Below are 106,316 nucleotides of genomic sequence, written 5' to 3'. Positions count from 1 at the left end.
TCGTCCGCACGCGGGGTTCGAGCTCACAGGGACTACCCGCCCTGCCCGCCCCATCTCGTGCCGACGCTGCCGCGTCCACCACAAGCCCGGCTCGCGAACATGACGACCACAAGATCGCCCCTCTTGATGAGCCGGGACGGCCGACACATACGCTAAAACCGAATTTCGGTAAAGTGGAATATTTTTGCGGGGAGGGGTTGACGAGGTGGCGGGTGTTTTGCCCGACGTGCTAACTCTGAGGGTGAGAGTCCGTAGGATGGGTAGAGCGAAGCGAAACCCATCATCGTGCAGCGACCATTGAAGCATGATGGGTTTTCGCAAGTGCTCTACCCACCCAACAGTCCGAGCTTCACGCGGCACCTCTCCCCAGCGCTGCCATCCTCTTTTCCACTGTGTGCTTCAAGTCACAGCAGAATCACCCGCCCTCGCCTACAAACGGGCCGCATGGCCGCAAACAAGGTAACGGCGGTACGCGTAAGGCTGCGGAGGCAATCAACAGCTAGGGACTTTTCGAGGCCGCCAGGGTGAAGAGCCCGGCAGCTTTTTTCTTCATTGCACCGCGGCACTTAGAACGTGGATGCCCGGGCCTTCGCCGCGCCGAAGGGGCTTCGGCCCCGCAGGCGGGACAAGCTCGGGCATGACGACCTTTCAACAGTCCAAATGCGGCCCTTCAATCGATCGCGCAGCTTACACCTATGAAGCGCCCGAGCCTCTCCGCGCCTCGCGTTCTTCCTCGATCTGCCGTTCCGCTTCGAACCAGAACTCCAGATCCTGACCGGCTGGCCGCCCGGCCTGCTCCCAGAGCTCATAGGCACGCGCGCGCACCTGACCGCGGCCCATCATGCGGCGGAGCTTTCGCTTCAGCTCGTCGGCAAAGCTTCGGAAGCGATGGCCGGTGGTCTCGTCCTTGACGAGCGCGGCCGCTCGCGTTGCGAGTTCGATCTGGTGCTCTATCTTCTTCTGCTCGTCCACCGCCGACACTGCCGTGGGAAAGGACTGTTTTCAGAGCCCGTGCTGTCAGACACTGAATTCCTTCCGGGATGGTCTGTTCCCTCGGCAACAGCGTGGGATGAGGAGCGTATAGGATCGATCGAACGAAGCGAAACCAATCGGGTCTAGTCGACGTCGAGGCGTGATGGGTTTCGCAAGGGCTCACCCCATCCTACGCACCATCACATCGCTAATGCCACGTCGTATCGGCTTCGACGATCACCACGCGTATCTCGGGATCTTCGGTCGTGTTGCAGGTGCAGGGCATGCCCTCGCCGCAGCGGCAGCCGCCGAGCTTCTCGCTCCAGGCCCGGAGCGGATGGTTTTCGCAGACCCATCCCAGACCCCGGCAGAATGGGCAGGTCTTGTTCATCACAGCGTATCCGGCGTCCGCAACGTGTTGGACTTGTCCTCGTTGCGCAGCTCCTGCTCGGCGGCCTGCCAGAACTCGTCCTCGCGGCCTTCGGGCTTGCCGGCCTGCTCCCACAGGCGATGCGCGCGTTCTCTGATCTCTTGCTCGGTCGGGTCGGACAATGGTGTCTCCTCGCGTGACGCACGGCCCACCCTGGGGGGCAGGAGGCTTGGAGGCGGGCCGTGCAGGCCAGCAATCGGCGGCGACTCTGGCCCGCCGATTCAAGCGTCGAGCGGGCGTGGGAGTTCCTAGTCGCACGTGCTCGTGGCCAAGCAGCGCACCAACGCAGCCTAGGCTCAAGCCATGCGCAAAAAAATTGGGAGTTGAAATTATTGGTAGCGGGAGAGGGACTCGAACCCCCGACCCCAGGATTATGATTCCCGTGCTCTAACCAGCTGAGCTACCCCGCCACAGGGCCCGCGGCGGCGAATAAGGCCGATCTCGCGAACGCGCGGCATATAAAGAAGGGGGCGGCGGGAAGTCAATCCGCGTTTGCGGAAAGGTTTGCAAGACAAGCTGTGAGGATGGAAAAGCGGGCGATTTTGGCGCCGGGTTCGCCCATTTCGGGGACCAGATGCGCGGAGAGTCCCTCTCACCCGGATCGCATCTATCGATGCGCTCCGGCCTCTCCCCGCAGGCGGGGAGAGGCGAAGAGCGCGAGAGGCGAGAAGCCGCCTCCGCCTACGCCAAGGCTTCGGCCCGACAAGCTATTTCGGCCGCACGTTCGGGTCGCCGCCGGGGCTGCCGGGGGGCGGGATGACCGGGGTGTTGCCCCCGGTATCGGGCGCCGGGGCGTGCATCTCGGGGTCGACGCCGGCGGGCGGGCAGAGCACGCCGTCGGACTTGGCCAATTTGTCGCCGAGCGGTTCCCGGGACTGGCCAGTGGTGGTGCCGTCCGACGAGCGGCCCGGCCGGTCCTGCGGCATGCAGTTGGCGGCATGTTGTGGGGATGGCGGCGCGGTCGCTTGCGGCGGCGTCGCCGGGGCGGGCGGGGCCTGCGCGATCGCTCCGCCGGAGGCGGCGATCAGGAGGCCAGCCAGGATGATGTTTGATGTCGTGCGCATGGGAGGGGAACGCGCGCGCGATGCCCCCTGTTCCCTGCCCGCACGATCACGATTTGCGGTAACGGATCAGCGAAAAGTGCCCCATCGGCGGCATCGGGCGCCGCTCGGCCAGCGTGATGCCGCCGTGCCTGGTCGCCCAGCCTTCGAGGCGGGCCCACGGGAATTCCGGACGCCAGCCGAGACGGCGGGCGACGGGCGCGAAAGCGAGCTCGAACAGTTTGCGCGGACCGCTCTCGGCGCCGATGTGGTTGACCAGGATCAGCTCGCCTCCGGGCTTGAGCACGCGCACGAACTCGTCGAGCGTGCCTTCGGGATCGGGCACAGCGGTGATGACATATTGCGCCACCACCGCATCGAAGAAGTCTTCCGGGAAGGCGAGGTTCTTCGCATCCATCACCGAGAGCACTTCGACATTGGACAGCCGAAGCGCGCGGACGCGCGCCTGCGCCTTGCGCAGCATCGGCTCGGAAATGTCGACGCCGCAGATCTTCGTGGTGCGCGAATAGTCCGACAGCGAGAGCCCGGTGCCGACTCCGACGTCGAGGACGCGGCCGCCGATGCGGTCGGCCTCGGCGATGGTCGACTGCCGGCCGGCGTCGAACACCTTGCCGAACACGAGATCATAGACGGGCGCCCAGCGGCCATAGGCCTTCTCGACCCCGGCCCGCGAGATGTCTGCTGCCATGCCCCCTGCCCTTACGCGAAACTTTCGAAAGAATTGATCATTGGTGAGATCGAAGCGAGCCCCGAAATTGGTCTAGCGCCTCTCCCACTTGCGGGAGAGGTCGACACGCTCGCAAGAGCGTGGCGGGTGAGGGTTCCTTCCTCTCGCGATATATCGCTAGCAGAGACCCCCCTCTCCCCGCCCCTCTCTCGCAAGCGGGAGAGGGGGCGCACCGTCGTTGCGGCAACAGTCGCGCTAAATCTCGACATCCTTAGCCGCGCACGGCTTCCGCGAGCGGACGCAATGTCGCGCTGCCCTGCTTCGCGGCGGCGCTCTGGATGAAGCCGCCGCCGAGCACGCGCGCCTGCCCGCTGGCTGCGTCGTAGAACACGCAGGCCTGGCCGGGCGAGACGCCCTCCTCGCCGGCGACGAGCTCGACCTCGTAATGACCATTGCCGCCGCGCAGCCAGGCCGGCTGCGGGCTGCGGGTCGAGCGCACGCGCACGAACAGTTCGAGGCCGCCGCCGATGGCGCGGTCGATGTCACCGTCGCCGATCCAGTTGACGTCGCGCAAGGAGATGCGGTGCATCTTGAGGGCATCGCGCGGGCCGACGACGACGCGGCGGGTCGCTGCCTCCAGCCGCACCACGTACAGCGGCGCGGATGCAGCGATGCCGAGGCCGCGGCGCTGGCCGACGGTGAAATTGGCGATGCCGTTGTGCCGGCCGAGCACCCGTCCGCCGAGATCGACGATCTCGCCGGGGTCCATCGCGTTCGGCCGCAGGCGCGTGATGATGTCGGTGTAGCGCCCGGTCGGCACGAAGCAGATGTCCTGGCTGTCGTGCTTGTCGGCGACGGACAGGCCAAAGCGCCGTGCGAGCTCGCGCGTCTCGGGCTTGGTCATGTCGCCGAGCGGGAAGCGCAGGAAGTCGAGCTGTGACTGCGTCGTCGCGAACAGGAAATAGCTCTGGTCGCGATCGGCGTCGGCCGCGCAGACCAGCGCGCGCGAGCCATCCTCGCGGCGGCGCGAGGCGACGTAATGGCCGGTGGCGAGCGCCTGGGCGCCGAGCTCGCGCGCGGTCTTCAGGAGGTCGCGGAACTTGACCGAGCGGTTGCACTCGATGCACGGCACCGGCGTTTCGCCGAGCGCGTAAGAGTCGGCGAAATTGTCGATGACGGACTCGCGAAAGCGATCCTCGTAGTCGAGCACGTAATGGGGAATGCCGAGCTTGGCGGCGACGTCGCGCGCGTCGTGGATGTCCTGGCCGGCGCAGCAGGCGCCCTTGCGATGCGTCGCCGCGCCATGGTCGTAGAGCTGCAGCGTGATGCCGACGACGTCGTAGCCCTCCGCCTTCAGAAGCGCAGCCGTCGTCGAGGAATCGACGCCGCCCGACATGGCAACGACGACCCTGGTGTCCTCAGGACGGCCTTCGAGATCCAGACTGTTGAGCATGGGCCTTTAAGAGTTGCGACGGCGGCGCGCGGCGATCCGCGATTTCTTGCTTCTCGCGGGACATCGGCGATCCCCGGGAACTTCAGTTCCCGAAAGTCACGATCGCCCGGTCGAAAGCGGCTGAAAGTAACCTCTTTAATATAGGCGGCATTCTGGTGAAGCAATCACGCGGGCGGCCAGCTTACGGCAATTCTTGCCGGGGAGGCAGAAATGGCGGGGTCGCGCGGGCCCGGCAGCGGTGGTTTCGAATTAATAAGATATTGATTTTGCTACATAAATGTTTGCGCGCTGATACTGGCCCGCTCCTTGCTCCCCTGATGCCGAAGATGTTTCCAAGAGGTCGCCTGTGGTCGGTCGTACGTCAGATGTCGCGGCAAGCGTGCAAGTTCCGAGCGCGCAGCAAAAGCCTGCCCGGTCGCAGAGCGCCAAAGAGGCGTCCGCGAACGACTCCTTCGGGTCGCTGGTCGACAGCAACACCCAGGCGATCGGCACCAATGCGGCCTCGCAAGCCCAGGACATTGCGCCGCGGCGGAGCGATTCGTCCTCCGCGGACAAGGGCCCGCGCGACACCTCGTCCACCGATCAACCCTCGCAGAGCAAGGCGAGCGACGGCACCGACGCATCCGCGCCCGCCAGGGACGACAAGGCGAGCGATACCACCACCGATCCAGCCAAGGACGCCGGCAAGGTCCAGGACAAGATCAAGGACAAGATCAAGGACAAGTCCGAGACATCCGACGCCAAATCGGCCGATAACTCCGAGAAGACCAAGGGCGACAAGACCGAGGCCACCGATGGACTCGCGGCCGCCGTCGATGCCGCGCCGACCGACGCAGCGCAGGCGGCCGTGCCGGATCCCAACGCGATCGTGGTTGCCGCACCTAGCGTCCCAACTGATCCGAACGCGGCGGCGAACCAGGCCGCCACCTCCTCGCCGCTGACGATCGCCGCCGCCGGCCTTGCCGCCAGCGCCTCGACCGCGGCGCAGATCGCCGGCACCAAGACCGACACCGCCACATCAGGCGACAAGAACGCCAAGACCGCCAGCGCCAAGGTCGATGCCGACACGTCGGCGACGCTGGCCGATGCCGCGACCGGAGCAACCGCCGAGGTTACGGCCGACGCCAAGCCGAACGGCGGACTGATCCCCGTCAATCCCGGCACGCCGAAGACCTCGTTCCAGGCCGTCGCCGCCGCCCAAGGACAGTCCGACGTCTCCAATATCGGCCAGGACACCGGCAAGGCGAACGCCGCCCCGACGCAAGCACCGGGCACTCCGACCGCCAACGCCGCCGCGCATCCGCAAGGCCCCAAGCCGCAGGCGGATGATGCAGCGACCGAGACGAAGCCCGGCGCCGCCGACCGTTCGCCCGACGCGATCCCGGCCGCACCGGCCGCCCAGGCCCATGCCAATGCGCAGGCCGCTTTCAACACCACTGATACGAGCGCGCAAACCGCCTCCGCCGTGCAGGCGCCGCTGACCCAAACGACCTCGACCGCATCCGCATCGACCGCGACGCTGACCGCGACCGCGGCCAGTGCGACGGCGGTGCCGATCAACGGCGTGCCGGTCGAGATCGCGGCCGCGATCCGCTCCGGCAAGTCCCGGTTCGACATCAGCCTCGATCCGGCCGAGCTCGGCCGCATCGACGTGCGCATCAATGTCGACCGCGCCGGCAACGTCACCTCGCATCTCACCGTGGAGAAGCCGGAGACGCTGCAGATGCTGCGCCAGGACGCGCCGCAATTGCAGCGCGCGCTCGACGATGCCGGCCTCAAGACCGGCAGCAACGGGCTGTCCTTCAGCCTGCGCGACCAGAATTCATCGGGCCATAACTCCGGCCAGAACAACGACAATGGCGGCAATGCCCGCCGGCTGATCATCAGCGAGGACGACACCGTCGCCGCCGCACCGGTCGGCCGCAGCTATGGCCGCACGTATGGGCCGAGCAGCGGCATCGACATCAGAGTGTAAGGAGTATTCGACATGACCACCACGACTGGCGCCACGGCCCCTGCTGTCGTCTCCGGGACGACCGAGCTCCCGAAATCCTCCTCGTCGAACTCGCTGAGCTCGACCACGGGATCGACGCTCGCCGGCAACTTCCAGACCTTCCTGACGCTGCTGACAACGCAGCTGCAGAACCAGAACCCGCTGGATCCGCTCGACACCAACCAGTTCACCCAGCAGCTGGTGCAGTTCGCCGGCGTCGAGCAGCAGCTCAAGACCAACGATTCGCTGTCCCAGCTCGTCACCCTGCAGCAGACCACGCAGGCGACCCAGGCGCTGGGCTTCGTCGGCAAGACCGCGCTGGTCGACGGCTCGACCGCGACCATGAAGAGCTCGTCGGCCACCTGGCATCTCAACGTGCCGACCGACTCCACCGTCGACATCACCATCGCCAATGCCAGCGGCCAAACCGTGTTCACCGGCAAATATACCGCCGCCGCCGGCACCGACATCCCCTTCACCTGGAACGGCCAGGGCAATGACGGCACGCAATGGCCCGACGGCAAGTACACGATCTCGGCCACCGGCAAGGACGTGGCGAACAACAATGTCGGCATCGCCGCGCAGGTGCAGGGCACCGTGTCGTCCGTCGACCTGACCCAGTCGCCGCCGCTGCTCACCATCGACGGCGCCAGCTACACGCTGAGCCAGGTGAAGAGCATCATTGCGACGAGCAATTGAGGGAGTGGGTGATTCCACACGCTCGGTGTCGTCCCGGCGAACGCCGGGACCCATAACCACAGGGAGCAGTTTGGCGAAGACTGGTGGTTAGGAAGTCATTCTTGGTACTGCGACCTGCGTCTCATCGATAGATCACGCGGTATGGGTCCCAGCGTTCGCCGGGACGACCGGCTGAGAGAGCCCCTCGAGGGCTCCATTCGTTAGTAAAGTATTTACGAAGGCCCCTCGGCCGGCCCGGATGTCAGCTCTTCCGGCGGCCGACACGGCGTCGTTTCAGCATTTTCAACGAGAATTGTATTGAAGCCTTAGGCTTAGCGGATTTTTAAGCCGCCGGGCGTAGGGTTACGGGTGTGAGTTCAGTGGTTGAGAGTTTGTGAGTACGCCATGACAGAACCCCATCGCCCGAGGGTAAAATACGTCATCGGGCCGGACGGCAGTCCGTTGACGATCGCGGATCTGCCTGCACCCGGCACCAAACGCTGGGTCATCCGCCGCAAGGCCGAAGTCGTCGCCGCTGTCCGTGGTGGACTTCTCTCGCTCGAGGAGGCCTGCAGCCGTTATACCCTGACGGTCGACGAATTCCTCTCCTGGCAGTTTTCCATCGACCAGCATGGTCTGGCGGGTCTTCGCACCACCCGCATCCAGCAATATCGCCAGTAGGCGATCCGGAAATCTGCGGCTTTTGACGAAAATCGGCCCCGCCCTGCGGGGCCGATTTTTTTCATATCGCTCTTTGGCGCGACTTTTGTCCCACCTCTTAACCTTCGTTAACCATATCGAAACCATCCCCTAGGCAATAATTGCCCAGTCGGCCTTTCCGGTGAAAGCGGCCGAATCTGTTGGGGCGGTTGCTTGCAAGGTCTTGCGGACTTTTTGAAGAGTATCGGCGCCGCCCGGTTCGGGGCGATGATCGCGGTCACCGCCGCGCTCATCGGCTTCTTCGCATTCGTCATCATGCGCGTCACCACGCCGCAGATGACGACGCTGTTCACCGACCTCAGCGTCGAGGATTCCTCGGGCATTATCAAGGACCTGGAACGCCAGGGCATCCAGTTCGAGATCCGCAATGAGGGCTCCATCATCATGGTGCCCAAGGACAAGGTCACGCGCCTGCGGATGAAGCTCGCCGAGGGTGGCCTGCCCAAGGGCGGCGGCGTCGGCTACGAGGTGTTCGACAAGTCGGACGCGCTCGGCACCACCTCTTTCGTCCAGAACATCAATCACCTGCGTGCGCTGGAAGGCGAGCTCGCCCGCACCATCCGGGCCATCGACCGCATCCAGGCCGCCCGCGTCCACCTGGTGCTGCCCGAGCGCCCGCTGTTTGCGCGCGAGGCGCCGGAGCCGTCGGCGTCGATCGTGGTGCGCGTCCGCGGCGCGCTGGAAGCCCAGCAGATTCGCGCCATCCGCCACCTCGTCGCCTCCGCCGTCAACGGCCTGAAGCCGCAGCGGGTCTCGATCGTCGACGAGGCCGGCCAGCTGCTCGCCGACGGCGCGGCGGCCGATCCGGAGCAGGCGGTCGGCGACGAGCGCCGCATCTCCTTCGAGAAGCGGATGCGCAAGCAGGTCGAGGACATCGTCTCCTCGGTGGTCGGCTCGGGCCGCGCCCGCGTGCAGCTCTCCGCCGATTTCGACTTCAACAAGGTCACCCAGACCTCGGACAAGTACGATCCCGAAGGCCGGGTGCTGCGCTCGAGCCAGACCCGCGAAGAGCAGAGCATGACCGCCGACAACAACGGCCAGGTCACCGTCAACAACGAGCTGCCCGGCAACCAGCAGAACAACGGCGTCGCGGCCAAGGACCAGAGCAAGAAGACCGAAGAGACCAACAATTACGAAATCTCCCGCACCACCAAGACCGAGGTGACCGAAGCCGGCCGGGTCAACCGTATCTCGGTCGCGGTGCTGGTCGACGGCATCTATTCCAAGAACGAGAAGGGCGATCTGGCCTATCAGGACCGCACCAAGGAGCAGCTCGACCGCATCGCCGCGCTGGTGCGCTCGGCCATCGGCTTCGACCAGAAGCGCGGCGACCAGGTCGAGGTCGTCAATCTGCGCTTTGCCGATGCGCCCTCCACCGCCCCGATCGCCGAACCTAGCGGCTTCCTCGGCATGCTGCAGTTCACCAAGGACGACGTCATGTACTTCGTCGAGCTCGGCGTGATGATGCTGCTCGGCCTGATCGTGCTGTTCCTGGTCATCCGCCCGCTGGTCAAGCGCATCCTCGCCTCCGACGAGGTAGCCGCCGCCATCTCCGGCGTGCTCAGCGGCCCGGCAGCTTCCGAAGAAACCGCGCCGTCCGCCCAGCCGCTCCTGCCGAGCGGCGCCGCCAACGCGATCGACGTCGCCACCATCCAGGGCCAGGTCCACGCCCAGTCCGTTCACCGCGTCGGCGAGCTCGCCGAGCGCAACCCCAACGAAACCGTCGCCATCGTCCGCCAATGGCTGGGCGAATCCGCAAAGTAGTACGAGAAGTGATCTGACATGGCCGCCGCATTGCAAAACGCCAACAGCAACGACATCACCAGCGTGATCTCCACGCTCGGTCAGCGTGCCAACACCCGGGCAAAGGACGGCAAGCCAGCCGAACAATTGTCCGGGCCGAAGCGCGCTGCGATCCTGATGCTCGCGCTCGGCGAGCAATACGGCGGCAAGATCTGGAGCCTGCTCGACGACGACGAGGTGCGCCAGCTCTCGCTGGAGATGTCGACGCTCGGCACCGTCGAGGTCGACACCGTCGAGGACATGCTGCTCGAATTCGTCTCGCGGATGTCGGCCTCCGGCGCGCTGATGGGCAATTTCGACGCCACCGAGCGCCTGCTCCAGCAATATCTGCCGCCGGAGCGCGTCAACGGCATCATGGACGAGATCCGCGGCCCCGCCGGACGCAACATGTGGGAGAAGCTCTCCAATGTGCAGGAAGAGGTCCTCGCCAACTACCTCAAGAACGAATATCCGCAAACCATTGCGGTCGTGCTGTCGAAGCTGAAGCCGGAGCACGCCGCGCGCGTGCTCGGCATCTTCCCCGAGGACCTCGCGCTCGACGTCGTCAACCGCATGCTGAAGATGGAGGCGGTTCAGAAGGAGGTGATCGAGAGCGTAGAGAAGACGCTGCGCACCGAATTCATGTCCAACCTGTCCCAGACCCGCCGCCGCGACGCCCACGAGGTGATGGCGGAAATCTTCAACAATTTCGACCGCCAGACCGAAACCCGCTTCATCACCTCGCTGGAGGAGGACAACCGTGAATCGGCCGAGCGCATCAAGGCGCTGATGTTCACCTTCGACGACCTCGTCAAGCTCGATTCCGGATCGGCCCAGACCCTGATGCGCAACGTCGACAAGGACAAGCTCGGCGTCGCGCTCAAGAGCGCCAACGAGGACGTCCGCAACTTCTTCTTCGGCAACATGTCCTCGCGCGCAGCCAAGATGCTCCAGGACGACATGGCGGCGATGGGCCCGGTCCGCCTGCGCGACGTCGACGAGGCCCAGGCGCTTCTGGTCAACCTCGCCAAGGACCTCGCCGCCAAGGGCGAGATCATGCTGACCAAGAACCGCGCCGACGACGAACTGGTGTATTGATGGCCGCTCCGGCGAAATTCCTGTTCGATACCGACTTCGCGGCGCCCGAGCGGGCGACGCGCGAGAAGGCCGCGACCGCCGCCGAGATCGCCCAGAAAGTCGCGGAGGCCGAAGCGCGCGCCTACCAGGAAGGCTTTGCCGCCGGCCAGCGCGAAGCGAAGGCCGAGAGCGACCGCCGCGTCGCGCTCGCCATGGAAGAGATCAACATCGGCGTCCGCGGCATCGCGGCCGGTATCGGCAACATCGAAACGAAGATGGAAACCGAGGCGGTCGACGTTGCGGTGGCGGTCGCGCGCAAGCTGTGCGCCGATCTCGTCGCCGCCGAGCCGCTCGGCGAGATCGTCGCGCTGGTCAAGGACTGCTTCTCGCACCTGGTCGCGACGCCGCATCTCGTCGTCCGCATCAATGATGCGCTCTACGACGCCGCCCGCGAAAAGATCGAGCGGCTCGCCAAGCAGAGCGGTTTCGAGGGCCGGCTGGTGATCCTGGCCGAGCCGGAGATTGCCACCGGCGACTGCCGGATCGAATGGGCCGATGGCGGCGTCGTGCTGGAGCGCGGTGCCATCGCGGCCAAGATCGACGAAATGGTCGGACGCTATGTCGCGTCCCGCAGGGGGAGTTAACCCATGAGCGACACCGACGGACAGGTCCCGCTGCCCGATCTCAACGGCCCGATGCCGCCTGCCGGCACGGACGTCGGCTACAACGAGGACGAATATGCGGCGCGTGCCGCCGCCGACCTCGAGGCCGTGTTCGACGTGCCGGTACAGGTCTCGGCGGTGCTCGGCCGCTCCAAGATGGACGTCAGCGAGCTCCTGAAGCTCGGGCCGGGCACCGTGCTCGAGCTCGACCGCCGCGTCGGTGAGGCCATCGACATCTACGTCAACAACAAGCTGGTCGCCCGCGGCGAAGTCGTCCTGGTCGAGGACAAGCTCGGCGTGACCATGACCGAAATCATCAAGACCGAACGCACGTGATAACGCGCGGCAGCGCGACCAGACGGACAGGAGACTGACATGCGGCTTCTCATCGTTGGCACATTGAAGGGCCAGCTCACCACCGCCACCAAGATCGCGATGGACAACGGCGCCACCGTGACCCACGCCGAGGATCACGAGCAGGCGATGCGCGTGCTGCGCGGCGGCAAGGGCGCCGACCTCCTGCTGGTCGACGTAGCCCTCGACATCCGCGAGCTCGTGATGCGGCTCGAGGCCGAGCACATCCACGCTCCGATCGTCGCCTGCGGCATCACCAACGACGCCCGCGCCGCGGTCGCCGCGATCCATGCCGGCGCCAAGGAATACATCCCGCTGCCGCCCGACCCCGAGCTGATCGCCGCGGTGCTGGCCGCCGTCGCCAACGATTCCCGCGAGCTGGTCTATCGCGACGAAGCCATGGCCAAGGTGATCAAGCTGGCGCAGCAGATCGCCGGCTCCGACGCCTCGGTGATGATCACCGGCGAATCCGGCACCGGCAAGGAAGTGCTGGCCCGCTACGTCCACACCCGTTCGGCGCGCGCCAAGCGTCCCTTCATCTCGATCAACTGCGCCGCCATTCCCGAGCATCTCCTGGAATCCGAGCTGTTCGGCCACGAGAAGGGCGCCTTCACCGGCGCGGTCGCGCGCCGCATCGGCAAGTTCGAGGAGGCCACCGGCGGCACGCTGCTGCTCGACGAAATCTCGGAGATGGACGTCCGCCTGCAGTCGAAACTGCTGCGCGCGATCCAGGAGCGCGTGATCGACCGCGTCGGCGGCACCAAGCCTGTAGCCGTCGACATCCGCATCATCGCGACCTCGAACCGCAACCTCGCCGAGGCCGTGCGCGAGGGCAGGTTCCGCGAGGACCTGCTGTTCCGCCTCAACGTCGTGAACCTGAAGATCCCGCCGCTGCGCGAGCGCTCCGCCGACATTCTGGAGCTCGCCCAGCATTTCGTGAAGAAATATGCCGAGGCCAACGGCGTGCCGCTGCGCCCGATCTCGGCGGAAGCGCGCCGCGTGCTTTCGGCCAACCGCTGGCAGGGCAACGTCCGCGAGCTCGAAAACACCATGCACCGCGCGGTGCTGATGGCGCAGGGCGACGAGATCGGTCCCGATGCCATCATCACTCCGGACGGCGACCGCCTCGATCTCGCCAAGACGCCCCCCGCCGTGGCCCACGCCACGATGGCCGCCGAGCAGGTGACGCGCGCGCTGGTGGGGCGCACCGTGGCCGATGTCGAGCGCGACCTGATCCTGGAGACGCTGAAGCACTGCCTCGGCAACCGGACCCATGCAGCCAACATCCTGGGGATCTCGATCCGCACGCTGCGCAACAAGCTCAACGAATATTCCGACGGCGGCATCCCGATCCCGCCGGCGGGCACGCCCGGCGAATATCCGCGGATGCCGATGATGGGGGCTTGAGGTCTCTCCAGCGAATATTGAGGATGCGAATGCCCGGGCTGGTCCCGGGCATTTTTGTTTGGTGGTAAAGCGTACGCAGCGCGCCCCCTCAGTGTCGTCCCGGCGAACGCCGGGACCCATAACCACAGGGAGCAGTTTGGCGAAGACTCGTCGTTCGGTACTCCGACTGCCCACATCGATAGCTTTCGCGGTATGGGTCCCCGCGTTCGCGGGGACGACACCGGTGGAACATGGCCGCACCGCATTCGGCGACTAGGTCGCGCCTGCGCGAGGCCCTATAACCAGGCGCGAGAACCACGCGAGGATCAACATGTCTGAAGCTCAAATCACGGACTGGCTGGCATCACAGCGGCAGGCGATGATCGATCTACTTTGCGATGTCGTGAACATCGATTCCGGGTCCTATGACAAGGAAGGCGTCGATGCCGTCGGTGCGCGGTTCGAGCGGCATTTTGCCGAGCACGGCATTCCGTCCCGCCGCGAGGCCAACGCCACCTTTGGCGATGCGATCCATGCCGAGGTGGCAAAACCCGGCAGCAACGAAAAGCCCGTGCTGTTGATGGGGCATCGCGACACCGTGTTCGGCAAGGGCGAGGCCGGGCGCCGTCCCTTCACCATCAGGGATGGCCGCGCCTACGGGCCTGGTGTCGCCGACATGAAGTCCGGTCTCGTCATGAACGTGTTCGTCGCAACCGCCTTCCACAAATTCGGCGGCAACCCGCATCCGATCAAGCTGCTGATCACCTCCGACGAGGAGATCGGCTCGCCCTCGTCCCGGCCCGTGATCGAGCGCGAAGGCCGCTCCGCCCGTGCCGTATTCAATTCCGAGCCGGGCCGCCCGACCGGCAACGTCGTCACGGGACGCAAGGGCGGCATCTTCATGCATCTCGCCATCACCGGCAAAGCCGCGCATTCCGGCGCCAACTTTGCCGCAGGCGTCAGCGCGATCGGCGAGCTCGCGCACAAGATCGTGCAAATCCACGCGCTGACCGATCTCGACAAGGGCATCACGCTGAACGTCGGTCTCGTCTCGGGCGGGCAGTCCGTCAACACCACGGCGCCCTCTGCCGAGGGTCAGATCGACCTGCGCTATGTCGATCCGGCGGATCGTGCGCGGGTGATGGAAGCGATCGAAAAAATCGTCGCGACGTCTTACGTTCCGGGCACCAGCGCAACGCTGACGATCAAGGGCGAGTTCGTGCCGGTGGTGCAGAGCGCGGAGTCCAAGACGCTGTTCGAAGGCTATCAGGCGGCCTCACGGCAGGTCGGCCTCACCACGCTGCAGGGCGAGTTCTCCGGCGGCTGCGCCGATTCCGGCTTCACCGCCGCGGTCGGCACGCCGACCATCTGCGGCCTCGGCCCGGTCGGCGGGCTCGCGCACACGCCGGAGGAATATCTCGAGCTCGACAGCATCGTGCCGCGCGCGCAGGCGCTGGCGCTGGCGATTTTAAGGGGGTAGCCACTCACTCCGCCGTCATGCCCGGGCTTGTCCCGGGCATCCACGTCTCTCGTCACTCGCGGTTACACGTGGATGGCCGGGTCAAGCCCGGCCATGACGAGAGGAGAGAGCGGCGCACCACATGGTCAGGTGCGCGTTAGCCTCACGAATAACTCGGCGCGTCCGGCTTGCGGAAAATGTGGATGGGGTCGCCGGGGATGATCACGGGCTGGCCTGAGAACATCGCGTAAGCGTAGAGCGCGAGATAGGCGATCGCGAGCGCGCCGACGGCGTAGAAGGCGAAGGTCGCGATGCGCTTCATCGATCCGCTCCATTGCCGCCCCGAACGGGGAGGCTCAGAGCGCTTCTAGAGCGATGAGGCCGAAAAGGCCAGCCTGCGCGCCCCCTTCGGGCGGCGATCAAACGCCGCGCCGGCCGTGCGTGGGAACGCTGACTTCCGCGAGCCTGGCGGCGTCTTCGTCCTGGTCGACCGCCACATACTGACCGTGCCAATAGGCCAGCGCCGCACTGCGGGTGGAATTCCTGATGTCCCTGACACGGCCGATGATGATGCCGTGCGAGTGGCGCTCCATGATCTCCTCGACCTCGCAATCGAAGGCCGACAGCGCGCCGGCCAGGAGCGGCACGCCCGAGACCGCCGTCACCCATGTGGCGCCTTTGAAACGATCGGCGCCCTTCAGCCCGCCCTTGCCGGAAAAGCGCTCGGCGACATCGAGCTGGTCGGCGTTGAGGATGTTCACGCCGAAGGCACCGTGGCGCTTGATCAACGGAAAGGACGAGGCATCGCGGTTGATGCTAACCAGCAGCGTCGGCGGCTCGACCGACAGCGAGCTTACCGAGGTCACGGTCATGCCGGTGATGTCCGTGCCCCTCCCGGCGGTGATGACGCTGACGCCGCCGGTGAGATGGCGCATGGCGCCGCGGAAATCGGCGGAGGAGACGGGGATTTCAGTCATGAGATCGCGGGGCACTACATTCATGGCATGGTCCCCGAAGCGGGGTCCGCTGTATTTAGGTACGATGGTCCGCCGACAACAGGTGGCTCGCCGCTGACCGGCTCCGAGCCTAACGCGCCCCAAAAGGGTGGTGCGGCCTGCCGGAATTGTCGAGATCGCTGGAAGAAGAACAATGCGCATGCTGTTGCGCGCCCCGGCGACATGATCAATCGTTCGATCGGCGGGGCAATTGCAGGCAAATTTTTCCGCACGCAAAGGTGAGCCGCTTGGTCGGGCCAGATCACAAAAAGACGTAAAACAACCCCATGCACAGTAGCCAACACCTTGAGGGGAAAGCAATTTCCAATTTTACGAAATTCAACCTGAGACGTCGGGCAAAACAGGGCTAGGATGTAATCGTCACCGCGGCTTGCGTAACGAGGCCTCGCGGTTAATGCAGCCACCTCACCGGCAGATTCTGCAAGCCCCGGAAGGCCCAGCCGCCGATCCGCACCGGCTCGTCATCGGCGATCTCCAGCTGCTTCGCCCGCGCGAACAATGTCGGCAGCGCGACGTCGGCGATCATGGCGCGGGAGGCGAAGGCGCCGGCGCAGAAATGCGGGCCGGCACCGAACGCGACGCTCTTGGTCACATCGCGGCGCACGTCGAACTGATCGGCGAGCTCGAAATGCTTCTCGTCGCGATTGGCGGAGCCGAACATCAGGAACACGCGTTCGTCGGTTTCGAAGGCGACATCGCGGATGCTCCACGGCTTTGCGATGCGTCGCGGCGACATGCCGATCGGCGAGATCCAGCGGGCGTATTCCTCGAACGCCTGCAGCCAGGTCACTTCACCGCGCAGGACCAGATCGAGCTGTTCGGGATGGGTCAGCAGCGCCCAGATCGTGCCGGCGATCGCCTTGCGCGGTTCGTTCTGTCCGCCTGAGATCGCGAGCTTGACGTTGGCGCGCACGCTCTCCATCGGCATGCCCGAGGCGAGAAGGACGCCGAGGATGCTCTGGTCGGGCTGCTTGCGTATCACCGGCAGGATGTCGTCGATCGCAGCATCGATACCCGACGTCGCGGCATGGCAGCGCGACTCGACCGCGGGATCGCCGGCGTAATTGGCGATGCCCTCGATCATGCCTTGCGACCAGGCGTCCATATCCTCAAAGCCGATATTGGTGAGGCCGGTGATCGACTTCAGGCATTCGCCGGAGAACGGCAGCGCGAAATCGCGCATGAAGTCGACCCGCCCGGGCTCGATACAATCGATGATGCGGTCGGCATGGGCCTGGAACTGCGCAGTCCAGTGCGCCTTCACCGTCTTCGGCGACACCGTCGGGAACATCGCGCGGCGCTCGACCTGGTGCGCCTCGCCGTCCTTGCGCATCATGTTGTGGCCCATCAGCCGGTTCATCAGGCCGGCGGGCTGGTGCGAGGAGAACACGTCGATCTGCTTCTCGGAGATCGAGATGTCGTCGCGGCTGGTCAGCAGCGTCGAGCCGAGCTGCGGCACGAAGGCGATCGGCGCCTCCTTGCGCATCTTTGCCAGCATTGGATAGGGATCGGCCCAGAATGCGGCAGGATCGATGTCGATGCGTGGCGCTGTGCTCAAGCTTCGCTCCCTTGCTGTATCCCTGCCGAGACCTAGCGCATCGAGGCGCCGCCGTCATGGCGCAGCTTCTAGGCAGCCTGTCCAAATGCGACTTTGGCGATCGCATCGCTCAAGACATCGCCGCCCGCCCCCAACCGCGTGCCCTGCTCGGCGAGATGGCGACGGAAGGCCCGGGCGCCGGGCACGGCATGAAATGCGCCGACGAAATGCCGCGTGATCGCATGCAGCCGCGTGCCGCGAGCGAGCTGCTGCTCGATATAGGGCATCATCGCCTCGAGCGCGGCCTGCATGGTTCCATGCGGGGCCGCTTCGCCAAAAATCTCCCGATCGACCGAGAGCAGCCGCCATGGCTCCTGATAGGCGGCACGGCCGAGCATCACGCCATCGACATGTTCGAGATGCGCTTTTGCTTCCTCGATTCCGGGGATGCCGCCGTTGATGATGACGGGCACCTCTGGCATCGCGCGCTTGAGCCGATAGACGCGGTCATAATCGAGCGGCGGGATGTCGCGATTCTCCTTCGGCGACAGACCGTTGAGCCAGGCCTTGCGGGCATGCACGATCAGCGCATCGCAGCCGGAGGCGACCACCCCGCGCGCAAGCGCATCGAGCGCCACTTCAGGATCCTGATCGTCGATCCCGATGCGGCATTTCACCGTGATGGGAATCGCGACCGCACGCTTCATCGCCTCGACGCATCTCGCCACCAGCTCCGGCTCCGCCATCAGGCAGGCGCCGAAGCGGCCGTCCTTCACGCGGTCCGACGGGCAGCCGACGTTGAGATTGATCTCGTCGTAGCCGAACGCCTCGCCGATCCGCGCAGCCTCCGCCAGTTCGCGCGGATCCGACCCGCCAAGTTGAAGCGCGATCGGATGCTCGACCGCGTCGAACCCAAGCAGCCGCTCGCGGTCGCCGTGAATGACGGCCCCGGTCGTCAGCATCTCCGTATAGAGCAGCGCCCGCCGTGTCAGATGGCGGTGGAACACCCGGCAGTGCCGGTCAGTCCAATCCATCATCGGAGCCACAGAAAAGCGATAGTCTTGCGATTTCAATTGGTTACTGCGTCCTATTCCCATCCGGCTCGGTTATACTAGTTCCCCGGAAATAGTATAGCCGCCAGGCATGGGTGGTCGCCAGGCGTCCGTAACGCAGCGGCCAGGTCTTGGCAGAATCCTGGGATTGCCAGACTCCGCCTCAAGGGGTTCAGGGGGCTGGATCCGACCTTGGGAGTCCCGTTCGACTTTGCTGGCGTGCCAATGAACTCGAAAGCGACTGCAAGCGCATGCCGGACGCTTGCGCCGGCTTCCCGTCATTCAATGCTGCGCAATCCGGCCGTCGACCACCTCGATGATGCGGTCACAGCGGCGCGCAAGGTCGAGATTGTGGGTGACGAGCAGGAAGCTCGTGCCACTCTGCCGATTGACCCGTCGCATCAACTCGAAGACGGCATCGGCCGACTTGGTATCGAGGTTGCCGGTCGGCTCGTCCGCCAGCACCAGATCCGGATTCATGGCAAGCGCTCTGGCCACCGCCACACGCTGCTGCTGGCCGCCCGACATGTTGTTGGCCAGATTGTTTCCGAACCTCTCCAGACCGACCTCGGCCAGGAGATGATCAGCCCGGGCCGCGATCTCCGCGCTCGGAAATCCGCGATCCGCAAGCATCGGCATCATGATGTTTTCGCGCGCGGTGAAGGCGGAGATCAGCAAATGGTACTGAAATACGAAGCCGATGGTGTGGCCCCGGAGATGCGTGATTTCGTTGTCACCCAGCAGCCCGGTGTCGCGGCCCTTGATGAGCAGCCGTCCGGACGTCGGTCGATCGAGCAGGCCGACGATGTTGAGCAGCGTGCTCTTGCCGGAGCCGGACGGACCCATCAAGGCCAGGAATTCGCCGTGGTCGAGCTCGAGATCGATGTCGTGCAGCACCTCGGTCTCGGTCGGCAGACCCACATTGTAGGACTTGCACACGCGCTCCAGCTTCAGGATCTCGTCAGCCACGGATTGCCACCACCGGATCGAGTTTCGCGGCGCGTACCGCCGGCGCTGTCGCAGCCAACAGGCCGGTGACCGTGGCGAGGATCGCCGTATAGATGAAAAGACTTCGCTCCAGGATCAACGGAAAGAACTCGGTTCCATCCGCCTGGCGGGCGACGGCATGCCAATAGATCAGCGCGAGGGCGCCCATCGCCGCGCCGACCAACGAGCCGATAAAGCCGAGCAGACCACCCTGAAGCAGGAACACCCGCAGGATCTGACCGCGCGACGTGCCCATGGCCCGCAGGATGCCGATTTCCTTGGAGCGCTGGATCACCGACACGATGAGCACCGCGGCGATGCCAAAGGCCACCGACAAGCCTACGAACAGTCGGATCAAGGTGTTGGTGTAGATCTGCGCCTGCACGGCGGTGAAGAACTGCGCATTGGTGGCGATCCAGCTGTCGGCCTCGACGGCCGTCGCGGCCTGGATCTGCCTGGCGATGGTTTCGGCCGCATAGATGTCCTTGATCGTCATGTCGATGGTGGTAACGCCGCCGATCATGCCGAGCAGAGATTGGCCGGTCCGGAGCGCGATAAAGGCCACCCGCTGATTGGCCCCCTTGTTGCCGAAATCGACCAGCCCGGAGATCGTCAGCACCCGATTGGCAGAGCTTGCCGCCTGAAGATTCAACTTGTCACCCACGGTGGCGCCGAGATTCTTGGCGAGCTCGGTGCCGATGATGACGTCCTCGCTGGTCAGCCGCGCGCTGCCGGCGACGATATAGTCCGGCACCTTCACGATGTTGAAATACGTGTCCGGCTCAATTCCGGTCAGCGTCACCGCCCGGCTGGCGTCGCCGCGGATGGCCAGCGCCGAGCCGGTGATGGTGGGGGAGACTGCGGTGACTTCCGGCATCGCGAGCATCTGGGTTCTGATCTTCGGCCACTGGTCGATCGAGATCACCCGCTGGCTCGGCCGTTGCACCACGGCGTCCTCGATCTCGCCGGCTGCATTGCGCAAGGGGCGTGCGACCTGATCCGGCGTGAGGAGCTGGATCTGCGGCTGCGACGTCAGCACGCGCCTGATGAAATTCGCCTCCATGCCCGCGAGCATTGCCGACATGAAGACAATGACGCTAACGCCGATCGAAATGCCGCCGATGATGAAGATGGTCTGCAATCGCCCCTCGCGCAGGAAGCGCACGGCCGCGATCCACTCGAATGGCAGCCAGCGATTCATGGCAGGACGGGCCGCACCCGCTGCCCGGTCAGCACGCCGGAGCTTTGCGGAATCGCGACGTCACCTGCTTCCAGCCCCTCGACGATCTCGATGTTGCTGTTGCCGCGCAAGCCGAGCTTCACCGGACGCTTGACCACTCGACCGCCCGAGACGGTCAGGACCCAGGGCTGTCCGGAGAGGACGTCATGGACTGAGCGGACGGGAAGCACCTTCGCATCGTCCTTCGCGGCAACCTCGATGTCGACCGAGACCGTCATGTCCTGACGAAGATCCTCGGGCGGCTCCACCACCGTCAGCTTCACCTGGACGGTGGCGCGTGAAATGTCGATGCCCGGATTGATGTAGGAGACCTTGGCGGCAAAACGCCGGTCGGGATAAGCATCCGCAGACGCCAGCGCGTTCTGTCCGAGTGCGAGCTTGCCGAGATTGCGCTCGTCGATCTGCAAGACCAGCTGCAAGTCACCCGACGGCGCAAGCACCAAGAGCGCCTTCCCCGCCTGCACAACGGTGCCTCGCTCGACGCTCCGGGTGATGAGAACGCCGTCGCGAGGAGCTACGATCGTCGCATAGCCCAGGCGGGATTCCGCCGTGTCCAGATTGGCCCGAGCCTGGTTGAGCTGCGTCTGCGCCATGACATAGTCGCTGCCGCCCGGACTTGCGGTATAGACCTGGAACTCCGCCGCGCGCTTCACCGCGCGCGCGACATCGAGCGTCTTCTGCGCATCATCCAGGGCCGCCTTGGTCGCATAACCATTGCGTTCGAGCTGCGCCGTGCGGTCATAGGTCTGTTGGGCGTTGAGAAGCGTCGCTTGTGCTTGTGTCAGCGCCTCCTTTGCAGACGGCAGCGTCAGCTCCTCGAGCTGCCTGATCCTGGCTTCGGCCTGGGCTACCGCCCCCTGCGCCTGGATCACGGTCGCTTTCAGTTCCCGTGCCTCCAGCGAGACCAACGGTTGCCCCTTGGTAACCTTCTCGCCTTCCTGCACCAGAACGTCAGCAACTGTCCCGGTAATCTGACTGCCGATCTCGACGCGGTAAGGCGTCTCGACATGCCCGCTCGCCACCACGGTTTCGATCAATCGTCCGCGCGCGACCTGATCGACCACGACGGCAGGTCCGAACAAGACCCTGACGCCCTGCCAGGTGCCAAGGGCGAACAGAACAAGGATCGCGAGCACAAACCATTTGTGCGCGAGGACTCCCGACCATGCCGACGCGACAGAGAGCCGGCTAGGCTCTTCCTGATTCGAGAGGGGCAGTGTTTGCTCGACCATGACCGTGCGGGGGGGGGGCGAATTTTGCCGAACTCGTCGGGATGGTTCAGCTGACAAGCCAGATTACCGCACCAGACAAGTTCCAGATTGCGCCAGGTCAATACCCGCCTGGCAAATGCCAGCCGCCTCCGAGACTTTTGAGTTTGCATCGATCGATGCGTGTCGAGAGCTCCGCCGTAAGGGCGTTCGACGGCCGCGTGCTCACGTTGATGGAGATCAATTTGGCTCACGCTCACTCATCCAAACTGGCGGACAGACCCCACCGACCACGGTACAAAGAGAGGGCATGAAAAATGGCGCACAAACAGGTCCTGTTTCATTCGGCCGCTCGTGAAAAAGTCTTGCACGGCGCATCCCTCCTTGCCGATGCCGTGCGCGTCACGCTCGGGCCGAAGTCGAAATCCGTTCTGATCCAGAAGGGGTGGGGCGCACCGATCGTCTGCAACGACGGTGTCACCATTGCCAAGGAATTCGATCTGAAGGACGCGGAAGAGAATCTCGGTGCTCAGGTGCTGCGGCAGGCTGCCGAGAAGACCGGCGACGTCGTCGGTGACGGCACCAGCACATCGACCATTCTTGCTCACGCCATCCTTTCGGACGGGGTCCGGAACGTTGTCGCCGGCGCGAGCGCGATCGACCTCAAACGCGGCCTGGACCGCGGGACACGGGCCGCCATCGCCGCCTTGCACGCCATGGCCAAGCCGGTGAAGACCAGGGCCGAAAAGGTTCAGGTCGCCACGATTTCAGCGCACAACGACGTATCCATCGGCGAGCTTGTGGCGGATGCGATCGAAAAGGTCGGCGGCGACGGCGTGATCTCGGTGGAGGAATCCAAGACGACTGAGACCCTTCTGGACGTCGTGGAAGGCATGAAATTTGACCGTGGCTTTCTCTCCCCCTATTTCGTCACGGACGCCGACCGGATGGAAGCAATATTGCAAGACCCCTATGTTCTGCTCTGCGATCACAAGATCGGCGCTCTGCGCGATCTGGTCCCGCTGCTAGAGCAGGTCGCCAAGAGCGGCCGGCCGCTTCTGATCATCGCCGAGGACATCGAAGGCGAGGCGCTGGCGACGCTCATCGTCAATCAACTTCGCGGGGTGCTCAAGGCCTGCGCTGTCAAGGCGCCCGGCTTTGGTGACCGACGCAAGGCGATGCTGGAGGACATTGCCATACTCACGGGTGCACAGGTGATATCGGAGGAGATCGGCCTGAAATTGGAAAGTGCGACGTTACAGCAGCTCGGTCGCGCCGCACGAGTGGTCGCCGACAAGGAGAATACCACACTGATCGGGAGTGGCGGCGATCGCGCCCGTATCGACGCCCGGTTGGCTCAAATCCGCATCGAGATCGAGAAGACGACCAGCGACTACGACCGCCAGAAGCTCGAAGAGCGCCTCGCCAAGCTGTCGGGCGGCGTGGCCGTGATCCGCGTGGGGGCACCGACCGAAGCCGAGATGAAGGCGAAGAAGGAAGCGCTCGATGATGCGATCAGCTCGACGAAGGCCGCGGTGGCCGAGGGCATCGTGCCGGGCGGCGGACTTGCCCTGCTCCGCACGATCGCGGCTGTGACCAAAGAGGAAGCTGCCTGCGAGGGCGACGAACGAACCGGCGTTCAAATCCTGAGGCGCGCGCTAGAGGCTCCCGCGCGCCAGATTGCCGAAAATTCCGCGACCGATGGCGGCGTCGTGGTTGCGCGGATGCTCGGAAGCGAAGGCAATTTCGGCTTCGATGCCGCGCGAAAAGTCTATGTTGACCTCGTGGACGCCGGCATCGTCGACCCCGTGAAGGTCGTACGGACGGCGCTTGAAAACGCGGTTTCCGTCGCCAGCGTGCTTCTTCTGACGGAGGCGACAATGACGGAAATTCCGGAATCGAAGCGCGAGCGGCTGCCTGAGCCCGATATGGCAATGTAGCTGCGGCACGTTCCGGCCGAAAACTCGGTTCCTCAACCCGTCTGCGCGCAATCCAGGAATGGACGATGCCCTATCCCTCGAACAAAGACCTTCCCGCCGGCGTGCGTCACCATCTGCCGCCTCATGCCCTCGACATCTACCGGGAGGCGTTCAACCACTCCTTTGCCTCGCATGTCGGCGATCTCCGGCAGGAAGAGATCGCTCATCGCACGGCCTGGGCCGCCGTGAAGCGCTCCTACGTGAAACTTGGCGAACAATGGGTGCCAAGGAGATCTGGTTCGCCGGCGCCCCGGTAATCGAGAAACGTCTGTGAATCTGCCCTATGTCTCGCCACGCCGAGGATGTGGATCGACGCGCAAACCGCCTTGGGCATGACCATTCCAAACGTCATCTGATCTTGCACGCACGCTTCGGAATTTGAGCGAAATCAACCAGCGAAACGATGGCCATGACTACTCTTCCTGGCGACCTAGATGGTCAACCTCGAAGGAGAATCTGATCATGGCAACCGAGACCAAATTACCCGTCACCAAATCGTCGACCGCGCCTGTAGTTGCCGGCGAAGCTTGGCAGCCGTTCCAGGCGCTGAGGAGCGAAATCGACCAGATCTTCGATGATTTCGGCAACGGCTTCTGGAAACGGCCGTTCCGCTCGCTCGCCCGGCTCGAGCGCGACCTCTCCAAGAACTTCAATGCGCCGGCCGTGGACATCGCCGAAAGCGAGAAGGCCTACGAGATCACGGCCGAGCTTCCCGGACTCGACGAGAAGAACATCGACGTCAAGCTCGTCAACGGCGGTCTCACCATCAAAGGCGAGAAGAAGGAAGAGACCGAAGAGAAGAAGAAGGACTACTACGTTTCCGAGCGCCGTTACGGCTCGTTCGAGCGCTACTTCGCGCTGCCGGATGGCGTCAATGCCGACAAGATCGAGGCGACGTTCAAGAACGGCGTTCTCAAGGTCGTCCTTCCCAAGACCGAAGAAGCTCAGCAGCCGGCCAAGACCATCAGTGTGAAGGCCGCCTGACGGCCCCGGAGGCAAGGCTGCGACAGCCGCAGCCTCGCCTCACCCAGGAAATTCGCCAGCGAACTCGAGGATACTACATGCGCGCGCATCATATCATGACGAAAGACCTCGTTGCCGTAACGCCGCACACGACGATCGAGGAAGCGGCCAAGATCATGCTCCAAATGCATATCAGCGGCCTGCCCGTTATCGACGATGCTGGCAATCTGGTCGGCGTCGTCTCGGAAAGCGACTTCCTCCGCCGTAGCGAGATCGGCACCGGCCGCAGACACGCCGCTTGGTTGAAATTCTTCATGGGACCGGGACGGGCGGCGGCGGAGTTCGTTCACGAGCGCGGCCGCAAGGTCGCGGATGTCATGACGAAGCAGGTCGTCTCGGTGCAGGAAGACACAGATCTCTCCGAGTTGATCGACCTGATGGAGAAAAACGGCATCAAGCGCGTCCCCGTGATGAGCGACAAGACACCCGTCGGGATCGTCACGAGGACGAATGTGCTGCAAGCCGTGGCGAGCCTCGTACACGAAATTCCGGATCCAACCGCCGATGAAGAGCACATTCGCGCGCGCATCACACGCGCGGTCAACGGCACCGACTGGTGTCCGATCGGCTTTGAGGTCAATGTCCGCAACGGCGTCGTGCATCTGCACGGGCTCGTTACGACCGATGAAGCCCGTCAGGCCGCGATCGTCGCCGCCGAGAACACCTCCGGCGTCAAGGAAGTGCACGACCACCTATGTTTCGTAGACACCTATTCCGGCTTCTACGTGGAATCGCCCGAAGACATCAAAGCCGCGGGCTGACCCTCCTCGAATCGAGACGACCATGCTTGGATGGCTCGTTCGGATACTCTTTGCCATAGCAGCGCCGATCACGGCGCTGCTCGTGGCACGTGACGCACTGAACTTCGGCTTGATCCAGACGGTTGTGACCATGTTGCTCGTGACTGGCCTGGTCTGGCTGATCGCCGTCTATACCGGGCGAGACCGACAGGCCCCTCGGTAATGACCGAAGGACGCGGCGGTGTCCGATTGGATCAGATCATCGTTGACGCCTCCCGGCCTTGGCGGTGCGGGAATCCGGCCGCGACGGCAAGCACGAGGACTGCCGAAGCAGATACCTATCCGGCTCAGACATCGCCCCAACCTGGCACGCGGCATGAGATATAAATCCAGTGATCATGGAGCGTTTCGTGCCGGAGCTTGATTGCCTGAACCGTCCCCAGACTTGAGAAACCTCAAGCTGCCGCTTTCTCCCCCTGCTGATCGTCCAACGGTATTCGACAGGGCAATCTCCGCTGTCTCTCCCGTGCAGCTACGGACATCTCCTTAGGTTAAGCCCCCAAATTTCGGTCAGAGAATTTATGGCTTAGAAGGGGTTTATAAGCACGCACCAGCCAGGGGCTTGCAATGAATCACTCGATTTACACTGCGGACAAGACAACACATCTGAAGGTCGTCGTCAGCGGGTTGCTTGCCGGCATCGCGATCGCCACAACCGCGCTGAGCGTCCACTTGAACCATCCTGACATGAACGTGTCGAAGCCGAAGACTTTGGCTGTCCACCAGCCTCACCAGGTCCACGTTCTGACCAGGATCGCGCAACGTTAGCTGAGAAAGGCTGTTGGAGGATATCAAGATGACCAACGAAGCAATCAAGGCGCTCATGGTTTTCGCGATGTATGGCGTCCTCGAACTCGCGCTCTATTTTTCCTCGATGGGCAAGCCGATCAGGCAGCGGATCCGTTCGACCACCGGCCGGCTCCCTCAAGCGTCGGAAGACTAGGAGACCGCTAGGCCGGATCCCGGTCTCCATTGGCGGGGTTACAACGGCTCATCGTCCAGCGTGGACGGCTCGGCCTGCAGCGAGACGAAATCGCCACCGCCGTAGTCGTCCTCCGGATCTGGACGGGTCGACTGAAGGCACAGGCGGTCATCGACGCCACGAACTCCCAAAGCATTCTCACAAGCCACGACAGCCGCCCGGCGGGCGTTGTCGCCCTTGACGACGCCGCGCAGCGTCACCAGGCCGTCCCTGACGCTCACGTTCAAACCGACGGGCTGCCAAGGCATCCCGGCCATCGCGGCGAGGACCGTGCGGCGGGTCTGATTGTCGTCTTCCGAATAGCCGGGTGCGCCGGTCAGCGGACCGGCGACTGCGGACAGGAAGTCAGACCGGGTAATGATGCCGACAACGCGATCATCGCGCATGACCGGGACGTGATTGAGGTGCCGGCGCTCCATCAAATCGGCAATCTCCGCGAGGGGAGTATCTTCCTTAACCGTCGCGGGATCACGCGTCATCACCTGCTCGACCTTGCGTCCATGCTCCTTGACGAATTCACGCGCGACCCGGTCTGCTCCGAGCAGGACGGTCAGCAGCCGGTTGCGGGTGTGCTCCGTGTCCAGCTCGGCCCGCCTGAGGAAGTCGCTTTCGCAAATGATGCCGACGAGCTTACCCGCCGTATCTATGACCGGAAGCCCACTGATGTGCTGAGCCAGCATGACTTTGATGGCATCGGCGATGGAGGCTTCGGGGCGAATTGCTATCACCCGCCGGGACATTATCTGGTGCGCGCGCATATCTTCATCTCCAGAGAGAACAGGTAGTCGCCGTCCCTGATAGGGTCTTGATCAAGATCAACGCCGACCCGCGATCAAGTGCCATGCTGCTGTCAGATCTGGGACGTTGAGCATGCGACTGCAAGCTTTGTTCATGGCCGCAAGCTTTGCGGCAGCTGCGGCGCTGAGCGCAGCAGCGCCAGCCGCGACAACACCGGTCGACGTCTCTGCCGCTCTCTCCGATTTGATGACCCGGCTTCAACTGCAGCATGCCAAGCTCTGGTTTGCGGGGAAGCTCAGCAACTGGAGCTTGGCCAGCTATGAAATCCAGCGGATCGAAGCCAATCTCGAAGCCACCGGCAAGCTCTTGCCCGACCCATCGCGGATGGTTCCTGCCAGGGATCAGCTGCAAGCCGTACGCCAGGCGATCCAGCAGAAAGACGTGCCTGCGTTTACAAAAGCCTATTCAGCCCTGACCAACGAATGCAACACTTGCCATAGGGTCAGTGGCTACGCCGCGATCACCATCCAGGTGCCGGTTCGTCCACCTGTCACCAATCAGTTGTTCGTCGATCAGGTCGCCGAAGGCCGGGCACTAACCCATGCCTCCTGCGGAACATGCCATATCGTGGAAGATGCCGCCAGGGAAGCGCCGGCGTCACGCCCCCCGGCACCGAGCTTCCTGGACATCATCAACCGCCCCTCGTTCTCCGCCGATAACGTCAGGCAATTCCTGACGTCGAGCCACCGCAGGCTCGGACCTGACCAAGCCATGCCGAACCCGCGGCTCGCGGAGTATCAGGTCGATGAGATCGTCGCGTACCTGGAAGCGTTGAGAGCCGGCCTGCCGCGCTAGGACGCGGTTGTTCCAGCACCCCTCGTTGCCGACCAGGCGGTTGATCTCCATCAAGCGTTGATCGGAAAAGTGCAGCAATGTGGACCGATCACGATCTGAACCGCGCCATCACAAGGCAGGCACATGACGACAAAGGACGCAGCCGCTCTCTCAATTCAAGCGTGCGTGCCGGCAGCGAATTCATTTCGGTGGGGCGTCTCGACCTCGAGCTTCCAGATCGAGGCGATCCGGGCCGGGGCGAACGTCAAGGACTAAGCCGATGGTCGGGATCCTCACGATCACGCCCAATCCAGCGGTTGACGTGTCGACATCGGTGGATCGGATCGTTCCTGTCGCCAAGCTGCGCGGCATCGGCCAACGACGCGATCCCGGCGGCGGCGGCATCAACGTTGCGCGGGTCATCAAGCGCCTCGGGGGCAACGCCACTGCGCTCTATGCGGCGGGCGGCCTTACGGGAGATCTGCTGCATCAATTGCTGGACAAAGAGGATGTGGAAAGCCTGACCTTTCCGATCGCGGGCGAGACTCGACAAGATTTCTTCGTCAGCGAAATCAGCACGGGCCAACCCTATCGATTCATCCTGCCGGGCCCGCCTCTCGCCGAAAGCGAATGGCAGAAATGCCTTTCGATGCTGGCGGCGCTCGAACCGTTCCCTCGCTTCGTGGTTGCGAGCGGAAGCCTGCCGGCCGGCGTGCCCGCCGATTTCTACGCAAGGGTCGCAAGGATCGTCAAACAGCGCGGAGCCAAGATGATCCTCGACACCTCCGGTCAGGCCCTGGTTGCCGCGGTGGCGGAAGGAGTCGAACTGGTCAAGCCGAACCTGCGCGAGATGCGCGAGCTTGTCGGCCGCGGGTCGTCTGACGCCGCCGAATGGGAAGCTGCTGCCAGAACGCTGGTGCGCGCCGGCAAAGCGGCGATGGTCGCCTTGACCATGGGACATCTCGGCGCTGCGCTGGTGACGAGCGACCGGGTGCTACGCGCCAAACCTCTCGATATCACGCCCCTCGGCGCCGTTGGCGCAGGCGACAGTTTTCTCGGCGCGCTGGTTTACGGGCTCGCGTCCGGATCCGGCCTGGAACACTGCTTTCGACAGGCTGTTGCCGCCGGCGCCGCGGCCCTGCTCAATCCCGGCACTGAACTCTGCCGGCCGGACGACGTCAAACGTCTCGCCGAGCAGGTCATTCTCTCGACGGCAATTTGACCGATCTTGATCTTTCGCAATCCGATGGTGCGGAGATGCGGGAAAATTGCTGACTTCCGGACCTATCTGCAGCGCGGGAGAATGCGCGATGGACCCGTCAAGCTACATTCGCTGGTTCAGGGACATCTGTCTTGCCGACGTGCCGCTGGTGGGAGGCAAGACCGCCTCCCTGGGGGAGTTGTATTCGGCGCTGACGCCGGAGGGCGTCAAGATCCCGAACGGCTTTGCGCTGACGGCGGCCTCCTATCGCGACGCCCTGACCGAAGCTGGCGCGTGGGACAGGCTCGGCTCCCTTCTCGCCGGGATCGACAAGCGGCGGATTGCCGATCTTGCCCGTCGCGCCGCTGCCGCGCGTGCGATCGTCTACGAGGCAACGGACCGGGAGGATCTGCGCCATCAGGTCAAACAGGCCTACCGGCAGCTGGAGCAGGAATACGGACGCAACGTCGCGGTCGCGGTCCGCAGTTCGGCCACGGCCGAAGACCTGCCGACCGCAAGCTTTGCCGGTCAACACGACAGCTTCCTCAATATCCGAGGTGCAGACGGGTTGATGGAGGCCTGCCGTCGCTGCTTTGCGTCGTTGTTCACGGATCGTGCAATCTCCTATCGGATCGACAATGGTTTCGATCACTTCAAGGTCGCACTATCGGTCGCGGTCATGAAGATGGTCCGCTCGGACCTCGCAGCCAGCGGCGTCACCTTCACGCTCGACACCGAGACCGGGTTTCGCGACGTAGTGTTCGTGACCGGCGCTTACGGGCTGGGCGAAAATGTCGTGCAAGGGGTCGTCGACCCCGACGAGTTCTACGTTCACAAGCCGACCTTCAAGGTCGGCTTCAGAGCCGTCTTGTCGCGCCGGCTGGGATCCAAGGCAAAGCGGATGGTCTATGGCCGCGGGCACAATGCGACCCGGAACTTGGTGACGCCGGTGAAGCAGCGTCAGCAATTCTGCATCAATGACAACGAAGTTCTGACGCTCGCCGAGTGCGCGCTGCTCGTCGAGGAGCATTACTCGCAAAAGTCCGGCAAGCCGACTCCGATGGACGTGGAATGGGCCAAGGATGGCCGGGACGGTTCGCTCTACATCATCCAGGCCCGGCCCGAGACGGTCGCCTCCCGCCGCAAGCCGGAAGCGCTCGAGAGCTACGTCCTGAAAAAGACCGGAACGGCGCTGGCCGAAGGCCGCGCCGTCGGGGAAAAGATCGCGGCAGGACGCGTCCGACTGATCAGGAATGAGCGGGAGCTCCGGAAATTCCGTCCAGGCGAGGTGCTTGTCGCGACGGCGACGAGACCGGACTGGGAGCCCGTCATGAAGCTCGCCGCCGCGATCGTGACGGATCATGGCGGCCGGACCTGCCATGCCGCCATCATCGCACGCGAGCTCGGGGTGCCTGCCGTGGTCGGAACAGGCAGCTTCAGCAAGAAAGCGAAGACGGGCACCGCCGTGACGGTGTCCTGTGCGGAAGGTGACATTGGTCACGTCTTCGAGGGGACCCTGCCGTACGAGGTCGAACGGACAGCGTCCGAAAGCGTCCGGAAGCCTCGCACCGAAATCATGGTGAACCTCGGCAATCCCGAGGTCGCGTTCAAGACCGCCGCCTTGCCGAGCGATGGCGTCGGCCTTGCCCGAATGGAGTTCATCATCGACCAGCACATCGGAGTTCATCCGATGGCGCTGGCCTGCCCCGAAAAGGTGACCTCAGCGCGGGACCGGTTGAAGATCAAGCTCCTGACCTCTCGCCACAAGGAACCGTCCGATTTCTTCGTCCAGCGGCTTGCAGAGGGCGTCGGCACCATCGCCGCGGCGTTCTATCCCCGGCCGGTGATCGTGCGCCTCTCCGATTTCAAGACCAATGAATATGCGAACCTCCTCGGCGGCGCCGATTTCGAGCCTCACGAGGAGAACCCGATGCTCGGCTTTCGCGGTGCCGCGCGCTACGCGCACCCCGCCTACGCGCAAGGATTCGCCCTGGAATGCGCTGCAATGAAGCGGGTGCGCGAGGCGATGGGCCTCACCAATCTCAAGATCATGATTCCGTTTTGCCGGCGTGTCGAGGAAGCGCAGAAGGTCATCGCAACCATGGCAAATCTTGGCCTCAAGCGAGGCGAGAGCGGCCTCGAGATATTCATGATGTGCGAGATCCCGAACAACGTCATCCTGATCGACCAGTTCGCACAATTGTTCGACGGTTTCTCCATCGGGTCCAATGATCTCACTCAGCTCACGCTCGGCGTCGACCGGGACTCCGAAATCGTAGCCTTCGACTTCGACGAGCGCGATCCCGGCATGCTGCAAATGCTGTCGATGGCCGTGCTTGGCGCCAAGCGCAACCGCCGCCACGTCGGCATCTGTGGCGAAGCCCCGGCGAATTACCCGGAGATCGCGAAGTATCTGGCTGAGCTCGGGATCGACTCGATCAGCGTGAATCCGTCGAGCGTGTTGCGGACCATCGAGATCGTCCGCGCCGCGGAGCGCGACAGCGGTGGAGGTCGTCGAGCTACGGGCTAGAGGCGCTTGTCCCGACCCTGTACGCCAAGCGCCTCGCGCACCTCGTCGTCCTCTAAGGCATCCTTGATCGCGCGATCGGCCGGCCCGGTCTCCAGGAGCCGCGAGTTGCGGTCAGGTACGGGTACGGGCACCTCCGCCTTTCGCTCTGCCATGCTTTTCTTCGCCGCTTGACTATCCTTGTCCATTTCACCCTCCCTGTGGCGCAGACGTCAGTGCGACATCAACAGGCAGACCGGAGCGTGCTGCAGGAGGCTCTTCGTCATGCCGCCGAAGACCCATTCTCCCAACCGGCTGTGTCCATATCCCCCGGTCACGATGAGGTCGGCGCCGACGTCGGCGGCCAGTCGAACGAGGTAGCCCGCGTCCGGCTCCGTCGTATGGACACGCACCTCATGCTGGCAACTCACGCCGTGCCGTTGCAGATACCTGGCCACGTCCCGCACCCGGCCATGAGCTGCATCCTGTTCGCTCGACGTGCAGATTTCGGCGATCGTGACCTGCGACGCTCTGGTCAGGAAAGGCAGCGCGTCACGAACCGCCAGCCGCGACTCCCGACTGTCCTTCCAGCCGACCACGATCCGGTCGCCCGACAATTTGGTCACACCATCCGGCACCGAGAGGGTCGGACGTCCCACTCGCAACATGGCCCCGGCAGCATCAAGATAGTGACCGTAATTGGGCTTCAGCTGGCTGCGACGCACCACGACAAGATCCGCAGCCCTGGATTGCTCGACCAGGAAATCGGTCGGAAAGCCGATCGCCCAACGCCATTCGACCTGCTCGCTGGGCAAGCGAACAATGCGCCTGAACCAGGCCTCCTTGCCGGACAGGGCAGCTCGTATGCGCTCAAGGTCCTCCGCGGTCGTTTGTTCGATGATCACACCTTCGGCCACGAACGGGGGCTCTATCGCGACCGCCGAGATGCCGAGCAGCGCTGCTCCGAAGTTGTTCGCGATCCCCTCGGCAAGGGCGATCTGCCCCTCGTCCTGCTGCTGGGAATCGACGTAGACCATGACGCTGGCCAGGGACATGTCACTGCTCCATTGCTCGGATGCTCCCTTATCTCGCGTTTCCGCAGTTATCCGCTTGACGCACGTCAAGCGATCCTGCCGCCAGTCGGCTACTGACCTCTGGTCAAAGCAGGGATCGTTGCTCTTACGCTGCTGATAACATCAATCCTGTACATCCTTGTCGCGGCGATCTCGATCACCGCGGTGCCGGCGGATCGCCTGGCGGCTTCACCTGCGGTCCCCTGATAGATTATCGCGATCTGGCTCGGCAATTGTTAGCCCGCTCTCGAACATGACAACGCCAGGGCCGGCGTGATTATCGGTCAAGGAGATGCTTTTCGATGTCGCCGACCGAATGCTTGGTCAGGTCCCTGGCCAGTTCCGCGACAACGCGGCGCTTTACATCAGGATGAAGGGCTGACCGGATGTCCGCCAGCGCTCGCGGCGGCGCGACGACGACCAGCGCCGTCGACCGATCGCTGCGGATGACCTGCTCCAGTGCGTCCGCAACTTGTTTGACGAACCGATGCTCTTCGAGCTCGTGCCAATCGGTCATTCCGACGGCGCTTCTATGCCCCGAAGTCTTGCTCACCCGGCCGGGACGATCGGTCCCCTGGCTATGCGCCGGCGGATTCATGTCTTCGAAGACCGCCTCCACCCTGAGGTTCGGGAACTTCTCGTTGCCTTCGTTGCGTAAGAAAAGCGCCTTCCGACCGTCACCGACGAACACGACAGCATGATGCGGAATCCTGGTCATTTCGGACGGCCTCCGTTTGCCTGCCGAAAAGTACCCTCCTCGTCCAGGTGCCCCTTGATCCCGATCAATCCCGCTGGCGAGAAAGACGGCAAGATGCCAGCAAGCAATATGGAGGTTCGTCATGCAAGCACAGGACGTGATGATTTCACCTGTGGTGACCGTCGGCGCACATGCAACGGTTCGCCAGATCGCCAAGATCATGCTCGAGCGCCACATCAGCGCAGTTCCCGTCGTCGATACCGACAACAAGATCCTGGGAATCGTAACCGAGGGCGATCTGTTGCATCGAACCGAATCCGGCACGGAGCGCGCTTATGCCTGGTGGCTTCGCCTCTTGACTGGCGACGCGCAAATGGCGACTGACTACGTCAAGTCCCACGCGGTCAAAGTCGAGGATATCATGACCCGCGAGGTCGTGACGGCCAGTCCCGAAACGCCGCTGAGCGACATCGCCATGCTGCTCGAGGAGCGTCAGATCAAGCGAGTGCCGATCGTCAACAAGCAGGGTCAGCTCGTCGGCATCGTCAGCCGCGCCAACCTGCTGCAAGCCGTCGCGAGTGCGAGGCCGAAGCTGGAGATCTCGCTTCCCGACGCAGCCATCAGGAAGCGATTCCTCGATGAGATCAAGAAGCAGCCTTGGGCACATACGTTCAACCTCAACGCAACGGTCCAAAACGGCGTCATCGACATCTGGGGCTTCGCACCGTCGGTGGCGGAACGTACTGCCATACGCGTGGCGGCCGAGGCGATCCCGGGCGTCGTGCTCGTGAATGATCACCTGCTCGAAACCCCGGCCTTCGTTTACTGACGCAGATCTGACCGGTTGCTCGTTCATAACGGGGATTTCATGCCGCACTTTGTCGTCAGCTTTCTGAAGGATCTTGTCGGCGACCAAGGACAAGTCTGCGAAGTATGTCAGCGCGCGATCGAGATTGATGCCGATGACGAGCTGGAGGCCGCTCAGCTGGCAAAGGAGGAGTTCTGTGAGCTTCACGCCGTCCGGGACTGGTCCCTGCACGCCGACCGCCTCGACGTGCAGCCGGTTGACTTCCCTTCCTGACGGTGTTCAGCGGTGAGGTGATCGGACAAGGCGATGGAGGCACGGTCACGCTTGCGACCGGATATCCGGCTGCCGCGCTCTTCCTCCGCCGCGATGCCAGAGCGACTTGTTGGAAGAGACTAACCGGAGAGCTCCGCCACCGGTTGACCCAGGTCAAGACGTTCCTCTGTGACGCTGGGAGTATGTCTGCCTCCATCGAAGGGGTAGCGGCATGATTAAGGACATCCTTGTACACATTCCCACGGAGCGAGCGTTGAGACCAGTCGTCGACGCGGCGATCTCCCTGGGCTTGGCGTTCGACGCACATGTGGATGCCATTGCCATTGGTTACATTCCGGCCAGCGGCGCATTCGTCGTCGACGGCGGAGCAGCCGCTACCGTCGCGGCACTGTTCGAGACAGAGCAGGAGCGTGCCGCCGAGCGCAGCACGACGGCACTCTCGGTGTTCGAGATGGCGGCGCGCACGGCAGGAATTTCCTATCAATGCCGTTCGATCGAGAATTCTCCAACCGAAGCTGCGTCTGCTCTGGGCGAGGCCGCCCGTCTCTACGATCTGACGGTTGTCCTACAGCCGGACACCGCGCTGGACTCGTTCGACAATACGACGGTCGTGGACGTTCTGCTTCAAGCCGGCGGCCCCGTGTTATTCGTGCCCCACATTTTCCACGGCTCCTTCAAGGCCAGGCGCATCGGTATCTGCTGGGATGGCAGCCGGCTCGCAGGTCGCGCATTCAGGGATGCGCGGAAGTTCTTGTCTCGTGCCGACGCGGTGGTCGCCATCTCCATCAACGAGTCCGAAGTTCCCGCGGAAGCAGCCACGCAGAAGCTCGTGCAACGCCTCGGACGCACCGGGCTGACGACGAACCTGATCGAATTGACGGCAGAGCATTCCGAGATCCAGCCATCGATCCTCTCGTTGGCCGCCGATGAAGATCTCGACATGCTGGTCATGGGCGCCTACGGACATTCCCGCCTTCGGGAGGGAGTACTTGGCGGTGTAACCCGCGAGATGCTGAAGACCATGACGGTGCCGGTCCTGATGTCGCACTAGTCGGCATCCGGGCGGTTCCCAAACATCTTATTCTCCCGCGTGGGACCCGCTTTCAGACCCGCGCGCGCCATAGCGAGGCACCAAGCAGAAGGTAGGCCGCGCACGTCCACAGCGCCTGCCAGTTCGCCGGCCCTTCGTTGAAGCCCACGTAGATCGCCGCCCCGACAAACACGCCGGCGAACAGCGACTCCGCCAGAGGACGGCTTCCCTTGTCGGGCGAATTGAGCAGCGTCATGGCCGCCAAGGGCACCGCCGCCATGGTGAGCGCGGCAAAGGGGAAGTCGATATTGCGCGGATCGAAAACAAGCGCGACCGCCGTCGCCGCTCCGATCACGGCGGTTGCCATCAAGGCGAGGCCGTAAATGCTCAGCAACATCGATTCAGTCCAGTAGCCTTTGGGACCCAGCAGTTGCTGTAGACTGGGCGGCGGGCGGCCCGACATCAGGCCGTGGGCGCCAAGCACCGGCGAGATCGTCGCCGCCACCAGAAGAGAGCTCCACAACAGCCAACCACCCACTCCCACACTTTCGAGGAACACCTTTTGCGCGGCCACTCCAAACAGAATTCCGGCTGCAGTTGCCGATATTCCGACCGCGAACCAGGAAGTCAGGCCGGACCTCCTCGGTCTGCGACGCAAGGTCAACCATGCCGCGACGAAGGTCAGTATCGCCAGCACAATGCCGCTGCACATCTGCAGCTTCCAGAGCGGATAGTTGCTGACGGGGATATTGGGCGGATATTTCAGCATGCGCCGCTCGCCTCCGAACAGGCCCCATGATCCGCCGACGGTGCCCTCGATGTCCCGCTTCCAGGATTCGTCATACGCCTCGAACAGGTTGACGCGGAAGTTCTCGCGCCGAGCAAGGTCGAGGACCTCCGAGACCACCCGTGCCTGATTGATACGCGAAGGTAACGCCGATTCCCGCATCCGCCCCTGGCTCGGCCAACCGATCTCTCCGATCAGGATTTCCTTGCCCGGAAATGCCGCCGCGATCTGCCTGCGAATTGCGCCGGCATGGGCGGCAGCGGATTCTGCCGGGATTGGTACGTTCTCCCAATATGGCAGGATATGGATCGTGACGAAATCAACGGCGTCGTAGAGCTCACGATTGCTCAGCCAGAGCTCCCAGACGTCTGCATAGGTGACAGGGACGCTGACCTGCGCCTTCACCGAGCGGAGCGTGGCGATCAGATCGGATACGGTGATATCCTTGCGCAACAATGTCTCGTTGCCGACCACCAGCGCGATGATGGTCCCGGGATATTCCCTGGCGAGGCGTATCGCCGTCGATATCTGTGTCCGATTCTTCTGCTGATCCTTGTCGAGGAAGATTCCCTGGATGACTTTCAGCCCCGCTTTGGATGCAAGTTCGGGGATTTGGTCGAGACCAAGATCGGTCGCATAGGTACGGATGCAGTCGGATATCTCGGCAAGTTGCGCGAGATCTTCCGCGATCTGTTCACGCGATACCTGCGTGGCGGGTGAAAGTGACGTCTGATGGTTGCGGAATGGAGCGTATGAGATACATTGTACCTTGTCGGTCGGATCGATGGGCGCGCGCACCAGATTGACCGGCATCCCCAACCACCACCAGACGGCGACGATTGCCCCCAGCGACGTCAGCAGGAGCATCAGCGGAATATAGAGAGAATTGACGCGCCGTCCTGCCGGCGTGAGCGGCTGCGTCGTGAACCAGCTTGCCTTTCGACGATAAACCAGCCGATCACCTGCAAGGCGCGGCTTTTCGAGCGCGGCGATATCGCGGGCGCGTCGCATCTTCAATTCATTTCTCAAACATGGGCGCAGCCCGCCTTGCTAGATCGGATCAAATCTAGAATAGCCTCGCAAGCTCAAATTGAGATGGCTCAAGGATGCGGATGTTCGTTGTGGCTTTTCCGGGCCTCCAGGATCGGCGCGATGTCGACGCGCCCATCTCACCTCCCCCATGCCTAAAGCGCAATACCCCATGACCCGATGGTCTTTTCGCTCTCACGCGGACGTGAGGAAGCTTTTGGAAAATATATGTCCTATTCCCCGGTCCCGCTGCAAAATGGGCCGTGGGTTGGAGCTTCGACCACGGAGGTCCATTGCACCGATTTGTTGCGAAAGCGAACGCCGACCACTTCATTCGTCTTCTGAACAGCAGCGATCTCACGCCTGACAAGAGAGCGGATCGCCCATTAGCTGAACCACACCAATTCTAGCGTGATGTCGGCCGCCGGCGTCAAACCGGACGCGGCCGGGCAGATTGAATTTCCGTCACTGGTTTCGACGACCACATCCCGGGCAAAAAAACGCTGGGCTCATCCAACCGTCGGCAATCACCGCAATTGACTGGCATCAAGGCGGTGAAGCTCGATGTGGGCTTGGGTTTTTCCCATGGGCATTTTCCGGCATTGCAGCGTATTTCCCCGGCTCGCCGTCATTCTCGTCGCGGTGCTTTGCGTGGCTGTCCCCTCGATGGCAGGCGCGGTCGACCTCGTCGGCGTGCGCCAGGACGGACGCGAGATCGCCTCCGCCGACGTTCCCGGCTGGCGACTTGTCTATTTCGGCTATACCCATTGCCCGGATATCTGTCCGATCTCGTTGCAGAGCATGGCTCAGGCCCTCGACGCGCTCGGGTCGATCGGAGAACGCATGACTCCGGTCTTCGTGACCGTCGATCCGCAACGGGACACGCCCGACGTCCTTGCCGAATACGTATCCAGCTTCCATCCGCGCATGATCGGCCTGACACCTCATCCCGAGCAACTCCCGGCCCTGGCCAAGGCCTGGCGCGTCAAATACGCCCGCGTCGAGCTCAAAGACGGGAATTCCTATGCGGTCGACCACACGGCCGCGATCTTCCTCGTCGACCCCGCCGGTACCGTCATCGGCCGCTACCCGCACGACCTCGACGGAAGCGGGCTGGCCGAGCGCATCCGCGCCTCGATGCTGGCAAGATGACATGAGCGCCGGTGAGAAGCTCGCGCACAGCTTCGGCGCCACCGAGGTTTCCGTCGACAAGCGGCGGCAACTGATCCGGCGCACGTTCGAACAAGTCGCGCCGCGCTATGACCTGATGAACGACCTCATGAGCATGGGCATTCACCGGCTCTGGAAATCGGGCTTCGTCGCGCTTGCGGCGCCGCGGCCGGGCGAGATCGCTCTCGACCTCGCCGGCGGCACCGGCGATATCGGCCTGGCGCTCGCCGCCGCCGGCGCCCGCGTGCTGGTCGTCGACCCCTCCGCGGCGATGATGCGGGTCGGACGGATGCGCGCGGGAGTAGAACGGATCGAGTGGATCGCTGCCGAAGCGGAGCACCTGCCGTTCCCCGACGCGTCCATCGACCTGCTCACGATCTCCTTCGGCATCCGCAATGCGACCGACGTTGCGGTCTCACTGCGCGAGATTGCCAGGGTCCTGCGGCCCGGCGGGCGCTTCTTCTGCCTGGAATTCTCGACGCCGCGCCCATGGCTGAGACCGCTTTACGGCCTGTGGTCCCGCACCACGATTCCCCTGCTCGGCGCTGTCGTCTCCGGCCGGCGCGATGCCTATCGCTATCTCGTCGAGTCGATCAGGAGATTTCCCGATCAGACGGAATTCGCATCGATGATCGCATCCAGCGGGCTGGTCGATGTGCGATGGCGCGACGTCTCGTTCGGCATCGCCGCGGTTCACTTCGCGCGCAAGCCCGCCGAATGACCTTCAAGGCGACGCGAAGCCGAGCAATTCGCGGCGAAGCGCGGGGTCTGCCCACTCGCCCTCCCCTCGCATGCGTGCGACCTCGCGTCCCTGCGCGTCGACGAGGATGGTCGTCGGCAGCGCCGCGACGCCGAGCGCGACCGCCGCCTCACGGTCGCGATCGTGATAGAGTTCGAGATCGCGTACGCCCAATTTGGACGTCGTGCGATCGATCGCATCCCAGCCGAGCCGGTCGACCGACACCGCGACAACACGCACGCCCTCCCGGCCGAGATCGGATTGCAGCGCCGCGAGCGCCGGCAGCTCGACCCGGCATGGAACGCACCAGCTGGCCCAGAAATGCAAAACGGTCAGGCGCGCACCGAATTGCGCCGCCGTGTGTCCATCGCCGTTGCGATCGCGGACGACGTAGTCGATCTGCTTCGGCGCCAACGGCACGAAATCCGCCGCGCGGGCGGACGTCCACATCGCCACGGCGCAGAACATCGAGACGAGGCGGATCATCGCACGCTCATCAGCAGGACGGCGACAATTCCCGCGGCCAGCCCGATCTGGAAGTGCACGGTCGCGGCCAGCATCGCATTCAGCGCACGTGACACCGGTGTTCGGGCCAGCCGATGCCCCAGATACAGCGCAGCCCCAAAGGCCGCCGCGGCAACGACAATCGCGGCACGATTGATCGGCCAGAGCGCGATTCCGGCCACGATGGCAGCGCTCGCCAGTTCGAGGACGTAGAGATATGCCGTGCCGACCGGGCCGAGAACCATCGCGAGCGTCTGCCGTCCCGAAATGGCATCCTCGGCACGATCACGGTGGTTGTTGACAGTCAGGACCGCCGCGGCCGGCAGGCCGATCGCGAGCCCGAGAAGCACTGACGTCGCGTCGAACCTGTTCGCACCGAGCCAGACGGTTCCGGTCGTCGCGACCACGCCGAAGAACACGATCACGAAAACCTCGCCGAACCGGCTGGCGGAGATGGGCCAAGGGCCATAGGAATATCCCCAAGCCGCCAGCAATGAAGCCGAGCCGATCGCCAGGATCGGCGCGCCTCCATAGACGACAGCGACGCTGCCGAAGGCCGCAGCGATGAGACTGGTCACGATGGCGCCGCGCCGAACTTGCGCCGCCGACATGATGCCCGCTCCGACGAGCCGCAGCGGTCCCAACCGTTCCGATGTGTCGGCGCCGCGGCCGCCGTCGGCGGAATCGTTGGCGAGATTGGTCGTGATCTGGATGAACAGCGCCGATGCCAGGGCGGCAATGACCGGAACGGTTGCAAGCCTGCCATAGGTGACCGCTGCATAGACCAATGCTACGGCGATCGGCGTCACGGACAGCGCCAATGTTCTCGGCCGCGCGCCCAGAATCCAGGTTCCGATTGCACCTGTTGATGCCAGCGCCGTCACAGCAGATCTCCACGCCGAAACGCCCGGAAGCCAGCATAGGCCGACCCGGCTCCGAGTGCCAACGGGTAGGCCAGCGACCAGATCAGGAAGCCCGCGCGGCCGAAGACGTCGAAAACGGCATAGGCCGTCGAGCCCAGGAGCACGAGCTGCGGATCGAACAAGATCATCGATCCGATCCGGAACACCTGCAGCGGATTGAGAAGTGCGATGGCGACCACCCCTTCGACCGGCATGCGGTCGCGGATCAGGACGCCGAGCAGGACGAGATCGAGGCCGAGGATGAGGACGAGCCATAACAGGAATGCCGCGGTCTGAGCCAGATCCACCGACCTCGCCACGGACGCGATGAAGAAGCCGAGACCGACGAAAGCAAGGATCATCGCGAGCAGAATGCCGATATCGAAACCCAGCTCCGCCCAGGGAATCGCGACCGCGCGCACTGCTCCATAAGCAAGCGCCGAGGCAAGCGCGCCGACCACCGGCGCCGCCGCAAGGACGTATCGGGCGAAGAAGCGACCGGCGTACCAGGCACCCAGTCCGACGGGGAGTCCGAGCACGTATTCGTACACGCCGGCTTCGCGATCACCCGCCAGCGAGCGCACCGTGGTGACCAGCACGAAGATCGGCAGGATCGCCATCGCGAGCTGAATATAGGCAACGAGCGTGCGCGACAGGCCCGTGAAGCCGAGCACGCGGCTCTCGGTCAGGCCGAAGACCAGCAGCAGACCCACCAGGGCGAAGAAGACGGCGGCGTAGGCCCAAAACCATCTGGCGCGGAGTGCCTGTGCGATCTCGAGCCGGAACGTGGCGGCAAATCCGGACACGGGGCTAGGCTCGAACGGAACGGACGTGGGGTTGGGCGGAGCAAGCAGCATGTCTTCCTCACGTCGGATGGGCGCAGAGCGCCTTTTCGCAAATCGCGGCGGAAGCTGTCGCGAAATCCGCTGGATGGCCCGCCTCGGCCCCCGCCGCGTAGCCGTGTCCCATCGGCGTCGCCACGCCTGCACGATATCGGGCCGAACGCGCGGGGAGCCATCTCGCCGGATCGCCCTCGTCGGCGACCCAGAAGGCGATTTCGGTCCGCTCCAGCTCCTTGCGCTGGGAAGCGGCGATGACCGCGCAACCGAAATCGTCGTAGACGCGAACCCGCCCGATGTCTGCGTTCCAGATCTCTGCCGCGTATCGCGGATCCCCGATCGGCATGCCGCAATAATCACAGCTCTCGCGCTTCAGCTTGATGGCGCGGGGCGCAGGCCCGGCCTCCTGCGAGCAGCCTGCCAAGCCGCCGGCCGCCGCAAGGCCCAGCGCCATGCAGACAAGTCGACGTCGCGTCGGGGCGATGCCGGCCTCAGGCGGACAAGGTATCGGCATTCACGCTCTCCCGATCGGCCTCGCGCAACTCCACGCCGGAGAGCAATCCGGCGTGGCGCGCGACGAAACCGAGAAACCGGAGCCGGTCCGGGCCGGCAATCGCGCCGCGCCAGCGGTGCCCTTCGAATTGCGTCAATCCCCATTCCCCCGCCGCACGGGCGAAGCTTGCCTCCACACGGTTGGTTTCGACCTCGACGAGAAAGCTGGATCCGAGCGCACCGGCGTCGGTCACCGTATCGTCCAGCACGATGCGTCCACGGTCGAGCTCCACCACCCGGTCCACCAGCGGCGCGATTTCGTCGATGCGGTGGCTCGAGATGATCATGGCGGTGTGCCGGCCGCGCGCCGCGAGAAGATCGTAGAATACGGCGCGGGCGGCCGGATCGAGGTTCGCGGTCGGCTCGTCGAGAATGAGCAACCCAGTCGGCCTGCCAAGGGCGAGTGCGATCAACAGCTTCTGCTTCATGCCCCCTGACAAACGCACGAAGGCGCGATTGCGGACCGCAGCGACATCGAGCCCCAGGCTCTTGGCAACGCCTTCGATCTCCTCGACCGAGGCACCCGACACCTCTGCCACATAGCGAATGAAGGCGCCGGTCGGCGTCTCGAGCCGCGGCGCAATCTGAGGCACGAAGCCGATCATCCGCAGCAGCCGCGCCCGGTCGCGGCGCGGATCGAGCCCGTCGATGGAGATCGATCCATGATAGCTGTATTCCCCGAGCAGGCTGCGAAACAGGCTGGTCTTGCCGGCGCCGTTGGAGCCGACCAGGGCGATCCGCTGTCCCGAAGGCGCTTCAAGCGACAGATGATCGAGCACCCGCGTTGCGCCGAACTGCTTGCTCAGCTCCTTGATGAGGATCATGCGCCCTCCTCCTCGGACTTGTCGTCGGCGCCTGAGCGGGCAAGGCCGACAATGTCGAATGTGAGGGCACCCGTCGGACAGACGTCGATGCACATGGCGCAGCGCGTGCAATCGACCCCGATCGGAGTTTCGACCTCGCGGGCGAAGCTGAGCTTGGTGATGTCGAGCACATGGGGAACGAGACAGACCTGCCGACACTTGCCTTCGTGCAGGCACTTGGTCGCGTCGTACATGACCCGCACCGGCGCCACGATGCCGGCAAGACCATAGCCGAGGCCGACCGGGCAGACGTAGCGGCACCACAGCCGGCGCGACCAGACGATCTCGGCCAGCAGCAACAAGCCGACCCAGATGAGGCCGATGATGGTTCCATAGGTGAGCGCCCGCGACAGAATGCCGACCGGCGAGATGGCCTCGAACAGCGGATAACCGGAGACGAAGGCAAGCACCGCGAAGACGAAGAACATGATGATGCGAAGGCGCCGGTCGAGTTCATGGTCGCGGACGAGCTTCTTGCCCATGAGCTTCAGGTGCACCATCTCCGCCAGCTCCGACAGGAAATGGTAGGGGCAAACCCAGGAGCAGAACGTTCGACCGCCGAGCACCGCGTAGATCAGCAAGACGGTCGTCACCCCGATCACGAGGTTGATGACCACATGCTTGTGCGCGAGCATGAGCTGCAACGAGGAGTTCACGTCCGCAAAATGGAATCCCAGCACGCGCGACGCGGTCAGAGCCCCTTCGACCAGCTGCAGGTCGATCCAGTACGAGGCCACGAACAGGCCGTTGACCGCGAAGATCGATGCCCAGCGGATCATCCGCCATTTGTGCGATTGAACGGCCTCGGCGCGCTCGTTCTCGATCGCAGCTTTGCGACGCTTGCGCTCTTCCGGGCTCTTCTTGAAAGCGAGCAGCTCGCGCGCTTCCTCGGTCATGTCCTCGGGCGTGGGCTTCTGCGGGGCTGCGCCGAGCATCAGCGCCAGATCCCGCAGCTTCCGCGCGATCAACCGGCTGCTCATGTTTTGGGCCCTCCGGGATCTCGCCCTTTGACACGGACGTCGACACGGATCGCCGCAGGCTCGGCGGGGCACATCATCTCGCAGACGCCGCAGCCGACGCAGGCATCCTTCACCATCGGCGTGCGCCGGCGGTCCTGCGGATCGCTCGACACCGGCACCAGCTCGATCGCGTCCTTGATCGGACAATGCCGCGCGCAGAGATCGCAGGTTCCGAGGTCGTAGGGGTGAGAGGCAACCGGCTGCGGCTTCCATCGATCGATGTCGGAATAGCGCAGGTGCCCCTTGAACGCTTCGCCGCGCGCCAGACCCTTGAAGCCTTCGCCCTTGCGCGCCAGGCAGGCATCCGGCGCGGCCAGGCGCGCCACGCCCATGCGCGACTGCTCCTTGGCGTCGATCAGATGGCTGAGCGCGCCCGTCGGGCACGCCAGCACGCACTGCGTGGCGTCACAGGAGAAGTCGCACGCCTGCGCGCGGGCCGCAATGTACGGCACACCATTGCCAATCCCCCGGTCGAGATCGCTGAGCCTGATCGCGTCCACCGGGCAGACCTGGACACATTGTCCGCATTTGATGCAGGCGGCGAGGAAATCCTCCTCGTCGAGCGCTCCGGGCGGACGAAGTCGGGGCGCAGCCTCCACCGCGCGATGGTCGAGCAATGCGAGGAGCGACGCGCACACCACCACGCCGCCCACTGCGGCGGACCGCAGCAGACGCCGGCGAGCCTCGTCGACGCGAGGCGAAGACCTTCCTGGCGGCGTGGGGGCGGCTGCTTCGTCGTCTTTCACCGCAGCACCTCCTTGACCTGCGCGCTGCGGACTCCCGCATCTGCGACCGCATCGATACGCGGAGCCGGATCCGCCAGCACCAGGCGCGGTTCCGTGAGCGAGCCGAGCCGCTCGACGAGATCGATCATTTCGAGCGAGGGCGCGCCCCGGAAGAATTGTGCGTCGGGCACATCCATCCAAAGCCTGTCGGCCCAGGTCCAGACACGATACGGCGTATCGCCTGCACCATCGTGATTTCGGTCAAACCCATCGTAGGAATCCCAGAAGTTCCCGGACCAGACGTTGCGCTGGGCGGACCCGCCGCCGGCGACCATGGCCTGGGCATGGTTGCCGAAAAACGCGTCGTCCTCGAACGCATTTCCCTCCCAGCCGGAATGGAAAGCGACCGCCACGCCGTTATAGGCGAAGCGATTGGCCTTGAAGGCATTGTGGGATTCAGGATCGTAGGGCGAGGCATCCATGAACAGGCCGCGCGCATTCGCGAACACGTCGTTATGCTCGATGCGCGCTCCGGAGGACTCCTTGAAACCGATACCGATGCCCGACGGGCCCTGACTATACTGGATGACGTTGTCGGCGAGCACGTTGTCGTTGGCGTACATCAGGAATACGCCCACCGTGTTCGCGACAAGGACGTTGTGCCGCAAGTCGTTCTGATGCGCATACATCAGATGCACGCCGTACCGGCTGTCCCGAATCCGGTTGCCGTTGATGGTATTCTCCCTCGAATACCAGACGACCGTATCGCGTGTGCGAAATATCTCGTTGTCCTCGATCCGGTTGCCATTGGAATACCAGACGCGGATCGCATCGCCACGGAGCGCCTCGGGCAGTTCCTTGGACGAAATGCGATTGCGCCGGATGATGTTCATGTCGGACTGCTTGAGCTCGAACCCGAACAGGCAATCCTCGATCAAATTATCGCGGAAGACGCCGTGCTTGCCCCGCACGCGCACGGCGGAATCGGTCGATTCGTGCCTCTCGCCGGAATTGCGAAACGTGAGGCCGACGACCTGCACGTCATCGGCCGTCACGGTCATGATCGACCCGACGCCGCCGCCATCGACGACCGCCCCCGGCTCGCCCTCGATCCGCATCGGACGGTTCACGACGCCCGGCGCCGCGTAGACGCCGTGTGCGAGGTGCAGGACGCCACCCGTCGGGGTGGCGTCTATCAACGGCTGAAGTGCGGCCGCATCGCGCGGAAAGCGCCGCAGGCTCTCAAGCTCCTCTTCGGACCGAGGATCGGGCGGCGGAGGATGATGGTCGGCAAAGCCGGCGTCGCGCGTGAGGTCATAGACCCCGAATGTGGCGGCGACCCTGCCGAAGGCAAGAGCCACGAGCACCACGACCGCAAGCCCAGAGAGAGCGAGAGCCCCGTCCCGCACCCAACCCAGCAGTCGTAGCCGCGCAGACATCGTTCAGTCCTTTGCCGCCTTCGGCGCGGCGCGGCGCAACAGCACGGCGATGGCCATCGCCGCGCCGACCACGCACATCAGCGCGAAGCCGGTGTAGGGATAGGAGTGCGTCGAGAATTGCGCGACCTTGCCGTCACCAAACACCGTCGGCATGAACGGCTTGAGTGTAAATGCACCCATGGCATTGAGGCTATGGCCGTACCACCAGAGCCAGGCCGCATACTCCATGATGAAGGCCGCCGGCAGGATCATGGGAACGACGCCGAGCGCATAGAACAGCACCGAGCGAGATTGGCGGGCGACCCACAGGAAGGCCAGCATCGCCGCCAGCACGGCGCCATAGACGACGTAAAGCGACGTCGTCATGATGGCCACGAGCCGCGCATTCCTGGCCGGCTCGTTGAACCAGCGTCCGAGACTTTCGTCATAGTGCCATGCCATCACGTCGATCCCGCGGCCGGTCCATTGCGGCGCCGGGTCGGTCAGGCTGACCGGCGCCTTCTGCTCATAGACGGTCTTCAGGATCTGAATGAGCTGGTCCTTGCCGGCATTGCGCTCGACCTTTGGCGGTGCCGTCTCGCCGATATGGCTCTTGGCCAAAGACTCCTTGAGCTGCCGCACGACAGGGTGCAGCGTGTCGCTGCTCGCCTCATCCTCCGCACGTCCGAGACTGTCGATGAGGCCGACGATCCAGCCCCGCTCGAGATAGCGAATGCCATTCGGCGCGAACAGGGCCAGCGACATCCAGACTGCAATTCCGGCAAAACCGAGCGCCATTGCGGCGGTTCGCAAACCCGCGCCCGGCAGCGCGAAACCGACGATCAGGACGCCGAGAAAGGAAAACAGAAACGGCGACAACAACTTTTCGACCGGGCCGCCCGATGCGATCGGATACATGCCGACGAAATGATTGATCGTATCCATTTCATGGACGCAATCGAGCGCCTCCTTCTCCAGCACCTCCTTCGAGTCCCGCATCACGCAACCGTTCGAGATACGGTTGACATGGAAGTTGATGCGAACGCCCTGCGGGAAGGTCTGCGGCGGATAGTTCGGAGCGGTGAGCGACACCCACCATACAGGCAGGAAGAACGAAGCCGCGAGCGCCACCAGCGCGACCAGCGACGCCACGCGCATCAACGGCATCGCCCAGGTGCGACGAAAAGCCGAGCTTGCGGGGCTGCTCGTGGGCCTCCCCGTCGTGACGCTCGCGATCTTGTTCATATGTCGATCTCCTGCATTGCGATCACCTCAACCCGCGGCCGCGAAGCCGATGGGGTGGGCCGCAATTCTCCGCGAAACCGCAGGACCTACTTGAAGTCCGGGTTCTTCCATCCCTTCGGCGCGACCAGGTCGGCCGGCGGTTTCAGGCGCGAGACGTAGTCGAGCACGGCCAGCGTATCCTTGTCCGTGAAGTTCTTGATCTGCTCGACCATCTCGGGATTCGAGTTGCGCCGCTTGCCTTCCTTGATCCAGCGATACTGCCGCACGAGATACTCGTAGTGCTGGCCCTGGATCCGCGGATAGAACTTGTCCGCGTTGCCGGCGCCGTCCGGACCGTGGCAGCGGACGCAATTGTCGGCATAGAGCTTTGCGCCCAGCGCAAGATCGTCGCCCTTGCCGACGCCATTCTCCGGATTCATCCTCAGGATGGCGATGTACTCGGCCACGTCGGCGATCGCCTGCGTGCCGCCGATCTCCGACGGCAGCGCGAACGGATACATCGTGGGATTGTCGCGGTGGCCGTCGCGAATGTCGGCGAGCTGCTTGATGATGACGGAGCGATGCTGGCCGGCGAGCTGCGGGAACGTTCCGTCGACAAGGCCCCAGCCTTCCGGCTGGTGGCAGGCCGAGCAGACCTCGTAGACGTCGCGGCCGTTGTCCTTGTTCGGCTTGAGGTTCAGCGCCTCGTCGCGCTCGCCCCCCTGGCTCATCCATTCCTTCTTCTGCTTGTTCTCTTCGAACTTCTGCTGATCGACGGCGGGTCCGGCGGCGTAGACCAGGCTCGTTCCGACCAGGGCCGCGGCCAGCATGGCCGCCGAAAGTGCTCTTTTCATCGCATGTCTCCAATCTTGCTTCGGCTCATCGCCTATTTCGGGCCACGCTCGACCTGCGACAGGTAGTCGGCGATCAAAGCGATCTTCGCGTCATCGAGCTTCTTGGCGAACGGCAGCATCGTCGCGACCTTGCCCCCCTTGCGGATTCCGTCGCGGATTTCCGTCATCTGCAGCGCGACATAGTCGCGCTTCTGACCGGCAATCAGCGGATAGGTCGCAAGCGGCTTCGATCCATCCGGGCCGTGGCACGTCCCACAGCCGCTCTTCAGATAGGCGTCCTTTCCGGCGGCAAGCCGCGCGCCGTCCGGAGCCGGTTCGAGCGGACGCGGCTTTGGAGTCGGCTGGCTGGCCAGGAATTCCGCAATCGCGGCCCGCTCCTCGGCGCTCGTCAGATGCATGACGTCCTTCATGCCCTGCGTGCGCGGATAGCCCCGCGGATCGGGACCCGACACGCGGCTCCCGTCCGTGATCGCCGCCATTTGCGCCAGCATGTATTTCGCGTCCTGGCCGGCGAGATCCGGGTAGTTTTGAATGGCCTTCGCGCCATCGCGGCCATGGCAGGCCACGCATGTCTTGGCGCGGAACAGCGACTTGCCGTCGAGCACGCCGGGCGAGGCCGTTGCCGCCTGCCCTTCGCTCGGGGCGGCGGTCTGCGCAAAGGCCGCGGCCGCGGTGGCAAGGAGCGCTAGCGTGGCCAGGATACCGATCGTCTTCATCTGTCGTCGACCTCGACTTGGGATCGGACTTCGCATTGGACTTAGCGTTGGACTTGTGACTGGCCAGGCGCACTTGCGCCTGACGTCGGTGTTGAATGGGCGGTGCGGAGAGCTCTTGCCGCCACCGACGACCGGCGGCGGCAAGACTGCACCCCGACCGGTCGGCTCACTTCGCGGCGGTCTTCGCGCCGTGCTCCTCGAGGTAGGTCTTGACGCGCAGGCCGATGTCGGCGGCCTTGACCTGGTACTGCCACCACTGGTTCGCCCAGAGGGTCGCCTGCTGCCAGTCTTCCTTCTTGGCGGCGTCTTCGGCCTTCGCCTTCGCGTCTTTCACGAAGTTGAGTTGGTCCGTCGCGTCGTCGACGAGCGCGACGACGGTCGGGAAGTCCTTGTAATTCGTGGAGAGGATGTACTTGACGACGCTGTCGATGACGCCCTGTGTTTCGAGATTGGTCTTGTACTGCTTGTCGTAGTCGGCCTTGGCGTAGACGGCGCCTGCCGTGGCCTTCGCCGCAACCTGTTCGACAAGTCCTTTCGGCTTGACCATCAGGTACCCTTCCATCTCGAGATGCAGCGCCGAACAGAATTCGGTGCAATAGTACGAGAAGGCGCCGGGTCGGTCGGCCTTGAACGTCACGGATGCCGTCTTGCCGGGCTCGAGGCTGAGATTGCCGATGTACGTCGACACGGCAAAGCCATGCGTCTCGTCCTCGGCGCGCTCGGCGTTGGTCCAGTGGAACGTGACCTCGTCGCCTTCGGTGACGTCGACGATCTCAGGCGTGAAGTGCGATCGAATGACGGTGCCAAAGACGGTGACCTTGCCGGGCTCACGTACGATCTTCTCGGAGCCCGGCCGAACCGCGAAGGCGCTGTCCCGCTCCGTGCGGCTGTCAGTGCCGTACTTGTAGCGGACCAGGGGCTTCAGCTTGTCGGCGGAGATCGCCGCGGCATAGTGCGGCTCGCCGAGCGGCACCGGCATGTCGTACAACAGCTCCATCTTGTCGCCGGAGATGTCGATCAGCTGGTGGTTCTGCGGATGCAGCGGACCAACTGGATTGAAGCGGTCGATCGCGAGCTTGTTGAGGGCGATCAGGTATTTTCCGGCCGGTGCGGCGCTCTCACCTTCCATCGCCGTGAGATGCCCGATGTTGTAGTGGACCGACAGCTTGTCGAGAACCTTGCCTTCGCAATAGTCGTATTTCGCAATCTGGCTATCCACGTACAGCGAGGTGTAGGCGATGCACGGCTTGGAATCGAACTGCGTGTGCAACGGGCCGAGGCCGAGCTGAACCTGCTTGTGCAGCACCTGCTTCATGTCGAGGATCGGAATCCCGTAGGCGTCCTTGGAAGCGAATTGCTTGGCGTCGACGGCCGCCTTGATCTTCTCCCACGAATAGACCGACACGTTGGTGTCGAGCTTGCCTCCGACGATGATGTACTTGCCGTCCGGCGTGACGTCGGCGCCATGCGGCGATTTCGGCTCCGCAATCAGATAGACGAGGCCTTCCGCGATCGCAGTCTGCAACGAGATGACGTCGTGCCCGTTGATCTTCGTCGTCTTGCCGGCGGCGGCGACTTCCGCCGCCTTCTTCCAGTTGATCACGTGCAGGAAGTCGGCGTCGTTGGCCGAGCAGCCGGCCTCGAAGGGCGGCTTGCCCTGTTCGATGCCGCCGACATAGCGTTCGGCACAGAACGAATTGGTGAAAGACCAGCCGTCCGACGGACCCTTGCCGGCGTCCGACAGGTCCTGCGTGTAGGGCGGCAGCTCGATCGAGAACGACTTCGCCGTGTCGATCTGTCCCTTCTCGCGATCGAACTTCCAGTAGGTGATCGCGCCGCGGAACTTTTCGTTGAACTCGGACAGCGGCGCGTAGCCGCGGCCGAGAACGCCCGGATACTGCGCCGCCTCGATCACGTATTCGGAATTCGGCGTCACGAAGGTACCGCCGTGCTCCGACTGCATGATCGGGTTGGTGACGATCTGCCGCGTCTCGAAGTCCTTGAGCGAGATGACCGCGATACGCGGATTCGCCTTGTCGTTGATGAAGAGGAACTCGCCGTCCGGTTTACCGCCGGTCTCCGATAGTCCCGGATGATGGGTGTCGCCCCAGTTGGGATTGCGGCCATCGATCTGACCTTGCGCCAGAACCTTCTTCGATTCGTCATCGTAGCCATAGCCCTGCCAGGGCTCCGGCGTGAACACGGCAATGTATTTCAGAATGCGCATCGACGGCACGCTGTAGACGATGACCTGCCCGGACTGGCCGCCTGATGAGAAGACTAGAAACTCGTCGCGTCCGCCCGTCGGCACGTAAGTCTTGGCCGCCGCCAACACATCCTTCTGACTGAGATTGCGACGCTTCATCACGTCTTCGAGGCTTTCAGCAGCAAACAGATTCGTTCCGGCGAAGCAGAGCAAGGCCCCCGCAGCCACAGATACCCTATATAATGCCTTCATTTCGTGCTCCTGTAGCGTCCACCGCTTGCGCTCGAATACCCCAAAGACGCAGCGCGACGGCATCGCCGCCAATTCGGCCTTTCGGTGCCACGTTGCCAATTCCAGCGATGAGAGCACCGCTACTCCTCGCCGGCCGGATAGATAGTGAATCGCTGCTCTCGCGCGCATTGATCGGGCGCAAAGCATGACTTGACCGCGGTCAATTGAGGATCGCCTCTCCATCTCACGCGGAGACTCGAACGAAGACGAGCGTCAACGACTCGCCGCAGCGCCCGTTGAAGCTCGCACGCCGAAAAGCGAATGGAAGCTCGGAGAACGGTTCGATTACGCGCCCTGCATATGTCTGTTCGCTTGAGCGACTCCTGCTCGACGCGAACATCTTTCGGGCCGCCTTTCTGGCCGCGTTCTTTGTCGGGGCGCAAACGTTTGGTCGTTTTTGAATCGCAGCACCCGATTCACCGGCCTGCTCGACCTTTCCTCAGTTCGACGTCATCCGCCCTGGGAGCGGAATTCCGTCAGCCCGACGCTCGCATCTTCCCGCATGCGGAAGAGGCTTGTTCGCACTCAAAATGTAGAGCTTTCGTTGATGATCGCATGCGCAGCCCGACGCGTTGGCGCGCACTCCAAAGATCGAGGAGGGCAGCCAGGCCGCTTCTGGGTCCCGGCTCTGCAGCAGCGCTACGCGCTGCAGCGCGTCCGGGACAAGAGAGTCTGCTGGCCGATGCGGAAGATGGTCTCGCGCCCCGGACGCAGCGCAGCGCTTCCTCGGCGATGCGAAGCATCGTCCGGAGCGGTGCGCTGCTGAGCCGGGGCCTATGCGAGATGCGGCGCCCCTAACCCGCCGCCTTCGCCGGCACGACGTTGATGGCGAGCTTGCCGTAGCGGTCGGTGAAGGCCTGCGTGTCGATCTCTTCCAGCTGGATCTCGCCGCTCATCACGCTCTGCTTCCAGGCCTCCTGCGCCGGGTCGTTCTGAAACTCCGGCATCACGTCGCGGCCAAACAGCTCGAGCGATTCGCAGATGTGCTCGTGGCTGTTCTTGCCGGCCTGGTTGAGCAGGATGACCTGGTCGATATGCGAAGACTGGAAGCGCTTCAGTTTCCTGCGGATGGTCTCGGGCGAGCCGATCAGGCCGCCGCGCAGCGCCGCCTCCTGCGCCTCCGGATTGTCGCGCTTCCACTTATTGTACTCGTCCCACATGTTGACGGTGTAGGGCGCGGGACGCTGGCGGTTCTGCGCGGCGCCGTAGAAGCGCAACGCGAACTGGAAGAAGGTGGCGCCGTCGGCGCGCGCACGCGCCTCTTCGTCGGTCTTGGCGCACATGAAGAACGACACCAGCGCTATGTTCGGGTTGATCTGATAATCCGCGAGCTTGTGCAGCCGCTTGGTCATGGCGTTGTAATAGGCGTGCACCCAGGCGTGCGCGGCGTCAGCGCTGACGAACTGGAAGCCGAGCGCGCCAAAACCGTGACGACCGGCGCGCTCGATGGTCGGCAGCTGCGAGCACGCCATCCACAGCGGCGGATGCGGCTTCTGCACGGGCTTGGGCACGACGTTGCGCAAGGGGATGTCGAAATACTTGCCGTGATGTTCGCTGCCGGCGTCCTTGAACATCGGGAAGATCGCGGCGACAGCCTCCTCGAACACCTCCTTCTTGGTCTCCATGTCGCGGCCGAACGGCGTCAGCTCGGTAATGGACGCGCTCTCGCCCATGCCGAATTCGCAGCGGCCGTTCGAGAGCAGATCGAGCACCGCAACGCGCTCGGCGACGCGCGCCGGATGGTTGGTGGTGAGCTGGAGGATGCCGTGGCCGAGCCGGATGTTCTTGGTGCGCTGGCTGGCGGCGGCGAGGAAGGATTCCGGCGAGGGCGAGTGCGAATATTCCTCGAGGAAGTGATGCTCGACCACCCAGGCATGGTCGTAGCCGAGCTTGTCGGCGAGTTCCATCTGCGAGAGCGCGTTCTGGTAGAGCCTCAGCTCGTCGCCGGCCACCCAGGGCCGAGGCAGTTGCAGCTCATAGAAGATGCCGAACTTCATGGCGTCGCTCTCCCGCACTGTCTTGTTATTGCGGGTATTGTATTGAGCGAGGCGATCCTGTCCACCACGCCGTCAATTCCGCGACGTGGAAGACCAGGGATCGCAAGCCGATGCGCAGCTTTCAGGCCACGTGCAGATGCTCGCTGCCAGTCGGTGGCTGACCGAGCAGAGCCGCGAGGGCCGCGATCGCCTCCTGGCGCGGCTCCGGCGTCGCTGCGACCGTCCTGAAGTATTCGCCGCAGAAATCGGTCCAGGCCTCGAGGTTGCTACTGGGAACGCCGATCACGAGGCTCTTGCCAGACTCGATGCAATGGGCAATCAGGTCGCGCAAGCCCCCGCCTTCCGCCTCGGCCTTGCCGAACTTGTTGAGAAAGACGATCTCGGCGTCGACGAGCTGGGCTTCGACCAATTGTGCCGCTTCGAGCAGGCGCGGCGTGGAGAGACGACAGGAGGTCGCGCCCGCGCCGAGGTCCTCCGAGATCGAGATCGACCGGCCGGTGGCGAGCTCATGCAGAACCATGTCGCAGCGTGTGCGGCCCGGCTGGGGCACGTCATCCTGGATCAGGCCGGCCAGGCTCTTGCCCGAGAGGCGAAGCTCGGCGACGAGACCTGTGAACCACCGGTTCACGGCGGGGCCCGAATCATAGACCAGGGCAACGCTGATGGCGGCCGAAGGCCTTGCGGCGCTATCGGCTGCATCGCGGGATTGCTGAAGCATGTCCATCACCTCGCCGCCTTTGCCTTGGCGACGTCGGCATCCTGCAGGAAGTCGATCATGCGCTGCACGGGGCCGACCTCGTCGATATGGTCGAGCATGTCACGATATCCCTCCTGCGCCTTCGGCGGCAGCTTGTGCGCGATGCCCTGATGGCAATCGATGCAGGTCTTGCCTTGCGCGAATGCGGTCTGGTGCAGCTTGGAGGCGCGCGGCTCCTGCACCGCATATTCCATGTGGTCGAACTTGTGGCAGTTGCGGCATTCACGCGAATCCGTCGTCTTCATGCCGCGCCACACGCTCTTGGCAAGGTCGATACGGTGCGCGTTGAACTTCTCCGGCGTGCCGATGGTGCCGAGGATCTTGTGCAGCACCTCGTTGGAGGCCTGGATCTTGCGGACGACCTTGTGGCTCCACTCGTGAGGCACGTGGCAATCCGGGCAGCTGGCGCGGACGCCGGTGCGGTTCGAATAGTGAACGGTGTTGCGGTATTCGAGATAGACGTTTTCCTTCATCTCGTGACAGGAGATGCAGAACTGCTCATTGTTCGTCATCTCCATCGCCCAGTTGAAGCCGCCCCAGAACAGGACGCCGGCGACGAATCCGACGACGACGATCAGTCCCCAGGCATAGCGCGCCGTCGGCGAGAAGAACCATCGCCACAATCGTTTCAGGAGGCCCGGCCGCGCGGCTGCGACGGCGGCAGAAGTGCTGGTGTCCTGCATGTCAGCCTCACTTCGCCTGCGTCGCGTTCTGGAAGATGTTGCCGACCAGCGGCTTCGCATCGGCCTGCGGCACGTGGCATTGCTGGCAGAAGTAACGCGTGCCGGCGACCTTATCGAGCCGCACACCCTGGCGGTCGACGTAATGCGTCTCCGAGATCTTCGGCGCGTTGACCCGCGTGTTGCCGGGCCAGTCGTGGCATCCCATGCACGCGTTGTTCTCCGTGGTGATCTGGTAGCCGTCGACCTTGTGAGGGATCAGCGGCGGCTGCTGGCGATAGGCGCGCTCGAAGCCGCTCGCCGGCACGGACTGCTTGGTCACGTCGGGCGGCGCCGACATCTCGGTCAGCGGCGCTTCACGCAACGCCTTGGGCTGCTTGGCTTCCTGCGCGAGCGGTCCCGACACCGCGAACGGAATTGCAAGTGCGACGGTCACGGCCGCCGCCGCGATCAACGGAATCAGTCGAACAAACGTCATGGGAGGTCCCTTTCAAGGACGGCCGGCTGGGAAGAGACGACACGTGCCACTGGCGATGGCGCGGTCATGGAGGGGTTAGGGCGCACCGCATTGCGGCCGCGCAGACCGAGATGGAAGACCTGCTTGGAGCAGACGTCGATACAGGCGCCGCAGACCGTGCAGTCGCCCGCGGTGATGACAGGCGTGGCGCCGCTTCGCTCGCCTCTGAGCGCGGGGCCGATGACGTGCGGCTCCGGACAGACGGCGAAGCAGTCCATGCAATCGTTGCAGGCCGCACGGTTGTCGGCGGTGACGCGCAGCAGCGCGACCTTGCCGATCTGGCCGTAGAACGCGCCGACCGGGCAGAGATGACCGCACCAGCCGTGCCTGGCGACGAGGAGGTCGAACACGAAGATCGCCGCCGTGCCGCCGGCGCCGAACCAGAGCCCGAAGACCAGCGCACGATGCAGCGCCGTCACCGGATTGATCAGCTCCCAGGCGATCGATCCTGACAGCACTGATGCGGCGAGCACCGCGCCGACGAAATAGAGCCTGAGGTCCGGGCGGATCTTGGCCGTGAAGGTGATGTTGAGCCGCCGCCTCAACCAGGCCGCCAGATCGGTCGCCGGGTTGATCGGGCAGATCCAGGAGCAATAGGTCCGGCCGCCGAGCAGCAGATAGGCGGCGAGCACGATGGCCGCGCCGATCACCGACAGGCCCTCGGGCCAATGGCGCGCCGCGAGCGACTGCAGGAAGACGAAAGGATCGGTCAGCGGCAGCGTGCCGAGGGTCATGGACGACGCCAGCGTACCCTTGGCGATCCAGACACCCAGAAACGGTCCCGACAGGAACAGCGCAAGGAAGAACAGCTGGCTGGCCCGGCGCAGCACGAGAAACCGCGAGGCGGCCCAAAGCCCCTTCTGCGCGCGCGCGTCGACATAGGGTCTGGCCTTCGCCGTCATGGCGTGCCTCCCTCGGGTCTGCGCACCGGCAGCTTCAGCGGCGCATCGACGAGGGCTCCGCCGGCCTTGGTCTTCTCTTCCCAGCCGCGCTTGTAGTGCTCGTCCTGCTTCAGCGCGGCGATCTCGATCGGCAGCACCTTGATCGCGGAGTCGGTCAGCACGCAGGACTTCTCGCACTTGCCGCAGCCGGTGCAATCATCAGCATGAATGACCGGCTCGAAGATCGCGTGCTTGGTCGTGCGCGCATTGTGCGAAATCTCGAGCGTGATCGCCTTGTCGATGGCCGGACAGACCCGATAGCAGACGTCGCAGCGCAAACCCTGCAGATTGAGACAGGTCTCACGGCTTGTGATCACGGCGACGCCCATCTTGGCCTTGGCGATGTCGGTCAGCGCATGCTGGAGGGCGCCGGTCGGGCAGGCCTTGACGCAAGGAATGGTGTCGCACATCTCGCAAGGCACGTTGCGGGCGACGTAGAACGGCGTACCCATTGCGGGACCGTCGGCCCAGTCCGCAAGCTTCAGGGTGTCGTAGGGGCAGTCGCGGACGCAAAGGCCGCAACGGACGCAGGCCGCGAGGAAATCCCTCTCGGGCAACGCACCCGGAGGCCGCAGCGCCTGCGCGGGCTTGGCCCGCGAGGACACGCCGAACGCCGTCAGCATCGTCGCGGCGACGGCTGCGCCGCCGCCGAAACGCGTCATATCCTGCAGCGCCTTGCGGCGACGCGGATCGCGCGGGATGCCTGAGCTCGAATCCGACATGGCTCGTCCATCGAGGGTTTAGGCCGACGTCACGCGGCAGGCGCACTTCTTGAAGTCGGTCTCCTTCGAGATCGGACAGGTCGCATCGAGCGTGAGCTGGTTGGCGAGCTGGCTTTCGTCGAAGAACGGGAAGTAGACGAGGCCCCGCGGCGGCTTGTTGCGGCCCTTGGTCTCGACCCGCGTGACCACTTCGCCGCGGCGCGTCTGGATCTTGACCGGCTGACCACGCAACAGCTTGCGCTCGGCCGCATCGTCAGGATGCATGAACAGCGTCGCGGCCGGCACGGCACGGTGCAGCTCGGGCACACGGCGCGTCATCGAGCCGGAATGCCAGTGCTCCAGCACGCGGCCGGTGCACAGCCACAGATCGAACTCCTTGTCGGGCGTTTCGGCCGCCGGCTCGAACGGACAGAAGATGATGCGCGCCTTCTTGTCCGGCTTGCCGTAGAACGACACGCCTTCGCCCGGCTTGACGTAGGGGTCGTAGCCCTCGCGGAAGCGCCAGAGCGTCTCCTTGTTGTTGACGACCGGCCAGCGCAGGCCGCGCGCCTGGTGATATTGCTCGAAGTCCGCCAGATCGTGGCCGTGGCCGCGGCCGAACTTCGCATACTCCTCGAACAGGCCCTTCTGGACGTAGAAGCCGAACGCCGCGCTCTCCGAATTGTCGAAACCGTTCTGGCATTCGGTGACCGCGAACTTGTTCACCTCACCGTTGGCATAGAGCACGTCGAACAGCGTCTTGCCGCGCAGCTCCGGCTTCTTGGCGATCAATTCCTCCGGCCAGACCTCCTCGATCTTGAAGTACTTGGAGAACTCCATCAGCTGCCAGAGATCCGAGCGCGCCTCGCCGGGCGCCTTCACCTGCTGGCGCCAGAACTGGGTGCGCCGCTCGGCATTGCCGTAGGCGCCCTCCTTCTCCATCCACATCGCCGTCGGCAGGATGAGGTCCGCGGCCAGCGTGGTCACGGTCGGATAGGGATCGGAGACGACGACGAAGGCAGCCGGGTTGCGATAACCGGGATAGCCCTCCTCGTTCATGTTCGGGGCCGTCTGCATGTTGTTGTTGCACTGGACCCAATAGGCGTTCAGCTTGCCGTCCTTCAGCATCCGGTTCTGCAGCACCGCGTGATAGCCGATGTTGCCCGGGATGGTGCCCTCGGGAAGCTGCCACACCTTCTCGGCCGTCTCGCGGTGCTTCGGGTTGGTGACGACCAGATCGGCCGGCAAGCGATGCGCAAAGGTGCCGACCTCGCGCGCGGTGCCGCAGGCCGAGGGCTGGCCGGTCAGCGAGAACGGGCCGTTGCCGGGCTCGGAAATCTTACCGACCAGCAAGTGCACGTTGTAGATCATGTTATTGACCCACGTGCCGCGGGCATGCTGGTTGAAGCCCATGGTCCAGTAGGAGATGACCTTCTTCTTGGGATCGGCGTAGAGTTTTGCGAGCCGCTCGAGATTCTCCTTCGGAACGCCCGACATCTTGTGGGCGTATTCGAGCGTATAGGGCTCGAGCAGCCTCTTGTACTCCTCGAACCCGATCTTGTCCTTGAAGCCGGCCGGATCGAGCGCACCGTCCTTGCCGGCCTTGTGCGAGGCGTTGACCGCCTTCACCTCGAGCGCGTGGGTCGGACGCAGTCCGTAGCCGATGTCGGTCACGGTCGATGCGAACTCGACGTGCTTCTCGACGAAGTCCTTGTTCACCGCACCGGAATTGACGATATAGTTCTGGATGTAGTTCAGGATCGCCAAATCGCTCTGCGGCGTGAACACCATCGGATTGTCGGCGAGCTCGAACGAGCGGTGCTCGAAGGTCGAGAGCACGTGGACCTCGCAGCCTTCATGCGTCAGCCGGCGGTCGGTGAGGCGCGACCACAGAATTGGGTGCATCTCCGCCATGTTCGAGCCCCAGAGCACGAACGCATCGGCGTGCTCGAGGTCGTCATAGCAGCCCATCGGCTCGTCGATGCCGAAGGTGCGCATGAAGCCGGTGACGGCCGAGGCCATGCAGTGACGCGCGTTCGGATCGAGGTTGTTGCTGCGGAAGCCGGCCTTGTAGAGCTTGGCGGCGGCGTAGCCCTCCCAGATGGTCCACTGGCCCGAGCCGAACATGCCGACGGTCGACGGTCCCCCCGCCTTCAACGCCGCCTTCCATTTCTCGGCCATGAGCTTGAAGGCTTCGTCCCAGGAGATCGGCGTGAAGTCACCATTCTTGTCGAACTTGCCGTTCTTCATGCGCAGCATCGGCTGGGTCAGCCGATCCTCGCCATACATGATCTTGGACAGGAAGTAGCCCTTGATGCAGTTGAGGCCGCGATTGACCGGGGCATCGGGATCGCCCTGCGTCGCCACGATCTTGCCGTTCTTGGTGCCGACGATCACGCCGCAACCGGTGCCGCAGAAGCGGCACACGCCCTTGTCCCAGCGGATGCCGTCGGTCTTGCCCGGCTGCGCGATCGCCGCGTCCGGCAGCGTCACGCCAATGGTCGAGGCGGCAGCAACCGCGGCGGCCGCCTTCAACGCATCGCGGCGGGTCGCCGTGGCTTCATTCCCGTTCGTCAATTTCGTAACCATCGTCGGTCTCTCCGGCTCAACGAATCTCAAATTGTGGAAGCGCGCGCGTGCGCGCCGGAATTCTGGCAGAGGCCGCCGCAGCACGCGGCCGGCTCGGGCTCGACGGCGCTCTCGTCGTCGGGCGTATCGAATGCATGAAAGATCAGCGAGGCGCTGACGACGCCGGGCAGGCGATGCATGGCGGCGATCTGGTCGATCGCCAGCGAGGCCGGCGTATCGATGACGGTCAGCGCAAGCCTGTTGTCGCCGGACGCGGCCTCGAGCTCGACGCCGGGCAGCGCCAGGATCCGGTCGGTCAGATCGCGCTCCGCATCCGGGGCGAGATAGACGGCAACACCGCAGATGTTGGTGGTTTCAGCCATTGTGCACGACCAGGTTTGCAAGTTCGGATACGAGCGCTATGCGGTCCCGCGGCGCGAGCGCGATGGCTTCGACCGGACAGACCGGGATGCAGTCGCCGCAGCCGGTGCAGGCCGCAGCATCAATCACCGCGCCCAGCTTCTCGCGCGACAGAATGCGGATAGCGGAATGCTCACAGGCTTCGACGCAACGGCGACAGACCACGCCATGTCTTTCGACGCAGGCGCTCGCGCTGGAGATGGTGGCCACCTGCTCGGGACGCGTCTCTTCGAGGCGCGACGCAAGCGCGTCGCGGCCGGATGCGAAAGGCAGAACGGCAGAAAATAGCGAGCGTCGTGACATTGGTCTCGGCATATCCGAATCCCCAACGGGCAGACCCGTGTTCAGGAATTGTCCAGGAGAATGCGCCCCATCGGGCGCATCTCGGTCGACGCCATTGTCACCGCTGCGGACCATAGGTTCGTGCTGTCCATATCGCATTGCGCTAGATCAACCGGGCCCCCTGCGAACACGCGCAAGCAACGATTAACCTGCGTGTCCACCGCGGCGTGAAATTGCGCCGATCGATCAAGGCGTTTACCCGGCCTTCATGTTTGTGCGGACGAAGCCGCTTCACGCGGTGAGAAGGCAGCCGCCAACAGGCGTTGCCGACCTCGATCTTCGGGCCGCATCCGCCTTGAAAGGACGGGTCGAATGGTTACCTTGGAGAGCGGCGAATCGCCGCGCGTCGCCCTTCCTCAAGACAACAATGCCAACCTTCACTCCGCATCAAGATGCCGCGCTCAAGGCCGTCGGCGACTGGCTCAAAGCAAAACCCGGCCGTAGTGGCACGCCGCAGGTGTTCCGCCTGTTCGGCTTCGCCGGGACCGGCAAGACGACGCTGGCCCGGCACATCGCCGACGGCGTCGACGGCGACGTGAAGTTCGCCGCCTTCACCGGCAAGGCCGCCCTCGTCATGCGCAACAAGGGTTGCGACGAGGCCTCCACCATCCACTCGCTGATCTACCGCGCCCGCGAATCCGGCGAGGAGCAGCCGAGCTTCGAATTGTGGGACGACGCGCCGGCCTCGAAGGCAAAGCTGATCGTGATCGACGAATGCTCGATGGTCGACGCCGAATTGGGGCGCGACCTGATGTCGTTCGACTGCCCGCTGCTGGTGCTGGGCGATCCCGCGCAGCTGCCGCCGATCCAGGGCGGCGGCTTCTTCACCAACACCTCACCGGATGCAATGCTGACCGAGGTGCACCGCCAGGCGCAGGACGATCCGATCGTGCGGATGTCGATGGACGTGCGCGAAGGCCGCGAGCTCGACATCGGCCGCTATGGCGAGAGCGAGGTGGTCTCGCGCAAGGAGCTCGACCCCGATCGGGTCATGGGCGCCGACCAGGTCCTCGTCGGCCGCAACAACACCCGCCGCGCGTACAACATGCGGGTACGGCAGCGCCAGAACATCGAGGACGCCTTTCCGGTCGCTGGCGACAAGCTGGTGTGCCTGCGCAACAACCGCAAGAAGGGCCTGTTCAACGGCGGCCTGTGGCGGGTGAAATCGCGCAACACCTCGCGCTCGAAGTCGCGCATTCTCTCGATGCGGCTGTCGCCGGACGAGGATTTCGGCCACAAGGTGACGAAGGTCTCGGTGCGCGCCGATTGCTTCGAGGGCGGCATCGAGCAGATCGCCTGGGAGCAGCGCAAGCCCTATGACGAATTCGACTACGGCTACGTGCTCACCGTGCACAAGTCTCAGGGCTCGCAATGGGACGACGTCGTGCTTTTCGACGAGAGCTTTGCGTTTCAGGAGAGCCGCGCCAGGTGGCTGTACACGGGCATCACGCGAGCGGCGAAGCGGCTGAGTATCGTCGTTTAGAGTTCGCTCCCGTAGGGTGGGCAAAGGCGCAACGCGCCGTGCCCACGCTGTCTCTCTGCAAGCAAGAGATCGTGGGCACGCTTCGCTTTGCCCACCCTACGGCACTGAGCGTCGTGGTGTGATGCCGTCATCCGGACCGCGCAGATGCATTCACCAAGCGCTGGGCTTTAAGATGTATCACCGCGCAGTCGGCAGGAGGACACGCATGGCTGAGTGCTTCGGAAGACCGGTTACCTCGATACGCGCGATGATACCTCCAGCGCGAGCCGCCGCGGGTTTCTGAAGTCGGCAGGATTGGCTGACGAGGCGCTGCACCCGCGACTGGTCAAGCCGGCGATTGCCGCCGGTGGACGTTTCGCGGACGGCGTACCGGTTGGTGGCGCAAGCCATCGCGTCACGCTTCTGGCAAGTCTCTGTGGCAACAGCACCGTCTTGAACGGGCAAACGACCGCATTCGACTGGTTCAATTCGCTAATCTGAGCGGACGCGTTTTGTGCTCGTCGCGATCATCACAGGGAGTAGTTTGACGAAGACTCGGAGTGGGAGCTTTGCCTCACACTCCTCCCTGGGGTTATGGGTCCCTGCGTTCGCAGGGACGACAGCGGAGATTGTTGCTCCGCCGTCGCGTCCCACACACGTGCCGTTACTTCCCCGCGACGAAGTAAAAATCTTCCCGTCCCGGCGGCGAGCCGTAGGTGAAGGGCTGCTGCTCGTGCCTGGTCGCGGCCCAGACGTCGTCGCGGATGATGTCGAACAGTTTTCTGATCTCGACGCGGGGCTGCTTGATCTCACGGGCCAGCGCGGTGGCGAACGGGCTGTTGGCGCTGCCGTCCCCGTCGATCGCAGTCTCGCCGTGCTTGGCGGCGTAGACCACCATGAAGCCGGCACCGGGCTCGATGTTGGAAAAGCCCTTATCGACCAGCTTCAGCGACAGCGTGCGCTGCATGATCGGCGCGAACGGATTGTCGCGGCAGGCATCCAGAACCACGAGACGCATTTTTCGCGCGGCGCCGACCGCGGCGATGACCTGCTCGAGAGCGACCGCCTGCGTCTCGGCGTCCTTGTCGGCGGCGAGCTTGGCGTCGACGGGAACGAGATAATTTACCCCGCCGATCTCGAAGCCGCGGCCGGCGTAATAGACCACGGCCCAATCGGCTTTCTCCGCTTCCTCCGCGAAGGCCTTCAACGCGTCAAAGAATTTTTCGCGGGTAAGGTCACTGGCGGAAATGACGGTCTGAAAGCCGACCTCGCGCAGCACGCTCGCAATCAGTTTGGAATCGCGCGGCGGATTGGGCAAAGCATGGACGTTCTTGTAGGCGCCGTTGCCGATCACCAGAGCCACGCGGCGGCCGGTGGGTGCGCTCCCCGGCGTCTGCGGCATGAGCGCGGCGAGCCGCTCCTGCGCGGTGGCGCGGGCGCGCGCCACGTCGATCTCGTCGAACCTAGTCAGCGAATAGGCCGCGGCACGATAGTCGGCACGGGCTTGGGCGAGATCCTTCCTGCGCTCGTAGATCTGGCCGCGGCCGGAATGGGCGCGGACGTTGTTGGGGTTGATCTGGATGGCCGTGTTGTAGTCCGTCAGCGCAGCGTCGAAATCCCCCTTCATCATGTTGACGTCGGCACGGTTGTTGATCGCAAACACGTTCTTCGGCTGTTTCTCGATCAGGCGGTTGCAGTCGGCAAAGGCCTGATCGAATTGTCGCATCATGCCGTAAGTGATGCAGCGGTTGCCGGCGATCTGCGGCGCGGCCGGATCGATTGTCTCGGCCTCGGCAAAATCGGCGAGCGCCCCGTCGAAATCCTTCATCAGCGTGCGCACGCGGGCGCGGTTGGTCCAGCCGAGCAGGAATTTCGGCGTGTACTTGATCGACAGGCTGAAATCGTCGAGCGCGCTTTGCAGGGCGCCGCGGCGCAGCTGGATGACACCGCGGTTGTTGTAAGGGACGCCGTAGGTCGGACGCTTCTGAAGCGCGAGATTGTAATCCGCGATCGCGAGATCCTCCTTCCCGCTGCGCTCATAGGCGAGGCCGCGCAAGTTGAGGGCGATGACGTAGTCCGGATCGAGATCGAGCGCGATGGACAGCGTCTCGATCGCGTGGTCGTAGTCGCGCTTGTTGATCTGCGTGTTGCCGCGCACGGAAAGTGCGATCGCCTTATCCTTGCCGCCGAGCTGCTCGGCCTTCAAGAGACTTTCGCAGGCGCTCGCGCGGGCCTGGGCCTCCGCCTGGCGGTCGCGGCAGATGGTGAGGTCGTCGGCTCGCGGGTCGGCAGCCGCGCTGGACACGCCGGCAGCCAGGATGACGAGGGTCAGGGAAACGACGCGCAGCATGGTGTCAGCCTGCTCCAGCCGGCAAGTTGGTCTTGAGTCGATGATCGATCGCCCGGGTTCATCTAGCGCGGAGTTCCCGGTCCCGCCAAGGCGGGCGCGCGCTGGGCCATCCCGCACGGCTCGTTTCACGGACTCGTGTCCGTCCCGTCGTAACAATGGGCGGCTGCGTCCGTACCTCGGATGATGCGAAAGGGCGGCCGGACAACTGTTCGTCTAGCCCTGATCGCTCTAGACTGTCAGACCTTCTGAAACAGGATCCGCCATGCGCCGACCCGCCCTCGCCTCCCTGCTGGCCGCAACCACCGCCCTCTCGCTAACCTTTGCGCTGGCCTTTGCCACACCGTCCCGGGCTGCGGAGGATGCGGTCGTGATCCCGGCCCCCGCCATGGATGCGGCCCCCACGAGCGGGATCCAGACCGCCGTGGTCGCCGGCGGCTGCTTCTGGGGCGTGCAGGGCGTCTTCCAGCACACCGCGGGCGTCGTCAACGCGGTCTCCGGCTATGCCGGCGGCACCAAGGCGACCGCCGACTATCAGACGGTGTCGAGCGGCCGGACCGGCCACGCCGAGTCGGTCGAGATCAAGTACGATCCGAAGAAGATCTCCTACGGCAAGATCCTCCAGATCTACTTCTCGGTGGTGCACGACCCGACCCAGCTCAACCGCCAGGGCCCGGACACCGGCCCGCAATATCGCTCGGCGATCTTCACCACCTCGGACGAGCAGAAGAAGGTGGCGGAGGCCTACATCGCCCAGCTCAACGGCGCCAAGGTGTTCAACAAGCCGATCGTGACCAAGGTCGGCGCGCTGGAGGCGTTCTACCCGGCGGAGGCCTACCATCAGGACTATCTGACCCTGCACCCGAACCAGCCCTACATCGCCTATAACGACCTGCCCAAGGTCGAGAATCTGAAAAAGCTGTTCGCGGATAACTACATTGAAAAGCCGACGCTGGTGAGCGCCAGCAAGGCCACCAACTGATCGCAAGATCACCTCAGGAACGGGAGACCCATGCCCGACACCAAAGCGAAGACCACCGATGACAAGGTCATCAAGAGCGAAGAGCAGTGGCGGCGCGAATTGTCGCCGATGCAGTATGCGGTGCTGCGCGAGAAGGCGACCGAGCGTCCCTTCACGGGCGAATATGAGCACGACCATCGTGCCGGCACTTATGTCTGCGCCGGCTGCGGCAATGTGCTGTTCGAGTCAGACGCCAAGTTCGATTCCGGCTGCGGCTGGCCGAGCTTCACCCAGCCCGCCGTTGAGAGCCATATCGACGAGGAGCGGGACGCCAGCCACGGCATGATCCGCACCGAGGTGCTCTGCTCCAAATGCAGCGGCCATCTCGGCCACGTCTTCCCCGACGGCCCCGGGCCGACCGGCCTGCGCTACTGCATCAACTCGGCCGCGCTGAAGCTGGAGCCGAAATAACCCTGCGTGGCGCCGTGTTCCCCCGTGGAACCCGACGACGCGATGTGCTTTTCTTCTTGGGCGGTGCGGCCGATCATCGCATCTCAGCCGGCCGCCAGGGAGGATGCCATGACCCTTGGGACCATCCTGATCATCCTGGTGATCATCTATCTGGTCGGCGGCCTGTCCGGCCGGTTCGGCGGCTACGGCTATGGCCTTGGCCATTCCGGCATGGGGATTGGCGGGGTCGTGCTGGTAGTGCTGGTCGTGCTGCTGCTTCTGGGTAAATTGTAAACCAAACAAGCCATTGATATCGCTTGATTTATCGCAGCTGCGTAGCTGCCATGCGCGGATTCATCATCTCGCATCGCAGGGGTCGCATTTTTGTCAGATCGGCTTATATTAGGGGGCGAAAATGGCATGTGCGGCGGGCTCGCTCGATTGCGGCCCCTGTCCTCCCAAACCCCACGCGCTTAAAGCCCCAGAGAAGATCACGAGGTCTTTGACCATGCGTCCATTGCGTCCGTTCAACTTCAACACCTCCGCCGAACTCTTCCCCGCCGCGATCCGCAAGAAGAAGCGTGCGGGCTTCACCTATCGCCGGTTCGGCACCGCGGCCGAAGCCGTGCAGTTCGCGATGGAGCAGTTGCCGACGGATTCGCTGAACGGCGCCTATCTCCAGGTCGAGGAAGCGCGCTTCGACCAGAACGGCATCCGCTCGCTCTATGAGAGCGAGGCCTTCCCGCTGCCGCGCCGGCCCAAGCCGGCGCCGGTCGCCGAGACTGACGCCGACGCGGCGTAAGCTTATTCGCAAGCCTCCGATGTGCGCGGAGAGCGTGATGGCCGAAAGGTCGTCGCGCTTTTTGCGTTTTTGAGCGCCGGTGTTTCCGCAGCCGTCATGGCCGGGACAAGCCCGGGCATGACGACCGTTCGGGCATAATCAATTGCGAAGAATAGCGCGTTTAAATCCGCGGCTGCTTGTCGAGCCAGCGGCGGAGCAGACGCACGTTGCGCATGTTGGCGCGGAACATGACGTCGAAAGCGTCGCCCGCGAACGGCACCATGCCGACCACGCCGTCGAGCGCAACATTGCCGAGCATGCGCGCGGTGACGTACCAGGGCGCGCCCAGCGCACGGGCCTCGCGCACCAGCCACAGCGAGATCGCCGTGGTGATGATGTCGCCGACGACAGGGATCAGACCGATCAGCCCATCGATGCCGTAGCGGATGTTGGTGCCGGGCAGGACGAAGGCGATGTCGAGCAGCTTTGCGATCGCCTCCAGCCGCGCAATCCGCTGCTCCCGCGTCAGATTGCCGAACGGGCTTCCCGAGAACGGATTGTCCTTGCCAAACTCCACACGGAACTCGCGAAATCCCTGCTCCAGCGTTTCGGGGCGGATTTCCCGGCCGTCCTGGTCGATGATCGGCCCGCGCGCCTCTGTACCTGAAAAGGACGTGCGCGAGCCGTCCCCCGAACGGGGCCTGCGCGGAGCGAGAATATCGTCGTCGGACATGGTCATGACCTCGAGGGAACGCGCCGGCGCGGCGGAAGTTGCCGCGCCGCGCCCGAACGTCGCGCGCTCAGGTCGGCGCCGCCACTGCTTGCGGCTCCCTGACATATCTATGCACGAGCCAGGACGACATCGCCGCCGGCACGAACCCGACGAGGCCGTACAGGATGAACTGCACCGCGCCCGAATCCGGCCCGCGAGAGCTGTAGGTGAGCGCGGCCAGCACGAAGGCGAACAGGCCGACCAGCAACATCCGCAAGCCGGGGCCGATCCGCCTGACGTGGACCAGGATGTCATCGATCGCGCCGATCATCAGCGAAGGCAGCAAGCCGAACAGATAGCTATATTGCAGGGTCTTGAAGAACACTGCGAACAACTTGCCGACCTCGCCGAGACTGGTCTGGGCCCAATAGCCGGACTGATAGGTCGTCGTGAGCAGCAGCAGGAACCCGCCGACGAACGGGCCAACCAGCGCAAACACCAGATAGCGTTTCATCAAACACCCTCACACTTCTCCCGCGGTTATAGCAGCGCCGCGGGAACCTTGAATAGCGGGCGGGCTCTGCCTTTGGGGAACAAGTGAGAGGGCGACGAGTTCAGACAGGACCTGAATGATCCCTGGCAGATTGGAGTCGCCGATGGCCCGCAAATTTCTACTGGCGACAATCACGCTGGCAGCCCTGACCGGCCTGCCGAACGCACCCGCTCTTGCGCAAGGCCACATGGGCTCGCCGCAGGAGCAGCAGGCCTGCTCGCGGGACGCATCGCGCCTCTGTCGCAAGGACCTCGGCAATGACGGCGCCGTGCAGAGCTGCCTGCAAGCCAACCGAGCCAAGCTGTCGAAGTCGTGCAGCAAGGTGTTTCAGAGCCACGGCATGTGAGGCGAATACGATCCCCAGCGAACGGAGAGTGAAGCCATGTTGCACGAGGAAGAACTCTCAATCCTGCGGGATATCAGCCAATCCATTGCCTTCGCCGACGACCGGCAAGGCAAGATCGGGCAACTGATCGCCGACGGCTACGTGATGAAGGACGGCGACCTGTTCGAGCTCACGGCCAAAGGCGTCACCGCCGTCGAGGAACACGCCGCCGCGCTTGGCGCGAACGATATGGAACAAGCGAGCGCGTCCTCCGATCGGCTGATCTGATCGCACGCGCACGCCTTCTGCGTGACGTCCACGCAACAGCTGCAATTTCATTCATGCCGACCATTGCAGCCGCGCGACAATGGCGCATACTTCGCTCGGGCGGCGCAGCACTTTTCGATTCGAACATCAAGAAATCGAGCGACCACATGCGGGAGTGAGTTCCCGGCGTGAAGGCTGTGACATGCGGCAGATCAAGTCGTGTGCGGCGCCCAAGAACCAAGCGGCTCAAGCCCAGGGACATCGGGGATCCATTCTGCATGACACGCTATCAGACCATCGCTTCGCTCTTCGCCGTCGCAACCACCGCCATCGCACTCCAGACCTCACCGGGCCTCGCCTTCTCATCCGAAGCGCAGCAGATGTGCACCGGCGATGCGATGCGGCTGTGCTCCAGTGAAATTCCCGACATTCCGCGGGTCAGGGCCTGCATGGTCCGGAACAAGGCGCAGGTCAGCCCGGGCTGCCGCGCCGTGATGGACCGCGAAGCCACCGCATCGCGCAAGCGGGAAGCGGCAGCGCAGTAACTGCAGTCGTGTCATTCCGGGGCGACACGACGGGACCGCGCAAAGCGCGGCCCGGAAACGTCGAACCCGGAATCCATCGTGCAGCGCGGCGTGCGGGGAAATGGATTCTCAGATGCGCAATTGCGCATCGTAGTTCGTGCTTCGCACGCCCCGGAATGACTTCAGCGCCTCAGTCGCCCCACTGCGCGAACGCGTCGTTGAAGGCGCGCTCGCCGGGGGCGCCCTTCTCGATGGCGATGATGGCGCGGCGCTGGTTGGCATAGACCAGCGGCACGTCGAACCACGAGCGCTCCTTCAGGAGCTGGACGTTACGCGAGCGGTCGGCGTCGACGTTGGACAGGCCGACCAGGAAGAAGCCGTCGGTGACCTTGACCGCGAGGCCTGCGAGCGGGGTGCCGCGCGCCTGCTCGTTCGACTTCATCAGGATGCCCGGCACGTTGGAGACGCTGCCGCCCGGAAAATCCTGCGGCAGGATGAAGGTCAGCTCCGCCGTGTGGCTCGCCGGCAGCGAGGAATCGGTATTGCGGCGGAACGACATCGTCATCTTGAACTTGCGGTCGGGGATCTCGATGTCGGCGCGCACGGCGACGTCGGCCTTCTGGTTGCCCGAGGCCTTGATCGGCTCCAGCCGCCACACCACCGAGCCGACATATTGCTTGCCCTTCGGATCGGACGGATCCTCGTCATAGAGCACGACCTTCTGCGCCACCGGCGCGACCGGCTGGTCGCTGGCCGAGGGCTGGCCGACGCGATCGGGAATCTTCGGCTTGGTCTGCGGCTGCGAGGCATCCTTCGGCGCCTCCACCACCTGGGTCGGCGAGGACTTGAACAGGTTGGTCGCGATCTGGAGCAGCGGCTTGCCCCAGAGGATGCCGGCACCGACCAAAATCAGCACGATGCCGACGGCGATCGCGCTCTTGAACGGAAAGGCGGAGCCGGTGCGGACACGCTTCTTGGCGTCGCGCTCGGGCGCGATACGCGGACGCGGCGAAGGCGGCTGCGGCGTGTAGCGCTCGGCCTCCTCGATCGACTCGTCGTAGGAATAGGGCGCCTCGGATTCGCCGCCGCGGTTTTCCAGGCTCGGTTCGAGCCGGTCGAATTCCGGCGAGGGCGAGGGCACGTTGGCGTAGGTGCGCCGCGCGGCGCGGCTGGCCTGCGCGGCAGCGCCGCCGAGATCATTGGCGTCGGCCGTGATGTCGCGGAAGCCGCGCACGCCCGGTGCCGGCGGCGGCGGCGGTCCGACATCAGGCGGACGGCGCGCACCGGCGCGGTCGCGTCCGGCCGCCGGCTCCGGCATCGGTGGCGGCGCAGACGGTGCCGGTTGGCGCGGGGCGTCAAAGCGGGGAGCGCGCGGCGGACGCTGGGCATCGCCCTGGTCGTCGACGTTGAAGGACGGACGGTCGGCCCGCGGCGGTGGCGGCGCCGGACGCGTCCGCGGCGGGGCCGCCGCCGTGGTGCCTTCGGCGGTTCTTGTGCTGGTGCTGGCGCGCCGAAAGGCATCCCCGCTGCCGCCGCTACGCGCGCCGCCACCGGGGCGCGAGGCCTCGCGGGCGCGCTGGGCCGCCTCCGATTCGACCTTGCGGACGGCCTCCTCGAGCGACAACCTTTCGCGGGTGATCTCGGATTCGGAGAGCGGCGGCTGCACGCTGCGCAGCTGCGCGATCAGGGCCGTACGCGCCCGCTCATAGAGCGCGCGACGGCTTTCGCCGGGAGCGTTGGGGTCCAGGGCGGCAATAGCGCGGGCGATCAGCGGATAGTAATCAGCCATTTCAACTCAACTATACGCGCGTCCTGGTAAGAGATCGTTAAGCCTCAAACGGGTTTTGCACCAGGATAGTATCCTCGCGTTCGGGGCTGGTGGAAAGCAGTGCGACCGGGCACCCCACCAATTCCTCGATCCGCCGGACATATTTGATGGCCTGGGCCGGCAGGTCGGCCCAGGACCGCGCGTTCGCGGTCGGCTCCTTCCAGCCCTCGATGGTCTCGTAGATCGGCTCGACCCGGGCCTGGGCGCCCTCGCCGGCCGGGAAATGATCGATCTCCTTGCCGTCGAGCCTGTAGCCGACGCAGACCTCGATCGTGTCGAAGCCGTCGAGGATGTCGAGCTTGGTCAACGCCAGCCCGGTGATGCCGCAGGTTCGCACGGTCTGGCGGACCAGCACGGCGTCGAACCAGCCGCAGCGGCGCTTGCGCCCGGTATTGACGCCGAACTCGCGGCCACGACGACCGATCTCCTCGCCGATCTCGTTCAACAGCTCGGTCGGGAACGGCCCCTGGCCGACCCGGGTCGTATAGGCCTTGCAGATGCCGAGCACGTAGCCGACCGCGTTCGGGCCGAGGCCTGTTCCGGTCGCGGCCTGCGCCGCCACCGTGTTGGACGAGGTGACGTAAGGATAGGTGCCGTGGTCGACGTCGAGCAGCGCGCCCTGCGCGCCTTCGAACAAAATGCGTTTGCCGGCGCGCCGCTCCTGGTCGAGCAGCCGCCACACGGTTTCGGCATAGGGCAGCAGCTGCGGCGCCAGTGCGCTCAGCTCCTTCAGGATGTCCTTGCCGTCGAACTCCGGCAGGTTGAGGCCGCGGCGGAGCGCATTGTGGTGGGCCAGCAGCCGGTCGATCTTGTGCGGGAGCGTGTCGAGGTCGGCGAGGTCCATCAGGCGGATGGCGCGGCGGCCGACCTTGTCCTCATAGGCCGGCCCGATGCCGCGGCGGGTGGTGCCGATCGCGGTCGCCGAGTTGGAGGACTCGCGCAGAGCGTCGAGCTCGCGATGCAGCGGCAGGATCAGGGTGACATTCTCCGCGACTCGCAGGTTCTCCGGGCCGACCGCCACGCCTTGTCCACGCAGCTTGGCGACCTCGTCGAGGAAGGCCTGCGCGTCGAACACGACGCCGTTGCCGATCACCGCCAGTTTCGACGGGCGCAGCACGCCCGAAGGCAGCAGCGCGAGCTTGTAGGTCTCGCCATTGATGACCAGCGTATGGCCGGCGTTATGGCCGCCCTGGAAGCGCGCGACGATGTCCGCCTGCTCCGACAACCAGTCGACGATCTTGCCCTTCCCTTCGTCGCCCCACTGGGCGCCGACGACGACAACATTGGCCATTCGCGGGTAATCCTTCGAAGATTTTAGATGCGCCAGCCAAGCTGACGGCCGGGAGCCGTTCGCACGCAAGGCAGCCAACCGGATAAAGGAAGCAGCCGCTCTAGGCAAGCAAGAACGAGGCTTTTTCGGGGCTCAAGAGACACTTTAAGCCTTTGATATCCCCGGAAAATCCAGAAACCTTCCAGGGCGCCTCAGCAACCTTCGACCAAAGCGTGAGACCGATTTGACCCGCTGCATGGTCGCGATGCGTCCGCCCCCGTTGATGCAGCCCCGATTTCCGTGTCTTTGGGTATCGCCGGGCGATCAGCCGGCCCGGATCCCGCCGGGCCGGAAGCCTCGGTGCACGCGGGGCCATACCAATCCCAATGTCCGCCACCGGCCAGACCACGAGCGCGGAAACTTCCCGCCACAGCTGGATCGCCAACCAGCCTTACCTGCTGCTCAGCATCACCGCGCTGTGCTGGGCCGGCAACGCCATCGTCGGGCGGCTCGCCGCCGGCCACATCCCGCCAGTCACGCTATCGTTCCTGCGCTGGTTCTTCGCTTTCCTGCTGGTGCTGCCGTTCGCCTGGAAACATCTTGTCCAGGACTGGCCGGCGATCCGCGGCAAGCTCGGCCTGATGGTCACGCTCTCGATCACCGGCATCGGGGCCTTCAACACGCTGCAATATTGGGCGTTGGAGCACACCCAGGCCCTCAACACGCTGCTGCTGCAATCTGCAGCCCCGCTGGTCGTGGCACTGTGGTCGCTGGCCATCCTCGGCATCCGCCTCACCGCGGCGCAGGCGTTCGGCGTGCTGCTGTCGATGTGCGGCGTGCTCACGATCCTGCTGCACGGCGATTTCACCACGCTGTCCAACATCGAGTTCAACAAGGGCGACCTCATCTTCATCGTCGCGCTCGTCATCTTCGCGCTGTATTCGGTGCTGACCCTGAAGCGGCCGCCGATGCACGGCCTGTCGTTCCTCGCCTTCACGTTCGGGGTCGGCGCCGCCTGCCTCATTCCGCTGGAGATCTGGGAATTGTCCACGCGGCCCGTGATGAAGCTCGACGGGCCGAACCTGTTGACGCTGTTCTACGTCGCGGTATTCCCCTCGACGCTCGCTTATCTCTGCTTCAATCGCGGCGTGCGCCTGATCGGCGCAAACCGCGCCGCGCCGTTCTTCCACGTCGTGCCGGTGTTCGGCTCGATCATGGCGATGGCCTTCCTCGGCGAACACCCGCAGGCATTCCATTTCATCGGCTTTGCGCTGGTGCTGTCGGGCGTGTTCGTGGCGTCGCGGAAGCAGGCGGGGTAACTTCCTACGTAGGGTGGGCAAAGCGAAGCGTGCCCACCATGCCAGCCGCAAAAGATGGTGGGCACGGCGCGCGAAGAGCGCGCCTTTGCCCACCTACAGATCTACTTCGTCCTGAACTTGCTGTAGGCCTCGCTCGTCGCGATGATGACGTGCTCGGCGCAGCCGTTGACACGATGCGGGTCGGCCTGCGTTTCGTAGGCCTCCGACGTCATCATGTCCAAAAAAGCGGAGACGCTGGGATAGGAGACCAGCGCGACGAAATCCCAGTCGTTGCCCGCGTGCGGGCCGAGCGCGACAGCCTTGGCTTCGCCGGTCCAGAGCAAAGTGCCGCCGCGCGCCTTGATCATCGGCACCGTGATGGCGCTGTAGCGCAAATAGGCGTCCCAGCCGGAGCCGTCGCCGTCGCGCGAGCGCGCGTGGAAACGCATCAGGTTCAGCATCACCACCGGCGCCTGCGGATCAAGCCGCTCCAGGCCCTCGATGTTCAACATATTAACCGCCAATGGCACCTCCTCAGGGTTTGCCTGCATTGTAGCATTGCGGCGGCGTGACTTGTGCCCCGACGCCAATCCGGCACAAGCTCCCGTCTGACACCAATGACGATTGCTTCGCCCGCGCCAAAGGCCGCCAATCCGGCCAGTTGGCTCAACAACCAGCCTTATCTGCTGCTCAGCCTGAGCTCGCTGTTCTGGGCGGGCAACATCGTGCTCGCGCGCCATGTCGGCGCGCATGTGCCGCCGCTGACGGTGACCACGATCCGCTGGTTCGGCGTTTTCCTGATCCTGCTGCCGTTCGCCTGGCCCCATCTGAAGCGGGACTGGCCTGCCTTGCGCAAGAGCCTGCCCTTGATGCTGTTCCTGTCGCTGGTGGGCTTTGCCTTCAACAACGCGATCTCGTACTGGGCGATGCAATATACGGAAGCGCTGAACGCACTGCTGATCCAGTCGGCAGGTCCCCTGTTCGTGGCGCTGTGGTCGCTGGTGCTGTTCGGCGTGCGGCTGACGGGTGCGCAATTCTCCGGCATCGCAATTTCGCTCGTTGGCGTCCTGATCATCATCCTGCGCGGCGATCTCGCCGCGCTGGCCGGCATCAGCTTCAACAGGGGCGACATCATGTTCGCCTCCTCGCTGGTGGCGTTCGGGATCTACTCCGCCTTCATCCCGCGCCGGCCAAAGATCCATCAGCTGTCATTCCTGTCCTTCACCACCTGCTGCGGGGCGACGATGCTGCTGCCGACCGCGATCTGGGAGGCGGCAAGCGGCCGCGTCCTGCAGTTCGACGCGATGACGCTGGCGACGCTGGGCTACATCCTGATCTTTCCGTCGACGCTGGCCTACCTGTTCTTCAACCGCGGCGTGGCGCTGATCGGGCCGAACCGGGCCGCGCCGTTCTTCCACCTCGTGCCGGTGTTCGGCTCGGCGATGGCGATCCTGCTGCTCGGCGAAAAGCTCCAGCCGTTCCACCTGATCGGCTACGCGCTGGTGCTCGCCGGCGTCGTGATCGCCTCGCGCCAGGGTTCGGCCGTGAAGTAATTCCGCGTGACGGACGCACTCACGACCTACAGCCGCCTTTCGAATCCAATTCGGACACGTTAGGTTCCCCGCCAACGAAAAAGAGGGAACGACCAAACATGATTTCAGCGTTGATTCGAAACCTGCGAACCGCCGGCGCGGCCGCACTGTGTCTGGCCGCCGCATCCACGGCTCAGGCCGACATTTATCCCAGCCGCAACATCACGCTGGTCTTGCCGTTCGCGGCCGGCAGCGGCACGGACACCACGACACGGCTGATCTCGCAGCATCTGTCGCAGGCGCTCGGCGTCGGCATCATCATCGAGAACAAGGCGGGTGCCAACGGCATGCTCGCCGCAACCTATGTCGCGAAGGCCGCCCCCGACGGCTACACGCTGCTGGTGACCACCAACACCACGCATTCCGCCAATCCCTATCTGCTCAAGAGCCTCACTTACGATCCTGTCAAGGATTTCACGCCGATCGCGCGCACGGGCGATTTGCCCTTCATGCTGGTCGTCAATCCGGAGGTGCCGGCCAAGACCGTCGCCGAGCTCGTCGCCTATGGCAAGGCTAATCCCGGCAAGCTGAGCTATGCTTCGGGATCGTCCTCGGCGATCGTCTCGGGCGCGACCTTTGCGCACAATGCCGGGCTCGACCTGTTGCACGTGCCCTACAAGAGCTCGCCGCCGGCGCTGAACGACGTCATGGGCGGCCGCGTCTCGATGATGTTCGTCGACATCCTGACCGGCCTTCCGCACGTCCAGGGCAACGCGCTGCGCGCGCTCGCCGTGACCACCAAGGAACGCTCGCCGCTGGTGCCGAACCTGCCCTCGATGCAGGAGGCCGGCGTGCCGGACTTCGACATCTCCTCCTGGCAGGGCTATTTCGGCCCGGCCGGCCTGCCCAAGGAGATTGTGACGCGGCTCAACGCCGAAATCAGGAAGATCGTCGAGAAGCCGGAGATCAAGGCCCAGCTCGCCACGCTCGGCATGGACGCGTTTTCCGGCACACCGGAAGAGCTCGGCACGTTCGTGAACGAACAGCTCGTGCTGTGGGAGAAGCTGATCACCAACGCGAAGATCGAGAAGCAGTAGGGCGGTCTCGGGAACTGCGTTCTCCGCCTTCTCCGTCATGGCCGGGGCTCGTCCCGGCCATCCACGTCTATCCACGCATATGATGCTTAAGAACGTGGATGCCCGGGACAAGCCCGGGCATGACGACTGGATGAATGGCGACGCCTTCGTGGAACGTCTTACGCCGCGCGCACCTTGGCGAGGAAGCCGTCCACCGCGCTGCGCAGCGCGCCGGACTGGGTGTCCAGCTCGCGGGCATTGGTCAGCACGTCTCCTGCCGCCGTGCCGGTCGCTTCCGCGGCCGAGGTGACGCTGCCGATATGGGCGTTGATCTCGCTCGAGCCGGCCGCGACCGACTGGATGTTGCGCGCGATCTCGCGGGTGGCCTCGCCCTGCTGCTCGATCGAGGCGGAAATGCCCGCGGTGATCTCGCTCATCTCCGCGATCGTCTGCGTGATGCCGCCGATCGCCGCCACCGCATCGCTGGTCGAGGTCTGCATCGCCGCAACCTGGGCCGAGATTTCCTCGGTGGCCTTGGCGGTCTGGTTGGCGAGCGCCTTGACCTCGGAGGCGACCACGGCGAAGCCGCGGCCGGACTCGCCGGCGCGTGCCGCCTCGATGGTGGCGTTGAGCGCGAGCAGGTTGGTCTGCGCCGCGATCGAGTGAATGAGCTTGACCACTTCGCCGATCTTCTCGGCGCCGGTGGAGAGCTCCTGCACCGTGGCGTTGGTGCGCTCGGCGTCGCTGACAGCGCGACTCGCAACTTCGGTCGAGCGTGTCACTTGGCGCGAGATCTCAGCAACCGAGCTCGACAGCTCTTCGGCGGCGGCCGCAACGGTGCCGACATTGCCGGAAGCCTTTTGCGAGGCCGCGCCGACCGTCGCCGCACGGGACGAGGCGTCGCTGGCGGTTGCAGTCATCGACTGCGCCGTCGACTGCATGCCGGCCGCGGCAGAGGAGACCGAGCGGACGATGCCGTTGACGCTGCGTTCGAAGTCGTTGGCGATCCCTTCCATCGCGGTACGGCGTTCCGCCGCGGCGCGCTCCTTCGCATCGGCTTCGGTCTTCTCGAGGTCGCGGATGCGGACCGCATTGTCCTTGAAGATCTGGACGGTGGCTGCCATCGCGCCGATCTCGTCGCCACGGCCGACTCCGGGGATGCCGCCCTCGAGCCTGCCGTCGGCGAGCTCCCTCATCCGGGTGCCGAGCAGCGCCAGCGGGCGGCTGATGCCGCGGCCGATCAGCCAGGCGACGCTGCCGGCGACGATGAAGATGCCGAGCATGGCAAGGCCAAGCAGCCAATAGACGGGTCCCATCTTGGCGTCGATGTCGTCGAGATAGGCGCCGGTGCCGAGATACATATCGAAGCCGGGGACCGCCACCGCGTAGCCGATCTTGCGGATCGGCTTCTCCTGACCGGGCTTCATATATTCATAATGCAGCAGGATCGACCCGTTCGCCTTGACGCCGTCCATCAACTCGACGGACAGCCTGCGGCCGTTGGTCACGACATCCATGCGGTTGGCGCCGATCTGCTTGGGATCGGGCGCGAGCTGCGTAATGCCGTCATAGGACGTGCCGAACAGATAGCCCGCACCGTTGTCGTAGGTCATCGCATTTCCGTAGCGGCGAAGCTCGGCCATCGCCGCGTCCTTCGTCAGCTCGCCGGCATCGACGCGCTTCTTCAGTGCGGCCGCATAGTTGCGCGCCAGCTCGACGATCGCCTTGGCCTGGTCGATGCGCGCGTTCACCATCTCGCGCTTCATCAAATAGCCGGCGAGGACGCCGGAGATGCAAAGGCCGAACAAGGTGACGCCGACAAGGATGCCGAGCTTCGGGGCGATCTTCAGATTGCTCAACTTCACCATGGGCTCCTCGGATGGTGCGGACACACCGCAGACCTCTTTGATTTGAATCAACCTTTAGTGGGACAGCCCTTAGCAAGTTACTTACGTGCATCCGTAGAAGCCCGGACGCAGCCGCGAAAAGCGGCAATTAATCTCCAAGCCAACAACCAGGAATTGTACGCCATCACCCCGATTTCGCGTAAAAGACGCAAAGGCCCGCCCGCGGTGGCGGGTCACAACAAGAACCGACAAACAAATCGGGAGCGAGAAAATGCCGAAATACAGGGTGGTGACGCCGAAGGGCGCGAGCTTCACGGTCGCGGGCAGCGATTATTCCTATGAGCGCGAGGCGCTCGATCCGATCGATGCAGAGATCGTCGAAGCGCCCGCCGACGAGGCCGGGTTCATCGCCGCCGCGAAGAATGCCGACGCCATCTATGCCAAGGGCATTCCCATTACCAAGTCGATCATCGACACCCTGGACAATTGCAAGGTCATCACGCTCGGCTCGGTCGGCGTCGACAGCGTCGACGTCAAGGCCGCCACGGCCCGTGGAATCCCGGTGACCAACATCCCCGATACCTTCATCGAGGAAGTCGCCGACCACGCCATGATGCTGCTGCTCGCCGGCTTCCGCCGCCTGGTCGAGCAGGACCGCATGGTGCGCGACGGCCGCTGGGCCGAGGGCCGGCCAGCGCTGCTCAAGCTTCCCAGGCTGATGGGCCAGACGCTCGGCTTCATCTCGTTCGGCCGCGTGGCGCGTGCGGTTGCCAAGCGCGCAGCGCCCTTCGGTCTGCGCATGATGGCCTACGATCCCTTCATCCAGGAAACGCTGATGTACGACCACGGCGTGATTCCGGCGACGCTCAACGAGGTGCTGTCGCAATCCGACTTCGTCTCGATGCATGCTCCGGCAAGGCCCGAGGTGCATCACATGCTGACCGAGAAGCACTTCCGGCAGATGAAGAAGGGCTCGATCTTCATCAACACCGGGCGGGGCGCCACCGTCGATGAGGAGAGCCTGATCAAGGCACTGCAGGAGGGCTGGATCGCACACGCCGCGCTCGACGTGCTGGAGAAGGAGCCGCCCTCGCACAACAATCCCCTGCTCGGCATGGAGAACGTGACCCTGACCGCCCATGTCGCCTCGGCCTCGGCACGGTTTGACGAAGCGCGCAAGCGCCGGGTGGGCTACGAATTGTCACTGGTGCTGCAGGGCATGTGGCCGGTAAGCTGCGTCAATCCGTCGGTGCTGCAGAACACCGCGCTCCGTCGCTGGCAACCGGTCAGCATGGATCGCGGGCCTAACAGCTAAGCGGCCGGCGCAAAGGCGCCAACGACCGAAACGACCCTTCACCGGCGATCAACGCCGGGAAGGGGACATATATAGGGAGGTACTGATGAGGAACGACATCACCCGTCGTGATGCCTTGGCGCTGGGCCTATCCGCTGCAACGTTTGCCGCCACCGGTGCTGCAGCGCAAACATCCAATATCAAAGCTGCCGATGTTCCGGCACCCAAGCGCGAGATCGAGAAGGGCGCGTCCTTGCGCATGCTTCGGCCGGTGCGTTTCGTCCAGGCCGACGAGGATGTGTTCCGCGCCAATGCGGCGAAGTTCACCAAGGAGACCGGGGTCGAGGTCAAGGTCGACTTCGTCGGCTGGGAGGACATCAACCAGCAGACCGCGGTGACCGCCAATTCCGGCGCCGGGCCCGACATCATCATCGGCTTCTCCGATGCACCGCACATCTATATCGACAAGCTGATCGAGCTGACCGACGTCGCCGACTATGTCGGCAAGCGCTATGGCGGCTGGCTGCCGCTGGCGCGGCGCTACGGCAAGAAGAACAAGAGCGACGCCTGGATCGGATTGCCGTTCGGCGCCACCGCAGGGCCGCTGATCTACCGCAAGTCGATCCTGCAATCGGTCGGCTTCGACAAGGTGCCGGAAGACCACGCCGGAATCCTCGACCTCTGCCAGAAGCTGCACAAGGCCGGCAAGCCGGCCGGCTTCGCGCTCGGCAACGCCAAAGGCGACGGCAACGGCTTTGCCAGCTGGGCGCTGTGGTCGCACAACGCGGCGCTGCTCGATGAAGAAGGCAACCTCACCATCAACAGCAAGGAAACGATCGCAGCGCTGAACTGGGTCAAGCAGCTCTACCCGACCTTCATCGCCGGCACGACCTCGTGGAACGACGTCAGCAACAATCGCGCCTATGCCGCGCAGGAGATCGCGCTGACCGCCAACGGCGTCTCGCTGTATTTCTCGCTGAAGAACGATCCGGCGACCAAGGCGATCGCCGACGACAGCGAGCATCAATTGCTGCCGAAGGGCGTGGCCAAGATCTCTCCGATGGCGGGCCTGACGCTGAACGCCATGGTGTTCAAGCACAGCCAGTACCCCAACGCGGCAAAGGCCTTCCTGCAATACATGCTGGAAAAGGACCAGTACGAGCCGTGGCTCAATGCCAATTCCGGCTATTGGTCGCAGCCGCTCGCCGCCTATGCCGAAGCAGCCGTTTGGAAAGGCGACCCCAAGGTCTCGATCTTCAAGGACACGATGAACAGCACATACTATGACGGTTACAAGGGCCCGATCTCCACGGCGACCGGTGCCGTCAGCGCCGATTATGTGCTGATTCAGATGTTCTCCGCAGTTGCGACCGGTGCGGCCACGCCAGAGGCCGCCGCCGCGGAAGCCGAGCAGCGCTGCAAGCGGTATTTCCGGCGGCAAGGCCGGTAAGGCATCGACAAAGCGGTTCGTCATTGCGAGGAGCACTTGCGACGAAGCAATCCAGGCTATCACCTCGGAGACAGACTGGATTGCTTCGCTTCGCTCGCAATGGCGGGCGTGGTGACAGTCTAGAACAGGACGCCGAACCGATGTCCGTGACCACTCTCTCCTCTCCCGCACTCGCGCAGCGGCAACCGAACTGGCTGATGCGCTTGTTCGACTACAAGCCGTTCCTGGTCGTGATGTGCCTCGCACCCGCGCTCGGGCTGCTCGCGGTGTTCCTGACCTATCCGCTCGGTCTCGGCATCTGGCTCGCCTTCACCGACACAACGATCGGCCGGCGTGGCATCTATGTCGGGCTCGAAAACTTCCAGTATCTGCTCACCGATCCCCTGTGGTGGAACGCGGTGTTCTACAGCGTGGTCTATACGGCAATCGCGACGTTCGGGAAGTTCGCACTCGGCTTCTGGCTCGCGCTGCTGCTCAACAACCATTTCCCGTTCAAAAGCCTCTTGCGTGCGATCATCCTCTTGCCCTGGATCGTTCCGACCGTGCTCTCCGCGCTCGCGTTCTGGTGGATCTACGACCCGCAGTTCTCGATCATCTCCTACCTGCTTGTCGACGTGCTGCACTGGCGGTCGAGCAATATCGACTTCCTCGGCTCGCCCTGGCCGGCGCGCTTCTCGCTGATCGCCGCCAACATCTGGCGCGGCATCCCCTTCGTCGCGATCTCGCTGCTCGCGGGCTTGCAGACCATCTCGCCCTCGCTTTACGAAGCCGCGATGCTCGACGGCGCCAGCGCCTGGCAGCGCTTCCGCTACATCACCTTCCCGATGATGATGCCGATCCTTGCGATCGTCATGACCTTCTCGATCATCTTCACCTTCACCGACTTCCAGCTGGTCTACGCCATCACCCGCGGCGGTCCCGGCAATTCGACCCACCTGTTGGCAACGCTGGCCTTCCAGCGCGGCATCGCCGGCGGCGAGCTCGGCGAGGGCGCGGCGATCGCGGTGTCGATGATCCCGTTCCTGGTGTTCGCGACGCTGTTTTCTTATTTCGGCCTGGCGCGCCGCAAATGGCAGCAGGGAGAGGCCAATGACTGACACCGTCGCGCAACCGGGCGTCGCCGACGCCAAAGCCGCGCCCGACACGATGGCCTGGGATTCCAGGCTGCGGCGGCTGATGATGATCTATCTGCCGCTCGGCTGCTTCGTGCTGATCCTGCTGTTTCCGTTCTACTGGATGGCGATCACGTCGTTCAAGCCGAACGCGGAGCTGATGAACTACCGGGAGCACAACCCGTTCTGGATCTCCTCGCCGACGCTCGTCCACATCAAGCATCTGCTGTTCGATACCTCCTATCCGCGCTGGCTGAAGACGACGATGCTGGTCGCGATCGGCTCGACCACGCTATCCCTAGTCGCGTCGACGCTCGCCGCCTACGCCATCGAGCGCCTGCGTTTCCGCGGCAGCCCCTATGTCGGCCTCGGCATCTATCTCGCCTATCTGGTGCCGCCGTCGATCCTGTTCATCCCGCTCGCCACCGTCGTGGTGCAGTTCGGCCTGTTCGACTCGCCGCTTGCGCTGATCCTGGTCTATCCGACCTTCCTGGTGCCGTTCTGCACCTGGCTGCTGATCGGCTATTTCAAGTCGATTCCCTACGAGCTCGAGGAATGTGCGCTGGTCGACGGCGCGACAAGACTTCAGATCCTGCGACGGATCACGCTGCCACTCGCAGTGCCCGGGCTGATCTCGGCCGGCATCTTCTCCTTCACGCTGTCCTGGAACGAGTTCATCTACGCGCTCGCCTTCATCCAGAGCGGCGCCAACAAGACGGTACCGGTCGCGATCCTGACCGAGCTCGTCACCGGCGACGTCTACCAATGGGGCGCGCTGATGGCGGGATCGCTGCTCGGATCGCTCCCGGTTGCGATCTTCTACTCGCTGTTCGTGGATTATTACGTGTCTTCGCTGACCGGGGCGGTGAAGGAATAGCCGGCCGCTGCGGCATTTGGCCTGGCTTCACAATACTGCAACACGCGATCCGCATAAGGCGTGCGTCCGCCAACAGGAGACGCACATGCGCGCGACTTTCCTTTCCACCGTCGCAACGATCATTCTCGCCACAAGCTCAGCGCTCGCGCAGAGCGAAGGTGAATTCCCGGCCAAGCTCGCCGGCCACGTGGTGATGCCGGCCGAGTCATTCATCGATGCTCCGGCCGATGCCCCAGCCGATCTCAAGACGTCAGGGAAATACACCACGGGCAAGCGCGTCGACGCGCTCGGCACGGTAATGGGCAAATCCTATGAACGTCCGACCGGCGTGTCGCTGCCGTTCAAGGGCCAGCCGCTGCAGGGCCATTCCGGCATCAAGGCCATGCCCGACGGCACGTTCTGGGTCGTCACCGACAACGGCATGGGCGCGCGCGCCAACTCGCCGGACTCGATGCTGTATCTCAACCGCTACAAGATGGACTGGGCGAGCGGCAAGATCGAGCGGCTGGAGACCGTCTTCCTGCACGACCCAGACAAGAAGGTGCCGTTCCGCATCGCGCACGAGGGCACGCAGAAGCGCTATCTCACCGGCTCCGACTTCGACACCGAGGGTTTCCAGATCATCGGCGATACCTTCTGGATCGGCGACGAGTTCGGCCCCTACATCCTGAAGGCCGACAAGACCGGAAAAATCCTCGGGATGTTCGAGACGGTTGCCGACGGCAAGCCGGTGCGTTCGCCGGACAACTGGGCGGTGGCAACGCCGAGCGCGCCAGGCGCGACCTACACCAACGTCAATCTCCGCCGCTCCAAAGGCTATGAGGGCTTTGCGTCCTCCAAGGACGGCAAATTCCTCTATGGCCTGCTCGAGGGACCGTTGTGGGACGCCGAGAAGAAGGACTGGGAGAAGGTCGACGGCAAGGAAGCCTCCCGCATCCTCGAGTTCGACGTTGCCGCGGAAAAATTCACCGGCCGCTATTGGCAATATGTATTCGAGCAGAACGGCAACGCCATCGGCGACTTCAACATGATCGATCAGGCCTCCGGTCTCGTCATCGAGCGCGACAACGGCGAAGGCACCGTCGACAAGGCCTGCCCGCAAGGCCAACGCGGCGAGAACTGCTTCCCTGATCTCGCCAAGTTCAAGCGCATCTACAAGATCGAGCTCACCGACGCCAATGTCGGCAAGCCCGTGCGCAAGATCGGCTATATCGACCTCATGAAGATCAGGGATCCCGACAAGAAGGCGCGGAAGCCGCTCAATGACGGCGTCTACACCTTCCCGTTCTTCACCATCGAGAACGTCGATCGCGTCGACGACAGCCACATCATCGTCGGCAACGACAACAATCTGCCGTTCTCTTCGAGCCGCGATCCCAACAAGGCCGACGACGACGAGTTCGTGCTGCTCGAAGTCGCGGATTTCCTGAAGGCGAAGTAAGCTCTTTCCTCTCCCTCTCCCAGTACTTACGGGGTCGCGACGAGCTTCGCTCGCGCTGAGAGGGCTGGGGTGAGGGGCTGCGTCCGCGATGACGGGGGAGAGACGGACTCGCGGAGAGTCCCCCTCACCCGGATCGCATCTTCGATGCGATCCGATCTCTCCCTACGGGAGAGGTGAAGAGAGCCACACCGCCTACCCCGCCGGGACGATCACCATGCTCTTGTCCTTCGGCCAGCGGACGCGCCAGGCGAAGTTGATGTCGCGGGCCTCGCCGGGCCTGGCGTCGAACGACCATTCCAGCACGCCGCGCTTGTCGCGGATGTTGCTCGCGGTCGGCGGCGTGGTCGAAGGCAGCATCTCGACGACGATGTCGTCGCTCTCGCTAACCGGCAGCTGATCCTCGATCGCGACGCGAATCGGGAAATCATGCCCGTTGCGGATCGTGGTCTTGAACGCACGCTCGTCGATCTTCGACGTCGTGACCAGCAGGCCTGCCGAGCCTTCGTTGCGCTTCAGCACGGCGCGCTCGATCTTGATCTTGTCGTCGGTGCCGAAGCCGAGCCGCACGATGTCGTCCTTGGCAGAGGCCGAGATCTTGCCGCGACCGACAAAGACGCCGTCGCGGTAGATCGCGACCTTGCCCGGCAGCAGCGTCGTGTCGTCGGTCTGCTTGAAGCTGGCTTCGAGGAAAGCGGTCGGGTCCAGCACCGGCGCCGCGCGCACCGCGAGATCGGCGGGCACGGCCATGGCTGCGATACGCATGCTCTTGGCTCCCTCCTGCGCGCCGAGGCTGACGCGGCCGGGGATCTTGAACGTGGCCTGGAAGCCGCCGATCTCGGCAACGGCCTGCTGCTCGTCCGCGCGTTCGCGCGGCTCGGCCGCCTCCGCGATCTTGGCCATCGCCGGCGATTGTGCCTGACGCGTCATGGGTGCAGGCCGCGCCAGATCAGAGGCCGCGCCGAGGGCCAGCGGCTTGAGCGGCTGCGGATATTGCGCCAGCAGCGAGTTCAGCTCCGGGGCACTGCCGCCGCGACCAATGCGCACCGTGGAGACGCCGAGCGCGACGTTCGACCAGTCCTCGCCGGTCGACTGCGTGATCTCGGCACGACGCACGAGCTCGAGCTGCGGCTTGCGGTCCTTCGCGCCGGTGTCGAGTCGGGCGTCGTAGAGCGGCACCCAGCGCGCATTGCGCACGGCGTAGGTCACCCGCAGCGTCGCCTTGGTCGCGGCGGCCGAGGCGACGTCGATCCGCACTTCCAGCTTGCTCGGCGGCTTGGCCGCGCGCTCAGCCTCGAGCTGTGCAATCTGGCGGTCGATCTCGCGCTGCTTTCGCGTGGCGTCGCGGATCGCAGTGTCGGCGGTCGCGATCTCCTCGGCGACCGCGGCAAAGGCCGCGCGCCATTCGGTGATCGGCCGCGCCTCGCCCTTGTCGCCGAGACCTGCGGGCGAGGCTTCGGCAAAGTGCTGCGCGAATTTGCGCCGGGCGTTGGCCGAGTCGATCGCACCTTGGAGGTCGGCCCGCTGATCTCTCAGCGCTTCGATGCGCTTGTCGAGCTCGGGCAGGTTGACGGGCGGCGCGGCCTTCGGCGGCCGCGCATCGATCGTGCCGATGGTGAGCTTGGCGCCCGCCTCGCCTTCGACGCGGAGGGAGGACGGATCGAGCGAGAGCGGAAAATCCTTGGCGACCAGCGTCGAGTCGCCCGAGGCGAGGTCGAACGCGATGATGCGGGTGACGGTGGCGCCGTCGGGATAGACGGTAACGGTGTCGATCGCCGAATTGGCGTCCAATTCGGCGGCCCATGACGGCACCGCGAGAGCCGTGGTCACCAGGACCAGGCTCGTGGTTGCCAGACATTTTGCGGTGATGCGCATGAAATCCTCCCTGCCGATATCGACGCGTCACCAGCCGGACGCGCGAAAGATGCCTCGCCATCGTGATGAGACGCGGCAGGGAAGGAACTGGTTCGATTGGGGTTTCCTCGGGGCGCCGCTACGGCGGCACCAAGGCCGCGGAACGTATGGCCACCCCGCGGCAGGTCCTACGCTTCTGTCGGCGAGCCCTGGCCGAAGATGCGCCGGAGCAGATCGGTCACGTTCTTGGCGCCGGCCTTTTTCAGGATGCTGGCCCGGTAGCCCTCGACCGTCCGCGCGCTCAGATGCATCCGCCGGGCGATCTCCTTGTTGGTGAGGCCGGCGGCGAGATGCTCAAGCACGTTGCCTTCACGCTCGGTCAGGGCTTCGCAGCCGGGCAGCCAGCGCTGCCGGCTTGAGCCGGGCTGCGCGAACTCATCGATCGCGGCATCGATCCGTCCGACGATGTCGTGGGTGCGGAACGGCTTTTCGATGAAGTCGGCCGCGCCGCTCTTGATGGCGTCGACTGCCATGGAAATGCTGCCGTTCGCCGAGGTCACCAGCACCGGCGCCATGCAGTTTTCCTCGCGCAGCCGCCTGAGCACGTCGAGTCCGGAGCGATCGGGCGGCAGCTCCATCAGTACGCAGGCCGGCATCCGCGCCTTTGCCTCCGACAACAACGAGGCACCGTCGGCGAAGCAGATCACGTCATAGGCGCTCTGTTGGAGCGCGGTCGAAAGTTGTTCGAGGGAGGTGGCGTCAGTTTCAATGACGAATACCTCACCCTTGGAAAGCATGTTTCCCGGCATAATCCCGATCCAGCAATGTCTTGGTCAAATGATCCGTGACGGCCGGGGCCTCATCGCCCTGTCGCGCCGTCGTCAGCACGGCATTCGCGCCAGTGCTTCGGTTTCCCCTATGTATGGTCCGGCCGGTTCCTGGATTTGACGGATCGAGACAGAAACTTTACATTTCGGGACATCTGCGGGAATGGCTGGCAGGAACGGTTCGCATGACCGACCTCGTTCGCAGCGCAGGCTTGAGCTATTACCCGGACGTCGCCCGGTCGGTGGGGCTCGATCCCAAACAGATGATGCGCAAGGCCAGGCTGCCGCTGGTCTGTCTCGACAAGCCCGATACTCCCATTGCCGTCGCCGGCCTGCGCCGTCTGCTCGAATTGTCGGCAGCGGCGTCCGGCGCCGAGGATTTCGGCTTGCGTCTCGCCGAGCGCGGCGGCCTGACCAATTTCGGCGCGGTCGGCCTGATCGTGCGCGAGCAGGCGACCGTGGGCGAAGCGATCGAAGCGTTCTCGCGCTTCATCCATATCCATCATGACGGCATGCGGCTGGACGTCACGCGCAGCAAGCAGACCGTGACCATCACGCTGCACCTGCGCGGCCGGCGGCCGACCGCGCCGCGCCAAGCGATCGACATGGCGCTTGGCAGCATCGACCGCATCATCCAGTCGCTGTTCGGCCATGACTGGCGGCCGCAGGAGGTGCATCTGCATTATCCGCCGCCGAAGGACCGCAAGCGCTACCGCGAATTTTACGGCTGCCGCGTGACTTTCAACGCCGAGGACGATGCGATCCTGCTGTCGGCGCACGACATGGAGCGCCGGATCCCGAGCGCGCATCCTCTGATCGCGGCTTATCTGCGCAAGCGGATCGAGGCAATCGAGACCCGGCCGGCAAGTTGGGAAGGAAAGGTCGACGAGGTCGTGCGGACCCTGCTCGCTACCGGCGACTGCACCGTCGAGCGCGTCGCCGAGCATCTTGCCTGCACCCGCCGCACCATCCACCGCCATCTCGCCGCATCAGGCACCAGCTTCTCGGCCATCCTGGATGCGCAACGCGCCGATCTCGTGATCCAGTTGATCGACGATCCTGGCCGGCCGCTGGCTGATATCGCGGTGCAGCTGGGCTTCTCCGCGCAGAGCGCCATGGCGCGCTGGTTCCGGGGCCGCTTCGGCTGCACCATCACCGACTGGCGCAAGAGCGTACGGCCGCCGGCACCGCCGGCCGATGCCCCTTCGGCGACCGCTGCTTGAGTTCAGCGCGCCGGAGCGGGCACGCCCATGATGGCGAGGGCACGCCGCCGGCTGCCGGCGAGCAGCGGGCCGAACGCGACGGCAAATCCGAGGAACGCGACCAGCCAGCCGCAGGCGGCGATGTGCAGCAACACATCGCTATGCGCGGGAAATACCACGGCAGCCACCCGGGCCAGAGCCGCGATGATGACCGCGGAATAGATCGCCTGGATCGCCGGCGAAGCCGTCAACGCCTGTCCGGTATGGCCGAGGCTCGCGCGGGTCATGACCGCGAGCGTCATGGTTCCCGCCGCACCGGTCATCCAGGCGTGGATGCCGGCACTCGGCGGCAGCGCTCCGACCACCGCAACGGCGTGCAGGATGAAGCCGAACGGCACGAAGACGTAACCGACATGCAGGATCACGAGCAGCCGTTCGCGGAAGGTGCGGTCGCCGGCCCAGCGCGCAAGCCGCACCAGATGCAACCCGCCGACAAGAGCCATCAGGACACCGGTGACGGCATTGAGTGGCGCCACGACCCAGGCGATGAGCGCGAGCGCGCTGCATCCGATCACCGCGCCGTCAAAGCGTCCGAACGGCACCGGCAGACGGCCGGGATTGAACTTGACCAGCCAGTTGCGGGTGAAGCTCGGAATGATGCGGCCGCCGATCAGCGAGATCAGCAGCATCACCACACTGATGCCGACACGGATGCTGACATCGGCCGCGCCGTGATAATGCGCCTCGAGATGAAACGCGACGTTGCCGGCGAGCAGAACGAACACCAGCCCCACCACCGGCAGGTTGCGCCAGTTGCCGCCTGCGATGATCTCGCGCGCCGCGGCGGCGACGACCAGCGCCAGGAAGGCGGCATCGACGGCCAGCGCGAACGCCCAGCCGGTGTCGGCGGACAACGTCACCGCGGCACGCCCGGCAAGCCAGACCATCACCAGGGCCCCCAGCGAGGTGCCCTGGATCGGCAACCGGCCGGTCCAGTTCGGAATGGCCGTGAACAGGAACCCGGTGATCACCGCCGGCAGGAAGCCATAGAGCATCTCGTGGATGTGCCAGTCCCGCGGCGCGAATGCGGAACTCACCGACAATTCGCCATAGAACATCGGCAGCCAGGCCAGGATCGACAACCCCGCCTGGATCGCGGCAAGCAGGAAAAAGGGCCGAAAACTGTTCGCAAACAGCGGCCAGCCCTCATAGTTGCGGGATCGGGCGCCAGCCATGGGGTCAACTCCAATAGATTTCAGTCCGTTGTCTGGAAAAATACTGCCACCCGGCCGTCCCGTTTTGCGCTATCGCAAACTATCGGACGATTGCAGGTGCCATCACACTCCCCAGTGCCAAGGAGGCAGAATGGCCAAGGTCGACACATCGCTGGTTGCGCATTTGCCGCTGTTTGCCGGGGTCACGCCGGAAGCTCTGGACGAGATCCTGCGTGAGGCCCGTTCGGCGCGATATCCCAAGAACAGCGCCATCTTCGAGCAGGGCGCGGACGCACAGTCCTTTTTCCTGCTGCTGCATGGCCACGTCCGCGCGGCCAAGACCACGCCGACCGGCGAGCAGATTGTGGTGCGCTACGTCGCGCCCGGCGAAACGTTCGGGCTCGCCATGGCGATCGGAGCCGCGCGGTACCCGGCGACCGCGATCGCGGTCGACGACAGCGTGGTGCTGATCTGGCCGACCTCAGCCTGGCCGCGGCTGGTCGAGCGATTTCCCTCGCTTGCCGCCAACACGCTCCAGGCCGTCGGCACGCGCCTGCAGGAGAGCCACACCCGCATCCTGGAAATGTCGACCCAGCAGGTCGAGCAGCGCGTCGCGCATGCGCTGCTGCGCCTCGCCAAACAATCCGGCAAGAAGCTCGACCACGGCATCGAGATCGACTTCCCGATCAGCCGTCAGGACATCGCGCAGATGACCGGCACCACGCTGCACACCGTCAGCCGCATCCTGAGCGGCTGGGAGAGCCAAGGCCTCGTCGAGAGCGGCCGCCAGCGCATCATCCTGCGCGACCCGCACGGGATCGTCGTGTTGGCGGAGCGGAGCGCCGACAGCGGAGCAGTGTGACCACCGCGTCAGGACGTCTCCGTTCAAGCTAGGGGGTGGGGCGCTTTCGCTTACGGCGAAAGCCGTCCCTCACCCGGGAATCCGCGTGCGCCCGCGAATTCCAGACCGTTTCACGCCGGCACGCAATCAACCAGCGCGGCGAGGAATTTTTCGCGGTCGATGCCATGCTCGCGGCAGGCATCATCCACCGTGTGGAAGGTTGCGATCGGGCAACCGACACAAGCCATTCTGAAGGCCAGAAACACGCGGATCGTGTGCGGCGCCGTGCGCATGATGTCATCGACCAGATCGTCGGATCCAAAAGGCATGGACAACTCCGTTCCGATACGACGATAACGGAGGAGAGCGGAGTTTCTTTGTGGAAGCGCAAGCTGGTGCTGCTTCTTTCCGCCGTCATTCCGGGGCGCGACGACGTCGCGAAGCCGGCATCCATCGAGCAGCAAACCAAGGCGTGGAATGGATTCCAGGCTCGCGCCAAGAGGCGCGCCCCGGAATGACGGAGAGGGTTACACCGCCCGGCTGTGCAGTTGCTTTGCCGGATTGAGATGCGCGTCGAACGCAGCGGCGACGCTGCGGACCAGGAAGCGCGAGTCTTTTGCGACTGCGAGGCGATTGCCCTCCAGCCGCACGACGCCGTCGGAGATCAGCGGCTTCAAACGCGCCGCCGAGCTCAACATCGCTCCGGCCTCGGCGCCATGGCGCGCGCAGATGTCGCCGAGGTCGGCGCCGAACTCGCACATGATGCGTTCGATGATGTCGGCGCGCAGCCGGTCGTCGTCGGTGAGCCCATAGCCCCTTACAGTGGCGGGACGGCCGGCGGCGATGCTCTGCGCATAGGCACCGATCTGCACCTCGTTCTGGACGTAACCCTGCGGCAAATGGCCAATCGCGCTCGCGCCGAAGCCGAGCAAGACCTCACCCTTGTCGGTGGTGTAGCCCTGAAAGTTGCGCCGCAGCGTCCGCTCCTCGAAGGCCACCGCCATGGAATCGTCGGGCCGCGCGAAATGATCGAGCCCGATCTGCACGTAACCGGCCTCCTTCAGCGCATTGGCGATCGCGCAGGCCTGGTCGTGGCGGGCGAGACCGTCAGGCAGCACGGCCTCGTTGATCATGCGCTGGTGCTTCTTGAACTCGGGCACATGGGCGTAGCCGAACACGGAGAAGCGGTCGGGCGCGAGGGTAAGGCTGCGCCGAACCGTATCCAGACACGATGCGACAGTCTGGTGCGGCAACCCGTAAATCAGGTCGAAATTGATTCCCACGATGCCGGCGCGCCTGAGCATGTCGACCACGGAAGCCGTCTGTTCGAAGCTCTGCACGCGATTGATCGCCCGCTGCACGACGGGATCGAAGCTCTGCACGCCAAGGCTCGCGCGGTTGACGCCGGAGAGCCGCATCGCCTCGACCATGTCGGCGGTCAATGTGCGGGGATCGATCTCGACTGCGATCTCGGCCGAGGGCAGCACGAAGAACTTCTGGCGCATCGTCGCCATCAATTCGGCGAAAGCCTCCGGCGCCATGATCGTCGGCGTGCCGCCGCCGAAATGGATGTGCTCCACCTTGATGCGGCGGCCGATGGTTTCGGCGATCTGCGCGATCTCGCTGCGCAGCGTCCGCTGATAGCCGGCGATGAGCTCGTCACGGCGGACGATCTGGGTGTGACAGCCGCAATACCAGCACATCTCGCGGCAGAACGGGACGTGGAGGTAGAGGGACGCGCTGGCGCCCGCCGGCAGCTCCGCCAACCACCGGGCGTAGGTCTCCGGGCCGATCGCCGTCGAGAAATGGGGTGCGGTCGGGTAGCTCGTGTAGCGGGGCAATCGCTCTTCGCCGTAGCTTGCCGCGAGATCAGCTCTCATGTCTTACCCATTCGTAAATTTCGGCCGTGTGCAGACATCACGGCAAATCACGGAATGCACTCCACTAGCCCGGATCCGGGAGGGCGACCTTGCGCTCGCGCAAAGTCGGCCCTGAAGGGGGCGCCAGAGATTGCGCTCGCGCAAAGCGCTGCGGCCGGTTCCAGGCCATGATTATCGCAATTGGCACGGCATCCGGAGCGTTTGCCCATGAGGCTTCTCGCACTCGAACTGATTTTCTCCTTGCTCGACGTCCGCGGCCATATCCCGCGGTTCGACGACTTCCGGCCGGCCCCGGTCGCACCGGCTCCGGCCGGCGCCGCGCGCGCTCTGGCCGCCGTCATCGCTGTCCTTGCCGTGCTGTCGCTGGCGATCTGGGCAACGGTCTGGCTTGCCAAGCACCTATTCTAGTCGCCTCTTCTGAAGGGCCCCGATCATGATCTCATCCAAGCGCGCGTTCACCGGCGCGGTCGTCCTGACATGCCTTGCCGGGTCGCCCACCTTCGCCGCCGACAGGAACAGCGGCGATCTCGTCATTACCAAGGCCTGGAGCCGGGCAACGCCCGGCGGAGCCAGGGTCGCGGGCGGCTATCTGACGATCGAGAACAGAGGCCACGCGACGGAGCGGCTGCAAGCTGCATCGGCCGCCCACGCGCTTCGAACCGAAATCCACGAGATGACCGTCACCGGCGGTGTCATGACCATGCGCCCGCTCGACAAGGGACTCGTCATCGCACCCGGACAAATCGTTACGCTTGCGCCCGGCGGCGGCCACCTGATGTTCATCGGCCTCGATGTGCCGCTCCTTGCCGGCGACCAGATGCCGGTGACGCTGTCGTTCGAGCGCGCCGGCGAGGTGAACGTGACGCTGGACGTGCAGGCCATCGGCGCGCAGGCTCCGGCAAAAGCGGAGAGCACGACGGTGGCGAAGCCTGCGCATCGCGCGGAGCAGACCGCGACGGTCTCACCTGCGGCGACATCCGAAGCGGACGAGAGCTTCTTTACACATCTTCATGCTGAAAGGGCCATGGCCAACGTCACGGTTTCGCCCGGGCGTGCCGGCCCGGTCGAGATCGCAATCCAGCTCGAAGACGCGAACGAGCTGCCCTTGAGTGCCGATGCGGTTGCGGTCACGCTCGGCAATCCCGAGCATGGCGTGGCGCCGATCACCGCAAACGCCGAGCGCGTCGGCAACGATCAGTGGCGAGTCCGAATGTCGGCGCCGCTGTCCGGTCGCTGGTCGCTCGGCCTCGACATCCGCATCACGCCATCGGACGCGGTTAACGTCGTGTCACCAATCCTGCTCCGCTGAGACACCTAAGTACTGTTGCGGAGCCGAATCCGGCAAAACCTTGTTGCAGCGCAAACACTCTTGCCCAGATCGGGGCACACTGCATCCGTCATCAAAACCTTTCCAGATGAAGGATGCTTACGATGTTCACCCGCAGAGCCGCATTGATCAGCGCTGCAGCGACCGCTCTGATGCTGGCGACCCCCGCTTTGGCTGCCGATGATCTCAAATTGCCGCGCCAGAAGGTCGAGCTGGTCGCTCCGCCGTTCGTGCATGCGCACGAGCAGGCGACCAAGCAGGGCCCCAAGATCATCGAGTTCAAGCTCACGATCGAGGAGAAGAAGGTCGTCATCGACGAGAAGGGCACCACCTTCCAGGCAATGACCTTCAACGGCTCGATGCCTGGTCCGCTGATGGTCGTGCATGAGGGCGACTACGTGGAGACGACGCTGGTCAACCCCGCGACCAACACCATGCCGCACAACATCGACTTCCATGCCGCGACCGGCGCGCTCGGTGGCGGCGCTCTGACGCTGATCAATCCCGGCGAGCAGGTCGTGCTGCGCTGGAAGGCAACCAAGACCGGCGTGTTCGTCTATCACTGCGCCCCGGGCGGCCCGATGATCCCATGGCACGTCGTCTCCGGCATGAACGGTGCCGTGATGGTGCTGCCGCGCGACGGACTGAACGACGGCAAGGGCCACGCGCTGAAGTACGACAAGATCTACTATATCGGCGAGCAGGACATGTACGTGCCGCGTGACGAGAAGGGCAACTTCAAGTCCTACGACTCGCCGGGTGAAGCCTTCACCGACACCGAAGAGGTGATGAAGAAGCTGACGCCCACCCACGTCGTGTTTAACGGCAAGGTCGGCGCGCTCACCGGCAAGAACGCACTGACCGCCAATGTCGGCGAGAACGTGCTGATCGTGCATTCGCAGGCCAATCGCGACAGCCGCCCGCATCTGATCGGCGGCCATGGCGACTATGTCTGGGAGACCGGCAAGTTCGGCAATGCACCTGAGGTCGGGCTCGAGACCTGGTTCATCCGCGGCGGCTCGGCGGGAGCTGCGCTGTACAAGTTCCAGCAGCCCGGCATCTACGCCTACGTCACGCACAATCTGATCGAGGCCGCAGACCTCGGTGCCACCGCGCACTTCAAGGTCGAAGGCAAGTGGAACGACGATCTGATGACCCAGGTGAAGGCACCTGCCGAAATACCGGCTGCCAAGACCAACTAAACGCGACAAGGGGCCGGTCATGACCGGCCCCTTCTTCCTTCGAGGAATGACCATGCTGATTGCATTCAAGCTCAAACTGGCACTCGCCTGCGCCGCTGGGCTCGCAGGGCCGATCGCGATGGCGCCGCTGGTCTCAACCATGGCGGTCCGCGGCACGGCAGCGGAGCCTGCGATCGTCAGGGTCGCGCCGGGCAGCCTGTCCTATCGCGAGGCCGGCGATTTCACGCGCGGCGGGCAGCAGGCGGAAGCGCCGCTGCGCGCGATGCGCGTCGACCGGCCGCTGCACATCATGCGAAATCAGGTCTCGTCATCCGACTATCAGCTTTGCGTGCAGGACGGCGCCTGCCGCGCGCTCGATCGCGACGTGGCGGTCGCCCCCGATCGCCCTGCGGTGCAGGTGAACTGGCACGACGCGGAGGCCTATGCGGGCTGGCTGTCGCGCAAGACGGGCCACCATTACCGCCTGCCGAGCGACGCGGAATGGGCCTTTGCCGCCGGCTCCAGATTCAAGGACGATGGTGTGGCGGTCGATGCGAACGATCCTTCAAAGCGCTGGATCAGCCGCTATGAGCGCGAATCCGAACGCGACCTCTCCGACACCACGGCCTATCCGTTCGGCAAGTTCGGCCCGAACGAACACGGCGTCGAAGATCTCGCCGGCAATGTCTGGGAGTGGACGTCGACCTGCTTCGTGCGCTCGCGCGTCGACGCTTCAGGCAATGCCGGCCGCCCGACCGTGAACTGCGGCGTGCGTGTCGCCGAGGGCGCGCACCGCGCGTATGTCACCGATTTCATCCGCGACGCCCGCGCCGGCGGCTGCGCCCAGGGCGTGCCGCCCGCCAATCTCGGCTTCCGCCTGGTGCGCGAGGAGACGTCCTGGGTCGCGAGCGCGTCCGCGCGCTGGAGCAAGGTGTGGGCGGCGAGGTCGTAACTAGCCCCGAAATATTTGGAAGAACGATAACGGAGCCTCATGCTCCGTCATTGCGAGCGTAGCGAAGCATCCAGAATCTTTCCGCGGAGACAGCCTGGATTGCTTCGTCGCAAGAGCTCCTCGCAATGACGAGATTGAGGCAAGCATCCTGCTCCCAACAGTCACCGAGCGCGCGGCGGATCAAATCGCCCGCGCAAACATACGAAAGCCGGGAGCTCCGATGATCGTCTCGAAAGCGGGGTCACGCTTCTCTTCCGCAAAGACAAAACCCGCCCTCGCGTAGGCGCGCTCGGCGGGCTCGTTGCCGATCAGGAACGAGATCGTCGCCCGGGCAAACCCCGCCGCTTGCCCCTTATCCAGCGCATGGGCAATCAATGCCTGCACCAGGCCAAGACCGCGATAGGGCGGATCGGTCGCGACATACTCGATCATCCAGTCGCCCTCGCCGCCCTGAACCCAGCAGGCCCGCGTGTAGGCGCCGCGATAACGAATGGCTTCCAGCTCCGTCGCAGCGAGGCCGGTCGCAGCCGCAACTTCCTCGATCGCGCGCCAGGCCGCAGGTCCCGTACCGGCGGCGGGCAGCGCGCACAGCGCGGCGGCCGGCTTGCCGTCGACCTCGGCGACCAGAAATTGCGAGACGTGCCACATCGACACGGCATGCGCGACGGCGATGCGCGCGATGAAGTCGCGGCACTGCGCATCGGGCCAGCCGAGCGCGACATCGAACCAGCCGCGCGAGCAATAGCCGCGCTGCGATGACAGGATGGTCTGGACGATGAATGCGGCGTCGTCGGGACGCGCCGACCGTATCGTCATGCGCGCCCCCAGTTACGACGACCTTACGTGTTCTTCAACGCCACGCGGAATTCGGCTTCGGTCTTGGCCTTGACCTCGTCGAGCGAAACGCCGTCGGCGAGCTCGATCAGCGCCATGCCGCCATTGCCGTGCTTGTCGATCGTGAAGACGGCCAAATCCGTGACGACCATGTCGACGACGCGCTCGCCGGTCAGCGGCAGGTTACACTTCTTCAGGAGCTTCGGGCCGTCCTTGGCCGAATGCTCCATCACCACGACGACGCGCTTGACGCCGGCGACGAGGTCCATCGCCCCGCCCATGCCCTTGACCATCTTGCCGGGGATCATCCAGTTGGCGAGATCGCCGTTCTGGGCCACCTGCATGGCGCCGAGGATCGACAGGTCCATGTGGCCGCCGCGGATCATTCCGAAGGAATCCGCGCTCGAGAAATAGGAGGTCGACGGCAGCTCGCTCACCGTCTGCTTGCCGGCATTGATGAGATCGGCATCCACCTCGTCCTCATAGGGGAACGGTCCCATGCCGAGCATGCCGTTCTCGCTCTGGAGGCTGACGTCGACGCCATCCGGAATGTAGTTCGAGACCAGCGTCGGGATGCCGATGCCGAGATTGACGTAATAGCCGTCGCGCAATTCCTTCGCGGCGCGCGCGGCCATCTGTTCACGGGTCCAGGCCATCAGATTTCAACTCCAGTGCCGGCCGCCGGCGCATTCGTCGGACGCGGGCGGGTGTTGCGGAATTCGATGCGCTTCTTGGCCGTGCCGACCTCGACGATGCGCTTCACGAAGATGCCGGGCGTGTGGATGTGGTCGGGATTGAGTTCACCGGCCGGAACCAGATGCTCGACCTCGGCCACCGTGATCTTGGCGGCGGTCGCCATCATCGGGTTAAAGTTGCGCGCGGTCTTGCGGTAGATGAGGTTGCCGGCGGTGTCGCCCTTCCAGGCATGCACGATGGCGAGGTCGGCGAACAGGCCGCGCTCCATCAGGTACTTCTCGCCGTCGAACTCCTTCACTTCCTTGCCTTCGGCGATCAGCGTACCGACGCCGGTCTTGGTGTAGAAGGCCGGAATGCCGGCGCCGCCGGCGCGGATACGTTCGGCGAGCGTGCCTTGCGGATTGAATTCGAGTTCCAGCTCGCCGGCGAGGAATTGCTGGGCGAACAGCTTGTTCTCGCCGACATAGGACGAGATCATCTTCTTGATCTGCCGCGTTTCCAACAGGCGGCTGAGCCCGATGCCGTCGACGCCGGCATTATTGGAGACCACCGTCAGGCCCTTGACGCCGAACTCGCGGATCGCATCCGACAGCGCCTCGGCGATGCCGCAGAGGCCGAAACCTCCCGACATGATCATCATGTTGTCTTTCAAAATGCCTGACAGAGCCGACTTGGCGTCGGGATAGACCTTGTTCATGCAAATTACCTTCGACTGAACCTTCGGCTTGGAGGCGTCGCGCCCTATTGGCGGCGATTATTAGGCGAAATCGTCTAAAGCCGTCAATGATACGGGGTTCTCCGCGCCGCGCCCGGGTGGTAGAAGCTGCCCGCGCCGTGGGCAGAACCGTCCGCGGCCTTGAAAGCGACAAGAAAACCCATCAAGTTGCGGGGGTTGGGGGTGGGCACGCAGGTTTCCCGACCCGCCCTTCTGGCTCCAACGACCAACCCGATCAGGACATGCCATTGACCATGGCCCAAGGAATGAAGCGCCTCGGGACGCCGATCGCGGCGCTGCTCGGCGTGGCGCTGATCGCCCTGATCGGGACCTCCTGGCTCATCAACCGCGACGCCCTGCGCAAGGCGGTCGAAGCGCAGATCCGCGACGTCACCGGGCTCGAGCTCAGCGTCGCGGGCAACATCGACATCTCGGTGCTGCCGGCGAGCTACATCTCCTTCCACGACGTCGGCCTCAAGGGTGGCGGCACCAGCGATTCCGCGCTCCATGTCGAGGTGCTCACCGCCAATCTTCGGCTGCTGCCGCTCTTGCTGCAACGGTTCGAGATCGCCGACCTGACGCTGCTGCGGCCGCGTATCCATGTCAGCCTGAAGCCGGACGGCGAGAGCAACTGGACGCCCTTCATCCAGACCATCGCGCGCACCATGAAGCCCGGGGCCGAGAACCAGGTTTCGTTCTCCGAAATCCGGATTCAGGATGGCGTGCTCGAGTACGAGGACGCCGCCACCCGCGCCACCGAGCAGCTCGACGACATCGACCTGTCGCTGGCATGGCCCTCGATCTCGCGCTCCTTCGCCGCGACGGGACAGTTCGACTGGCGCGGCGAGCGCGTCGACGGCTCGATCAGCTATTCCGATTTCGTCGCCGCCCTGTCCGGCGAGCGATCGGGTTTGAAGGCACGGATCGCCAGCACGCCGCTCAAGCTCGCCTTCGACGGCAGCGTCGCCAACCGCACCAGCCCGATGATGGAGGGTACGCTGACGATCGACAGCCCCTCCTTGCGCAACGCGCTGCGCTGGACCGGGCAGCCGCAGCCCGCCAGCGGCGGCTTCGGCCGCTTCGCGCTGAAGGCGCGCGCCAACGTCGTCGGGGCCTCGATCGCGCTCACCAATGTCAATGTCGAGCTCGACGGCAACGCCGCCGAGGGCGTCATGACCTACGCCAATAACGGCCGGCAGACACTGCAGGCGACGCTTGCCGCCGACGCGCTCGACTTCACACCTTATATCTCCACCTTCCGCCTGCTCGCCAGCGGGGCGCGCGACTGGAACAGGCAGCTGTTCGATCTCCAGGGATTGTCGACCACCGACCTCGACATGCGCCTGTCGGCGGCAAAGCTGACGGTCGGGCCGACCAAGCTCGGCCGCACCGCGATCGGCGCCAATTTGCGCAACGGCACGCTGGCACTCTCGGTCGGCGAGGCGCAGGTCTATGGCGGGATCGCCAAGGGCTCGTTCGGCATCGCGCGCGCCGACACCGTCGCCGACATCAAGGCGCAATTCCAGTTCACCGACGTCGATCTCCAGGCCTGCGCCACCGAACTGTTCGGCCTCAACAAGCTGTCCGGCCGCGGCAACATCAACGTGTCGCTGTTCGCCTCGGGCTCGAGCCCGTTCGGCCTCGTGCAGTCGCTCGACGGCAGCGCCACCATCACCGGGCATGACGGCGCGATCTCGGGCTTCAACGCCGAGCAGCTCCTGAAGCGCCTGGAGCGGCGGCCGTTGTCGGGCGGCGGCAATTTCCGCAACGGTTCGACGCCGTATAACAATCTCACCATCGCGGTGAAATTCTCCGACGGGATCGCCACCGCCGAGGACATCCGCATCGAAGGGCCGGCGGCCAAGATCACGCTGACCGGCACCGCCTCGGTGCCGACGCGCGAATACGACATGAAGGGGGTGGCGAGCCTCAATACGACGTCCGGCTTTCAATTGCCCTTCATGGTGCAGGGCCCCTGGGACGATCCGCTGATTTTCCCCGACCCTGAAAGCCTGATCCGGCAGTCGCCCGCGGCGTCCCCCTTCCTCGATCTCCTGAAGCAGCGCATCACTGGGGGCGGCAAGCGCCCCGCTCAGGACGGATCGCCGACGGCGGAGAATGCAAAGGAAGGCGCCAAGTCGAACTAGAGTAAGTCGAACTAGAGTGCCTTGTCGGGTCGCAGCCACAGGTTCGCGTAAGAAACCAATACCTGCGACCGAGTTGTCCGAAGATGGCTGTCAAGCGGCCGATCGCGTCGTTGAAACCCAGCTCTTGCCATACCGCATCACTGTCGCCCCGGCGATCTTTGTCCCAACCGGGAGCTCGACACTGCCATTCTGTCCCAATTCACGGTCCAAGACCTCGCGGTCACAGGCGTCCTCCCATAGTGAAACGGTGATGGCGGCGACACAGTTGCTGATCATGCTGGTCAGCGCCCGCGCTTCCGACATGAAGCGGTCGATGCCGACAAGCAGCGCCACGCCGGTCACGGGCAGATCCGGCATCACGGAGAGCGTTGCGACAAGCGCGACGAAGCCGCTGCCGGTGACACCAGCCGCCCCTTTGGACGTCAGCAGCATCAGCCCGAGCATCGCCCCGATCTGCCCCCATCCGAGGTGAATGTCGCAAGCTTGCGCGATGAAGATCGAGGCCAAGGTGAGGTAGATCGCGCTGCCGTCCAGATTGAAGGAGTAGCCCATCGGCAGCACGAGCCCCGACACGCCTTTCCTGCATCCGAGTTGCTCCAGCTTGCGCAGTGCGCCAGGCAGCGCCGGCTCCGACGATGACGTGCCGAGCACGATCAGCAGCTCTTCCCTGAAGTAGCGGATCGTCTTCCACAGGCTGAAGCCGTTCAGCCGCGCCAGCGTACCGAGCACGACCACCACGAACACGGAGCAGGCGAGATAGAATGTCAGGATCAACAGTCCAAGCGAGCCGATGGAACGGACGCCGTAGCGGCCCACGGTGAACGCCATGGCGCCGAAGGCGCCGAGCGGCGCGAGCTTCATGATGAAGCCGAACGACACAAACAGCACGTGCGAGAACGAGGCGATCGCCTTCGTCACCGCAACGCCCCCATCGCCGGCACGGCTGAGGCCAAAGGCGATCAGGATCGAGACCAGCAGGACCGGCAGCACCTCACCATCGGCGAACGCTCCAAAGAACGAATGCGGAATGATGTGCAGCATGAAGTCCGCAAATCCCCTGGCGCCTGCCTGCTTGGCGAATTTCGCCGCCACCGACGGATCCAGCGTGCTGACGGAGACATGCATGCCTACGCCCGGTTGGATCAACGAGATGGCGATCAACCCGGCCAATAGCGCGAGCACCGTCAGCAGATAGAACAGCGCCATGGATTTCACCAACGTGCGGCCGACCTCGCGAGAATCGCTGATGCTGGTGATGCCGCTGACGATGGTACAGAACACGATCGGCGCGATCATCATCTTCACCAGCTTGACGAAGCCGTCTCCGAACGGCTTCAGCGCAGCGCCGAATTCGGGCCAGAAATGGCCGGTGAGGACACCCAGCACCACGCCGATCAGCACCTGGACGTAGAGAATCCGGTAGAATGGCTTCCGAGCCTCGGTGCTCGGGTGCCCGACCAGCGCTTCCTTGTGCATTCTCATTTCTCCCATGGCTCTGATTTTTTGTGATGGCGTCGGAAGCGGCGGGCTTCAGGCCGCCAGCACCGCCTGAGGCAGGTGCGATCGGCGGGCGAACACATGTCCCTCGAAAATGCGCCGGGCTGTCCGCTGCACCCGAGCCACCGGGCCGGGCTCCAGCCGAACTACGAGCTGACCGGAGGGGTGAGCCAACGTGATCGGCTCCGGCGGTGCCAGCGGTCCCACCATCTCTGCAGCGATTGTCCCGGGCGTCACACAGGCCGTCGCGATTGCGACAGCTCCGGTCACCGCCAGCGCGCTATGGCAATCGTGCGGCATGAAGTACCTGACGTTCAGCGCTGCCTCGCCCGCTGGCGCAAGCAGAACAGGCTTCGGGATCACCATGTTCGCGGCATTTGGAAAGCCCATCAGGCGCCCGGCCTCGATACGCAACCCTTCAAGACGCGCGCGGAAGCCGCCGCCGGCGAAGTCTGAAGGTGCCTCACGGCCTGTCCATCCCAGATCCGCTGCTCGGACCAGCATGACGGGCATGGCCGCGTCGATGCAGGTCACATCGATCCCTTCGATGCGGTCGATCGGGCGTCCCGTCGGCAGGAGGCGACCGGTGCGGGCACCGGCCGCGTCAGGAAACGACAGTTCGATGGGCGCGGCCGTTCCCGGTACGCCGTCGATCCGCGCCTCGCCCTCGTAGGTCACCCGCCCTCCCGGCGTGGCAATTGTCGCATCGATCAGCTTGCCGGTGTTGACATTGTGGATGCGCACATGGGTGCGATCTGCGGTGGCGGCGACCAGACCGGCTTCGATTGCGAACGGCCCCACCGCTGCAAGCATATTTCCGCAATTCGGCGAGGTATCGACGATGCCCTCACGAACTCGCACCTGGGCAAACAGGTAATCGACATCAGCACCGGGCACCGTGGCCGGCCCGACGATCGCGATCTTGTTGATGACGGCATTGCCCCCGCCGATTCCGTCGATTCCAAGATCGTGTCCACCCCCCATCACAGACAGCAGGACCGCGTCGCGCGACCTGGGATCGGCCGGAAGATCGCGGGCCAGGAAAAACGGTCCGCGCGAGGTGCCCCCGCGCATGACCACACAGGGAATGGCAATCTGATCGTTCATGGAACTCTTCCGTTCGGCGATATATCGCCTGAACCAGAGCATCCTCCCTCTGAACTCTTTTGGGAAATGCAAATATCTGATGTATTATTCCATCTATCGTAATAATGGATCACGCCGTGAACGCAGAACTGCTCGACCTCAAGGCGTTCATCACCGTCGCGGAGACGGGAAGCTTTGTCCGGACCGCCAAGGCGCTGAATTTGTCGCAGCCGGCGCTCAGTCGCCGTATCCAGAAACTCGAAGAAAGCCTCGGTGCACCGTTGCTCGAGCGATCGACGCGCCACGTCAATCTCACCATGACCGGCCGTGACTTCCTGCCGAAGGTGCGCCGGCTCATCGACGAGTTCGAGACCTCGGTGCTCGCCATCCACGATATCGGCGCGCGAAGTTCAGGCCTGGTCTCGGTGGCTGCGGTGCCGACGGCGGTGTTCTACTTCCTGCCGCGTGCGATCGGCCGGTTTGCGGAAGCATATCCGCGCATTCGCATTCGGATTCTTGACATCGGTGCCAATGAGGGACTGGAGGCGGTCGCGCGCGGAGAAGCCGACTTCGGCATCAATTTCATCGGTGCTTCGCATGCAGAGATTGAATTCGAGAAACTGGTCGAGGACCCTTTCGTGCTGGCCTGCCGCCATGATCATCCGCTGGCGTCGCGCAAGCAGGTCAGCTGGTCGGAGATCGTACCGCACCGGATCATCACCGTCGGTCGCAACAGCGGCAATCGCGCGTTGATCGACAACGCATTGGCGCGACAGGGCCTCCAGTTGAACTGGTCCTATGAAGTTGCTCATCTCTCGGGTTCGCTTGGCCTGGTCGAAGCGGGCCTTGGCATCGCCGTGCTCCCGAGGCTCGCGACGCCCGCCGCCGGCCATCCGATCATCCACACCATTCGTCTGGTCGAGCCGGAAGTGTCGCGGACGATCGGAATCGTGCGCAGGCGCGGGGCGACACTATCTCCTCATGCCAGTCAATTTCTCAAGATGCTGCTCGAGGCATGGCGCGCTCCTTCCAGGGCCAGCGGGCAAGGCAAACCGCGATCCCAACCCGCCGAGGCAAGTTCAAACACGGCATCGACGGGTCCGAAGCGGAAACGCTGATAGCTCGCGGCAGAATGGAAAGGCCATTCCGCTCAGGTTCCTCGGATTGGCCCGCTTGTGTTCGGAGACATTTGGCTCTCTGCAGCCGGCGCACCGCTGCGTTGCGAGCAGGTTGCGTTGCGTTCAGGCCTCGTACCGCCTAATAGGTCTTGCGCCTGCGGCGAGCGGGTGTGGAGCTTGCGCATGGGTCAGGTCAAGAACACACAAGGCGAATTGATTGCCGGGAATTGATGCGGCGATTGGATTGATGCGCGCGTTAAGCACTTCCACGAGCCTCTGTCCCCTCGACCTATGTCTGACAACATGCCGCTAGATCGGACTACCGCCATGCGCTAGTGTTTTATACGACCGGTTAAAAACACCGGCCGTTTGAGGGAGAAAAACGTGAAATCCAAGGTTATTGGCGCAGTATCACTGGCGGTCGCTGCGGCCGGGCTGTTTGCAGCCGCTGCACCCGCATTTGCGCAGCAGAAGACGATCACGGTCTGGTGGGGCAAAGGCTTCTATCGCTCCGAAGACGACGCTCTGATCGAGACGATCAAGAAGTTCGAAGCCAAGACCGGCATCAAGGTCGAATTGTCGCAATACGCGATCCAGGACATGATTCCGAAGACGGTCGCCGCTCTCGATGCCGGCACCGTGCCCGATGTCGCCTATTCCGATTCCTATGACGTCCAGGCGCAGGGCAAATGGGCCTATGAGGGCAAGCTCGAGGATCTCTCCGACGTCATGGAGCCGATCAAGGGCCGTTTCGTGCAGAACACGCTCGACGCATCGATCCTCTACAACGACGTCGCCAAGAAGAAGGCCTATTACGGCTTTCCGCTGAAGCAGCAGAGCATGCACGTCCAGATCTGGAACGACATGCTGGAGAAGGCCGGCTTCAAGCAGGCCGATATCCCGAACGACTGGACGGGCTACTGGACGTTCTGGTGCGACAAGGTGCAGCCGGCGATCCGCAAGGCGACCAACCAGCGCATCTATGCCGTCGGCCAGCCGATGGGCGTGGAATCCACCGACGCCTTCCAGTCGTTCTACACCTTCATGGACGCCTACCACGTCAAGCTGGTCGACGATGACGGCAAGCTCACGGTCGACGATCCCAAGGTTCGCGAGAACCTGATCAAGGCGATGAAGGACTACACCGACACCTATATCAAGGGCTGCACGCCGCCGTCCTCCACGACCTGGAAGGATCCCGACAACAACGTCGCCTTCCACAACAAGACCATCGTGATGACCCACAACTTCACGATCTCGATCGCGGCGAAATGGTACGAGGACTCGCAGAACCAGGCTCTTACGCCCGAGCAGCGCGAGGCCGGCAAGAAGGCCTATGAGCAGGACATCATCACGTCGTCCTTCCCCAAGGCGCCCGATGGCTCGACCATCAAGTACCGCTCCGACGTCAAGACCGGGCTGGTCTTCACCGCGGCCAAGAACAAGGCCGAGGCCAAGCAGTTCATCAGCTTCCTGCTCCAGGAAGAGAACGTCCGTCCCTACATCGAGGGCGCGCTCGGCCGCTGGTTCCCCGTGACGAAGGAAAGCCAGGAAAGCCCGTTCTGGCAGGCTGACAAGCACCGCAAGGCCGTCTACACGCAGTTCAAGGGCGGCACCGCACCGTTCGACTTCACCAAGAACTGGAAGTTCACGATTCTCAACAACGAGAACGTGTGGGCGAAGGCGATGAACCGCGTCGTCAGCGAGAAGGTTCCGGTCGACAAGGCGGTCGACGAACTGATCGCCCGCATCAAGCAGGTCGCAGGTTAATTCCCCGCACCTCTCCCCGCGTTGCGGGGAGAGGTGTAAGAACAACACCGGCCGCGTTTCGCGGCCGGCTTCTCTTTGAAGAGTCCGAAAAGAATGGCGATCACGCTCTCTGGCGATCAGGCAATCCCCGGCCCGCCCCTGTCGTCGCGGCTAACCCCGGCGCAGATCTGGGGCATCGTGCTGCTCGCGCCCTATCTGCTCGTCTTCCTGGCCTTCGTGGTCTATCCCGTCTGCTACGGGCTGTGGCTGGCGCGGGCGCCCTCGAACTATGTCGCCCTCTACAACGACCCGATCTTCGCGCGCGCCGCGGTCAACACGCTGATCTTCCTGGTCATCGGCATCAACATCAAGATGCTGATCGCGCTGTTTCTGTCCGGCTTCTTCGCCCAGCAGCGCCCCTGGATCAAATGGCTCTCGGTGATCTTCATCCTGCCCTGGGCGGTGCCGTCGATCCCGACCATCCTGTCGGTCCGGTTCATGCTCAATCCCGAATGGGGCATGATCAACCATTTCATCTTCTCCCTCACCGGCGATGACGGCCCGAACTGGCTCAACGACCCGACCGTGGCGCTGACCATGGCGATCGCCGTCCACATCTGGAAGTCACTACCGTTCTGGACGCTGATCCTGATCACCGGTCGCCTTGCGATCTCGCACGATCTGTTCGAGGCCGCCGAGGTCGACGGCGCGAGTTGGTGGCAGAAATTCCGCTACATCACCTGGCCGTCGATGCAGACGCTCTACGTCACCTGCACGCTGCTCTCGATGATCTGGACGCTCGGCGACTTCAACAGCGTCTATCTGCTCACCGGCGGCGGCCCGGCCGACCTCACGCATGTGCTGTCGACGCTCGGCATCCGCTATCTCCGGCTCGACCAGCTTTCGCTGGCGATGGCGTCCATCGTCTGCGCGATGCCGTTCGTCCTGCCGCTCGTGTACTTCATGATGAAACGGTTGTCGCGATGAAGCTCCCCTCCTTGCGCGAAGTCGGGACCGAAGCGCGGCTCCTGCTGATCGGCATTCCCGTCTTCCTGTGGACGATGATCCCGATCTATCACATGTTCCTGTTCGCGATCTCCCCGAAGGAGGACGCGTTCTCGGGCAAGCTGTGGCCGGACCATCCGACGCTGCACAACTTCGAGATCGTGTTCAAGCAGCAGCACTACTTCCTGCGCGATTTCTACGTCCAGTTCTGGAATTCGGTGGTGATCGCGGCATCCGTCGGCGTGCTGACTCTGTTCATCGCGACCGCGGCTGCGTTCTCGATCTCGCGGCTGAAGGTGCCGGGCGGACGCATGGTGCTGAACCTCGCGCTCTTCACCTATTTCATCC

The 106,316-nt window shown here is 64.2% G+C and carries 108 protein-coding genes and 1 tRNA gene (1 of these 109 only partly in view); 52 read left to right on the top strand and 57 right to left on the bottom strand.

What is annotated here, in order from left to right:
* Nucleotides 1–693: 693 nt before the first annotated feature.
* The 7 genes from UNPA324_RS32720 to mnmA all read right to left on the bottom strand — a co-directional run bounded on the left by UNPA324_RS32720 (nt 694) and on the right by mnmA (nt 4,583).
* Nucleotides 694–972, bottom strand: a complete 279-nt coding sequence (locus UNPA324_RS32720) for a DUF2934 domain-containing protein (protein ID WP_128921430.1) — start codon at nt 970–972, stop codon at nt 694–696.
* Nucleotides 973–1,180: 208 nt separating this feature from the next.
* Nucleotides 1,181–1,363, bottom strand: coding sequence for a hypothetical protein (locus UNPA324_RS32715; RefSeq protein WP_246667268.1), 183 nt, complete (start codon nt 1,361–1,363; stop codon nt 1,181–1,183).
* On the bottom strand, nt 1,363–1,524 hold the full coding sequence (locus UNPA324_RS32710; protein WP_080672312.1) for a DUF2934 domain-containing protein: 162 nt from the start codon (nt 1,522–1,524) through the stop codon (nt 1,363–1,365). Before UNPA324_RS32710 ends, UNPA324_RS32715 begins: the two co-directional genes overlap by 1 nt.
* A 211-nt stretch (nt 1,525–1,735) precedes the next feature.
* Nucleotides 1,736–1,812: transfer RNA gene (locus UNPA324_RS32705), tRNA-Met, on the bottom strand.
* A gap of 297 nt (nt 1,813–2,109) precedes the next feature.
* Nucleotides 2,110–2,466, bottom strand: coding sequence for a hypothetical protein (locus UNPA324_RS32700; RefSeq protein WP_128916342.1), 357 nt, complete (start codon nt 2,464–2,466; stop codon nt 2,110–2,112).
* Nucleotides 2,467–2,512: 46 nt separating this feature from the next.
* Nucleotides 2,513–3,151, bottom strand: a complete 639-nt coding sequence (locus tag UNPA324_RS32695) for a class I SAM-dependent methyltransferase (RefSeq protein ID WP_141938139.1) — start codon at nt 3,149–3,151, stop codon at nt 2,513–2,515.
* 250 nt (nt 3,152–3,401) lie between these two features.
* Nucleotides 3,402–4,583 carry a tRNA 2-thiouridine(34) synthase MnmA gene (gene mnmA / locus UNPA324_RS32690; RefSeq protein ID WP_141938137.1) on the bottom strand — a complete coding sequence of 394 codons (1,182 nt, stop codon included), beginning with the start codon at nt 4,581–4,583 and terminating at the stop codon, nt 3,402–3,404.
* A 346-nt stretch (nt 4,584–4,929) separates the two neighbouring features.
* Between mnmA and UNPA324_RS32685 the strand changes: the two genes are divergently transcribed.
* The 9 genes from UNPA324_RS32685 to UNPA324_RS32640 all read left to right on the top strand — a co-directional run bounded on the left by UNPA324_RS32685 (nt 4,930) and on the right by UNPA324_RS32640 (nt 14,715).
* Entirely contained in the window at nt 4,930–6,558 is a 1,629-nt protein-coding gene (locus UNPA324_RS32685; protein ID WP_141938135.1) for a flagellar hook-length control protein FliK, read from the top strand.
* Between the two features lie 12 nt (nt 6,559–6,570).
* The gene (locus UNPA324_RS32680; protein WP_141938133.1) at nt 6,571–7,275 is read left to right on the top strand and encodes a flagellar hook assembly protein FlgD; all 705 of its coding nucleotides are present in this window, start codon (nt 6,571–6,573) and stop codon (nt 7,273–7,275) included.
* 384 nt (nt 7,276–7,659) lie between these two features.
* Nucleotides 7,660–7,935 (top strand): CtrA inhibitor SciP, encoded by a 276-nt coding sequence (gene sciP / locus UNPA324_RS32675; protein ID WP_002714638.1) that lies wholly within the window; start codon nt 7,660–7,662, stop codon nt 7,933–7,935.
* A gap of 192 nt (nt 7,936–8,127) precedes the next feature.
* The gene (fliF, locus tag UNPA324_RS32670) at nt 8,128–9,738 is read left to right on the top strand and encodes a flagellar basal-body MS-ring/collar protein FliF (RefSeq protein WP_141938131.1); all 1,611 of its coding nucleotides are present in this window, start codon (nt 8,128–8,130) and stop codon (nt 9,736–9,738) included.
* An 18-nt stretch (nt 9,739–9,756) separates the two neighbouring features.
* Nucleotides 9,757–10,854, top strand: coding sequence for a flagellar motor switch protein FliG (gene fliG, locus UNPA324_RS32665; RefSeq protein WP_126254944.1), 1,098 nt, complete (start codon nt 9,757–9,759; stop codon nt 10,852–10,854).
* Nucleotides 10,854–11,477 (top strand): FliH/SctL family protein, encoded by a 624-nt coding sequence (locus UNPA324_RS32660; protein ID WP_141938129.1) that lies wholly within the window; start codon nt 10,854–10,856, stop codon nt 11,475–11,477. The genes fliG and UNPA324_RS32660 overlap by 1 nt, the downstream gene beginning before the upstream one ends.
* Nucleotides 11,478–11,480: 3 nt before the next feature.
* Nucleotides 11,481–11,831 carry a flagellar motor switch protein FliN gene (fliN, locus tag UNPA324_RS32655; RefSeq protein WP_018641467.1) on the top strand — a complete coding sequence of 117 codons (351 nt, stop codon included), beginning with the start codon at nt 11,481–11,483 and terminating at the stop codon, nt 11,829–11,831.
* A 39-nt stretch (nt 11,832–11,870) separates the two neighbouring features.
* Nucleotides 11,871–13,256, top strand: a complete 1,386-nt coding sequence (gene flbD / locus UNPA324_RS32650) for a sigma-54-dependent transcriptional regulator FlbD (RefSeq protein ID WP_141938127.1) — start codon at nt 11,871–11,873, stop codon at nt 13,254–13,256.
* Between the two features lie 310 nt (nt 13,257–13,566).
* Nucleotides 13,567–14,715: a M20 family metallopeptidase gene (locus tag UNPA324_RS32640; protein ID WP_128916351.1), complete on the top strand. Its 1,149-nt coding sequence runs from the start codon at nt 13,567–13,569 to the stop codon at nt 14,713–14,715.
* Nucleotides 14,716–14,857: 142 nt separating this feature from the next.
* Here UNPA324_RS32640 and UNPA324_RS35465 read toward each other — a convergent pair whose 3' ends face one another.
* From UNPA324_RS35465 to UNPA324_RS32610, 7 genes are all read right to left on the bottom strand, one after another.
* Nucleotides 14,858–15,016 (bottom strand): hypothetical protein, encoded by a 159-nt coding sequence (locus tag UNPA324_RS35465; RefSeq protein WP_164718287.1) that lies wholly within the window; start codon nt 15,014–15,016, stop codon nt 14,858–14,860.
* 97 nt (nt 15,017–15,113) lie between these two features.
* Nucleotides 15,114–15,695 carry a flavin reductase family protein gene (locus UNPA324_RS32635; protein ID WP_141938125.1) on the bottom strand — a complete coding sequence of 194 codons (582 nt, stop codon included), beginning with the start codon at nt 15,693–15,695 and terminating at the stop codon, nt 15,114–15,116.
* Between the two features lie 406 nt (nt 15,696–16,101).
* The gene (locus UNPA324_RS32630) at nt 16,102–17,268 is read right to left on the bottom strand and encodes a cytochrome P450 (protein WP_141938123.1); all 1,167 of its coding nucleotides are present in this window, start codon (nt 17,266–17,268) and stop codon (nt 16,102–16,104) included.
* 68 nt (nt 17,269–17,336) lie between these two features.
* Nucleotides 17,337–18,344, bottom strand: a complete 1,008-nt coding sequence (gene dusA, locus UNPA324_RS32625; protein ID WP_141938122.1) for a tRNA dihydrouridine(20/20a) synthase DusA — start codon at nt 18,342–18,344, stop codon at nt 17,337–17,339.
* 237 nt (nt 18,345–18,581) lie between these two features.
* The gene (locus UNPA324_RS32620; RefSeq protein ID WP_128916355.1) at nt 18,582–19,268 is read right to left on the bottom strand and encodes an ABC transporter ATP-binding protein; all 687 of its coding nucleotides are present in this window, start codon (nt 19,266–19,268) and stop codon (nt 18,582–18,584) included.
* Nucleotides 19,261–20,487 carry an ABC transporter permease gene (locus UNPA324_RS32615; protein WP_141938120.1) on the bottom strand — a complete coding sequence of 409 codons (1,227 nt, stop codon included), beginning with the start codon at nt 20,485–20,487 and terminating at the stop codon, nt 19,261–19,263. Before UNPA324_RS32615 ends, UNPA324_RS32620 begins: the two co-directional genes overlap by 8 nt.
* A complete protein-coding gene (locus UNPA324_RS32610; RefSeq protein ID WP_128916423.1) occupies nt 20,484–21,758 on the bottom strand; it encodes an efflux RND transporter periplasmic adaptor subunit in 1,275 nt (424 codons plus the stop codon). The genes UNPA324_RS32615 and UNPA324_RS32610 overlap by 4 nt, the downstream gene beginning before the upstream one ends.
* A 293-nt stretch (nt 21,759–22,051) precedes the next feature.
* On the opposite strand from UNPA324_RS32610, the gene groL reads away from it, so the two are divergent.
* The 6 genes from groL (at nt 22,052) to UNPA324_RS35460 (ending at nt 26,479) form a co-directional block, all read left to right on the top strand.
* The gene (gene groL, locus UNPA324_RS32605) at nt 22,052–23,674 is read left to right on the top strand and encodes a chaperonin GroEL (RefSeq protein ID WP_141938118.1); all 1,623 of its coding nucleotides are present in this window, start codon (nt 22,052–22,054) and stop codon (nt 23,672–23,674) included.
* 65 nt (nt 23,675–23,739) lie between these two features.
* Nucleotides 23,740–23,970, top strand: a complete 231-nt coding sequence (locus tag UNPA324_RS32600; protein WP_141938116.1) for a ChaB family protein — start codon at nt 23,740–23,742, stop codon at nt 23,968–23,970.
* A 205-nt stretch (nt 23,971–24,175) separates the two neighbouring features.
* A complete protein-coding gene (locus UNPA324_RS32595) occupies nt 24,176–24,697 on the top strand; it encodes an Hsp20/alpha crystallin family protein (RefSeq protein ID WP_128916359.1) in 522 nt (173 codons plus the stop codon).
* A gap of 77 nt (nt 24,698–24,774) precedes the next feature.
* A complete protein-coding gene (locus UNPA324_RS32590; RefSeq protein ID WP_141938114.1) occupies nt 24,775–25,497 on the top strand; it encodes a CBS domain-containing protein in 723 nt (240 codons plus the stop codon).
* A gap of 606 nt (nt 25,498–26,103) precedes the next feature.
* The gene (locus UNPA324_RS32580; protein WP_128916362.1) at nt 26,104–26,304 is read left to right on the top strand and encodes a hypothetical protein; all 201 of its coding nucleotides are present in this window, start codon (nt 26,104–26,106) and stop codon (nt 26,302–26,304) included.
* A gap of 28 nt (nt 26,305–26,332) precedes the next feature.
* Entirely contained in the window at nt 26,333–26,479 is a 147-nt protein-coding gene (locus UNPA324_RS35460; protein WP_164935848.1) for a hypothetical protein, read from the top strand.
* Between the two features lie 38 nt (nt 26,480–26,517).
* Here the strand turns inward: UNPA324_RS35460 and UNPA324_RS32575 are convergent, their stop codons facing one another.
* Nucleotides 26,518–27,276, bottom strand: a complete 759-nt coding sequence (locus UNPA324_RS32575) for a CBS domain-containing protein (protein WP_141938111.1) — start codon at nt 27,274–27,276, stop codon at nt 26,518–26,520.
* 112 nt (nt 27,277–27,388) lie between these two features.
* Here UNPA324_RS32575 and UNPA324_RS32570 point away from each other — a divergent pair, with 112 nt between their 5' ends.
* The 3 genes from UNPA324_RS32570 to ppsA all read left to right on the top strand — a co-directional run bounded on the left by UNPA324_RS32570 (nt 27,389) and on the right by ppsA (nt 31,821).
* Nucleotides 27,389–28,111, top strand: a complete 723-nt coding sequence (locus UNPA324_RS32570; protein ID WP_141938109.1) for a c-type cytochrome — start codon at nt 27,389–27,391, stop codon at nt 28,109–28,111.
* Nucleotides 28,112–28,370: 259 nt separating this feature from the next.
* Nucleotides 28,371–29,312 (top strand): 1-phosphofructokinase family hexose kinase, encoded by a 942-nt coding sequence (locus UNPA324_RS32565; RefSeq protein ID WP_141938107.1) that lies wholly within the window; start codon nt 28,371–28,373, stop codon nt 29,310–29,312.
* Nucleotides 29,313–29,400: 88 nt separating this feature from the next.
* Nucleotides 29,401–31,821, top strand: a complete 2,421-nt coding sequence (ppsA, locus tag UNPA324_RS32560) for a phosphoenolpyruvate synthase (protein ID WP_141938105.1) — start codon at nt 29,401–29,403, stop codon at nt 31,819–31,821.
* Here the strand turns inward: ppsA and UNPA324_RS32555 are convergent.
* The 3 genes from UNPA324_RS32555 to UNPA324_RS32545 form a co-directional block, all read right to left on the bottom strand.
* Complete coding sequence (locus tag UNPA324_RS32555; RefSeq protein WP_141938103.1) at nt 31,818–32,006, bottom strand: hypothetical protein; 189 nt, start codon at nt 32,004–32,006, stop codon at nt 31,818–31,820. The two genes, ppsA and UNPA324_RS32555, sit on opposite strands and share 4 nt — an antisense overlap.
* A gap of 24 nt (nt 32,007–32,030) precedes the next feature.
* Nucleotides 32,031–32,852 (bottom strand): universal stress protein, encoded by an 822-nt coding sequence (locus tag UNPA324_RS32550; RefSeq protein WP_128916368.1) that lies wholly within the window; start codon nt 32,850–32,852, stop codon nt 32,031–32,033.
* 295 nt (nt 32,853–33,147) lie between these two features.
* Nucleotides 33,148–33,588, bottom strand: a complete 441-nt coding sequence (locus tag UNPA324_RS32545) for a baeRF12 domain-containing protein (protein ID WP_141938101.1) — start codon at nt 33,586–33,588, stop codon at nt 33,148–33,150.
* 121 nt (nt 33,589–33,709) lie between these two features.
* On the opposite strand from UNPA324_RS32545, the gene UNPA324_RS32540 reads away from it, so the two are divergent.
* The 3 genes from UNPA324_RS32540 to UNPA324_RS32530 all read left to right on the top strand — a co-directional run bounded on the left by UNPA324_RS32540 (nt 33,710) and on the right by UNPA324_RS32530 (nt 35,699).
* Entirely contained in the window at nt 33,710–34,396 is a 687-nt protein-coding gene (locus tag UNPA324_RS32540; RefSeq protein ID WP_128916370.1) for a CBS domain-containing protein, read from the top strand.
* Nucleotides 34,397–34,435: 39 nt separating this feature from the next.
* A complete protein-coding gene (locus tag UNPA324_RS32535; protein WP_141938098.1) occupies nt 34,436–34,648 on the top strand; it encodes a hypothetical protein in 213 nt (70 codons plus the stop codon).
* A 211-nt stretch (nt 34,649–34,859) separates the two neighbouring features.
* Nucleotides 34,860–35,699, top strand: coding sequence for a universal stress protein (locus UNPA324_RS32530; RefSeq protein WP_141938094.1), 840 nt, complete (start codon nt 34,860–34,862; stop codon nt 35,697–35,699).
* A 52-nt stretch (nt 35,700–35,751) separates the two neighbouring features.
* On the opposite strand, the gene UNPA324_RS32525 is transcribed toward UNPA324_RS32530, so the two are convergent.
* On the bottom strand, nt 35,752–37,332 hold the full coding sequence (locus tag UNPA324_RS32525; RefSeq protein WP_246667313.1) for a glycoside hydrolase family 17 protein: 1,581 nt from the start codon (nt 37,330–37,332) through the stop codon (nt 35,752–35,754).
* Nucleotides 37,333–38,160: 828 nt separating this feature from the next.
* On the opposite strand from UNPA324_RS32525, the gene UNPA324_RS32520 reads away from it, so the two are divergent.
* Together UNPA324_RS32520 and UNPA324_RS32515 are read left to right on the top strand one after the other, a co-directional pair.
* Nucleotides 38,161–38,646, top strand: coding sequence for an SCO family protein (locus UNPA324_RS32520; RefSeq protein WP_181769602.1), 486 nt, complete (start codon nt 38,161–38,163; stop codon nt 38,644–38,646).
* Between the two features lies 1 nt (nt 38,647).
* Nucleotides 38,648–39,385 (top strand): class I SAM-dependent methyltransferase, encoded by a 738-nt coding sequence (locus UNPA324_RS32515; RefSeq protein WP_141938091.1) that lies wholly within the window; start codon nt 38,648–38,650, stop codon nt 39,383–39,385.
* Between the two features lie 3 nt (nt 39,386–39,388).
* Here the strand turns inward: UNPA324_RS32515 and UNPA324_RS32510 are convergent, their stop codons facing one another.
* The 21 genes from UNPA324_RS32510 to UNPA324_RS32410 form a co-directional block, all read right to left on the bottom strand.
* Complete coding sequence (locus UNPA324_RS32510) at nt 39,389–39,889, bottom strand: TlpA family protein disulfide reductase (RefSeq protein ID WP_128916374.1); 501 nt, start codon at nt 39,887–39,889, stop codon at nt 39,389–39,391.
* Nucleotides 39,886–40,791 carry a 1,4-dihydroxy-2-naphthoate octaprenyltransferase gene (gene menA / locus UNPA324_RS32505; RefSeq protein WP_283810288.1) on the bottom strand — a complete coding sequence of 302 codons (906 nt, stop codon included), beginning with the start codon at nt 40,789–40,791 and terminating at the stop codon, nt 39,886–39,888. The genes UNPA324_RS32510 and menA overlap by 4 nt, the downstream gene beginning before the upstream one ends.
* Nucleotides 40,788–41,666, bottom strand: coding sequence for an ABC transporter permease (locus tag UNPA324_RS32500; RefSeq protein ID WP_141938084.1), 879 nt, complete (start codon nt 41,664–41,666; stop codon nt 40,788–40,790). The genes menA and UNPA324_RS32500 overlap by 4 nt, the downstream gene beginning before the upstream one ends.
* 7 nt (nt 41,667–41,673) lie before the next feature.
* Complete coding sequence (locus tag UNPA324_RS32495) at nt 41,674–42,162, bottom strand: protein NosL (protein ID WP_141938081.1); 489 nt, start codon at nt 42,160–42,162, stop codon at nt 41,674–41,676.
* Nucleotides 42,140–42,979 carry an ATP-binding cassette domain-containing protein gene (locus UNPA324_RS32490; RefSeq protein ID WP_210246773.1) on the bottom strand — a complete coding sequence of 280 codons (840 nt, stop codon included), beginning with the start codon at nt 42,977–42,979 and terminating at the stop codon, nt 42,140–42,142. Before UNPA324_RS32490 ends, UNPA324_RS32495 begins: the two co-directional genes overlap by 23 nt.
* A gap of 41 nt (nt 42,980–43,020) precedes the next feature.
* Complete coding sequence (locus tag UNPA324_RS32485; RefSeq protein ID WP_141938078.1) at nt 43,021–44,043, bottom strand: NapH/MauN family ferredoxin-type protein; 1,023 nt, start codon at nt 44,041–44,043, stop codon at nt 43,021–43,023.
* Nucleotides 44,040–44,828 carry a 4Fe-4S dicluster domain-containing protein gene (locus tag UNPA324_RS32480; protein WP_141938076.1) on the bottom strand — a complete coding sequence of 263 codons (789 nt, stop codon included), beginning with the start codon at nt 44,826–44,828 and terminating at the stop codon, nt 44,040–44,042. Before UNPA324_RS32480 ends, UNPA324_RS32485 begins: the two co-directional genes overlap by 4 nt.
* Nucleotides 44,825–46,246, bottom strand: a complete 1,422-nt coding sequence (gene nosD / locus UNPA324_RS32475) for a nitrous oxide reductase family maturation protein NosD (protein WP_141938074.1) — start codon at nt 46,244–46,246, stop codon at nt 44,825–44,827. The genes UNPA324_RS32480 and nosD overlap by 4 nt, the downstream gene beginning before the upstream one ends.
* Nucleotides 46,247–46,249: 3 nt before the next feature.
* Nucleotides 46,250–47,470, bottom strand: a complete 1,221-nt coding sequence (locus UNPA324_RS32470) for a hypothetical protein (protein WP_141938072.1) — start codon at nt 47,468–47,470, stop codon at nt 46,250–46,252.
* 86 nt (nt 47,471–47,556) lie between these two features.
* A complete protein-coding gene (locus UNPA324_RS32465) occupies nt 47,557–48,303 on the bottom strand; it encodes a c-type cytochrome (RefSeq protein WP_128916383.1) in 747 nt (248 codons plus the stop codon).
* Nucleotides 48,304–48,335: 32 nt separating this feature from the next.
* Nucleotides 48,336–49,019, bottom strand: coding sequence for a c-type cytochrome (locus UNPA324_RS32460; RefSeq protein WP_164935851.1), 684 nt, complete (start codon nt 49,017–49,019; stop codon nt 48,336–48,338).
* A 166-nt stretch (nt 49,020–49,185) separates the two neighbouring features.
* Complete coding sequence (gene nosZ, locus UNPA324_RS32455; protein ID WP_206734061.1) at nt 49,186–51,384, bottom strand: Sec-dependent nitrous-oxide reductase; 2,199 nt, start codon at nt 51,382–51,384, stop codon at nt 49,186–49,188.
* 926 nt (nt 51,385–52,310) lie between these two features.
* Nucleotides 52,311–53,513, bottom strand: a complete 1,203-nt coding sequence (locus UNPA324_RS32450) for an LLM class flavin-dependent oxidoreductase (protein WP_181769600.1) — start codon at nt 53,511–53,513, stop codon at nt 52,311–52,313.
* A gap of 121 nt (nt 53,514–53,634) precedes the next feature.
* Nucleotides 53,635–54,231, bottom strand: coding sequence for a DUF2478 domain-containing protein (locus tag UNPA324_RS32445; protein ID WP_181769599.1), 597 nt, complete (start codon nt 54,229–54,231; stop codon nt 53,635–53,637).
* Between the two features lie 5 nt (nt 54,232–54,236).
* The gene (locus UNPA324_RS32440; RefSeq protein WP_128916388.1) at nt 54,237–54,953 is read right to left on the bottom strand and encodes a NapC/NirT family cytochrome c; all 717 of its coding nucleotides are present in this window, start codon (nt 54,951–54,953) and stop codon (nt 54,237–54,239) included.
* Nucleotides 54,954–54,960: 7 nt separating this feature from the next.
* Nucleotides 54,961–55,428, bottom strand: coding sequence for a nitrate reductase cytochrome c-type subunit (locus UNPA324_RS32435; RefSeq protein ID WP_181769598.1), 468 nt, complete (start codon nt 55,426–55,428; stop codon nt 54,961–54,963).
* Nucleotides 55,425–56,369 carry a quinol dehydrogenase ferredoxin subunit NapH gene (gene napH, locus UNPA324_RS32430; RefSeq protein WP_141938066.1) on the bottom strand — a complete coding sequence of 315 codons (945 nt, stop codon included), beginning with the start codon at nt 56,367–56,369 and terminating at the stop codon, nt 55,425–55,427. The genes UNPA324_RS32435 and napH overlap by 4 nt, the downstream gene beginning before the upstream one ends.
* Entirely contained in the window at nt 56,366–57,130 is a 765-nt protein-coding gene (gene napG / locus UNPA324_RS32425; protein WP_128916390.1) for a ferredoxin-type protein NapG, read from the bottom strand. The genes napH and napG overlap by 4 nt, the downstream gene beginning before the upstream one ends.
* An 18-nt stretch (nt 57,131–57,148) precedes the next feature.
* Nucleotides 57,149–59,698 (bottom strand): nitrate reductase catalytic subunit NapA, encoded by a 2,550-nt coding sequence (napA, locus tag UNPA324_RS32420; protein ID WP_128916391.1) that lies wholly within the window; start codon nt 59,696–59,698, stop codon nt 57,149–57,151.
* Between the two features lie 26 nt (nt 59,699–59,724).
* Complete coding sequence (locus UNPA324_RS32415; protein WP_128916392.1) at nt 59,725–60,060, bottom strand: chaperone NapD; 336 nt, start codon at nt 60,058–60,060, stop codon at nt 59,725–59,727.
* Nucleotides 60,053–60,400 (bottom strand): 4Fe-4S dicluster domain-containing protein, encoded by a 348-nt coding sequence (locus UNPA324_RS32410; RefSeq protein WP_181769597.1) that lies wholly within the window; start codon nt 60,398–60,400, stop codon nt 60,053–60,055. The genes UNPA324_RS32415 and UNPA324_RS32410 overlap by 8 nt, the downstream gene beginning before the upstream one ends.
* Before the next feature lie 406 nt (nt 60,401–60,806).
* On the opposite strand from UNPA324_RS32410, the gene UNPA324_RS32405 reads away from it, so the two are divergent.
* On the top strand, nt 60,807–61,922 hold the full coding sequence (locus UNPA324_RS32405) for an ATP-dependent DNA helicase (RefSeq protein WP_141938061.1): 1,116 nt from the start codon (nt 60,807–60,809) through the stop codon (nt 61,920–61,922).
* A gap of 213 nt (nt 61,923–62,135) precedes the next feature.
* Nucleotides 62,136–62,402 (top strand): hypothetical protein, encoded by a 267-nt coding sequence (locus tag UNPA324_RS32400; RefSeq protein ID WP_141938059.1) that lies wholly within the window; start codon nt 62,136–62,138, stop codon nt 62,400–62,402.
* 163 nt (nt 62,403–62,565) lie between these two features.
* Here the strand turns inward: UNPA324_RS32400 and UNPA324_RS32395 are convergent, their stop codons facing one another.
* Entirely contained in the window at nt 62,566–64,251 is a 1,686-nt protein-coding gene (locus UNPA324_RS32395) for a caspase family protein (RefSeq protein ID WP_141938057.1), read from the bottom strand.
* Between the two features lie 262 nt (nt 64,252–64,513).
* Here UNPA324_RS32395 and msrA point away from each other — a divergent pair, with 262 nt between their 5' ends.
* The 4 genes from msrA (at nt 64,514) to UNPA324_RS32375 (ending at nt 66,461) form a co-directional block, all read left to right on the top strand.
* Entirely contained in the window at nt 64,514–65,230 is a 717-nt protein-coding gene (gene msrA / locus UNPA324_RS32390) for a peptide-methionine (S)-S-oxide reductase MsrA (RefSeq protein WP_141938055.1), read from the top strand.
* A gap of 30 nt (nt 65,231–65,260) precedes the next feature.
* On the top strand, nt 65,261–65,680 hold the full coding sequence (msrB, locus tag UNPA324_RS32385; protein WP_128916398.1) for a peptide-methionine (R)-S-oxide reductase MsrB: 420 nt from the start codon (nt 65,261–65,263) through the stop codon (nt 65,678–65,680).
* A 108-nt stretch (nt 65,681–65,788) separates the two neighbouring features.
* Nucleotides 65,789–65,953, top strand: coding sequence for a DUF3309 family protein (locus UNPA324_RS32380; protein WP_141938053.1), 165 nt, complete (start codon nt 65,789–65,791; stop codon nt 65,951–65,953).
* A gap of 214 nt (nt 65,954–66,167) precedes the next feature.
* Complete coding sequence (locus tag UNPA324_RS32375; protein ID WP_128916400.1) at nt 66,168–66,461, top strand: hypothetical protein; 294 nt, start codon at nt 66,168–66,170, stop codon at nt 66,459–66,461.
* A 160-nt stretch (nt 66,462–66,621) separates the two neighbouring features.
* Here UNPA324_RS32375 and UNPA324_RS32370 read toward each other — a convergent pair whose 3' ends face one another.
* Both UNPA324_RS32370 and UNPA324_RS32365 read right to left on the bottom strand, forming a co-directional pair.
* The gene (locus UNPA324_RS32370; RefSeq protein ID WP_128916401.1) at nt 66,622–67,179 is read right to left on the bottom strand and encodes a DUF4112 domain-containing protein; all 558 of its coding nucleotides are present in this window, start codon (nt 67,177–67,179) and stop codon (nt 66,622–66,624) included.
* Nucleotides 67,180–67,240: 61 nt separating this feature from the next.
* Nucleotides 67,241–67,666, bottom strand: coding sequence for a DUF5413 family protein (locus UNPA324_RS32365; RefSeq protein WP_141938051.1), 426 nt, complete (start codon nt 67,664–67,666; stop codon nt 67,241–67,243).
* 142 nt (nt 67,667–67,808) lie between these two features.
* Here UNPA324_RS32365 and UNPA324_RS32360 point away from each other — a divergent pair, with 142 nt between their 5' ends.
* The 3 genes from UNPA324_RS32360 to UNPA324_RS32350 all read left to right on the top strand — a co-directional run bounded on the left by UNPA324_RS32360 (nt 67,809) and on the right by UNPA324_RS32350 (nt 68,842).
* A complete protein-coding gene (locus UNPA324_RS32360; protein WP_164935855.1) occupies nt 67,809–68,051 on the top strand; it encodes a hypothetical protein in 243 nt (80 codons plus the stop codon).
* 36 nt (nt 68,052–68,087) lie between these two features.
* Nucleotides 68,088–68,318 carry a hypothetical protein gene (locus UNPA324_RS32355; RefSeq protein WP_128916404.1) on the top strand — a complete coding sequence of 77 codons (231 nt, stop codon included), beginning with the start codon at nt 68,088–68,090 and terminating at the stop codon, nt 68,316–68,318.
* A 257-nt stretch (nt 68,319–68,575) separates the two neighbouring features.
* The gene (locus UNPA324_RS32350; RefSeq protein ID WP_245471834.1) at nt 68,576–68,842 is read left to right on the top strand and encodes a hypothetical protein; all 267 of its coding nucleotides are present in this window, start codon (nt 68,576–68,578) and stop codon (nt 68,840–68,842) included.
* 169 nt (nt 68,843–69,011) lie between these two features.
* Here the strand turns inward: UNPA324_RS32350 and UNPA324_RS32345 are convergent, their stop codons facing one another.
* Together UNPA324_RS32345 and UNPA324_RS32340 are read right to left on the bottom strand one after the other, a co-directional pair.
* A complete protein-coding gene (locus UNPA324_RS32345) occupies nt 69,012–70,610 on the bottom strand; it encodes a hypothetical protein (protein ID WP_141938047.1) in 1,599 nt (532 codons plus the stop codon).
* A 37-nt stretch (nt 70,611–70,647) separates the two neighbouring features.
* Nucleotides 70,648–71,940, bottom strand: coding sequence for an adenylosuccinate synthase (locus UNPA324_RS32340; protein ID WP_128917844.1), 1,293 nt, complete (start codon nt 71,938–71,940; stop codon nt 70,648–70,650).
* 365 nt (nt 71,941–72,305) lie between these two features.
* Here UNPA324_RS32340 and UNPA324_RS32335 point away from each other — a divergent pair, with 365 nt between their 5' ends.
* Nucleotides 72,306–73,238 carry a DMT family transporter gene (locus UNPA324_RS32335; RefSeq protein WP_141938046.1) on the top strand — a complete coding sequence of 311 codons (933 nt, stop codon included), beginning with the start codon at nt 72,306–72,308 and terminating at the stop codon, nt 73,236–73,238.
* A 101-nt stretch (nt 73,239–73,339) separates the two neighbouring features.
* Here the strand turns inward: UNPA324_RS32335 and UNPA324_RS32330 are convergent, their stop codons facing one another.
* Entirely contained in the window at nt 73,340–73,729 is a 390-nt protein-coding gene (locus UNPA324_RS32330; RefSeq protein ID WP_181769596.1) for a DUF1330 domain-containing protein, read from the bottom strand.
* Between the two features lie 105 nt (nt 73,730–73,834).
* On the opposite strand from UNPA324_RS32330, the gene UNPA324_RS32325 reads away from it, so the two are divergent.
* Together UNPA324_RS32325 and UNPA324_RS32320 are read left to right on the top strand one after the other, a co-directional pair.
* The gene (locus tag UNPA324_RS32325; RefSeq protein ID WP_164936045.1) at nt 73,835–74,770 is read left to right on the top strand and encodes a DMT family transporter; all 936 of its coding nucleotides are present in this window, start codon (nt 73,835–73,837) and stop codon (nt 74,768–74,770) included.
* Nucleotides 74,771–74,868: 98 nt separating this feature from the next.
* Nucleotides 74,869–75,846 (top strand): Bug family tripartite tricarboxylate transporter substrate binding protein, encoded by a 978-nt coding sequence (locus UNPA324_RS32320; RefSeq protein ID WP_128917847.1) that lies wholly within the window; start codon nt 74,869–74,871, stop codon nt 75,844–75,846.
* 158 nt (nt 75,847–76,004) lie between these two features.
* Here UNPA324_RS32320 and UNPA324_RS32315 read toward each other — a convergent pair whose 3' ends face one another.
* Nucleotides 76,005–77,690, bottom strand: a complete 1,686-nt coding sequence (locus UNPA324_RS32315) for a methyl-accepting chemotaxis protein (protein ID WP_141939147.1) — start codon at nt 77,688–77,690, stop codon at nt 76,005–76,007.
* 253 nt (nt 77,691–77,943) lie between these two features.
* Here UNPA324_RS32315 and UNPA324_RS32310 point away from each other — a divergent pair, with 253 nt between their 5' ends.
* The 5 genes from UNPA324_RS32310 (at nt 77,944) to UNPA324_RS32290 (ending at nt 83,846) form a co-directional block, all read left to right on the top strand.
* Complete coding sequence (locus tag UNPA324_RS32310; RefSeq protein WP_181769595.1) at nt 77,944–78,987, top strand: C-terminal binding protein; 1,044 nt, start codon at nt 77,944–77,946, stop codon at nt 78,985–78,987.
* Nucleotides 78,988–79,072: 85 nt separating this feature from the next.
* Nucleotides 79,073–80,416 carry an ABC transporter substrate-binding protein gene (locus UNPA324_RS32305; RefSeq protein WP_141938042.1) on the top strand — a complete coding sequence of 448 codons (1,344 nt, stop codon included), beginning with the start codon at nt 79,073–79,075 and terminating at the stop codon, nt 80,414–80,416.
* 140 nt (nt 80,417–80,556) lie between these two features.
* Nucleotides 80,557–81,513 carry a carbohydrate ABC transporter permease gene (locus tag UNPA324_RS32300; RefSeq protein WP_128917850.1) on the top strand — a complete coding sequence of 319 codons (957 nt, stop codon included), beginning with the start codon at nt 80,557–80,559 and terminating at the stop codon, nt 81,511–81,513.
* Nucleotides 81,506–82,405 (top strand): carbohydrate ABC transporter permease, encoded by a 900-nt coding sequence (locus UNPA324_RS32295; RefSeq protein WP_128917851.1) that lies wholly within the window; start codon nt 81,506–81,508, stop codon nt 82,403–82,405. The genes UNPA324_RS32300 and UNPA324_RS32295 overlap by 8 nt, the downstream gene beginning before the upstream one ends.
* Before the next feature lie 85 nt (nt 82,406–82,490).
* Nucleotides 82,491–83,846 (top strand): esterase-like activity of phytase family protein, encoded by a 1,356-nt coding sequence (locus tag UNPA324_RS32290; protein WP_141938039.1) that lies wholly within the window; start codon nt 82,491–82,493, stop codon nt 83,844–83,846.
* A 192-nt stretch (nt 83,847–84,038) separates the two neighbouring features.
* Here UNPA324_RS32290 and UNPA324_RS32285 read toward each other — a convergent pair whose 3' ends face one another.
* Together UNPA324_RS32285 and UNPA324_RS32280 are read right to left on the bottom strand one after the other, a co-directional pair.
* Nucleotides 84,039–85,718 (bottom strand): mucoidy inhibitor MuiA family protein, encoded by a 1,680-nt coding sequence (locus UNPA324_RS32285; RefSeq protein ID WP_141938037.1) that lies wholly within the window; start codon nt 85,716–85,718, stop codon nt 84,039–84,041.
* A 167-nt stretch (nt 85,719–85,885) separates the two neighbouring features.
* A complete protein-coding gene (locus tag UNPA324_RS32280; RefSeq protein WP_141938035.1) occupies nt 85,886–86,506 on the bottom strand; it encodes a response regulator transcription factor in 621 nt (206 codons plus the stop codon).
* 203 nt (nt 86,507–86,709) lie between these two features.
* Between UNPA324_RS32280 and UNPA324_RS32275 the strand changes: the two genes are divergently transcribed.
* Complete coding sequence (locus UNPA324_RS32275) at nt 86,710–87,747, top strand: AraC family transcriptional regulator (RefSeq protein ID WP_141938032.1); 1,038 nt, start codon at nt 86,710–86,712, stop codon at nt 87,745–87,747.
* Between the two features lie 2 nt (nt 87,748–87,749).
* Here UNPA324_RS32275 and UNPA324_RS32270 read toward each other — a convergent pair whose 3' ends face one another.
* Nucleotides 87,750–88,961 carry an NnrS family protein gene (locus UNPA324_RS32270; protein ID WP_141938030.1) on the bottom strand — a complete coding sequence of 404 codons (1,212 nt, stop codon included), beginning with the start codon at nt 88,959–88,961 and terminating at the stop codon, nt 87,750–87,752.
* 130 nt (nt 88,962–89,091) lie between these two features.
* Here UNPA324_RS32270 and UNPA324_RS32265 point away from each other — a divergent pair, with 130 nt between their 5' ends.
* Complete coding sequence (locus UNPA324_RS32265) at nt 89,092–89,802, top strand: Crp/Fnr family transcriptional regulator (RefSeq protein WP_141938028.1); 711 nt, start codon at nt 89,092–89,094, stop codon at nt 89,800–89,802.
* A gap of 110 nt (nt 89,803–89,912) precedes the next feature.
* On the opposite strand, the gene UNPA324_RS32260 is transcribed toward UNPA324_RS32265, so the two are convergent.
* Entirely contained in the window at nt 89,913–90,110 is a 198-nt protein-coding gene (locus UNPA324_RS32260) for a DUF1858 domain-containing protein (protein ID WP_141938026.1), read from the bottom strand.
* Nucleotides 90,111–90,158: 48 nt separating this feature from the next.
* On the opposite strand from UNPA324_RS32260, the gene UNPA324_RS35455 reads away from it, so the two are divergent.
* Nucleotides 90,159–90,299, top strand: a complete 141-nt coding sequence (locus UNPA324_RS35455) for a hypothetical protein (RefSeq protein ID WP_181769594.1) — start codon at nt 90,159–90,161, stop codon at nt 90,297–90,299.
* 9 nt (nt 90,300–90,308) lie between these two features.
* On the opposite strand, the gene hemN is transcribed toward UNPA324_RS35455, so the two are convergent.
* Complete coding sequence (hemN, locus tag UNPA324_RS32255) at nt 90,309–91,661, bottom strand: oxygen-independent coproporphyrinogen III oxidase (protein WP_141938023.1); 1,353 nt, start codon at nt 91,659–91,661, stop codon at nt 90,309–90,311.
* Nucleotides 91,662–91,868: 207 nt separating this feature from the next.
* Between hemN and UNPA324_RS32250 the strand changes: the two genes are divergently transcribed.
* From UNPA324_RS32250 to UNPA324_RS32235, 4 genes are all read left to right on the top strand, one after another.
* Nucleotides 91,869–92,069 (top strand): hypothetical protein, encoded by a 201-nt coding sequence (locus tag UNPA324_RS32250; RefSeq protein WP_141938020.1) that lies wholly within the window; start codon nt 91,869–91,871, stop codon nt 92,067–92,069.
* A 25-nt stretch (nt 92,070–92,094) separates the two neighbouring features.
* Nucleotides 92,095–92,970, top strand: coding sequence for a copper chaperone PCu(A)C (locus UNPA324_RS36115; RefSeq protein WP_141938018.1), 876 nt, complete (start codon nt 92,095–92,097; stop codon nt 92,968–92,970).
* A 122-nt stretch (nt 92,971–93,092) separates the two neighbouring features.
* Nucleotides 93,093–94,190, top strand: a complete 1,098-nt coding sequence (gene nirK, locus UNPA324_RS32240; RefSeq protein WP_164936048.1) for a copper-containing nitrite reductase — start codon at nt 93,093–93,095, stop codon at nt 94,188–94,190.
* Nucleotides 94,191–94,242: 52 nt separating this feature from the next.
* Entirely contained in the window at nt 94,243–95,121 is an 879-nt protein-coding gene (locus UNPA324_RS32235; RefSeq protein ID WP_141938016.1) for a formylglycine-generating enzyme family protein, read from the top strand.
* A gap of 180 nt (nt 95,122–95,301) precedes the next feature.
* Here UNPA324_RS32235 and UNPA324_RS32230 read toward each other — a convergent pair whose 3' ends face one another.
* Genes UNPA324_RS32230 through UNPA324_RS32220 form a run of 3 tightly spaced genes read right to left on the bottom strand, consistent with a single transcriptional unit; the run spans nt 95,302 to nt 97,348 of the window.
* Nucleotides 95,302–95,937 (bottom strand): GNAT family N-acetyltransferase, encoded by a 636-nt coding sequence (locus UNPA324_RS32230; RefSeq protein WP_128917806.1) that lies wholly within the window; start codon nt 95,935–95,937, stop codon nt 95,302–95,304.
* 23 nt (nt 95,938–95,960) lie between these two features.
* A complete protein-coding gene (locus UNPA324_RS32225; RefSeq protein ID WP_128917807.1) occupies nt 95,961–96,611 on the bottom strand; it encodes a 3-oxoacid CoA-transferase subunit B in 651 nt (216 codons plus the stop codon).
* Complete coding sequence (locus UNPA324_RS32220) at nt 96,611–97,348, bottom strand: CoA transferase subunit A (RefSeq protein WP_141938015.1); 738 nt, start codon at nt 97,346–97,348, stop codon at nt 96,611–96,613. Before UNPA324_RS32220 ends, UNPA324_RS32225 begins: the two co-directional genes overlap by 1 nt.
* Nucleotides 97,349–97,620: 272 nt before the next feature.
* Here UNPA324_RS32220 and UNPA324_RS32215 point away from each other — a divergent pair, with 272 nt between their 5' ends.
* Complete coding sequence (locus UNPA324_RS32215) at nt 97,621–99,513, top strand: AsmA family protein (RefSeq protein WP_181769696.1); 1,893 nt, start codon at nt 97,621–97,623, stop codon at nt 99,511–99,513.
* A 90-nt stretch (nt 99,514–99,603) separates the two neighbouring features.
* Here UNPA324_RS32215 and dctA read toward each other — a convergent pair whose 3' ends face one another.
* Together dctA and UNPA324_RS32205 are read right to left on the bottom strand one after the other, a co-directional pair.
* On the bottom strand, nt 99,604–100,989 hold the full coding sequence (gene dctA / locus UNPA324_RS32210) for a C4-dicarboxylate transporter DctA (RefSeq protein WP_141938011.1): 1,386 nt from the start codon (nt 100,987–100,989) through the stop codon (nt 99,604–99,606).
* Between the two features lie 54 nt (nt 100,990–101,043).
* A complete protein-coding gene (locus tag UNPA324_RS32205; RefSeq protein WP_141938009.1) occupies nt 101,044–102,117 on the bottom strand; it encodes a 4-oxalomesaconate tautomerase in 1,074 nt (357 codons plus the stop codon).
* 104 nt (nt 102,118–102,221) lie between these two features.
* On the opposite strand from UNPA324_RS32205, the gene UNPA324_RS32200 reads away from it, so the two are divergent.
* The 4 genes from UNPA324_RS32200 to UNPA324_RS32185 all read left to right on the top strand — a co-directional run.
* Entirely contained in the window at nt 102,222–103,214 is a 993-nt protein-coding gene (locus tag UNPA324_RS32200; RefSeq protein WP_128917812.1) for a LysR family transcriptional regulator, read from the top strand.
* Nucleotides 103,215–103,598: 384 nt separating this feature from the next.
* Nucleotides 103,599–104,984 carry an ABC transporter substrate-binding protein gene (locus UNPA324_RS32195; RefSeq protein ID WP_141938007.1) on the top strand — a complete coding sequence of 462 codons (1,386 nt, stop codon included), beginning with the start codon at nt 103,599–103,601 and terminating at the stop codon, nt 104,982–104,984.
* Nucleotides 104,985–105,077: 93 nt separating this feature from the next.
* Complete coding sequence (locus UNPA324_RS32190) at nt 105,078–105,950, top strand: carbohydrate ABC transporter permease (protein ID WP_128917814.1); 873 nt, start codon at nt 105,078–105,080, stop codon at nt 105,948–105,950.
* Nucleotides 105,947–106,316, top strand: partial view of a carbohydrate ABC transporter permease gene (locus tag UNPA324_RS32185; protein ID WP_128917815.1) — the 5' end (the start) only. It continues 482 nt past the right edge of the window; only the first 370 of its 852 coding nucleotides appear in the window; the start codon lies at nt 105,947–105,949; its stop codon lies off the right edge, out of view. The genes UNPA324_RS32190 and UNPA324_RS32185 overlap by 4 nt, the downstream gene beginning before the upstream one ends.

The organism is Bradyrhizobium sp. UNPA324 (assembly GCF_006658635.1).
In the GTDB taxonomy this organism is placed as follows: Bacteria; Pseudomonadota; Alphaproteobacteria; order Rhizobiales; family Xanthobacteraceae; genus Bradyrhizobium; species Bradyrhizobium nanningense.
This window is presented reverse-complemented; position numbering and strand designations above follow the sequence as displayed.

What these genes read in the sequence shown, in the direction of transcription:
- UNPA324_RS32715 (WP_246667268.1), bottom strand. Translation starts at nt 1,363, where the DNA reads ATGAACAAGACCTGCCCATTCTGCCGGGGTCTGGGATGGGTCTGCGAA.
- UNPA324_RS32700 (WP_128916342.1), bottom strand. Translation starts at nt 2,466, where the DNA reads ATGCGCACGACATCAAACATCATCCTGGCTGGCCTCCTGATCGCCGCC.
- UNPA324_RS32695 (WP_141938139.1), bottom strand. Translation starts at nt 3,151, where the DNA reads ATGGCAGCAGACATCTCGCGGGCCGGGGTCGAGAAGGCCTATGGCCGC.
- mnmA (WP_141938137.1), bottom strand. Translation starts at nt 4,583, where the DNA reads ATGCTCAACAGTCTGGATCTCGAAGGCCGTCCTGAGGACACCAGGGTC.
- UNPA324_RS32680 (WP_141938133.1), top strand. Translation starts at nt 6,571, where the DNA reads ATGACCACCACGACTGGCGCCACGGCCCCTGCTGTCGTCTCCGGGACG.
- sciP (WP_002714638.1), top strand. Translation starts at nt 7,660, where the DNA reads ATGACAGAACCCCATCGCCCGAGGGTAAAATACGTCATCGGGCCGGAC.
- fliG (WP_126254944.1), top strand. Translation starts at nt 9,757, where the DNA reads ATGGCCGCCGCATTGCAAAACGCCAACAGCAACGACATCACCAGCGTG.
- UNPA324_RS32660 (WP_141938129.1), top strand. Translation starts at nt 10,854, where the DNA reads ATGGCCGCTCCGGCGAAATTCCTGTTCGATACCGACTTCGCGGCGCCC.
- fliN (WP_018641467.1), top strand. Translation starts at nt 11,481, where the DNA reads ATGAGCGACACCGACGGACAGGTCCCGCTGCCCGATCTCAACGGCCCG.
- flbD (WP_141938127.1), top strand. Translation starts at nt 11,871, where the DNA reads ATGCGGCTTCTCATCGTTGGCACATTGAAGGGCCAGCTCACCACCGCC.
- UNPA324_RS32640 (WP_128916351.1), top strand. Translation starts at nt 13,567, where the DNA reads ATGTCTGAAGCTCAAATCACGGACTGGCTGGCATCACAGCGGCAGGCG.
- UNPA324_RS35465 (WP_164718287.1), bottom strand. Translation starts at nt 15,016, where the DNA reads ATGAAGCGCATCGCGACCTTCGCCTTCTACGCCGTCGGCGCGCTCGCG.
- UNPA324_RS32635 (WP_141938125.1), bottom strand. Translation starts at nt 15,695, where the DNA reads ATGAATGTAGTGCCCCGCGATCTCATGACTGAAATCCCCGTCTCCTCC.
- dusA (WP_141938122.1), bottom strand. Translation starts at nt 18,344, where the DNA reads ATGGGAATAGGACGCAGTAACCAATTGAAATCGCAAGACTATCGCTTT.
- UNPA324_RS32615 (WP_141938120.1), bottom strand. Translation starts at nt 20,487, where the DNA reads ATGAATCGCTGGCTGCCATTCGAGTGGATCGCGGCCGTGCGCTTCCTG.
- UNPA324_RS32610 (WP_128916423.1), bottom strand. Translation starts at nt 21,758, where the DNA reads ATGGTCGAGCAAACACTGCCCCTCTCGAATCAGGAAGAGCCTAGCCGG.
- groL (WP_141938118.1), top strand. Translation starts at nt 22,052, where the DNA reads ATGGCGCACAAACAGGTCCTGTTTCATTCGGCCGCTCGTGAAAAAGTC.
- UNPA324_RS32600 (WP_141938116.1), top strand. Translation starts at nt 23,740, where the DNA reads ATGCCCTATCCCTCGAACAAAGACCTTCCCGCCGGCGTGCGTCACCAT.
- UNPA324_RS32595 (WP_128916359.1), top strand. Translation starts at nt 24,176, where the DNA reads ATGGCAACCGAGACCAAATTACCCGTCACCAAATCGTCGACCGCGCCT.
- UNPA324_RS32590 (WP_141938114.1), top strand. Translation starts at nt 24,775, where the DNA reads ATGCGCGCGCATCATATCATGACGAAAGACCTCGTTGCCGTAACGCCG.
- UNPA324_RS32580 (WP_128916362.1), top strand. Translation starts at nt 26,104, where the DNA reads ATGAATCACTCGATTTACACTGCGGACAAGACAACACATCTGAAGGTC.
- UNPA324_RS35460 (WP_164935848.1), top strand. Translation starts at nt 26,333, where the DNA reads ATGACCAACGAAGCAATCAAGGCGCTCATGGTTTTCGCGATGTATGGC.
- UNPA324_RS32575 (WP_141938111.1), bottom strand. Translation starts at nt 27,276, where the DNA reads ATGCGCGCGCACCAGATAATGTCCCGGCGGGTGATAGCAATTCGCCCC.
- UNPA324_RS32570 (WP_141938109.1), top strand. Translation starts at nt 27,389, where the DNA reads ATGCGACTGCAAGCTTTGTTCATGGCCGCAAGCTTTGCGGCAGCTGCG.
- UNPA324_RS32565 (WP_141938107.1), top strand. Translation starts at nt 28,371, where the DNA reads ATGGTCGGGATCCTCACGATCACGCCCAATCCAGCGGTTGACGTGTCG.
- ppsA (WP_141938105.1), top strand. Translation starts at nt 29,401, where the DNA reads ATGGACCCGTCAAGCTACATTCGCTGGTTCAGGGACATCTGTCTTGCC.
- UNPA324_RS32555 (WP_141938103.1), bottom strand. Translation starts at nt 32,006, where the DNA reads ATGGACAAGGATAGTCAAGCGGCGAAGAAAAGCATGGCAGAGCGAAAG.
- UNPA324_RS32550 (WP_128916368.1), bottom strand. Translation starts at nt 32,852, where the DNA reads ATGTCCCTGGCCAGCGTCATGGTCTACGTCGATTCCCAGCAGCAGGAC.
- UNPA324_RS32545 (WP_141938101.1), bottom strand. Translation starts at nt 33,588, where the DNA reads ATGACCAGGATTCCGCATCATGCTGTCGTGTTCGTCGGTGACGGTCGG.
- UNPA324_RS32540 (WP_128916370.1), top strand. Translation starts at nt 33,710, where the DNA reads ATGCAAGCACAGGACGTGATGATTTCACCTGTGGTGACCGTCGGCGCA.
- UNPA324_RS32535 (WP_141938098.1), top strand. Translation starts at nt 34,436, where the DNA reads ATGCCGCACTTTGTCGTCAGCTTTCTGAAGGATCTTGTCGGCGACCAA.
- UNPA324_RS32530 (WP_141938094.1), top strand. Translation starts at nt 34,860, where the DNA reads ATGATTAAGGACATCCTTGTACACATTCCCACGGAGCGAGCGTTGAGA.
- UNPA324_RS32525 (WP_246667313.1), bottom strand. Translation starts at nt 37,332, where the DNA reads ATGCTCCTGCTGACGTCGCTGGGGGCAATCGTCGCCGTCTGGTGGTGG.
- UNPA324_RS32520 (WP_181769602.1), top strand. Translation starts at nt 38,161, where the DNA reads ATGGCAGGCGCGGTCGACCTCGTCGGCGTGCGCCAGGACGGACGCGAG.
- UNPA324_RS32515 (WP_141938091.1), top strand. Translation starts at nt 38,648, where the DNA reads ATGAGCGCCGGTGAGAAGCTCGCGCACAGCTTCGGCGCCACCGAGGTT.
- UNPA324_RS32510 (WP_128916374.1), bottom strand. Translation starts at nt 39,889, where the DNA reads ATGATCCGCCTCGTCTCGATGTTCTGCGCCGTGGCGATGTGGACGTCC.
- UNPA324_RS32500 (WP_141938084.1), bottom strand. Translation starts at nt 41,666, where the DNA reads ATGCTGCTTGCTCCGCCCAACCCCACGTCCGTTCCGTTCGAGCCTAGC.
- UNPA324_RS32495 (WP_141938081.1), bottom strand. Translation starts at nt 42,162, where the DNA reads ATGCCGATACCTTGTCCGCCTGAGGCCGGCATCGCCCCGACGCGACGT.
- UNPA324_RS32485 (WP_141938078.1), bottom strand. Translation starts at nt 44,043, where the DNA reads ATGAGCAGCCGGTTGATCGCGCGGAAGCTGCGGGATCTGGCGCTGATG.
- nosD (WP_141938074.1), bottom strand. Translation starts at nt 46,246, where the DNA reads ATGTCTGCGCGGCTACGACTGCTGGGTTGGGTGCGGGACGGGGCTCTC.
- UNPA324_RS32470 (WP_141938072.1), bottom strand. Translation starts at nt 47,470, where the DNA reads ATGAACAAGATCGCGAGCGTCACGACGGGGAGGCCCACGAGCAGCCCC.
- UNPA324_RS32465 (WP_128916383.1), bottom strand. Translation starts at nt 48,303, where the DNA reads ATGAAAAGAGCACTTTCGGCGGCCATGCTGGCCGCGGCCCTGGTCGGA.
- UNPA324_RS32460 (WP_164935851.1), bottom strand. Translation starts at nt 49,019, where the DNA reads ATGAAGACGATCGGTATCCTGGCCACGCTAGCGCTCCTTGCCACCGCG.
- nosZ (WP_206734061.1), bottom strand. Translation starts at nt 51,384, where the DNA reads ATGAAGCGTCGCAATCTCAGTCAGAAGGATGTGTTGGCGGCGGCCAAG.
- UNPA324_RS32450 (WP_181769600.1), bottom strand. Translation starts at nt 53,513, where the DNA reads ATGAAGTTCGGCATCTTCTATGAGCTGCAACTGCCTCGGCCCTGGGTG.
- UNPA324_RS32445 (WP_181769599.1), bottom strand. Translation starts at nt 54,231, where the DNA reads ATGCTTCAGCAATCCCGCGATGCAGCCGATAGCGCCGCAAGGCCTTCG.
- UNPA324_RS32440 (WP_128916388.1), bottom strand. Translation starts at nt 54,953, where the DNA reads ATGCAGGACACCAGCACTTCTGCCGCCGTCGCAGCCGCGCGGCCGGGC.
- UNPA324_RS32435 (WP_181769598.1), bottom strand. Translation starts at nt 55,428, where the DNA reads ATGACGTTTGTTCGACTGATTCCGTTGATCGCGGCGGCGGCCGTGACC.
- napH (WP_141938066.1), bottom strand. Translation starts at nt 56,369, where the DNA reads ATGACGGCGAAGGCCAGACCCTATGTCGACGCGCGCGCGCAGAAGGGG.
- napG (WP_128916390.1), bottom strand. Translation starts at nt 57,130, where the DNA reads ATGTCGGATTCGAGCTCAGGCATCCCGCGCGATCCGCGTCGCCGCAAG.
- napA (WP_128916391.1), bottom strand. Translation starts at nt 59,698, where the DNA reads ATGGTTACGAAATTGACGAACGGGAATGAAGCCACGGCGACCCGCCGC.
- UNPA324_RS32415 (WP_128916392.1), bottom strand. Translation starts at nt 60,060, where the DNA reads ATGGCTGAAACCACCAACATCTGCGGTGTTGCCGTCTATCTCGCCCCG.
- UNPA324_RS32410 (WP_181769597.1), bottom strand. Translation starts at nt 60,400, where the DNA reads ATGTCACGACGCTCGCTATTTTCTGCCGTTCTGCCTTTCGCATCCGGC.
- UNPA324_RS32405 (WP_141938061.1), top strand. Translation starts at nt 60,807, where the DNA reads ATGCCAACCTTCACTCCGCATCAAGATGCCGCGCTCAAGGCCGTCGGC.
- UNPA324_RS32395 (WP_141938057.1), bottom strand. Translation starts at nt 64,251, where the DNA reads ATGCTGCGCGTCGTTTCCCTGACCCTCGTCATCCTGGCTGCCGGCGTG.
- msrA (WP_141938055.1), top strand. Translation starts at nt 64,514, where the DNA reads ATGCGCCGACCCGCCCTCGCCTCCCTGCTGGCCGCAACCACCGCCCTC.
- msrB (WP_128916398.1), top strand. Translation starts at nt 65,261, where the DNA reads ATGCCCGACACCAAAGCGAAGACCACCGATGACAAGGTCATCAAGAGC.
- UNPA324_RS32380 (WP_141938053.1), top strand. Translation starts at nt 65,789, where the DNA reads ATGACCCTTGGGACCATCCTGATCATCCTGGTGATCATCTATCTGGTC.
- UNPA324_RS32375 (WP_128916400.1), top strand. Translation starts at nt 66,168, where the DNA reads ATGCGTCCATTGCGTCCGTTCAACTTCAACACCTCCGCCGAACTCTTC.
- UNPA324_RS32370 (WP_128916401.1), bottom strand. Translation starts at nt 67,179, where the DNA reads ATGACCATGTCCGACGACGATATTCTCGCTCCGCGCAGGCCCCGTTCG.
- UNPA324_RS32365 (WP_141938051.1), bottom strand. Translation starts at nt 67,666, where the DNA reads ATGAAACGCTATCTGGTGTTTGCGCTGGTTGGCCCGTTCGTCGGCGGG.
- UNPA324_RS32360 (WP_164935855.1), top strand. Translation starts at nt 67,809, where the DNA reads ATGGCCCGCAAATTTCTACTGGCGACAATCACGCTGGCAGCCCTGACC.
- UNPA324_RS32355 (WP_128916404.1), top strand. Translation starts at nt 68,088, where the DNA reads ATGTTGCACGAGGAAGAACTCTCAATCCTGCGGGATATCAGCCAATCC.
- UNPA324_RS32350 (WP_245471834.1), top strand. Translation starts at nt 68,576, where the DNA reads ATGACACGCTATCAGACCATCGCTTCGCTCTTCGCCGTCGCAACCACC.
- UNPA324_RS32345 (WP_141938047.1), bottom strand. Translation starts at nt 70,610, where the DNA reads ATGGCTGATTACTATCCGCTGATCGCCCGCGCTATTGCCGCCCTGGAC.
- UNPA324_RS32340 (WP_128917844.1), bottom strand. Translation starts at nt 71,940, where the DNA reads ATGGCCAATGTTGTCGTCGTCGGCGCCCAGTGGGGCGACGAAGGGAAG.
- UNPA324_RS32335 (WP_141938046.1), top strand. Translation starts at nt 72,306, where the DNA reads ATGTCCGCCACCGGCCAGACCACGAGCGCGGAAACTTCCCGCCACAGC.
- UNPA324_RS32330 (WP_181769596.1), bottom strand. Translation starts at nt 73,729, where the DNA reads ATGTTGAACATCGAGGGCCTGGAGCGGCTTGATCCGCAGGCGCCGGTG.
- UNPA324_RS32325 (WP_164936045.1), top strand. Translation starts at nt 73,835, where the DNA reads ATGACGATTGCTTCGCCCGCGCCAAAGGCCGCCAATCCGGCCAGTTGG.
- UNPA324_RS32320 (WP_128917847.1), top strand. Translation starts at nt 74,869, where the DNA reads ATGATTTCAGCGTTGATTCGAAACCTGCGAACCGCCGGCGCGGCCGCA.
- UNPA324_RS32310 (WP_181769595.1), top strand. Translation starts at nt 77,944, where the DNA reads ATGCCGAAATACAGGGTGGTGACGCCGAAGGGCGCGAGCTTCACGGTC.
- UNPA324_RS32305 (WP_141938042.1), top strand. Translation starts at nt 79,073, where the DNA reads ATGAGGAACGACATCACCCGTCGTGATGCCTTGGCGCTGGGCCTATCC.
- UNPA324_RS32300 (WP_128917850.1), top strand. Translation starts at nt 80,557, where the DNA reads ATGTCCGTGACCACTCTCTCCTCTCCCGCACTCGCGCAGCGGCAACCG.
- UNPA324_RS32295 (WP_128917851.1), top strand. Translation starts at nt 81,506, where the DNA reads ATGACTGACACCGTCGCGCAACCGGGCGTCGCCGACGCCAAAGCCGCG.
- UNPA324_RS32290 (WP_141938039.1), top strand. Translation starts at nt 82,491, where the DNA reads ATGCGCGCGACTTTCCTTTCCACCGTCGCAACGATCATTCTCGCCACA.
- UNPA324_RS32285 (WP_141938037.1), bottom strand. Translation starts at nt 85,718, where the DNA reads ATGCGCATCACCGCAAAATGTCTGGCAACCACGAGCCTGGTCCTGGTG.
- UNPA324_RS32280 (WP_141938035.1), bottom strand. Translation starts at nt 86,506, where the DNA reads ATGCCGGGAAACATGCTTTCCAAGGGTGAGGTATTCGTCATTGAAACT.
- UNPA324_RS32275 (WP_141938032.1), top strand. Translation starts at nt 86,710, where the DNA reads ATGACCGACCTCGTTCGCAGCGCAGGCTTGAGCTATTACCCGGACGTC.
- UNPA324_RS32270 (WP_141938030.1), bottom strand. Translation starts at nt 88,961, where the DNA reads ATGGCTGGCGCCCGATCCCGCAACTATGAGGGCTGGCCGCTGTTTGCG.
- UNPA324_RS32265 (WP_141938028.1), top strand. Translation starts at nt 89,092, where the DNA reads ATGGCCAAGGTCGACACATCGCTGGTTGCGCATTTGCCGCTGTTTGCC.
- UNPA324_RS32260 (WP_141938026.1), bottom strand. Translation starts at nt 90,110, where the DNA reads ATGCCTTTTGGATCCGACGATCTGGTCGATGACATCATGCGCACGGCG.
- hemN (WP_141938023.1), bottom strand. Translation starts at nt 91,661, where the DNA reads ATGAGAGCTGATCTCGCGGCAAGCTACGGCGAAGAGCGATTGCCCCGC.
- UNPA324_RS32250 (WP_141938020.1), top strand. Translation starts at nt 91,869, where the DNA reads ATGAGGCTTCTCGCACTCGAACTGATTTTCTCCTTGCTCGACGTCCGC.
- UNPA324_RS36115 (WP_141938018.1), top strand. Translation starts at nt 92,095, where the DNA reads ATGATCTCATCCAAGCGCGCGTTCACCGGCGCGGTCGTCCTGACATGC.
- nirK (WP_164936048.1), top strand. Translation starts at nt 93,093, where the DNA reads ATGTTCACCCGCAGAGCCGCATTGATCAGCGCTGCAGCGACCGCTCTG.
- UNPA324_RS32235 (WP_141938016.1), top strand. Translation starts at nt 94,243, where the DNA reads ATGCTGATTGCATTCAAGCTCAAACTGGCACTCGCCTGCGCCGCTGGG.
- UNPA324_RS32230 (WP_128917806.1), bottom strand. Translation starts at nt 95,937, where the DNA reads ATGACGATACGGTCGGCGCGTCCCGACGACGCCGCATTCATCGTCCAG.
- UNPA324_RS32225 (WP_128917807.1), bottom strand. Translation starts at nt 96,611, where the DNA reads ATGGCCTGGACCCGTGAACAGATGGCCGCGCGCGCCGCGAAGGAATTG.
- UNPA324_RS32220 (WP_141938015.1), bottom strand. Translation starts at nt 97,348, where the DNA reads ATGAACAAGGTCTATCCCGACGCCAAGTCGGCTCTGTCAGGCATTTTG.
- UNPA324_RS32215 (WP_181769696.1), top strand. Translation starts at nt 97,621, where the DNA reads ATGGCCCAAGGAATGAAGCGCCTCGGGACGCCGATCGCGGCGCTGCTC.
- dctA (WP_141938011.1), bottom strand. Translation starts at nt 100,989, where the DNA reads ATGCACAAGGAAGCGCTGGTCGGGCACCCGAGCACCGAGGCTCGGAAG.
- UNPA324_RS32205 (WP_141938009.1), bottom strand. Translation starts at nt 102,117, where the DNA reads ATGAACGATCAGATTGCCATTCCCTGTGTGGTCATGCGCGGGGGCACC.
- UNPA324_RS32200 (WP_128917812.1), top strand. Translation starts at nt 102,222, where the DNA reads ATGGATCACGCCGTGAACGCAGAACTGCTCGACCTCAAGGCGTTCATC.
- UNPA324_RS32190 (WP_128917814.1), top strand. Translation starts at nt 105,078, where the DNA reads ATGGCGATCACGCTCTCTGGCGATCAGGCAATCCCCGGCCCGCCCCTG.